Raw genomic sequence first — 112,964 nt, forward strand, 5'->3', positions numbered from 1 at the left:
ACGTGGCGCGACAACACCTACCCGGGGTGCGAGTGCGACATCCATCCGGCCCTGTACTCGTACTCGTCCGCTCCCCAGGCCGTCTGGGCCCGCGGCCGCGCTACCCAGCCGGAGATCCTCGCGCACCTGCACACGTTCGCCGCAGGGAACGGGCTCGACGACCGGATCGCCTACGGCACGACCGCAACCGGGTGCCGGTGGGACGAGACGACGGGCCGCTGGCACGTGCGCACCGACCACGGTCCGGACTACGCGGCCCGCTTCCTCGTCCTGGCCACCGGCGCCCTGAACGTCCCGCAGATTCCCCGCCTCGAAGGCTCCTTCGCGGGCCCAGCCTTCCACACCGCGCGCTGGGACCACGCCGTCGACGTCACCGGGCGGCACGTCGCCGTGATCGGCACCGGTGCGAGCGCCGCCCAGGTGATCCCGTACCTCGCCGACACCGCCGGCCGTGTCACGATGTTCCAGCGCAGCCCCGCCTGGGTGCTGCCGCGCCGCAGGCAGCACCTACCGCTGCCGCACCGCGCGCGACGGACGGTCGAGTACTGGCGCGGCGAGGCGCTCGTCCCCGCCCTCACCGGGTCCGACCGCCGGCTCGCCCGCCTCGAGGCCCGGGCGCTGCGGCACCTGCACCGGCAGGTGCCCGACCCGGACCTGCGCCGCGCCCTGACCCCGCGACACCGGATCGGGTGCAAACGGATCCTGTTCTCCGACAGTTACTATCCCGCGCTCGCCCGAGACTCCAGCACGGTGGTCACCACCCCGGTCGCGGGACTGGGCCCGCACGGTGTGCGCACCGTCGACGGTCGGGCACACGCGGCCGACGTCCTGGTGTACGCGACCGGATTCCGGGTGTCCGCCGCGCTCGCCGGCCTGCCGGTCGTCGGCCGCGACGGCCGCACCCTGCTCGAGCGGTGGGGGCGCGACGGCGCGTCGGCGCACCTGGGCACGACCGTCGCCGGGTTCCCCAACGCCTTCCTGCTCGGCGGGCCCAACACCGGCATCGGCCACACCTCGCTGCTGTTCATGATCGAGAGCCAGCTCCGCTACGTCGCCGCCGCGATGGACGCCACCGACCGGGAGGGCGTCACCGCACTCGAGGTGCGGGCGGCCGCCCAGCGGGAGTTCGCCGACGAGATGCGCCGGCGCTCGACAGGCACCGTGTGGACCACGGGGTGCCGGAGCTGGTACCTGGACCGCGACGCGGTGAACCGGTCGCTGTGGCCGGGCTCGTCCTGGCGATACCGGCTGCGCACCCGGCGGTTCGACCGGGAGAACTACACGGCCGCCGGTCCCGCACGACGGCCCTGAACGAGCGCTACACAGGCGCCTGTGCGACCCTGGTCACATGACGATCGACCACCGTGCCTCGCTCTCGACCCTGCTCGACACCCGCTACTCCTGCCGGGCGTTCCTGTCCAAGCCGGTGCCGCGCGAGGACATCGAAACCATGCTGCGGATGGCGCAGCGCACCCCGTCGTGGTGCAACTCCCAGCCGTGGGAGGTCGTCGTGGCCGGCGGGGACGCCATCGAGCGGCTGCGGACCGCGGTGTACGAGCAGGCGGCGTCCGGCCATCTCGACCCGGACATCCCCGGCCCCGCCGAGTACCGCGGGGTGTACGCCGACCGGCGCCGAGGCGCCGGTTACGCCCTCTACAACAGCCTCGGCATCGCCCGCGACGACTACGCGCGCCGCACCGAGCAGATGCTCGAGAACTACCGCTTCTTCGGGGCGCCGCACGTCGCGATCGTCACGACCGACAAGGCACTCGGCACGTACGGAGCGGTCGACTGCGGCGGGTACGTCGCCACCCTGCTCCTCGCCGCGCAGGCGCTCGGCATCGCCGCCGTCCCGCAGGCCGCCGTCGCGATGGCCGCCGGTGCCGTCCGCCGCGAACTCGGTATCTCCGACGAGCGCGACATCGTGTGCGCGATCTCCTTCGGCTACGCCGACGAGAGCCACCCCGCCAACACCTGCCGCACCGACCGGGCGAGCCTGGACGACGCCGTGCGGTGGGTGGAGGAGTAACCACCCCCAGGGGTCCTGGCCCGGGGCGCCCGGGCGACGGAAGGTGGAACTCACCACCTTCCCCGCCCGAGAGGACACCCCGTGCACCGCATCGAAACCGAGGAGCTGCTCCGCCATTGGGTACCGCGCGCCGTCGCCGGTGAACCGCACGCCGTGGGCGTGGTGGTAAGTTCCGTTCGCCCCCATGTGCTGAGCTTCTGCGCCGCGCGTATGGACGAGGGCACCCGCGCGCACACTCCGGCCGAGGACGTCACCCAGGAGGTGTGCCTCGCACTGACGCGGGCACTGCCGCGCTACCAGGATCGCGGTGCGTCGCTGCTGCGCTTCGCGTTCGGGATCGCCACGCACAAGGTCGCGGACGTCCGGCGCAAGGCTGCGCGTACCGTGACGCCGCTGCACGACGTCGCCGGCCCCGGTCCCGAGGAGGGCGTGCTCGACGAGGAGCTGCGTTCCGCGGTCCGCCGGCAACTCGCGCTGCTGCCGGAGCAGCAGCGCCGCGTGGTGCAGCTGCGGATCCTGCAGGGCTACAGCGCCGAACGCACCGCCGCGATGCTCGGCACCTCGGTCGGCGCCGTCCGCATCGCCCAGCACCGCGCCCTGCAGCGAATCCGGTTGCAGCTCAGTCGTGCTGAGCGCGCAGATACCGTCCGAAGTGCGGCACGGTGAATCCGATGAAGCCCCGTTCGGCGGAGTAGATGAGCCCCTTCTTGATGAGCCCGTCCCGCGCGGGCGACAGCGACGCAGGCTTGCGGCCGAGTTCGGCCGCGATCTTCGACGTCGCGACGGGACCGTCGTCGCCGGAGAGGTCGGCCATGGCGCGCATGTACTCCCGCTCCGCGGGGGTGGCGCGCTCGTACCGGGAGCCGAAGAACCCGACGGCGAGTTCCTCCTCGGCGGCGGGCGCGCCGACGCGCACGTCGTCGGCGGTGATGGGGCTCGTCGCCGCGACGTCCCAGGTCGCCTTGCCGTAAGCCTGGACGAAGTAGGGATATCCGTCGGCCGTCTCGTACAGCGCGTCGAGCGCCTCCTCGGTGAAGGTCACTCCCTCCCGCTCGGCCGGCGCGATGAGCGCGATGTCGGCGGAGCCGCGGTCGAGCCGGTCGATCCGGTGGTAGCTGAACAGCCGCTCCGAGTAGCTCTTCGACGCGGAGAGCACCGCGGGCAGGTGCGGCAGCCCGGCGCCGACCACGATGAGGGGTGCGGCGTCCTGGCTGAGCTCGTGGCACGCCCCGCAGATCGCGGAGATGTCCGGTGCGCCGAGGTCCTGCATCTCGTCGACGAACAGCGCGATGCCCACGCCCACGTCGCGGGCGAGCCCGGAGGCGTCGATCAGGAGTTCGACGAGGTCGATCTCGAGGTCGCCGGTGTCGGCGCGGCCCTTGACCGCGGGGGCGTCGATGCCGGGCTGCCACCGCTCGCGCGTGCCCTTGTCCGCGGTGGCCCGCAGCGCGAACGACTTGAGCACGCCGAGGAAGTACTCGACCGATTCGGGGTGCGGATGGGCCGGGGCGATCTCGCGCACCGCCATGTGCAGCGCCGACGACAGCGGCCGGCGCAGGTCCTGGTCGGGCCGGGCCTCGATCTTGCCGGTGCCCCAGCTCCGCGAGATCGCCGCGGAGCGAAGCTGATTGAGCAGGACGGTCTTGCCGACGCCGCGCAACCCGGTGAGCACGACACTGCGTTCGGGGCGGCCGCGGGCGATCCGTTCGAGCACCACGTCGAAGGCGTCGAGCTGCTTCGCCCGGCCGGCGAGCTCGGGCGGGCGCTGCCCCGCGCCGGGAGCGTACGGGTTGCGGACCGGGTCCATCGGTCGATGGTAGCGGCGCCGCGCGTGGACACCGCCTCCTTGCACCGCGTGTCGCGGGACATCCCGGATGCGGACATTCGCATAATAGACTTTGACATTCGTTTGCAATAAAGCGTAGATGTTCCGGCATGAAGTCCTCCCGAAGTCTCGCGCTCACCGCCGGGCTGGCCACCGTGCTCGTGGCCGGCTGCTCCACCTCCACCGCCGAGGACGCCCCCGCGGCCCCCGCCCCGACCGCCCCCGCCGAGGTCGCCGCCGCCGAACCCCGGCTCGCCGTCACCTACGACGGCGGCATTCTCGTCCTCGACGCGAACGACCTCGACGTCGTCGCCGACCTGCCGCTCGACGGATTCAACCGCCTCAATGCCGCCGGCGACGGCCGGCACGTGTTCGTCTCCACCGCCGGCCGCTTCCGCGTCCTCGACACCGGCAGCTGGTCCGAACCCCACGGCGACCACGCGCACCACTACGCGGGCAGCGCGGCACTCACCGACGTCGAGTTCGCCGCCGCCAAGCCCGGGCACGTCGTCCGGCACGCGGGCAGGACCGTGCTCTTCGACGACGGCACCGGCCGCGTCGACATCCTCGACCCCGCGTACCTTGCCGACGGCACGCCACAGACCGACACCTACACCACTCCGGAAGCGCACCACGGCGTCGCGGTCGCGCTCGCCGACGGCAGCCTGCTCGTCACCCTCGGCAACAGCGAGTCCCGCAACGGCATCGCCGTCCTCGACGCCGAGCGCCGGGAGATCACCCGCAACGAGCAGTGCCCCGGCGTGCACGGCGAGGCCGTCGCCGCCGGCGAGGCCGTCGTGCTGGGCTGCGAGGACGGCCTGCTCGTCTACCGCGACGGCACGATCACGAAGGTGAGCGCCCCCGACCCGTACGGCCGGATCGGAAACCAGGCCGGATCCGAGGAGTCCGACATCGTTCTCGGCGACTACAAGAGCGATCCGGACGCGGAACTCGAACGACCACAGCGTGTCTCGCTCACCGATACCCGCACCGGCGAGCTGCGCCTCGTCGACCTCGGCACCAGCTACACGTTCCGCTCGCTCGGACGCGGACCCCACGGCGAGGCACTCGTCCTGGGCACCGACGGAGCGCTGCACGTGATCGACCAGAACAGCGGCGCGGTGGTCCGGCGCATCGACGTCCTCGCCCCGTGGACCGAGCCCGACGAGTGGCAGTCACCGCGCCCGGCGCTGTACGTGCAGGGCCACACCGCCTACGTCACCGACCCGGCGAACAACGCGCTGCACGCGGTCGATCTCGACTCGGCCGCCGTGACGACCGCGTCGCTGCCGCAGACCCCCAACGAGATCACCGGCACCTAGGTGACCGAATGTCACATGGGTTCGATCCAACCGAACCCATGTGACATTCGGCCGGGCGACCGGCGCACGGGCGGCCGCGACAGCGCAGGCCGACGCACGGAGTCCCCGACCCCTACGGGACACACTTTCGTTGCGAGTCGCCGGAGTCCCTCCGTTCAGAGATCGGCGAGGAAGGCGAGCAACATTCCGGTGACGAGTTCCGGCTGTTCCTCCGCTGCGCTGTGACCGACTCCCTCGAGCAGGGCTTTCCTGCGCAAGTTGGGAAGATGGCTCTCCAGACGGTCGTAGAGGGGAGCGAATCGGTCCAACGCGGGATCCGCCGCTCCACCGATGAACAGACTGGGCTGCTGCAGCTTCAGGCCGTCGAGGAACGAGCTCTGCTCCCAGATGCGGTCGCGGTTCCGGTAGAAGTTCAACGCAGGCCCGAACCCGGTGCGCGAGTATTCGCTGACGTAGTAGTCCAGGGCGATCTCGGGTAGCCAACCCGGGAGGAACTCGGGGTCGAAAACCGTATCGAGAAAGTTCTCGCCCTCCGCGACGAACTGGCGCCAGCGTTCCTCACCGACCGCGCTGCCGGAGACCGAGTAGTAGATGCTGCGCAGCGTCGTGCGGACATCGGCATCCATGTGTCGCTCGGCTTCACCCGGCGTCTGGAAATAGTGCTGATAGAAGCGCGTACCGGTCTCCGCTTCCAGCTTCTTCCAATTCTCACTCGGCCGGCAGGGCTCGCGGGGAGGGACAGGGGTGTTCAGCATGGCCAGGGCATGGAACAGATCGGGGCGCAGCTGGGCCGCCGCATGGGCCACGAACGATCCGAGATCGTGGCCCACGACCACGGCCGAGGTTTCCCCGAGGCCGCCCATCAACCCGACGAGGTCGCCGACCGCATCGAACACATTGCAGTCCTGCACCCGCTCGGGACACCCGCTCCGCCCGAACCCACGAATGTCCGGTGCCACCACTCGATATCCGGCCGCGGCCAGTGCACGGATCTGCCGGCGCCACATGTACCAGAGGTATGGGATGCCGTGCACCAGCACCACCAGCGGACCTTCCCCCTCCTCGACATAGTGGATACGCATTCCGTTGACTTCCGCGAATCGATGCAGGAAACCGTGAGGGTCGTCCACGGTAGGCGCTGCCGTTTCCTCGGCAGAATCCGATCTTTGCATAGTCATTCAATGTTCTCCCAGTTGAAGCGCGACGGACACGTTCCGCGGATCAGATTCAGGGTTTCCCGGAACGGAGTGGCGCCGCCGCAGAAGGCAAACCGATTCAGGATGGGTCACTCATTGCAAGGATGGGTGCGCCGGGCACGCCCTCCGGTATGCGCACTCGCCCGAGATCGCGGACCAGTTCGTGCGCCTGATCCCAATTGCCGTATCCAGCAGTAGGATCCAAATGCCCGGCATCTCCCGCATCGATCAGACGGCTACCCCAGTGTTCGGCCATGCCGGCCACGCGGCGGAAGCAGGCCAGGGCGTCGTTTCTGCTGGCGGCACGATGCTGCGGAACGGCAGTCGCCTTCGGGGCAATGGATTCCAGCCGTGGCGGTCGAGATCCTCGGTGGAGGGGTATCCATCGGGCAGCGGTAGTTCGAAGTCCGGTGGAGCCACCAGCAGCGCTCCGTCGACGGGGCGGTTGGGTTGCCGAGCCCAGTGGACAGTGGTGAGCACGCCGGCACCATGGGCGACGAGGACAACCGGGCCCGCGATGCCGGCGAGGACCGCCTCGAGCGCCTCAACCCACGCGGTTCGGCTGAGCGGGGCACAGCCGGGCGGCGCGACAATGCGCGCCTTCTCCCATTTCTCGGCGAGCAGGCACTGCCAGTGGTCGGCGGTGAGGGGGACGAAACCGGGGACGAGTACCACGGTAGGCAGGGTGATGGTGGTGGTGCTGGTGGTGTTCACGGTCGGCTCCGGTAGATCGCGGCGGGGATGTGCAGGAGATCTCTTGTGATCCGTCGATACCGCTCCGAATCCCACTCGCAGAGTGCGTCTTACATGGAATTCCGCGCGCGCTTCCTCCGCGCCGGATCCCGGCGGTGTGACCGCCGACGGCCGGGCGTGAGTTCGGTTGCTGTGCGGGGTGTCATGACGTCGACTGCGTGGACATCGCGTGAAACGTCATGGATACGCGTTGACGGGAAATCGTTCCGACGACTCCTCCGCCCGACTGCGGCGCTCTTCCCGCCGGAAAGGACCCGCCGTGCAACTTCGATGACCATCGCCGGAACCAGGGAGTCGGGTAGTCGAATCCGGTTGCGGCCGTTTCTCGGCCCGACGGCCGCAACCGGATTCGAGTGGTGTCGATCTGCGGTGGTCAGTCCTGCCAGCTGCTTAGGTCGCGCGCCGCGATGCCGTGCTCGGCGCAGTAGGTGTTGTAGCGTTCGATGTGGGTCTTGTGAGTCTCCTGCCACAGGATCTTGTTGTCCTGGTCGAGGAACAGCAGTTCACCGACGAGATAGAAGAAGACCTCGGTGTCTTCGAGGCTTTCGGGGGTGTGAGAGGAGCCGGCGACCTCGTAGACGGTGTCGCCGCTCCGGGAGATCCAGTTGTTCTCCTTGTAGCGCCAGGCGCCCTTGACGGTGTGCCCGACCACGATGCCGGTGTGGTAATGGGGCGGCAGCTCGAGCCCCGCCGGGATCTTCATCGAAACGACGATCTCGGCCCGTACGGGGTCGACCTTCCAGTACTTGAGGAACACCTGGTCGGTGAGTGGAGTGAACGGGATCCACGGATTGTCGTCGCCCTTGATGTAGTTGACGTCGAGTTGTTGAGCGGTCTGCATGAGAATCTCCTTCAGGGGGTGCTGTGGGTGGTCCGGGCCGTCGCCGTCAGAAGGGCTGGTCTCCGATGATGGTGGCGCGTTCCATCTTCCGGACGGCCGGCCAGTAGTCCTGCACTGCGTAGTGCTGGGTGCTGCGGTTGTCCCAGATCGCGACGCTGTTCTTGGTCCATCGCCAGCGAACCTGGTACTCCGGGATCGCGGCGCGGCTGATCAGGTAGTTGAGCAGGTTGCCGGAGCCGGGCGCGAAATCCGTCCCGAAGCGCACGTTCTGCGGGGTATGGAAGTTCACGAAGTGAGTGGTCACGCCGTTGACGTAGAGGATCTTCTCGCCGGTCTCGGGATGCGTACGCACCACCGGGTGCTCGGGATCGGGGAAACGCTCTTTCAGTTGGTGGCGCAGTTCCATGGGCTTGGCTGCGCCGAAAAGGGTTTCGAAGCTACTGCGAGCGCGAAGTCCGTCGATCTGTTGCTTGACGTGCTCCGGGAGATCCCGGTACGCCTGCACCATGTTCGCCCAGATCGTGTCCCCGCCCACCTCCGGTGTCTCCACGCACCGCAGGACAGCGCCCATGGCTGGACGCTCCCGCCAGATGGTGTCGGAGTGGAAGACGTTCTCGTAATGCTCGGGCGTGCTGTCCGCGTCCTTGTACAGCAGCACCAGTCCGGAATCGTTGGGCGCGTTGGGGTGGGGCTCCTCGAGGGGACCGAATCGCTCGGCGAAGGCGACGTGCTCGGCGCGCGTGATGTCCTGATCCCGCAGGAACAGTACCTTGCGCTCGAGCAGAAGAGCCTTCGTTTCGGCGAACAGCGCATCGTCGCGGGCGATCTCACCGAGAGTCACATCGAACAGTTCGGTACCGATATACCTCGAGAGCGGCTTCGCCTTGATCAGTGGCGGCGCGTGATCCGCGTCGACGGGGGCCTGTTCTTCGGCGTGGAGCATGTTCTTCATCTGAATCCTCCCTGGTTGGGATCTGGCCTGGTTGATCAGGACATGAGGGTGGGGCGGGCATCGGGTGCAGCCGCACATGCCGGACCTGCGAACGTCGGGTCGGGGCCGATGGCCGTGGCCCCGAGGTGCTCCCGGCCGGAGCTTCTCCGTCCGGACGACGGCGCCACCTCTGTCCGTGACGCGTGCTTCCCGATCCGACACCGTGTGATTTCGGTAACCAGAGCGTAGACCCGCACACGCAATATTTCTTGACTCTGCGTGGCAGAATCATTGACATTACGGGGCACGTAAGGAGTCGCATGAACCCCCTGGTCCGCAACACCACCTTGAGCGCCTACCTGGACTTCATGCGCACCGTCGGCGTGGACCCGCTCCCACTGCTGAGGTCGGTCGGCCTGAGCACAGCCGACCTGGCCGTACCCGGTCAATGGATCGCCGTGCACGCGGTCGCCGAACTGCTCGAAGTGTCCGCAGACGCGACCGGCTCGGCGGCCTTCGGCCTTCAGCTCGCGCAGACCCGGCGCTTGTCCGTCCTCGGCGCGATCGGACTCGGAGCCCGGGAGGAGCCGGATGTGCGTAGCGCGCTGCAGTTGATCAGCCGTTACGAGCATCTGCACAGCGAGGCGTTCCATATTCGGATCTCCGAAACCGATGGTCTGGCCACCGTCAAGATCGAGCTGGACCTGGCGGCGACCGTCAAGTCACGCCAGCTCGTCGAGCAGGTCGTCGGCACCACCGTTCGCGTCGTCCGCGCCTTGGTCGGGGGTGTGTGGAAGCCTGTCACCGTGTGTTTCCGGCACGACCCCCCGGCCGACCTCAGCGTTCACCATCGCGTCCTCGAATCCGAGATCCGCTTCGGCGCAGAATTCGACGGACTCGTGATGTTCGCCGATGACCTCGAGGCCCCCAACAGCCTGGCCGACCCGCTGCTGCGTCCCCTGGCCAGACAGTACGTGGAAGGAATCGCCGCCGGCCGACCCGGAGACGACCTCGACCGGATCCGCGAACTGGTCGAGGCCCTGCTCCCTACCGGCCGGTGCTCGCTGCAGCAGGTCGCCCGAACACTGGGCGTGGACCGCAAGACGGTGCACCGCCGCCTGGTGCGTGCCGACACGACCTTCTCCGCCCTCCTCAACTCCACCCGCCTGGATCTGGCGCGCCAGTACGTCGGACACCAGCGCCGACCGCTCGGCCAAGTCGCGGAACTGCTCGGGTTCTCCGAACCCTCCGCGTTCTCACGGTGGTTTCGCGGCGAATTCGGCGCCAGCCCCACGTCGTGGCGCGCCACCCACAGAACCGGGGACGTCTCCCGCCCCGACCCGTCGACCGGCGCGGAACAGTCCACGCACTGACGTCGGACGCTACCCCGTCGACGACACCGCGACCCGGACCCGAGGAGACATCGACCACGGGTCGGCAGGCGTACGGACTCGGCGGCGATGGAGCATCTTTGCGCACTCCACTCGGGACAGAATGTCAACTCGGGTGCCACGTCAGGTCAAGCACTCGGGCACCGACCCGGGCTACTGTGATGTCCGCCACCTCGAAGTGGTCGCCCGCACGCACCTCGATCCCGGATCGCCCCGCCGCCACAACGCCCGAGTGCGAGAGTGCCGCGGAGGACCGCGGAGGACCGCGCCGGCATACGGCTCGGACGCGCCACATCGGATCGCACCGATCGCGGGCGCCGAGAGGTGAGCTGAACCGACCGTCTGAGGAGCGTCCATGGAAACAAAGGCCACGCCGGAGATCGACTGCGCGTCTGCCACATCGCCCCCACCGACGCCTCGATCCAGGATCTACCCCTGGGTCGTGCTGGCGCTCATCCTCGGACTGATGCTGTCGGACTACATGTCCCGGCAGGTACTCAGTTCGATCTATCCCTTCCTGAAGCAGGAATGGGATCTGTCCGACGCCGAACTGGCCTCCTTCCACAGCGTCGTCGCGCTCATGGTCGGTCTGCTGGCATTACCCTTGTCGATCCTGGCCGACCGGTGGGGTCGCGTGAAGAGCATCGTCCTGATGGCGACCATCTGGAGTGTGGCCACGCTGCTGTGCGCGGTCGCCGCCGGCTACGAACAGATGCTGGCGGCCCGATTCCTGGTCGGTGTGGGAGAGGCGGCATTCGGTAGCGCAGGGATCGCAGTGATCTTCAGCGTCTTCGCTGCACGCCTGCGTGCCTCCCTCAGCGGCGCCTTCTATGCAGCAGGAGCAATGGGCTCGGTGATCGGTGTCGCCCTCGGCGGCACCGTCGCCACCTCCCTGGGCTGGCGGTGGTCGTTCGGCGTCATGGCCGTCATCGGGTTCGTCCTGGCCGGATTGTTCAGCCTCGTGGTCACCGACCGCCGAATAGTGCAACAGCAGAGTCCGGAGGCAGAAGCCCCGCCCGCAGAGTCCGGCACGGACGGATACCGTGCGCCGCTGTCGAGCCTGTTCTCGAGCGTCTCGGTGGTGTGCGCATACGCCACCGCGGGTCTGCAGATGTTCACCGTCGGCGCGCTGACGGCATGGTTGCCGAGCTTCTTCAACCGCTACTACTCTCTCGCGCCCGACCGGGCCGGAGCGGTTGCCGCAGTGTATTTCCTGGCGATCGGCCTCGGAATGCTGGTCGGCGGGATCGCCACCGATCGGATCTGCCGCAACACCCCGGACCGGCGGTGGAGCGTGGCACTCGCCTTGTGTGCAGTTGCAGCACTGCTGTTGATCGTCGGCTTCGGCCTCGAGCCGGGACCGCCGCAACTGGCGCTGCTCGCCGGCGGTGCACTGTGTGCCGCGTCCATCTCCGGAGGCATCACTTCGGTAGTCGCCAGCCTTACCCACCCCAGTCTGCGGGCGTCCGCCTTCGGCACCGTCACCATGTCCAACAGTGTCTTCGGACTTGCCCTCGGACCGTTCGTGGTAGGCCTCGCCGCCGACCGGATCGGCCTCGACGTCTCCCTCCAATGGGCACCACTGGCATACGTGGCCGCCGGGGTGCTCCTGATCATCGGACGGCGGACGTATTCGGCGGGAGTGCAGCGGGTGGAGGCCCTTCGACCGGACACCTCCGTCCGGCCGACGTCCCTCGCAGACCGCACCCGAACACACGGCTCGCACGAATCGTCGTCGAATCGCGTTGACAACGAATCGAATCGGCTCGACAACTGACCAACTGCCCCCTATGCTCCACGTCGGGCCATCGCGCGCCGACCGCACAGGGCGCGCAGCCGTTCCGCCCCTCGGATGTGCACGCACTCCGCCGACCGCAGCGCACTCCGCCGATACGGGCCGCAGACGGCACGCCGGGCCGGCGCCTCCGCCGTGAGGAGAATCGTCGCCCATCGACCCGGAGCATCCGGCCCCGCCCTTCTCGACTCATCGAACCAGGAGAACCACATGCTCAACGGACTCATGATGGATGACTATCAACTGACGATCGCGGCGGTGGCCGAGCGCGCCGAGTACTTCCACCGCAACAAGGAAGTGGTATCTCGACGTCCGGACGGCAGCATCGTACGGTCCACTCTGGGAGCATGTGGCGCACGTGCCCGTCGGCTGGCATCAGCGCTCGCACAACTCGGCGTTGCCGACGGCGACAGGGTAGCCACACTGATGTGGAACCAGATCGAACACATGGAAATGTACCTCGCGGTACCCGCGATGGGCGCGGTGGTCCATACCCTCAATCCGCGCCTGCACCCCGACGAACTGAGCTTCATCGTCGGTGACGCGCAGGACCGGGTGCTCGTGGTGGACGAATCCCTGCTGGACGTATTCGACAAAATCCGAGAAGGACACACCTTCAACCATGTCATCGTCGTCGCCCACGACGAACCGGCGCCCGAGGGAACGCTGAACTACCACGACCTCGTCGACTCGGCGGCCCCGATGCCGTGGCCCTCTGTCGACGAGCATCGAGCTGCCGCAATGTGTTACACGTCTGGGACCACCGGGCGGCCGAAGGGAGTGGTCTACTCCCATCGGGCGTTGGTCCTGCACTCCCTGACCGCAGCGCTTCCCGACACGTTGGGGGTCTCCGCACGCGACACGCTGCTTCCGGTCGTCCCGATGTTCCACGCCAACGCCTGGGGCCTGCCGTATGCCGCGGCACTGATCGGCGCACGACTTGTACTGCCCGGCCGGCAATTGGACCCGTCCAGCGTGCTCGACCTGCTCGCGGACGAGCGGGTCACGATAACGGCAGGTGTACCGACGGTGTGGATGGGAATGCTCGCGGAGCTGGATGCGGATCCGCATCGGTGGGACCTCACCCGGCTCGATCGGCTGATCGTCGGCGGTGCCGCCGTCCCGCGCAGCCTGCTCGAAGGCTTCGACCGCCATGGTCTCACTGTCGTCCAGGCATGGGGAATGACGGAAACCACTCCGCTCGGCAGCATCTGCCGACTGCCCGACGATCTCGACGACAGCAGCCGCGACGAGCAGTACGAGTTCCGATCCCGGCAGGGCATCGCCGTGCCGTTCGTGGAGATCCGTGCCCGCCGGGAAGAGGGCGACCTGATCGACTGGGACGACAAGTCCATGGGAGAACTCGAAGTCCGCGGTCCCTGGGTGGCCGCCGCCTATCACAACGGGTCGGGTGCAGACAGCTTCACCCCTGACGGGTGGTTCCGCACCGGAGACATCGTGCGTATCGATCATCGCGGGTGCATCCGCATCTGCGACCGGGCCAAAGACCTGGTCAAGTCCGGGGGAGAGTGGATCTCCTCGGTCGATCTCGAAAACCACCTGATGGCTCACCCCGCCGTCGCAGAGGCAGCCGTGGTGGCGGTCCCCGACGCGCGGTGGGGCGAGCGACCGCTGGCGGTCCTGGCCCTGCGCGAGGGGAAGTCCGTCGATCCTGACGCCCTCAGAGAGCACCTGTCCACCGAGTTCGCCAAATGGCAGATGCCGGACCGTTTCGAGATCCTTCCGGCCATCCCCCGAACGGCGACCGGAAAGTTCCGGAAAACGGCATTGCGTGAGCAGTTCTCGTGACCGAATGTCACATGGGTTCGATCGAACCGTACCCATGTGACATTCGGCCGGGCAGCGGGCGGCCGGGCAGCCGACCGGCGGGCAGCGGCCGGTCGGTGGGCGGGCGGCCGCGGCTCAGCGCTCGATCCTCGCCCGCAGCAGGAAGGTGTTGTAGTCCGACCACGTCGAGAGCATGAAGTACAGGTCCTCGTCCGTCGACCACGGATGGACGAACCCGCCGTACAGCTCCGGGTGTTGTTCCACGCCGACCAGCCGCGTGCTCTCCGACCACACTCCCTGGGGCGACTCGGCCTCCCGCACGACGATCGCGGCCTTGGCGGTGTCCAGGTACGTCATCTGCCAGCGGTCCGCGGCGGCGTCGTAGCGCACGGACAACTCCCCAGCGGGGCCGTGCACGACCGGCGTCGCCGCAGTGTATCCGCCGGCAGGGGTCCAGTTCCCGTCGCGCCAGTACTGGTAGGCGCCCGGCTCGAGCACCCGGTCCTCGGGCACCCGGGCCAGCGCCACCGAGCCGAGCCGGGTATTGGGGGTGCCGAACAGGTAGACGTATCCGTGTGCCGGCACCGCCGCGGCCACCTGGAAGTTGGTGACGCCGAAGATGTTGTCCCACTTGGCGTACGGATCCTTGGTCCAGGTGGAACCACCGTCGTCCGAGTACGCGATGCCACCGTGGTTGGTCCACCACGTGCCGGGAATGCTGTTCCAGGTCCGGATGGACATGTACGTCAGGTACTGGCGGTCGCCGACCGCGAATCCCGACGTCGGGATCGTGGTGATCTCGACGTTGTCGAGCTTGCGGCTGCCGAGGATCTCGGCGGCATGGCACCGCGAGTCCTGCACCATCGAGTCGAAGCTCATCCCGTCGGCGAGATCACGGTCGGTGGAGAAGGCCAGCACGTTGCTGCGCCAGTCGTCACCCTGCCCGCCCGGCGGATGGAAGCCCTTGCCGACGGTGTCACCGAACGCGACGGCGATCCGGCCGGGCTCCGACTCCCACATGATGCCCAGATCGGTGCCGTACACCTGCCAGCGCTTGTCGGTCCGGGTGACCGATCCGGCGCCCGTCTGCTTGGCGACGGTGGAGACCTCGACGACCCGCGGAGCCGGGAGCGCGGGCGCCTGCGGGGCGGGCTCGATCGGCGGGGTCTCGGGCGCCGGAAGCGGCGGCAGCGGCTCGGCCCCCTCGCCGGGCACCGGGATGCCGAGGTGGAAGGGACTGGGCTTCAGGGCGATCCGGGGAAAGACCGGATCCGGGGTGACCGGCTCGTCGGTCAGGTCCGGGCACGGATCGGCGCACGGGTCGACCGGCAGCGGAGGCGGATCGATCCGCACGGTCTCCGGTTCCGGCGCCGGGTACGGCACGGTGGTGATCACCGGGTACGGCACCGGGATGTCGAGGTCCTTCGGGATCAGCGACTCGTGCTGCCACGTGTCGCTCGCACACGGGCCGCTGCCGGGCACCCCGTCCGTCGCGGGCTCGGCGGGTGCGGCATGCGCCGGCGTCGCCGCCAGCACCGCAGCGAGCAGCGCGATCACCGGCGCCTGCCGTGTCATGGGTTCCCTCCCGTGCGTCACCGTGCCGGACGGCCCGGCGCCGCACAGGAGGGTACCGCCGGCGCGTCCGGGCGGCTTCCCGACGTGGATCTGCGCCTTTATATCCCTCTCTCGGAAAAGTCCGAGAAAGTCGTAGAGTTCCGAATCAACGGAACTCGTCGGGCGTGTACTCGCGGGGCTCCACCAGCACGAGCCAGTTTCCCGAGTTGTCCCGGAACACGGCCTCGACACCGTAGGGACGCTCGGACGGCGGCTGGGTGAACTCGACCCCCTTGGCCGTGAGCTCCTCGTACGTCTTGCGGCAGTCCGTGGTGCGGAGCCCGAAACCGCCCATGGTGCCGTCGGCCAGCGCGCGGCGCACCGCCGCGGCCATGTCCGGGCCCAGGGGTGGGCCGGGTACCATCAGCGTCACCTCGAGTTCCGGGTGGTCCGGGTGCGCGACGGTCACCCAGCGGAAGCCCTCACCCATCGCCACGTCCGCGGTCTCCACGAACCCCAGCGTGTCGACATAGAACTTCTTCGCCTCGTCTTGATCGGTGACATAGAGGGTGAACAGGGAGATGTTGGTGATCACAGCGTGTCCTCCGGGTCGATGGTGCGGCACGCCTCGACCGTAGATCGACGGGAACGGTGCGGGCTTCTCCCAAATTGCGCAGTTCGACGGCGGTCGCTCAGACCGTGCATGAACACCCAGCAGCCCGGGATGCGGGGCGCACCGGACTCGGCGAACGTGGCCTGATACTCGGTGGGAGTGACGCCGACCAGCTGACGGAACCGGGTGCTGAACGACCCGAGGCTGCTGTACCCGACGAGATGACAGATCTCCGTCACGGTCAGGTTCGTCGCGCGCAGCAGGTCCTGCGCCCGCTCGATGCGTCGTTCGGTGAGGTGAACCCCGGGCGTCCTGCCGTACACGGCGGTGAAGCAGCGCAGGAAGTGATACTTCGAGACCCCCGCGGCGGCGGCGAGCCCGGCGAGGTCGAGAGGTTGCGCGTATTCCCGGTCCGCGAGATCGCGGGCGCGGCGCAGGTGCGGCAGAAGCTCCTCGGGCACGCGGCGCGGCATGCGCCCAGTATCGCAAGGCCCCGCTCGACAGGAATTTCTGTCCATATCTAGGAGACGTCGTAGAGATCGCGATTTCGCCTCGACCGTGCGAGGCAGGGCCGTCGCACGGAATCGCCCGAACCGGACAAACCGGCCGGAAACGCGGTGGGGGACCGGGCAACCCGCGCATCCGGCCCCGAAGACAACGATTGTGTAACGTATCCGGGAGGTTCCTGTCCCGACAAGCGGAGGTGATCGTCCGTGCTGCTGTCCGAAGTCCGTGCCCGGCCCGGGTACTCCCTGCTCGTGGGGGTGGGGCTGATGGCCTCGGCGATCGTGGTCGGTGTCCACCTCGAGAACGCCGTCACCGGATACCTCATGGACCTGTCCGTCTTCCGCGACGCGGGGTGGGCATTCCTGCACCACACCCCCCTCTACACCGAGGGCTTCCACACCAACTCGGGATTCCGGTTCATCTATCCGCCGTTCGCGGCGTTCCTCTTCGCCCCGCTCCCCCTGCTCAACGCGACGTTGATGCAGGTGCTGTGGACCGCGGGATTGATCGGCCTGGTGTGGTGGGTGCTGAAGGTCTCGCTCGACCGCATGGACGTCCGTCGCACGAACGTGGTCGCGACCGCCGCGCTGGGCGTGGCGCTCTGGCTCGAACCCATCCGGTCCAACTTCCTGTTCGGGCAGATCAACATCATCCTCATGGCCCTGGTCGTCGCCGACGTCCTCGGTGTGATCCCGCAGCGGTTCCGCGGCGTCGGGATCGCGCTCGCCGCCGCGATCAAGGTGACCCCCGCCGCGTTCGGTGTGCTGTTCCTGCTCCGTCGGGACATGCCGTCCGCGGTGCGCGCCTTCGGTGCGTTCCTCGCCGTCGCAGGCTTCGCGTACTGGCTGCGCCCGGAATCCTCCGTGTACTTCTGGACCACCGAAGCCTGGGCCACCGACCGGGCCGGCGACCAGGACTTCTTCCGCAATCAGGCGCTCAGCGGCCTGCTCGCCCGGCTCGGCCTCGAGGGCCACGCGTACACCGCGGCGTGGCTCGCGGGCGTCGCGCTCGTCGTCGGAGCGGCGCTCTGGGCCGCCCACCGCTTCACCCGGGCCGGCGAGCACGTCGTCGCCCTCGGGGTGATCGCGCTGGCGACCCTGCTCGCGGCTCCCATCGCAGTCACGCACCACTGGGCATACAGCGTGCTGCTCGTCGCGGTCGCGCTGGCTCCCCGGTACCGCTCGTGGTGGCCCGTGCTGCTGCCGGCCACGCTGGTCTTCCTCGTCGGACCCAACTACCTGCTCGAGGACACCTCGACGCACGGCTGGGTCGAGTCGGCCATCCAGCAGACCCTCGGCAACGCGCAGTGCGTCACCGGTCTCGCGGTGCTCGTCGCCGCGGTCGTCGCGGCACGTTCCCGCCGCCCCGACGCGGTCCCGGCGCCGGTCGGCGCTCGCACCGCTCAGCTCCAGAACGCCCCGGCCAGGACGTAGATCGCGGTTCCGGCCACGGTGCTCAGCGCCGCGCTGCGCCGCCACAGGTGCACCGCGACGGTTCCCGCCAGGCCCAGCACCGCCGGTAGCCACGTCGCCGGCCCGACGTCGCGCAGGGTGTACATCACCAGGATGACCATCACGCCGGCCGGCATCGCGGCGCCGAGGTACCCCACCACGTCCGACTCCCGCAGCCGGGCGAGCGCGGCGAACGGCGCCGCCCGCAGGCCCACGGTGACGAGGAACATCGCGATCAGGGCAGCGACGACGTAGCCGGCGTCCGGTACCGGCTCAGGCACGGGCCACCTTGTTGCGGTAGACGAACCGCACCAGCAGGCACGCGACGAACAGTCCCAGCGAGATCACCAGCATGCCGTCCTTCGACACGGCCGCCCCGACGAGGCCGCACACCACCGCGAGAGCCGAGGCCGGCAGGTCCCGCCCGAGGCGGAAGGCGTCGAGCGCGAGCACGGCGAACAACGCGGTGAGGGCGAATTCCAGGCCCGACAGCCCCGCCGGCAGCGCCGCGCCGATCAGGGCGCCGGCGGTCCCGGAGGCGACCCACAGCAGCTGGCAGGTCGCCGCGACCGTCAGCATCCGCGGGCCGGTCAGCTCGTCGCGGTGCTTGGTGGCGACGATGGCATAGGTCTCGTCCGTGAGGGCGTAGACACCGTACGCCCGGCCGAGCCGGCTGCGGATCTTCTCCAGGGGGAACGACAGCCCGTAGAACACGTGCCGGAAGTTCACGAGCAGGGTCGCCGCGGCGATCGACGCCACCGGCGTCACCGCACCGATCAGGCCGACGGCGAGGAACTCCATCGAGCCCGCGTAGATCACCGTCGAGAAGACGGGCGCCCACCACCAGTCGAAGCCCGCCTGCGTGAGCACGACCCCGAACGCGAGGCCGAGCGGGATCAGGCCGAGACCGACCGCCCAGGAGTCGCGGACACCCGTGCGGATCTCGGGGAGACGGCTACCGGACACGGCTCCAGGCTATGGGGTGCCCTGTTCGACGGCCGCACCAGGACTCTGCGTTCTTCCTCCGAGAACCCGCCCCAGATTCCGTGCCGTTCCCCGGCCTCGAGCGCGTGCCGGAGACACTGCGTCCGCACAGGACAGGATTGGCAGATCCGCTTCGCGGCACGAACCCGGTCGGTGCGCGCCTCACCCCGTTCGTTGTCCGGATGGAAGAACGTCGCGGCATCGGCGTCCCGGCAGGCGGCGTGCAGCTGCCAGTCCCAGGACTCCGTGATCGCCGGGGGCAAGGTCAACAGCTTGGGCGCGGGCATGATTCTCCCTTCTCTGGGCGGCTTCGCCGGTGCGTCCTCGAGGCGGTGGGGGCCGCCCGAGGGACTCACGTGCGGCGGAGGCGCCGGATGGTGCGGACGAGGGTGTCGGTGGAGGTGTCGCCGGTGTCCGGGTCCGCCGCGCCGGTCAGGGCCGGTGCCAGGGCCAGGGCCTGGGTCTTGCCGAGTTCGACGCCCCACTGGTCGAACGAGTCGATGCCCCAGATCACGCCCTGGACGAAGGTCTGATGCTCGTACAACGCGATCAACTGGCCCAGCGTCGCCGGGGTCAACGCCGGGGCGAGCAGGGTGGTCGAGGGCCGGTTGCCGGGCATCACCTTGTGCGCCACCAACCCCGGGTCGGTGCCGTCGGCGGCGACCTCGGCCGCGGTGCGCCCGAACGCGAGCACCTTGGCCTGGGCGAGCATGTTCGCCAGCAGGATCTGGTGCATGCTGCCGGTCCCGTCCCGGGTGGGCAGGTCCTCGCACGCGGCGGCGAACCCGACGAAATCGGCCGGGATAAGCCGGGTGCCCTGGTGCAGCAACTGGTAGAACGCGTGCTGCCCGTTGGTGCCCGGCTCGCCCCAGAAGATCTCCCCGGTCTCGTGGTCCACCGCCGTCCCGTCCCGCCGCACGCTCTTGCCGTTCGACTCCATGGTCAGCTGCTGCAGATACGCCGGCAGCCGGGCCAGGTCCTGACTGTAGGGCAGCACCGCCCGCGACTGCGCCCCCAGCACCGACGCGTACCACACCCCCAGCAGCCCGAGCAGCACCGGCGCGTTCGCCTCCAGCGGGGCGGTGGCGAAGTGCTCGTCCACGGTGTGCATCCCGGCGAGGAACTCGGCGAAGCGCACCGGGCCGATCGCGCACATCACCGCCAGCCCGATCGCCGAGCCCACCGAGTACCGCCCGCCCACCCAGTCCCAGAACCCGAACATGTTCGCCGGGTCGATGCCGAACTCGGCGACCTTGCTCGCGTGGGTGGACACCGCCACGAAATGCGCCGCGACGGCGTCCTCGCCGAGCGCGGCGACCAGCCAGCGCCGCGCGGCGGTGGCGTTGGTGAGGGTTTCGACGGTGGTGAACGTCTTCGACGCCACCACGAACAGCGTGGTGGCCGGGTCCAGCCCGGTCAGCTGCGCGGTCAGATCCGCCGGGTCGATGTTGGCGACGAACCGCACCGCCGGGCCGTCGGCGTAGTGCCGCAACGCCCGCGCCACCATCGCCGGACCCAGATCCGAGCCGCCGATCCCGAGGTTCACCACCGTGGCGATCGGCTCGCCGGTGGCGCCGCGCCAGGTGCCCGAGCGGACCTTCTCGGCGAAGCCGGCCATCGCGTCGAGCACGGTGTGCACCTCGGCGACCACGTCGGTGCCGTCCACGGTCAGCGTCGCCGACCGCGGCAGCCGCAGCGCGGTGTGCAGCACCGCCCGGTCCTCGGTGGTGTTGATCCGGTCCCCGGCGAACATCGCATCGCGGCGGGCCTCGAGCCCACACGCCCGGGCCAGCTCCAGCAGCAACCCCACCGTGGTGTCGGTGATCCGATGCTTGCTGTAGTCGATGTACCACTCCCCGACGGTCAGCGAGAACCGCTGCGCCCGCCCCGGATCCGCCGCGAACAACTCCCGCAGATCCACCGCCTCGAGCTCGCCGCGATGGGCGGCCAGCGCCCGCCACGGCGCCGTGCCGGTGAGTGTAGTTGTGGCCGTGTTCATTCGGACTTTCCTTCCTCAGGCCAGCGCCCGCAGGCGGGGAGCGAGATCCTTCTCGAACAGGTCGAGGAAGCGCCGCTGATCGTGTCCCGGCGCGTGGAACACCAGATGGTTCAGCCCCGCGTCGACATACGCCGCGACCTTCTCCACCGCCTCGTCCGGATCCGACGCCACGATCCACCGCTTGGCCACCTGTTCGATCGGCAGCGCATCGGCCGCCGCCTCCATCTGCACCGGATCGTCGATGCTGTGCTTCTGCTCCGCCGTCAGCGACAACGGCGCCCAGAACCGGGTGTTCTCCAGCGCCCGCTCCGGATCGGTGTCGTAGGAGATCTTGATCTCGATCATCTTGTCGATCGCCCCGGCGTCCCGCCCGGCCTTGCCCGCACCCTCGGCCACCGCCGGCAACAACTTCCCGGTGTAGAGCTCCATCCCCTTACCCGAGGTGCAGATGAACCCGTCCCCCGCCCGGCCCGCATACCGCGCCACCACCGGACCCCCCGCCGCGATGTACACCGGGATCCCGCCCTCGGGCACGTCGTAGATCGACGCCCCCTTCGTGGTGTAGTACTCCCCGTCGAAGTCGACCCGCTCCCCGGTCCACAGCTCGCGCATCAGGGCCACCGACTCCCGCAACCGCGCGAACCGCTCCTTGAACTCCGGCCACACCCCCGCATACCCGGTGGCGATCTCGTTGAGCGCCTCCCCGGTGCCGACCCCGAGCATCACCCGCCCCGGATACAGGCACCCCATCGTCGCGAACGCCTGCGCGATCACCGCCGGGTTGTACCGGAACGTCGGGGTCAGCACCGAGGTCCCCAACTGCAACCGCGAGGTACGCTCACCCACCGCGGTCATCCACGCCAACGAGAACGGCGCATGCCCCCCGTTGTGCCGCCACGGCTGGAAATGATCCGACACCGTCGCCGAATCCATCCCGTGTTCCTCCGCCAGCACCGCCAGCTCCACCAGCTCCCGCGGCCCGAACTGCTCCGCCGACGCCTTGTACCCCAACTTCAGACCCTGCGACACCACGAACTCCTCGTCGTCGGAACCTCGGAAACGACGGCAGGACGCGCCGCGGCACGCAGCCGCGAGTGCGCGTCCTGCCGTTGCCGTTTCCCGTTACTTGATGGCGAAACCGCGATAGCCTTCGGCCGCGACGTCGTCGCAGATCTCGCGGTAGGTGTTGAGCCCACCGACGTAGGACATGATCACCCGCGGCTTGCCCGGCACGTTGGCGCCCGTGTACCACGAGTTGCCCTCGGGGTAGAGCGTGCCCTTCGCCAGTTCGTTGTTGAGCTCGGTCCAATCGTGCGTATACGGCTCGAGCGCCTCGAACCGGCGGGCGCCGCGCTGCTCGAGACGTTCGATGCAGTCGGCGGTCCACTCCACGTGCTGCTCGATCGCGCACACCACGTTGGTGAGCACGTTCGGGCTTCCGGGACCGGTGAGCATGAACATGTTCGGGAACCCGTCGACCGCGATCCCGAGGTACGTGACGGGTCCGTCCTGCCACTTCTCCCGCAGCGTCTCGCCGCCGACACCGGAGATGTCCATCTTCAGCAGCGGACCGGTGATCGCGTCGAACCCCGTGGCGAGGATCACCGCGTCGAGTTCGTGCTCCGTTCCCCCGGCCCGGATGCCCTTGTCCGTGAACTCCTCGAGCGGCGCTTCGCGGAGGGAGACGAGCTCGACGTTCTCCCGATTGAAGGTCTGGAAGTAGTTGGTGTCGAGCGTGATCCGCTTGGCACCCAGCGGGTAGGTCCGCGGTGACAGGTGTTCGGCGAGCTCGGGGTCCTGCACCACCGCGCGGATCTTGCTGCGGAAGAACTCGGCGATGGTCTCGTTGGCCTCCCGGTTGGTGAACAGGTCGGGGTAGGCGGCGATGAGGTCGATCGCCCGGTGCCGGTTCCACCGCTCCTCGTAGACCGCCCACCGCTCCTCGGGGGAGTGGTCGAGCGCGCCGACCTCGAGGGTGTCGGTGTACTGGCCCGACGGTGTGGTCTTCGAGGTCGCCTTGAAAGTCTCGATGTTCTCCTTGAACTCCCGCTTCTCGTCCTCGGTGAGGGGGCGGTTGCCGCAGTCGAGGCTGAACGCCGGAGTCCGCTGGAACACGGTCAGTTTCTCGGCCTGCTCGGCGACGAGCGGGATCACCTGGACGCCGGACGAACCGGTGCCGATCACCCCGACCCGCTTGCCGGTGAAGTCGACGCCCTCGCGTGGCCAGTCGGCCGTGTGGTACGTCGCACCGCGGAAGTTGTTCAGGCCCGGGAAGTCCGGCGTCTGCGACGTGGACAGACAGCCGACCGCGGTCACGAAGTACTTGGCGACGGCGACGTCACCGGAGTCGGTGGTGATCGTCCATCGGTCGGTGTGGTCGTCGAACCGGGCCGAGTCGACCCGGGTCCGGAACCGGAAGTGCTTCTTCACGTCGAGTCTGTCGGCGGCGAAGTTCAGGTAGCGCAGGATCTCCGGCTGGGCGGGATAGCGCTCGGTCCACTCCCACTCGTCGATCAGCTCGGGCGAGAAGGTGTAGGCGTATTCCATGCTGATGCAGTCGCATCGAGCGCCGGGATAGCGGTTCCAGAACCAGGTGCCGCCCACACCGTCGGCGGCCTCGAAGGCGCGGACCGTCAGCCCCATCTCCCGCAGCCGGTGCACCATGTAGATGCCGGAGAAGCCGGCACCGACCACGATCGCGTCGAACTCCTCGGCGGTGTTCTCGGTACCCATGCCGTTCTCCGTCCGATCGGTACCCATGCCGTTCTCCGTCCGATCGGGGCTCATCGGGCGATGTCCGCGCCGGCGAGCACGTCCTCGACCGCCTCGACGACGTAGTCCATGCCGTCCTTCGCGCCCGGCAGGATGTTCACGAACTGGAAGAATCCGTGCATCTGCCCGGTGAACACCTTCTCGCGCAGTGGCACTCCGGCCGAGCGGAGCGCCTGCGCGTACTTGCGGCCCTCGTCGTGCAGGACGTCGTGCTCGGCGATCAGCACCGCGGCCGGGGCGACACCATCGAACGATTTCGCGTTGATCGGGGCGACCTCCCAGCGGGTGCGGTCCTTCGCCTCGGGCACGTACAGGTCCCAGAACCACACCATTGCGTCCCGGGTGAGCATGAGCTCGTTCGCGGGGTCGAGGTAACTGGGTGTGTCGAAGTCGCAGTCGATGACGGGGTAGGCGAGGAACTGCAGGGCGAGTTCGGGACCGTTCTCCCGGGCGGCGCGCTGCGCGACCACCGCGGCGAGGTTGCCGCCGGCACTGTCACCGCCCACGATCAGCGGGGCGTCCGCGGCCGCGTAGGTGGCGCGGTTCGCCGCGAGCCACTGCACCGCGGTCCACGCGTCGTCGGCGGCGGACGGGAACACGTGCTCGGGAGCGAGCCGGTAGTCGACGAGGGCGACGACGCAGCCGGTGCGCTCGGCGAGCTGACGGCCGAGCGTGTCGTACCCGTCGAGGCTCCCGACCACCCAGCCCCCACCGTGCAGGTAGGCGATGACGCCGCGGGCGTTGTCGGTCGGCACCAGGAGCCGGATCGGCAGCTGGTGACCGTCCGGAGTCGGCACGGTGCGGTTTTCCACCCGGGTCATCTCCGGGCCGTCGCCGTAGAGCGGCGTGAAGCCTTCGCTCATCGCGCGGGCCTCCTGCGGGGCCATCTCGTGCAGGGGCGGACCGCCTGCCTTCGCCATCTCGGCAAGAAACGCGGTGGTGGCCGGGTCGAGGGCCATGGCATCTCCTTCGTGTGCGGCATGGGTTTCGACAGACGTCGACGACTCCCGATCGGATGCGCAGAGTCGGCGCCCAGCGAGTGATGCACATCACCATAACCATACGCATGATTATTTGCAATACCGGCGCGCTAGGGCCTTTATCTATGCGCATGATTGGTCTAGCTTGGAAGCGAGAGTTCCGGGGGCATCTCCCCGCATCTACTACGGAAGGCCACCGACCATGACTGCCGGAAACCAGGACACCGCGCTGCAGAGCCCCATCGACACCGTCGTCTCCGACCGTGCCTTCCTCGAGTGCCCCCGCTGGCACGACGGACGGGTGTGGGTCTCGGATCTCTATCGGCACGAGGTGATCTCGATCGGCGCCGACGGTGCGGTGACCGTCGAGGCCACCCTCCCCGGCGACGAGCCGTCCGGCCTCGGCTGGCTGCCCGACGGCCGCCTGCTGATCACCGCGATGGAGTCCGGGCGGATCATGCGCCGCGAGCACGACGGCGAGATCGTCGTCCACGCCGACCTCTCGTCGGTCGCCACCGGCAAACTCAACGACATGGTGGTCGCCGAGGACGGCACCGCGTACGTGGGCAGTTTCGGCTTCGAGTTCAAGCGCGACACCCCGATCGCGCCGGCCAACCTGATCCGTATCGCGCCCGACGGGTCCTTCACCGTCGAGGCCTCGGATCTCCGCTTCCCCAACGGCATGGTGATCACCCCCACCGGCACGCTGATCGTCGCGGAAAGCATGGGCAACAAGCTGACTGCGTTCGACATCGGTTCCGACGGCCGGCTCGGCGGGCAGCGCACCTGGGCCGCGTTCGGTCCGGACCTGCCCACCGACTCCGTCAAGGCCGCGATGAGCGCCGCGGCGGTCGCGCCGGACGGCATCTGCCTCGACAGCGACGGTGCGGTGTGGGTCGCCGACGCCCTCAACCGGCGGGTCATCCGCGTCGAGGAGGGTGGCGCGATCACCGGCGAGGTCGTGTTCCCGACCGGGGTGTTCGCGTGCATGCTCGGCGGCCCGGAGGGCAACACCCTCTACGCCTGCGCCGCGCCGAACTCCTCGGAGGCCGCCCGTCGTCACACGCGCGACGCGAGCCTGCTCGCCACCCGCGTCGGCGCCACCCACGGCGGTCGCCCGTAGGACGGCCCCCAGGACATGGGAAAGGGCGGCGATTCGTCGAATCGCCGCCCTTCCCTGTTGTTCGGCTCGATCAGTACGGCGCGTACGCCGCCGCGGAGGCCGGCTGGTCCAGCACGCGGTCCACGGTGATGCGCTTGCGTTCGATGAGCAGTGTCCCTTCACGCTCGGCGAACGTGTCGGCGTAGCGCCCGTACAGCCGCTGCGTGCCCTCGGGGCCGGCCACCGTGGCCTCGAAGTACGCGTCGACCCGCACCCGGCCGTCGCCCTCGTCGGACACACGGACGTTGGTGATCGCGTGGCGGGAGAACTCCGCGCCGGACTCGGCGAAGGCACGGTAGACGCCGAGGAACTCCTCCGGGCCCGCATCCTCCTTGCCGTTCTGGGTGATCGAGACGTCGTCGGTGATCAGCGCGCGCAGGGCGTCGAGGTCGCCCTCGTCCACGGCGGTCGCGTACGCGTACATCACGTCCTCCGCGCGGCGCGCGAGATCGGGAGAAACCGCAGTCATATCGGGTCCTTCGCTTTCGTCGTGGGTCAGGGAAGCTGGATCAGCTTGGTTTCGAAGAACGCGTCGAAGCCCTCGATGCCGCCCTCGCGGCCGAGACCGGACTGCTTGTAGCCGCCGAAGGGCTGCACGACGCACATCGCGTAGCCGTTGACGGAGATCTGGCCGGTGCGCACCCGTCGCGCGATGCTCTGGGCCAGCTCTTCGTCCTTCGCGTAGACGGAGCCGGAGAGGCCGTAGTCCGAGTCGTTGGCGATGGCGACGGCCCCGTCGATCGAATCGAACGGAATGACCACCAGCACAGGCCCGAAGATCTCCTCCTGCGCGATGCGCATGTCGTTGGAGACGTCCGCGAACAGGGTCGGTTCGACGTACCACCCGCGGTCGAGGTGGGCGGGCTTCCCGCCACCGGTCACCAGACGGGCACCCTCCTTCTTGCCGATCTCGATGTAGTCGAGCACCCGCGTCTGCTGACGCTCGGCGGCCAGGGGGCCGAGGACAGTGTCCTCGTCACGGGGATCACCGACCTTCACGCTCTCCATCACCGCCTTGATCGCCTCGACGACCTCCTCCTGGCGCTCGCGCGGGACGATGATGCGGGTGAGGGCGGCGCAGACCTGCCCCGAGTGACCGATGCCGCCGAACACCATGCCGGGCAGGAAGGTGTCCAGGTCGATGTCGTCGGCGATGATCGCGGCAGACTTGCCGCCCAGCTCGAGGGTGACCCGCTTGATCCGCTCGGCGGCCCGGCTCATGACGACGCGGCCGGCCGCCGTGCTGCCGGTGAAGCTGATCTTGTCGACGTCCGGGTGGCTGACGAGGTAGTCACCCACCTCCCGTCCTGCCGGCACGACGCTGATGACGCCTTCGGGCAGACCGGCGGCGTCGAGCGCCTCGGCCAGCATCATCATCGTGACGGGGCCCTCCGGGGCCGGCTTGAGCACCACCGTGCAGCCCGCGGCGAGTGCGGGCGAGATCTTCAGCGAGCCGGTCGCAACCGGACCGTTCCACGGGACCACGACCGCGACGACACCGATGGGCTCACGCACGATCTTGCCGTGCCCGCCCTTCCAGGTGCGCTCCTCCTCGAACGCGAAGCGCTCGTGGAACGTGGCCGCGTCGTCCCACATGTCGACGGCGTTCTGGTGGAACAGAGTGGAAACCGCTGCGGGGGCGCCCAGTTCGAGGGTGAAGGCCTCGGCCATCTCGGGGATGCGCTTCTTCACCTCGTTCCCGACGCGCACGAGGATCTCCGCCCGCTCGGCGGGCGTCATCCGCGGCCAGGGACCTTCGTCGAACGCCTTGCGCGCCGCCGCGACGGCGCGGTCCATGTCCGCCTCGCGCGCCTCGGGCACGGTCGCGATGACCTCGCCGTTGATCGGGGAGATCACCTCGATCACCGCGTCGCTGGACGGCTCGACCCACGATCCGCCGATGAACAGCTTGTCGTAGCTCTTCAGCTGGATGGGAGTGGCTGTGGTCATGCTGTGTTCCTCCACTCGACCGCGGACTCTCGCCACGGCGACTCGCTGGATGGGATGGGAGTACTACTTCGCTGCCGGGGCCGGCGCCTGCAGGGGCGCCGACAGATCCCGGATCTCGTCCGGATCCACGACGACACGGCGGTCGATCGCCATGCGGGCCTGCACCATGTGCCGGGGAGAATCGACGCTCAGGTGCGCGGTGAGCTGCCCGGCGGCATCGAACCAGGCCGCACCCCACTTGCCGTCCGCACCCTCGCGGAACACCATATCGTCGGATTCGCTTCTGTGTCCGACGAATTGGATTTTGTGTCCGAACTGGTCGCTCCAGAAGTACGGGACCGGGTCGAAGACGGGCGGCGACTGCGGTCGCAGGAGCGCGCCGGCGACCGTCGCCGGCCCGGTGCGCGCCTCGTCCCAGTGTTCACCCCCGAGTCGCGTCCCGAACCGGGGCGACCAGCGCATCGCGACGTCTCCGACGGCGAACACCGCCGGGTCGGCGGTTCGCAGCGACTCGTCGACGACGACCCCGCGATCGATCTCGAGTCCCGATCCGGTCAGCCAGCCCACGTCGGGCCGCACTCCGATACCGGTGACGACGACGTCCGCCGGCAATGCGGTGCCGTCGTCCAGTGTCAGCCCGTCTGTCGTGACCTCGCCGACGCCGGTGCCGCAGCGCAGATCGACTCCGTCCCACCACGATCGCAGCCGTTCGGCGACCTGCGCGCCCAGCGGACCCGCGAGCGGCCGGGACCCGGCTTCCACGCAGGTGACCGAGCAGCCGAGAGACAGTGCGGTCGTGGCGATCTCGGCGTTGATCCAGCCGGCACCGACGAGAACGACGCGGGCTCCCGGGCGCAGCTCGGCACGGAGATGCTCGGCGTCCGCGGCGGTGCGGAGCACGAGTTGCCGGCCCGCCCCGGGCAGCGCGACCGGGGCCGCCCCGGTCGCGACGACCAGCGCGTCGTAGGAATGCTCGCCGGCATCGGTGTGCACCGTCCGGGCTGCAGTGTCGAGCGCCCGGGCCCGGACACCGAGGCGCAGTTCGACGCCGAGCGCCGCGTAGTCGACGTCGAACGTGGTGTCCTGCGCCTCGAGGAGTGCGGACTTGCTCAGCGGCGGGCGGTCGTACGGCGGGGTGGGCTCGGAACAGATCAGCTCGAGCTCGCCGTCGAAACCTTCGGCGCGCAACGCCTCACACGTGCGGAGCCCGGCGAGGCCGCCGCCGACGACGACGATTCTTCGGCCGTTGAACACGGCGTTCCCCTGTCCTGTCGATGAATCGGATGGTGCGGTGGGTGCGCTCGGTACAACTCAGTACAAGGTGTAGTCCGACAGCACGCGCGGGCCCGGCGTGTAGGTGGCCGGGATCCGCTGCCAGCCCATGTTGGTGCCCTGATGCGGGTATCGCTCGAGCGCGGAGAAGTCCACCTCGTAGTCGGGCATCCGCTCGAGAATCTGGGTGATGAGCGTCTTGGACATGTAGCGGCCGAGATGCGATCCGGCGCAACGGTGTACGCCGATTCCGAATGCGGTGTGCCGGTTCGGCCACCGTTCGATGTCGATCTCGTCCGGGTTGTCGAAGAGCTTCTCGTCGCGATTGGCCGACGACCAGGACAGCAGCACCCGATCGCCCTTCTTCATGGGGCAGCCCTGGAACTCGGTGTCCTTGGTGACGGTCCGGGCGAGCGCCTGAGTGGGCGAGAAGTACCGCAGGAACTCCTCGACGGCGTGGTCCATCAGGCTCGGATCGTCGATGAGCCGCTGCCGCACGGCCGGGTGCTCGGCGAGCCACACCAGCGCCTGGCTCACCAGGGACGCGGTGGTACCGACACCGCCGGCGAGCAGCAGATCGACGATCGAGTACATCTCGAAGTCGTTGAGCGGACGACCGTCGACCTCCTGCTGCACGAGGTAGCTGATGATGTCGTCGGTGGGGTTCTCGCGACGGGCCCGGATGGTCTCGCGCATGCGGTCGCCCAGGTACGGGAAGTCGACCTCCATCGCGTGGCGGTAGTCGTCACTTCCCAGAATGCCGGCGAGCGCCTGGTGGTGCGCGTGGGAATAGCGCTTCCAGTCGGCGAGGTCGAGACCGAGCCAGTCCACCGTCACGATGGAGGGAACCGAGATGACCGAGGTGAGGTCACACTGCCCGTCCTCGATCACGCTGTCGATGAACCCGGCGGTGTGGCGGTCGACGAGCGCCTTCATCCGCTCGACGGCCGCGGGCGCGGTGATCGGGTTGACGATCTTGCGGTACTTGCGGAACTCCGGGGGATCGAGCTCGATGGGGATGTGGAAGTGCATCGGCGTCTTCGGGATGACGACCGAAAGACCCTCTCCCCCATATTCGTTGCGCGCGGACGAGAACGTCTCGTCGTCACGGGCGGCCTCGAAGACCGAGTCGTAGTCGCTGAGCACCCAGTACCCGCCGTGCGCCTCCGTCCAGGCGACTCGCTCGTTCTGGCGGACCTTGCGGTACGAGGCGACCGGATCGGCAGAGTGCTCCTGCGAATTGTGGTCGAAGTTGATGACGGGGCAACGATTGCGGCTGTCCATCGCGTGGACCCTCCTGCGTCGGATCGGGCATCTCCTGCTAATGGTTATAACAGATGATATAGTAGTGTAGATCACACCGCCAGCCCGGCTATCAAATCAAATGTTCAACGAGCTGGCATCCTCGATATCCGGATGACGGAAGGAGCGACCGATGAAGGTTGTTGTCGACGAGAACCACTGCCAGGGCCACGGGCTGTGCTTCATGACCTCCCCGCAGGTCTTCGCACTGCGCGAGGAGGACGGCCACGCGTACGTCCTGCCCGGGGGCGACGACCCGGCCAACGAGCACGCCGCACGCGAGGCCGCCGCGTCCTGCCCCGAGCGTGCGATCTCCGTCGTCACCGAGTGACGACGCCTTCCGAGCGGCCGGCACACGACGGAGGAAGGGGCCCCGGGTTCGACCCGGGGCCCCTTCCTCCGTGTGCGGCCGTGCGCCTCAGCCCAGGGCGCGGTCCCACTGGATGACCTGTTCGAGCAGGTCGGGGTACTTGCGCTGCGCGTACCTCCGGTAGGCGTTGATGTGGTCGCGCATGCGTTCCTCGGATCCGATCGGGTCCCCCTGCGAGAGCGACTCGTAGATCTGGGTGTGCGCGACGATGATCGCCTCGCGCCGGTGCGGTGGGTAGTCGATCCCGATCGCAGTGCCGTCCATGATTCCGAGCAGCGAATCGACCATGTACCCGAACAGCGGATTACCCGAGGACCAGGCGATCAGATCGTGGAAGTTCTTGTTCGCCTCGAGGAACTCGTGCTGGTCGCCGAGCGAGCCGTGCATCCGGTCGATGGTCTCCTTGAGCTCGACCAGTGTCTCCCCGCTGATGCGCTGGGCAGCCAGGCGGCTGATCATCGGCTCGAGGGCGGTGCGCGCCTCGATGATGACACTGAACGGCGCGTCCTTGAGCTGCATGAGAAGGATGAGCGAACTCGCGAGGTGGGACGCATCGGGATCCAGTATCACCGGCCCGCCCCGGGGGCCGGGCTTGAGGGCGATCACCCCCTGAAACTCCAACAGCCGCAGGGCTTCCCGCAGCGTGCCGCGGCCGATCTCGTACTTCTCGAGCATGACCCGCTCCGACGGCAGCAGATCGCCCGCCGCCAGGTTCTGCCTGGTCGCGTCCCTGATGATGTGCTGCGCCACCACCATGGCAGCTTTCGGCGCCCGTCCTGTGATCATCGCGCCTTCTCCTCCCGAGAGCACCTGCCGGTTCGGGAACTCTGTCCGGATCGGACACTCCCCCACTTCCCGACGGGCCAAAATAATGCTAACGATTATAACGTACAGTTCGTGTCTTGGCTCCTTACCGGCGAAGAGACACTCCCGCCGGCCCCGCCCCTCCCACACCCCGCCTCTCTCGTACCCCGCCGAGCCGAACCGTGAACCTCGACCGAAGGAGTTCCCATGAGCAGCCCCACCTCCACCACCACGAGCGTCGTTCTCGAATCCGTCGACTCCAGCCTGTGGATCCGGCTCAACCGGCCCGAGCGCCGCAACGCCTTCGACGCCGAGATGTGCGCTGTCATGGTCGACGCGCTCCACGAGGCCACCGAGTACCGCTCGGTGGTCATCACCGGATCGGGGGGAAGCTTCTGCGCCGGCGGCTCGCTCGGCCAGCTCAGCCAGCCCACCGTCAAGGAATTGCGGGGTCTCTACCGTTCATCGCTCGAACTCTTCGACGCGATCCGCACCTGCCCCCGCCCGGTCGTCGCGGCCGTCAACGGTGCCGCGGCAGGTGGCGGCAACGAACTGGTGGTGGCCTGCGATCTCGCCGTCGCCGCCCGCTCGGCGACATTCGGTCAGACGGGTCCCCGCGTCGGCAGCTCTCCGGTCAGCGGCGCCACGAACGTGATGGGAGTCCAGATCGGCGAGAAGCGCGCCAAGGAACTGTCGCTGCTGTGCCGGCGCTACCCGGCGGAGCGCGCCTACGAGATGGGACTGGTGAACGAGGTGGTCGACGACGAGCTTCTCGAGGAATCCGTCCGCTCGCTGTGCCGCGAGTTCGAGGCCCTGAGCCCGCGCTACCTCGAGATCACCAAGGTCAGCTCGAACATCTGGTGGAACTCCGCCCGGGACTCGTTCAGCAACGGGCTCGGCATGCTCGTCCAGGCGATCGGCAGCGCCGACATGATCGAGGGTGCGCAGGCCTTCCTGGAAAAGCGTAAGCCGCAGTTCCCGCCCGCCGAATAGGCACACGTTCGATAATGGTGCACATCAATGTGCACAATCGCGTGCACAATGAGTACAGTGCACAATTCGGATCGTCCGGGGAAGTTGCCCGCCCGATCCGCCGACACGGCGAGCACCCGCTGCGCCGTGACAGCCTCCGCTTCCCGGAAGTCAGGAGGCCACGAGGCTAAGGAGGTTCCGTGGCTGCAATGTCGAGAGGCCCGAAGACATCGCTGGTGGTCGCCCAGCAGATCGTCCGGGATACGGCGCGAAAAGGTCTGCAGCCCGGGGACCTGCTGCCCCCGGAGAAGGCGATGCTCGAGGAGTACCAGATCGGCCGCGGCACCCTCCGTGAGGGACTGCGGCTGCTCGAGTTCCAGGGGATGATCGCCCTCAAGCCGGGGCCCAAGGGCGGTCCCGTCCTCCTCGATCCGGACGCGTCCCATCTGGCGAGCACCATCATCCTGCTGATGCAGCTCCAGAACGCCTCGCTCAGCACGATCGTGGAGGCCCGCACCGCCCTCGAGCCCGTCATCTGCCGCCTGGCCGCCGAGCGGATCAGCGACGAGAACCTGCTCGAGCTCAAGCAGTCCGTCGACCGCATGCAGCAGTCGTTCGACACGGCGGACATCGACACGTTCCTCGAGACGAACAAGCAGTTCCACGACGTCATCGCCTGGTCCACCGGCAACGCGCTCTTCGGCTACCTGACGGACGCGCTGCTGCGGATCACCGGCGGCACGGTGATGGGCGTCGACCACCCCGCCCCGCTGCGGGAGACGACCCTCAAGGCGCACATCCAGATTTACGAGGCGCTGCATTCGCACGACGCGGACCTGTCCGAGGACCGGATGCGCGACCACATCAACGAATACGTCCGGTACGCCGAGCGCAAGTTCCCCGAACTCCTGAGCCAGGTCCTGCCCTGGAACCAGGCGCTCGGCGGCTGAACACCACTGTCGCCGCCGTCCGGCGACACGGACCCCGCGGGCCCGCACCGAGCATCGTCTCGGCGCGGGCCCGCCGGGTTTCCGGGCCGATTCGCGACCGGCGGCCCGGTTCCCGAGGTCCGGCGAACTCCGACGACACCGCTATTGCTTATATCCATGCATATGGTTATGGTGATAGCGATCACATGCATGCATAGCGATCAACACCGTCGAGCCCGTGCCGGCGCCCTACGCCGGCCGCCGCTCGCGCCTTCACCCCCGTTCGTCACGAGGAGAAGCCATGAAGACCATCGGAGCGCTGCTGTGGGAGCCGGGAACCCGGTCCGGTTGGAGCGTCGAGGAAATCGAGATCGATCCCCCGAAGAGCCGGGAGGTGCGGGTCAAGCTCGCCGCCTCCGGCATCTGCCACAGCGACGACCACGTCGACACCGGCGACATCCCCCTCGACTGGGCGCCGATCATCGGCGGGCACGAAGGTGCGGGCGTGATCGAGGAGCTCGGCCCCGACGTCACCGGCTTCGAGGTCGGCGACCACGTCGTCCTGTCCTTCCTGCCGTCCTGTGGCCACTGCAAGATGTGCACCATCGGCCGTTCCAACATGTGCGAGATGGGCGCCGGCGTGCTCGGCGGCTTCGCCCCCGACGGCACCCACCGCGTCCACGCCCGGGGCCAGGGCGTCGGCCCGTTCTCCTACCTCGGCACCTTCTCCCCGTACGTCGTGGTCAACATCGACTCGTGCGTCAAGATCGGCAAGGACATCCCGCTCGACAAGGCCGCACTGATCGGCTGCGGCGTCCCCACCGGCTGGGGCTCGTCCGTCTACGCGGCCGACATCCAGCTCGGGGACACCGTCGTCGTCATCGGCACCGGCGGTGTGGGCATGAACGCGGTCCAGGGCGCCCGGCACAAGGGCGCCAAGAACATCGTCACGATCGACCCCGTCGAGTACAAGCGCGACCAGGCCAAGATCTTCGGTGCCACCCACACCACCGAGAACTTCGAACAGTGCCGAGAGGTCGTCGACCAGCTCACCGAGGGGCAGGGCGCCGACGTCGTCATCATCACCGTCGACATCGCCTACGGGCACCTGCTCAACCCGGCGCAGGAGATGACCCGCCGCGGCGGCACCCTGGTGCTCACCGCCGCCGCTCCCGTCACCCAGCGCGACGTGCCGTTCGACCTGTTCACCTTCGCGATGTCGGGCAAGCGCCTGCAGGGCACCCTGTACGGCACCACGACGGCGCGCCGCGACATCCCGCTCATCGCCGACATGTACCGCCGTGGCGAGTTCAAGCTCGACGAGCTGGTCACCAAGACCTACAAGCTCGAGGACATCAACACCGCGTTCAAGGATCTCCGCGAGGGCAAGAACATTCGCGGCGTCATCATGTACGACGACTAGATCGGCACACGCGATTCCCCGGGAGTGTTCGCGCCCGGCGCACGGGCCGGGACGGGGGTCCACACTCCGTCCCGGCCCGATCCGTGTACCTCCGACAGGAACAGAGCCGATGACTGCCTCGAAACTCGCGGACCTCGATTCCGCCGCCCTGAGCCGCCTCGTCGCCAAGGACGAGATCCGGGACCTGGCCGGACGTTACGCCCTGGCCGTCGACGACCACGACATCGATACCGTGCTGTCGATGTTCACCGAGGACGGTGTCTTCGAGGTCGCCGGCACCGAGCTGCGCGGCCGTGAGCAGATCCGCCCCTTCTACGTCTCCAGCATGGACCGTTACCACACCATGCTGCACACACCCGAGATCCACCTCGTCACGATCGAAGACGACTCGCACGCAAGCGGAATCATGACCGGCCATGCCGAACTGGCGGTCCACGACACCCTGATGATGACCGCGTTCCGGTACCGCGACCGATACGTGCGCCGGGACGGCACCTGGCTTTTCGAAAGACGCGCCGTGTCGTTCATGTACGCGGTACCGTTCGAGTCGATGGGCTCGAGTTTCCGTACCACCAAACGGATTCGGTGGCCCCAGACCCGATACACCGAGGCCGACTATCCGGAGTCGGCTCCCACCTGGAACACCTACCGCTGACGGCGGATCGGGCCCGTCGGCGGCCCCCGAAGGAGCAGCTATGACAGGACGGGTAGCAGGTAAGGTCGCTTTCATCACGGGCGCGGCCCGCGGCCAGGGACGCAGCCATGCGATCCGCCTCGCCGAGGAGGGCGCCGACATCGTCGCTCTCGATGTGGCCGAGGACATCGAGAGCGTCACCCGCTTCTACCCCGGCGCCACCGAGGACGACCTGGCCGAGACGGTGCGCGCCGTGGAGGCACTCGATCGCCGGATCATCGCCCGCAAGGCCGACGTCCGTAACTTCGACGCCGTCAAAGCCGTGGTCGACGAGGGCATCGCCGAGCTCGGCCGGATCGACATCGTCGCCGCCAACGCCGGCATCTTCCTCTTCGGCGACGAGACACACCTGGTGAGCGAACGCGACTGGGACGATGTCCTCGACATCAATCTCAAGGGCGTGTGGCACACGTGCAAGGCCGTCACCCCGCACCTGATCGAACAGGGCACCGGGGGGTCGATCGTCATCACCAGCTCCACCGCCGGCCTGAAGGGCACGCCGAACGTCGCGCCCTACACCGCGAGCAAGCATGCCGTGGTCGGCCTGATGCGCACGCTCGCACTGGAACTGGGTCCGCACGGCATCCGCGTCAACACCGTGCATCCCACCGGCGTCGCCACGGACATGATCCTCAACGAGGCCTGCTTCCGGCTGTTCCTCCCGGACGTCGAACATCCCACCCAGGAACAGGCCGCACCGGTCTTCGCCACCACCAACGTCCTGCCCGTGCCGTGGATCGAGCCGATCGACATCTCCAACGCGGTGTTGTACCTGGCCTCCGACGAGGCCCGGTACGTCACCGGCACCGAACTGAAGGTCGACGCCGGCTACACCCTCCGCTGACCCGGCCGGACGAACGGGAGACCACATGACTGCTCGACTCGACACACCGCGCCTCGATCCCGCCCACCCCGACGCGGTCGCCGAACGCTGGCTCGCGGACTTCGCCGGTGCGCTCCGATCGGGAAACGCCGACGACTACCCGGACGCACTCGCCACCGACGCGTGGTGGCGCGACCTGCTCGCCTTCACCGGCGATCTGCGCAGCCTGCACGGCGAATCGGCGATCCGCCCGCTGCTCACCGGCGCGGCGGATCTCGAGGTCCGCGACGAAGCGCTCGATTCCTCCGTGCCACCGGCGCTGCTGCCGACAGGCGAGGGCCCGCCGGTCGTGCAGCTGCTCTTCCGCCTCACCATCCGGTTCGGACACGTCCGTGGCGTCGCGCGACTGACCCCGGACGATGCGGGCCGCTGGCGCGCGACGGCTGTCCTGACGACGCTCGACAGTCTCGCCGGCGCCGAACCGGCTGTGGGAGAGCGTCGTCCGAACGGTGTCCCGGAACCCGGTGAACGCGTCACCGTCCACTGGGGTGATCGTCGGCTCCTCGCGAGCGAGTGCACCGAACGGGATCCGGAGGTCCTCGTCATCGGCGCCGGACATTCCGGTCTCGGGCTCGCCGCCTACCTCGGGGCGATGAACGTCCACGCGCTCGTCGTCGAGCGCAACGAGCGCGTAGGTGACAACTGGCGCAACCGCTACGACTCGCTGGTGCTGCACGACCCCGTGTGGTCGAACCATCTGCCGATGATGCCGTTCCCACCCACCTGGCCGGTGTTCACACCGAAGGACAAGATGGGCGACTGGCTCGACATCTACGCCCGAGCCCTGGAACTGAACGTGTGGACCCGCACGGAACTCGTGAGCGCCTCGTACGATCCCGCGACGAAGCGGTGGGAGGTGGTGCTCGACCGCGGAGGCGAACGGCGGGTGCTGCGCCCGCAGCACGTGGTCCTGGCCACCGGCCTGAGCGGCACCGAGCCGCTCGTACCGGACATCCCCGGGACCGGAGAATTCGCGGGCGAGCTGCTGCATTCCGGCCGCTACACGACGGACCCACGACGGAGCGGCCGTGATGTCGTCGTCATCGGCACCGGGAACAGCGGCCACGACATCGCCCAGGACCTGTACAACACCGGCGCTCACGTGACCCTCGTCCAGCGGGGTCCGACCTACGTCGTCGGCGGCACCACCGTGGTCGACGTCATGCTGAAACCCGCCTACGGCGAGAACACCGCGCCCACCGAGATCGCCGACCTCGTCGGTGCATCGTTCGCGCGGCGGGACCAGGGATTCGTCGACGGCCTGCGCACCGCCGTCGCGGCCATGGCCGACATCGATCGCGACCTGCTCGATGCCCTGAGCGCCCGGGGATTCCGTCATCACCTGGGCGACGGCGGGACCGGAGCGATGGACCTCTTCCTTACCCGGAACGGCGGCTACTACATCGACGTCGGAGCGTCCCGGCTCGTCGCCGACGGGTCGATCGGACTGGTCGCAGGGAAGACCGTGGAACGGTTCGTTCCCGAGGGAGTGGTCATGTCGGACGGCACCGTCGTGCCCGCCGACAGCGTTGTGTTCGCCACCGGGTTCCGGGGCATCCTCGACACTGCCCGCCGCGTCCTGGGCGACGCCGTCGCCGACCAATGCGGACCGGTCTGGGGTCTCGACGACGAGGGCGAGATCCGGTCGGTGTGGCGACGTTCGGGTCACGACGGATTCTGGTTCAGCGGCGGCAATCTCACCCTCGCCCGCATCTACAACAAGTACCTTGCTCTCCAGATCAAGGCCGACCTGGACGGCATCGACCTGCCGTCCGTTCCCTGACCCTGCCCCTCGAGTACATCGGAGACCGATACATGCGCGCCGACGACATCAACGAGATCATCCGCATCACCCATCTCTACGCCCGTGGCCTCGATCGATTCGACCCCAAGGAGGCACTGTCCGCCTTCGCACCCGACGGAGCGTGGGACGCCAGCGCCGTGGGCCTGACCCGGTACGAGGGGCACGAGCAGATCCTCGACTTCTTCGAGCGGGACGCACAGGCAGTGGACAAGCAGTTCCACATCATCACCAATCACGTCATCGACTTCGAGGACGACGACCACGCCACCGGTACGAACTACGTCTTCTCCGAAGCGGAGATGAAGAACGGTGCCGCCATCAAGGCAATCGCGCTCAACGAGGACCGCTACGTCCGCACCGCCGACGGCTGGAAGATCGCCGAGCGGATCATCACCGGCCTCACCACGCCGCAGATGGACGGTTTCGACGCCTGACCGGAATACGGTAGCGACACATACGGCAGGGGTGGGGGCTTCACGGTCCCCACCCCTGCCGTATGTCTCGGATCAGATGTCCTTGGTGATCTCGTAGAAGTCGAACGAGACGCCGGCCTGCGCAAAGTTCTCGAGGTCGGCGGCGCCCTGCTGCCCTTCCGGAGACGCCATGTCGGCGAGCATGGCTTCCTTGCTGTCCCAGTCGCACACCGCGACCAGGAAGTGCGGCGGGGTGCTGCCGTCGGGGGTGGAGCACACGCCCCATTCGTAGTTCCGGATCCCCTGCTGCTTCAGCGCGAGCTTGGAGTGCACGTTGCGGTAGTGCTCGAGGAACTTCTCGGGATCCTCGGGGTGGTTGTACGCGGCGACGAGTCGGTACATGTCGACCTCTTTCCATGGTGGATTCGGAGATTTCCGTGTGGAACAGCCCCGCACACGGGGGTGTGGAACGGCCCCGCACGCGGGGGTGTGGAACAGCCCCGCACACGGGGTGGCGCGAAGACGCCCGTCAAATATATCCGCTCTACACCTTTGATTATATCCATTCGCATTGATAGAGTGATACCCGTCACAAACTCTTCCGCGAGCGGACGACCATCCGGCCGCACCGCGCTCCCGCCCGGCTCACCGAAACCACGAGCCTGGCGGTGACATCGGCACATCCGACCGAATCCCCCAGTCAGAGAGGCCATCCGATGACTGCAACCCCCAACTCCTCAACATCCGCAATCGAGGTCGACGCCGTCGTCGTCGGCGCGGGCTTCGCAGGGCTGTACCTGCTGTGGAAGCTGCGCCGCCACGGCTACACCGCCGTCGCGCTCGACAAGGGCGAGGAGGTCGGCGGCACCTGGCATTGGAACCGCTACCCCGGCGCCCGCTGCGACGTGGACAGCCACGACTACTCGTTCGGATTCGACGAGGAACTCGAGCAGGAGTGGGAGTGGAGCGAGCGCTACCCGTCGCAGCCCGAGCTGCAGGCGTACCTCTCGCACGTCGCCGACCGGTTCGACCTGCGCCGCGACATCCGTCTCGAAACCGCCGTCACCGAAGCCCGTTTCGACGAGGGCGAGCAGAAGTGGTACGTCCGCACCGACAAGGGCGACGAGTACGTTTCACGGTTCTGCCTCATGGCCGTCGGCTGCCTGTCGGTCCCCAAGGACGTCGACGTCCCGGGCCTCGACAAGTTCCAGGGGCCGATCTACCGCACCAGCGAGTGGCCGGAGGAGGGAGTGGACTTCACCGGTCTCCGGGTCGCCGCCGTCGGCACCGGATCCTCCGGCGTGCAGGCCATCCCGGAGATCGCCAAGCAGGCCGGCAAGCTGACCGTGCTGCAGCGCACCGCCAACTTCGTCATTCCCGCCCGCAACCACAAGCTCGACCCGGAGTTCGTCGCGAACGTCAAGGCGAACTACCGCGAGCGACGCCGTGCGTGCCGGACCGCCGCCGCGGGCTGCATCCGCGACGACAACCCCAAGGCCGCGTTCGACGTCAGCGACGAAGAGCGGTGGGCCGAGTACGAGAAGCGTTGGCAGGGCGGCGGAATTGCCTTCCTCGGCGCGTTCGCGGACCTGATGGTGGACCAGCGGGCGAACGACTCGGTCTGTGACTTCATCCGGGCCAAGATCGACGAGATCGTCGACGACCCGGACGTCGCGGACAGCCTCAAGCCGTTCGGCTACCCGATGGGTGCGAAGCGGCCCGTCGTCGGCACCGACTGGTACGAGACCTTCAACCGCGACAACGTCGAACTGGTCGACCTGCGCAAGAAGCCCCTCGACAGCTTCACCGAACACGGCATGCATCTCGCCGACGGCACCGAGTACGAGTTCGACGCCGTCGTGCTCGCCACCGGGTTCGACGCCTTCACCGGCGCGTTCACCCAGATCGACATTCGCGGCCGGGGCGGCCTGCCCTTGCAGAAGGCGTGGCAGGAGGGCCCGAAGACGCACCTCGGCCTGGGCACCGCCGGATTCCCCAACATGTTCATCATCGCCAACGTCGGCAGCCCGTCGGTGCTGTCGAACATGGTGACCGCCATCGAGCAGCACGTCGAGTGGACGGTCGAGACCATGGACCACATGCGCGAGCACGGACTGACCACGATCGAGGCCACCGAGGAAGCGCAGAACGCGTGGGTCGAGACGGTCGAGGAGATCGCGAACATGACCCTGTGGCCGCAGGGCGAGTCCGGGTCGTGGTACCGCGGCGCGAATGTGCCCGGTAAGCCGCAGATCTTCATGCCGTACGCCGGCGGAATCGTGCTCTACGAGCAGACGTGGAATGAGGTCCGGGACGCCGACTTCAAGGGATTCGTCCTGGCCTGATGCGGCGGATCTCGCGCCGGGCGATCGCGACCAGCGATCGCCCGGCGCTTTTCGCTGCGTCGTTCGTGTCGCGCGGGTGGATCTCGCGCGGAGCGGTAGGATCTCGCGCCGAAACGCGAGAAGCGACGACGACAACCTCCCGCTCGACGCAGCAACATCCCGCTCATCGCCGACGGACACCGAAACGGGGGTGCGGGCCCGAAGCCCGCACCCCCGTCGTGGTGTCCGTCAGATCAGCTTCGCGAGCGCGAATGCCTGACGGGTGGCGAAGACCAGTCGGCGCGGCGCGTAGGCGTCACCGAGGATGTGCACCTCCCGCTCGCCCTCTGCAGCCGGGCCGTCCTTGATGCTCTCGTACAGGCCGGCGTCCCCGATGCCACCGCAGGCGAGCACCACCGAGTCGAAGCCGTCGACCCGGTGCGTGCGGCCGGAGTAGACGTTGCGGGTGACCACCCCGGTCGGGGTGATCTCGACGACGTCCTCCATGAACCGGTACTGCACGCCCTTCTCGTCGAGGCGCCCGAGGATCGCACCGACGATGTAGCGGCCGAGCAGCTGGCCCGCGACCTGCGTCGCGTAGACGATGGTGACGTCGTGACCGCGATCGGTGAGGAAGTCGGCGAGCGACAGCGGCGGCATGTGATCGTCCTGCGCGACGATCAGGACCCGCTTGCCGACCGCGGCGTCGCCGTTCAGGACGTCGCGGATGTCGGCGACGTTGTCGCCGTACACGCCCGGGATGTCCGGGATCCGGCGGGTGGAGCCGGTGGCGACCGCCACCACGTCGAATCCGGCGGCCTCGATCTCCGCCTTCGTCGCCGCGTGCCGGTAGTCGATCTTCACGCCCGCCCGCTCGAGCCGGCGCTGCTGCCAGTCCAGGTACTTCTCGAACATGTCGTACGTGGGCGCGTTGATCGCGGTGCGCAGCTGGCCGCCGAGCACGTCGGACGCCTCCCACAACTCCACGTCGTGGCCCTTCTCCCGGGCCAGGGCCGCGAACTCCATGCCCGCCGGGCCGCCACCGACGACGAGCACGCGCCGGGGGTCGGTCACGGTGGGCCACGGCCCGTCGACCTCGTTGCTGGTGACGGGGTTGACCGCGCAGCCGAACGGCAGGCCCTCGACGTAGCGGCGGCTGATGCACTCGTTGCCGCCGACGCAGGGCCGGATCTCGTCGACGCGGCCGGTGCGGACCTTCTCGATGATCGACGGCTCGGCGATGTGCGCGCGGGCCATGCCGACGACGTCGGCGTCGCCGGCCGCGAGGATCCGTTCGGCGACGTCGGGGTGGTTGATGCGGCCCGTGTGCACGACGGGCAGCGACACCGCCCGCTTGAGCTGCCCGGCGAGATCGCTCCACTGGCCGGCCTCGTAGAAGTGCGGCTGGATGTAGGACGGGTTGCCCCACGGGCTGCCCACCACGCCGTGGAAGTAGTCGACGAGGCCGGTGCTCTCGAGGTACTGCGCGATCTCGATGGCTCCGGTGATGTCGTAGCCGCCCGGGACCTCCTCGCGCAGGTTCAGCCGGATGCCGATGACCATGGACGATCCGATCACGTCACGGATGGCCCGCAGCACCTCGACCGGGAACCGGCAACGGTTCTCGATCGAGCCGCCGTACTCGTCGTCGCGCTTGTTGGTCAGCGGCGAGAGGAAGTACTCGAGCAGATCGTCGTGGTTCATGTGGAGTTCGACGCCGTCGAGGCGTGCCTTCTGGGCCTGCTCCGCACAGAACTTGTACTGGCCGACGAAGTAGGCGATCTCGTCCCGGTTCAGCTTGTGCGGAACGTTGTTGATCACCGGAGCGCTCAGGACCGACGACGCACCATGCGGCATGCCGCCCTGGTGGACCATCTGCCCCGTCGCCACCGCGCCCTCGGCGTGCAGGGCATCGGAATACGCCTGTACGCGTTCGACGAAGATCGGCAGGCTGTAGTGGCCCTCGACCGTGGCGCCGACGCCGGTGGGCTCGAACCCCGGGATCACCCCGGTGTTCGGAACCCAGGCGCTGAGGCTGTCGAACCACGCGGCTCCGCCCCTCGCCCGGGACACGTAGTAGGCGAGGTTGCGTTCGGCGTCGGCCTCGGACCCGAAGATGTTGCCGATCGCCGAGGCGTGCGGCGGCAGCACCACGCGGTTGCGCAGTTTCATCGGGCCGATCTGGAACGGCGAGAGCAGGTGGGCGTAGGCGGAGTCCGGATCCGCGGTCATATTGTTCACTCCTTGTTCGGTCGAGGCCCGAGCGAGCCGCCGCGTCCGTCGCCCGGCATCCTGGTCGAGTCGTGACTGACCGCGATGCGAACGGGACGGACTTCCAGGACGACTCGGTTGGGGCTGTCCAGCAGTCGCTGGAAGGCTGCGGGATCGGTCGGAGCATGGCGCTGCGCGAACGCCGCATAGAACCAGCGTTTGGTCTCCGCGTCGGCGTGGACGGTGACGCGGCCGCGGACGGCGAGCATCCGCCTGCCGGGCAGGCCGGTGCCGGCATTCGAGATCACGAGCGTCACGCGGGATTCGCGCATCGCCGCACGTACGTGCGCGCGGTCCTTCGCGGCGGTGAGCCAGAACCGGTCATCGTGGTGCAGGTAGCTCATCACCACCCCGGCGGGCCACCCGGCCGCCGTACTGAAGGCGAAGGTACATTCGGTCTGCGCCGCAACGAGTTCGGCGATGCCCTCCTCGTCGACCCGCAGTGTACGCAGATCCTCGTTGTCGTCGATTCCGACGGCCATCGTCACATCACTTCACGTACGCGCCGGCGTCCACCGGGAAGGTGACTCCGGTGACGTACCGTGCCTCGTCGCTGCCGAGGAACAGCACCGCGTTGCTGATGTCGATCGATTCGACCCAGGGCACCGGCAGCGTGTTCAGCGACATGAACCCCGGCATCGCCTTCTCCTGCGACGGCTCCGGATCCCCCGGGGAGAACATGCCGTACGTCCCGGGATTCTGGATCATGATGGTGTCGACGTTCGTCGGGTGGATGGTGTTGACCCGGATGCTGTGGGGACCGAGCTCGTTCGCCATGGTCCGCATGAGCCCGACGATGCCGTGCTTGGCGGCGACGTAGTGGGCGACCTGCTGAATGCCCTTGAGGCCACCGATCGAACTGGTGAACATGATGGACCCGCCGCGGCCCTGCTCGATCATCGTGGGGATCGCGACGACCGCGGTGTTGAAGACGCCGGTGAGGTTGACGTCGATCATGTCGCGCCACTGCTCGGCGGTGAGTTCCCACGAGCGGCCGTAGGTGGCGATGCCGGCGTTGGCGACCACGATGTCGACGCCGCCGAGCTGCGCCACCCCGTCGTCGAAGGCGCGCTGCAGCGCCGCGCGGTCCCGGACGTCGGCGCGGTGCGCCACGATCCGCCGGTCGAGGGCCTCGACGAGCCGGACGGTCTCCTTGAGCTCGTCCTCGGTGGCCAGCGGGTAGTACGGGGTCACCGAGTCGATGTTCTCGCAGATGTCGACCGCGATGATGTCGGCGCCCTCCTCGGCGAGCCGCAGCGCGTGGCTGCGACCCTGGCCGCGGGCGGCCCCGGTGATGAACGCGACCTTGCCTTCTACTCGTCCTGCCATGATTGTCGCCCCTCTCGTGAGAATTGGTGTCTAGCGATCGACGGGGAACCGGACGGTCCCGGTGCCTTCGAGAACGCGCGCTCCGCCGAGGACGTCGAGTGTGAGGTCGCAGCGCACCAGGAGGCCGTCGGCTGTCTCCTCCACGTCGGTCACCACGCCCGCGGCCCGCAGCCTGTCACCCTCGAATACGTTGCCGAGGAATCTGAACCGGTATCCGGTGACCCGGTCCACGCCACCGGCCCAGGAGCCGAGCATGGACACGACGTAGGCGATGTTGCTCGGGCCCTGATTGACCGTGCGGTCGCCGAGGCCCAGCGCGCTCGCCGCCTTCCGATCGAAATGGATCGGGTTCGGGTCCCGCATGAGCGCCGAGAGGGTCTTCATCCGGGCCGGATCCACCGCGTCGATGGTGCGCTCGGGAATCTTCTGTCCGACGGTCGGTTTCATGCGTTCTCTCCTCGCCGCGGGAACACGATCGAGTTGGTGGTGGAGGCACAGTGCGCGCCGTCCTCGTCGTGCAGGTCGAGACGGTAGCCGACGATGTCGAAGACGCCGGTGCGCCGGCCCACCTTGCGCGTCGCGGAGACGATCTCGCCCGAGACGCGGTAGGCGGCGCCGACGCGCAGCGGCCGGTGCACCACCGTCTCGGTTTCCCCGGCCATCGGGCCGTCGGCCTCGGTGGCCCCGAACACCGCGAACAACTCGTCCCAGCTCCAGCCCATCGCGCCGGTGGCGACGAGGAACACCAGCACCGGGTGCGCACCGCCGTCGGCGGGGTCGGCGAGCATGCTGTCGAGGACGAGGTGCACCCACCACGGCTCGAGCGTGGCCTGGCCGCCGGGGAAGCGGGTGCCGACCAGTTCGGCGAGTTCGGTCTCGGTCGGCACCCGGCGTCCGGTGTCCACGGTCATCGGGCCGCCGTCGCTTCGAGGTACGGCGCCCGCAGGTCCCGCTTCATGATCTTCCCGGTCGGCGCCTTCGGCAGGGCGTCGACGAAGTCGACCGAACGGGGCTTCTGGTAGGAGGCCAGGTTCCGCTTGGCGGTGTCGATGATCTCCTGTTCGGTGGCGGTGTGCCCGGGCTTGAGCACGACGACGGCCTTGACGACCTCGCCCCACTCGTCGTCGGGGATGCCGATGACGGCGCATTCGAGGACTGCGGGATGGGCGCCGATGGCCTCTTCGACCTGGATGCTGTAGATGTTCTCGCCACCGGAGATGATCATGTCCTTGGCCCGGTCGACGATATAGACGTAGTGGTCCTCGTCCCAGACCGCGACGTCGCCGGTCCACATCCAGCCGTCGCGCAGGGTCTGCGCGGTCAGCTCCGGCTTGTTCCAGTAGCCGAGCATGTTGGCCTCGGAGCGGACCACGATCTCGCCGGGGGTCCTGCCGTCCTTGGGGACCTCGTTGCCGTCGAAGTCGACGACCCGGATCGTGGTGCCGAATCCTTCGCGGCCGCAGGACTTCAGCCGGTGCTCGTTGATGCCGTTGACCGCGTCGAGGTGGTCCTCCTGGGACAGGAACGACATGGTCGTGCCCTCGGTCTGGCCGTATCCCTGGATGAGGGTGCACGGGAACGCCTCGAGCGCGCTGCGCACGATCGCGGACGGCATGGGGCCGCCGCCGTACTGGATGTTGCGCAGGCTCGACAGGTCGTAGGAGTCGAAGTTCTCCACGGCCATCATCCAGTTCAGCATCGTGGTGATGCCGAGGAACGCCGAGACCCGTTCCGACTCGATGATCTCGAGCGCCTGCTTGGACTCGAAATTGACCAGCACGACCGGACATCCGTGCTTCATGTAGTTCATCGAGAGCACCACCGGGATGTGGTACATCTGGCCGGTGAGCATATAGACGTCGGTCGGAACGACCCGCTCGGCGACGGTCTGGTTGAGCATGCCGGCGGCCGCGCTGGTGTGCGAGTGCAGCGCGCCCTTGGACTCGCCGGTGGTGCCGCCGGTGTAGAGGATGAAGAACGGGTCGTCTCCCCCGACGCTCGGCGTCCAGATCGGTTCGGCCGGGCTGGAGCTCGCGAGCAGCTCCTCGTACGTCCCGCTTCCGCCCGGGCCGAACTCGAGCCAGTGGTCGACCGAGGTGGATCGACTCAGTTCCTCTGCCACGGAACGGAACTCGGAGGCGGTGATGAGCACCTTCGGGGTGGCGTCGGCGACGAGCCCGAGCAGGGACGGAGTTGCCAGCCGCCAGTTCAGCGGCTGCAGGATCAGTCCCGCTCGGCCGACGGCGAAGAACAGTTCCTGGAACTCGATGCTGTTCTTGGTCAGCACGGCGACGCGGTCGCCCTTCTCCAGGCCGAGTCCGCGCAGTCCGTTCGCCAGGCGCCGGACGCGCTCGTCGAGGTCGGCGAACGTGATGCGGCGATCGTTGGGGACGTCGTACAACGCCATGCGGTTCGGGGTGAGGGCGGCCCACTTGGCGGGGATGAGGCCCTGGTTCATCGTCATGGGTGTCTCCGGATGCGGGAGGGTTCAGTACGGGAGGTCGAGGGCGATGTGCCGCTTGGTGAGCACCCAGTCGCCGCCGCTCCGGGTCCACTCGTCCTCGTACTTGCCCGTGGACAACACCTTCAGCGCACCGTTCTCCGCGGAGGTGATGAGCAGGTAGGACACCGTGCGGACGTTCTTCTCGTCGATCTCGTCGATCAGCAGATTGGTGGTGATGTGCCGCCGCTGGTCGGTCTGCGACTCGTGCGCGCCGCGGAACAGGCCCATGATCTCCTCGCGGCCGTTCAGCGGCCCGATGAGGTCGCCGTCGCCGATCTTCATGGTGAACACGGCGGTTTCGCCGAAGACGCGCTCGACGCCGTCCATGTCGCCGTCGTCGTAGGCGAGCGCGTAGCGGGCAAGGGCGTTTTCGATTTCGTTCCTGAGCGACATTACGACTACTCCTGCCGAGGGGAGGGAAGGAAGGGAGGTGTGATGGCAGTCACTTTATACTAATCATGCGCATTGTCTAGGGGTACGAGGACCCCAGTTTCCGCGCCGAGGGACGGCGATCGACCCTATTCGAACATCGGGCTAATCGGACACAGTCCAGGTGTCGTGCCCGGTCAACAAGGACTGCAGGGAGTCTCGGCGGTCGAGACCGCCGGTGCGGGCGCTCTCGTTCTGCTCCCGCACCAGGTCGTCGTACGTCGGACGGGCAACGCTGCGGAACACGCCGAACACGGTGTGTTCGAGGTCCTGGTCGGACAGCCGCGACAGCGCGAAGGCGTACTCCGGATCGTCGGCGTGCGCATCGTGCACCACGATCGCACCCGGGTCGGCCGTCGCCGTGTCCACCACGCGCAGTCCGAATCCGTCACGGACGACGCACTTCTGACCCTCGGCGCCGAACACGATCGGCTCACCGTGGCGCAGCGGGATCACCCGCTGCTCGGCGTCCTCCTTGCGCAGCACGTCGAAGGAGCCGTCGTTGAAGATCGGGCAGTCCTGATAGATCTCGACGAACGAGGTGCCCCGGTGCTCGGCTGCGCGGCGCAGCACGTCGGTCAGACCCTTGCGGTCGGAGTCGAGCGCTCGGGCCGCGAAGGTGGCCTCGGCACCGAGAGCGAGGGACAGCGTGTTGAACGGGTGGTCCACCGAACCCATCGGCGTGGACTTGGTGATCTTCCCGACCTCGGACGTGGGCGAGTACTGCCCCTTCGTCAGGCCGTAGATCCGGTTGTTGAACAACAGGATCGTGAGGTTCACGTTGCGGCGCAGCGCATGGATCAGGTGGTTTCCGCCGATCGAGAGGGCATCGCCGTCACCGGTGACCACCCACACCGACAGGTCGGGCCGGGTGACGGCCAGACCGGTCGCGATTGCCGGCGCACGGCCGTGGATGGAGTGCAGGCCGTAGGTCTCGAGGTAGTACGGGAACCGGCTCGAACAGCCGATGCCCGAGACGAACATCAGGTTCTCGCGCCGCAGGCCGAGTTCGGGCAGGAAGTTGCGGATCGCGGCCAGAATGACGTAGTCACCGCAGCCCGGGCACCAGCGCACCTCCTGGTCGCTCGTGAAGTCCTTGGCCTTCTGCGGGGTGTCGGTCGTCGGGACGAGCGCGGTGGCACTCAGTCCGAGATCGGTGCCCACGCGGCTGATCAACTCGGTCATGCCGATTCCTCCTCGCGGTCCGGCTCCGGACGGTACTCGGCCGCAGCCAGCGCGGCGGTGGTCTTGGCGTGTTCCAGCTCGCGCAGGGTGCCGGCGAGCGCGGCATCGATCGCGTCGACGATCTCGTCGGCGAGGAAGGCCAGGCCCTGAACCTTGGTCACCGGCTGGACGTCGATAAGGTAGCGCGCCCGCAGCACGCTCGTCAGCTGTCCCAGGTTCATCTCGGGCGCGATCACCGTGCGGTACCGGCCGAGCACCTCACCGAGGTTGCGCGGCAACGGGTTCAGGTGCCGCAGGTGCAGGTGGGCGACCGCGGTGCCGCGACGCCGGGCCCGGCGGCACGCCTCGCCGATCGGCCCGTAGGAACTGCCCCATCCCACGATCAGCAGTTCCGCCTGCCCCGACGGATCGTCGACCTCGGCGTCCGGGACCGAGATCCCGTCGATCTTCGCCTGGCGCAGGCGCACCATCAGATCGTGGTTGGCCGGGTCGTAGGAGATGTTGCCGCTGCCGTTCGCCTTCTCGAGGCCACCGATCCGGTGCTCGAGGCCGGGCGTTCCGGGGATCGCCACGGTGCGGGCCAGGGTTTCGCGGTCCCGGGCGTAGGGGCGCAGGGGCGCACCGCCGGCGTCCGGGCCCGTCTCGTAGCCCGGCTCGATCGGGGCGAGCTCGTCTACCCGCGGGATCTGCCAGGGTTCGGAGCCGTTGGCGATGGCGCCGTCGGACAGCAGCAGCACCGGGGTCCGGTAGGTCAGGGCGATGTGGGCCGCCTCGACCGCGGTGGCGAAGCAGTCGGCCGGCGAGCGCGGCGCGAGCACCGCGACCGGCGACTCACCGTTGCGCCCGTACAGCGCCTGCAGCAGGTCGGATTGCTCGGTCTTGGTCGGCAGGCCCGTCGACGGTCCGCCGCGCTGCACGTCGATCACCACGAGGGGGATTTCGGTCATCACGGCCAGGCCGATGGCCTCGCTCTTGAGGGCCAGGCCCGGACCGGAGGTGCTGGTGACGCCCAGGGCGCCGCCGATGGAGGCCCCGACTGCCGCGCCGATGGCGGCGATCTCGTCCTCCGCCTGGAAGGTGGTCACGCCGAGGCTGCGGTGCTTGGTCAGCTCGTGCAGGATGTCGGAGGCGGGAGTGATCGGATACGTCCCGAGGAACACCTCGAGCCCGGACAGCTCACCGGCGGCCACCAGGCCGTAGGCCAGGGCGGTGTTGCCGGTGATCTGCCGGTACGTACCGGGCGGCAGGTCCGCCTTGGCCACCTCGAACGTCGTCGCGAACGTCTCCGTGGTCTCGCCGTAGTTCCACCCGGCGTGGAATGCGAGCAGGTTGCCCTGGGCGACCTGCGGCTTCTTGGCGAACTTGGTGCGCAGGAACTCCTCGATCCGCCCCACCGGCCGGTTGTACATCCACGACAGCAGCCCGAGCGCGAACATGTTCTTCGCGCGTTCCCCGTCCTTGCGGCTCAGGCCGGCCGGCTCGACCGCCCCGACCGACAGGCTCGACATCGGCACCTGGTGGATCACGAACTCGTCGAGGCTGCCGTCCTCGAGCGGGCTGGCGGCGTAGCCGACCTTGGACAGGTTGCGCTTGGTGAACTCGTCGGTGTTGACGATGACGGTGCCGCCGCGCGGCAGGTCGCCGATGTTCGCCTTCAGCGCCGCCGGGTTCATCGCGACGAGGACGTCCGGGCGATCACCCGCGGTGAGGATGTCGTGGTCCGCGATCTGGATCTGGAACGACGACACGCCGGGCAGCGTGCCCTGCGGTGCCCGGATCTCGGCGGGGAAGTTCGGCTGCGTCGCGAGGTCGTTGCCGAACGCGGCCGCTTCGGAGGTGAACCGGTCGCCGGTCAGCTGCATGCCGTCGCCCGAGTCGCCCGCGAAGCGGATGACGACTCGCTCCAGCTTGGTGGTGTTCGCGTCCGTTGTCATGGGTGCCTGCCTCTGGTCCGCATTCTGCCCCTAATGGGCTTCCTTCACGAGTTGCTTGGCCAGGGAATCGAAGATCACCTCGGTCGAGCCCTCGTAGATCCGCATGGGACGGGCCTCCCGGTAGAGGCGCTCGAGCTTCCCGCCGCGCACGAGCCCGAAGCGGCCCATGATCTGCACCGAGCGGTCGACGACGCGGGCGGCCGCCTCGGTGGCGCCGACCTTTGCCATCGACGACAGGTGCAGATTGGCGCGTGCGTCGCGGGCCGACGCGGCGGCCGCGCGGTAGGTCAGCGAGCGCGCCATCTCGATGTCGGTCCAGCAGGAGGCGAGGTGCTCGGGCACCGATCCGAGACGCGCGAGGCTGACGCCGAAGCCCTCCCGGGTCTTGGCGTGGGCGACCGCCTCGTCCAGCGCGGCCTGGGCCACGCCGACGGCGGCGCCGGCCACGGACACGCGGAACGTGGCGAGGGTGGCGAGGACGAGCCCGAAGCCCTTGCCCGGTTCCCCGATGCGGTTGCCGACCGGTACCTCGACGTTCTCGAGGATGACGTCGCTGAGCACGTGGGGCGCGATGATCTGGTGCGGGCGCTCGATGCGCAGGCCGGGCGCGTCGGCCGGGACCAGCACGAGGGAGTATCCGTCGCCCTCGCGGGCGAGGATGCTGTAGAAGTCCGCGTCGCCGCCGTTGGTGATGAAGGACTTGTGCCCGTCGACGATCAGCTTGCCGTCGCGCTCGACGACGGTGGTGCTGAGTGCCTTGAGGTCGGAGCCGACGTGCGGCTCCGTCAGGCCGAGCGCGGCCACGGCCTCGAGCCGGGCCACCTTGGGCAGCCACTCCGCCTTGAGTTCCTCGGAGCCGCCGACGCTGATGCAGTAGCTGCCGATGCCCTGCATGCCGAACATGGAGTCGAGGTGGGCCGACTCGGCGGCGAGGGCCTCGCGCACGATGGTCACCGCGAGCGAGTCGACCTTCTCGAAGCGACCACCGTAGGCAGCCGGCACGACGACCTCGGTGAGCCGGGACGCGGTCAGCCGCTTGCGGACGTCCGGATCGAAGCTGTCCGCCTCGTCGGCGCGCGCAGCGATGTCGGCGCACTCGGCCGCGAGGTCCCGGGCTTCCCGCTGGAGGTCGAGGTACCGCTGCGGCAGGGCGAACAGGTCCTGCTGGTCGTCACTCACCTTGTACTCCGTTCTGGCGATGCGTCCGATCCACCGGGTGCGACACGGCGGTGTGACTCGGCGCGGTCTCGGCCATTGTCGTGAACTGGATCACTATCCGCTAATCTATGATCACAATAGCAAGGAATTGGGTACCGTCAACCAGGACCAGTGGAGGAACTCGATGACCGATTCAACAACCGGCCGGACCCGCCCGGGGTTCGACCCCGTCCGCGCGTTCGATCTGACCGACCGCACGGCGATCGTCACCGGCGGCAGCCGGGGCCTCGGCCGCGCCATGGCGTTCGGGCTGGCTCGCGCCGGCTGCGACGTCGTCATCGCCAGCCGTGACCTGGCCTCCTGCCAGGCCACCGCCGACGAGATCACCGAGGAGACGGGACGCAAGACGCTTGCGCACTCGTTCCACGTCGGACGATGGGAATCGATCGAGGAACTCGTCGAGGCGGCCTACGGTCACTTCGGGAAGATTGACGTGCTGATCAACAACGCGGGCATGTCCCCGCTGTACGACAGTCTCGACACCGTCAGCGAAACGCTGTTCGACAAAGTGATCGGGGTGAACCTCAAGGGCCCGTTCCGGCTCGCGGCACTCGTCGGAACCCGCATGGCGCAGGGCGACGGCGGATCCATTATCAACATTTCCAGCGCCGGGTCCGTGCACCCCAGGCCGGACATCCTTCCCTACGCCGCCGCCAAGGCCGGACTCAACGCCGTTACGATCGGCATGGCGCACGCGTTCGGTCCCACGGTGCGCAGCAACGCAATCATGGCCGGCACCTTCCTCACGGGCGTGAGCAACTCGTGGGACATGGAGGCCTTCTCCCATCGGGCGCAGCGCTTCGCCGCCAAGCGCGGCGGACAGCCCGACGAGATCGTCGGCGCCGCCCTCTACCTCGCGAGCGACGCCTCGAGTTTCACGACCGGCTCCATCGTCACCGTCGACGGCGGCCACCCCTGATCCACCCGGAAGGACACGACATGACCACCGCCACCACCGCCGTCACGCAGCAGCGCTTCCAGCTCGCCTACGGCGACTGCGACGCCGTCGGGATCTCGTACTTCGCCATCAACTACCCGTGGATGGAACGCACGTACAGCGTCTGGCTGCACTCGTTCGGCCTCGACAGCCACACGTTGCTCGACACCGTCGGCGTCTACACCGTGGGCCTGAAGTCGGAGTGCCAGTACATCACCAGCTGCGAGGTGTTCGACGAGCTGACCTGCACGGTCGTCCTCGACCACCTCGGCACCACCTCGTACGCGCTGGGATTCGACTTCGAGCGCGGCGACGAACTCGTCGCTCACGGCAAGATCACGTTCGCCGTGCGCGGCGCCGATGGAAACAAGGCCCCGATCCCGGAGCGGCTGCTCGCCGCCCTCCGGACGCTGGAGCCGCCGAAGACGACGCAACCGTAGTTCCCGCGCGAGTTCCCGCGCGCGAAGGGGGCGTCCACTCCACCGAGTGGACGCCCCCTTCGGCATCTTCGGCGTGCGCGAAATCCATTGACAATTACCAAATTCCGCATACAGTCGTCAGCATCGGTGATCTGGATCACTTCGACTCCGATCCCGAACCGTCCGCGGAGGCGCTCGCCCCTGAGCGACGCAACTCCCGCTCGACCGTCGATTCGACGATCCGCAGAGGCCCGAGCGACCGCAGGAGAGCCCCCGTCCCATCCCAGCCGATGCGCGAGCATCGACGGCGGCTTTCCTCGGGACGGACCTGTCGACCGGCGCGGGAGCAGCCCGCCCCGGAATCACGAAAGCGAATGGACATGGGAACCAACGAAAAGAAGGTCGTACAGAACTGGCTCGCCGCCGTCCGCGGCGATTCGGAGGGGGTGGGAGACGCGTTCACCCGCTACTTCCATCCCGATGCCACCTGGACCCTCATCGGATCCACTCCCATCTCGGGCACCTACAAGGGTCTCGAGTCCATCCAGAACGACTTTCTCGGCGCGAACTTCCGCGGCGAGGAGCGCGAAGGCCCGTCCGTGCAGGGCCTGAGCCAGGAGTACGGCATCAAGCCACTCGAGGTCGAGGACGTCCTCTCGCTGGAGGACGGGCGCGTCGTCGTATTCTGCCGCTCGGATGGCATGGGCCGCAACGGGGTTCCGTACAAGAACCAGTACTGCTGGATCGTCACCGTCCGCGACGACAAGATCGCGGCCATGCTCGAGTTCTGCGACACCGCCCTGATCGAGCAGGCGCAGTTCGACAAGATGATCGTCCCCCGGGGTACCACCACTCCCGTCTACGAACACTGATCCGCCACATTTCCCTCGACGCAAGGAGCAATCATGGCCAAGCAGGGACGACTCACCCGGGAGAAATTCGGCTACACGATGCCGGTGGACGAGCCGCTCTACCCGAAGCCGCCCGTCTACTATCGCGACATGGAGACCATCACGGTCGCCTACGAGACCGACGAGAACGCCGCGCTCGACCTCCTTCCGGAGGCAGCGGGTTTCGAACTCACTCTCCCCGCAACCGTCCGCATCGTCATCGCCAAGATGCCGTTCACCACGTTCGGTGCGTACGAGGAGGCTTACCAGTTCCTCGACTGCACGTGGGAGGGCGAGCCGTGCATCTATCCCGTCCGCATCCTGCTCAACCAGGAGTCGGCACTCGCCGCCGGCCGTGAGATCTGGGGCAACCCCAAGAAGTTCGGCCACATCGAGTGGCAGCAGGAAAGCGAGGTCATGCAGGGAATCGTGGAACGTCCCAAGGGAAGCCGCATCTGCACCGTACAGATGAAGCCGGAGCGTCCGGTCGACCTCGAGCCCTACGACATGAAGCCGATGGGCCTCCGGGTCATCCCGAATCCCGAGGGTGGGGACCCGTCGCTCGCGGATCTGGTGCTCAACTCCTGCCGTGTGACCCCGAAGCAAGCATGGTCCGGGCGCGGCTCGATCTCGTTCGGTGTGGAATCCGAACTCGATCCATGGCACACCCTGCCGATCAAACGGATCACAGACGCCCTCTACGTCCGCTCGGACATGGACGTCGCGCCGACAGCGAAGGTCGTCAAACGGTTCTTCTAACCCGCTGCGGGTCCAGCATGTGCAGCCGACTCGGATCGGACGACGAGTACGACGCGGCGCTCGCCGACTACCGCCGGCGTGGCAGCACCCTCGAGCTGGACGGCAGATTCGGTGCGGGCGCCCACTCCTCACGAGTGGGCGCCCGTTCCCGTCGAGAACTCGTTTCACCAATATGCGTTGACATCATTCGAATCGTATTTATAGTTATCAGCACCTAGTGATCCGGATCACTGTCCACCTCCGGCCCCAGACCCTCGGCGGAGCGGCACGACCCCGACCGGTGCTCCGGCACCGATCCTGCTCGACCCTCGATTCGACGATCAGGAGATCCCAGAGTGACCGCAGTCGATCCCCGCCCCATCGCCCCCGACATCCTCTCCCCCGAGTTCCTCGACAACCCGTACCCGCTCCACCGCGTGTTGCGCGACCACTACCCGGCCCTGCACCACGAGGGCACGGACAGCTACCTGATCAGCAGGTACGCCGACTGCGCCGAGGCCTTCCGCAGCCCGAAGTTCTCCAGCCGCAACTACGAATGGCAGCTCGAGCCCATCCACGGCCGCACGATCCTGCAGATGGAAGGGCGCGAGCACTCCACGCACCGCGCGCTGCTCAACCCGTTCTTCCGCGGCAACGGACTCGAACGCTTCATGCCGGCCATCACCCACAATGCCGCCCAGCTGATCGGCGACATCGTCGCGCGCAACGCCGGCGAGTTGCTCGGCGCGGTGGCCCGGCAGGGCGAGGCCGAACTCGTCTCCCAGTTCACCAGCCGATTCCCCATCAACGTGATGGTCGACATGCTGGGCCTGCCCAAGAGCGATCACGAGCGGTTCCGCGGCTGGTACCTCTCGATCATGGCCTATCTCAACAACCTGGCCGGAGACCCCGAGATCAACGCCGCCGCCGAACGCACCCATGTCGAGCTGCGCGAGTACATGCTGCCGATCATCCGCGAACGACGCTCGGGCGACGGCGACGATCTGCTCTCGCGCCTGTGCCGCGCGGAGGTCGACGGCGAGCAGATGTCCGACGAGGAGATCAAGGCCTTCGTCAGTCTGCTCCTCGTCGCCGGTGGCGAGACGACGGACAAGGCCATCGCCAGCATGATTCGCAATCTGATCGACCATCCCGAGCAGATGCGGGCCGTGCGCGAGGACCGCACCCTCGCCGACCGCGTCATCGCCGAGACGCTGCGGTATTCCGGACCCGTCCACATGATCATGCGCCAGACCGAGGACGAGGTGCAGATCGAGGACTCGACCATCCCCGCAGGGGCGACGTGCATCATGATGCTCGCGGCCGCCAACCGCGACGAGCGCCACTTCTCGAATCCGGACGAGTTCGACATCTTCCGAACCGACCTCAACGTCGACCGAGCATTCAGTGGTGCGGCCAACCACGTGCAGTTCATCCTCGGCCGCCACTTCTGCGTGGGCTCTATGCTCGCGAAGACGGAGATGACCATCGCGCTGAACCTCGTGCTCGACACGATGGACTCGATCGAGTACCAGGACGGCTTCGTACCGCGCGAGGAGGGCCTCTACACCCGCAGCATCCCCGAACTGCGCGTGAAGTTCGAACCGACCGGGAAGCTCGGCTGACAGCCGCGACAGCCGGCCGTCCGCGCATGCGATCGCGTACGCGGACGGCCGGCACTGCCGCGTCGACGAAAGACGGCACTGCCGCGTCGACGAAAGACGGCACTGCCGCGTCGGCGAAAGACGTCACTGCCGCGTCGGCGAAAGACGGCACTGCCGCGTCGGCGAAAGACGTCACTGCCGCGTCGGCGAAAGACGTCACTGCCGCGTCGGCGAAAGACGTTACTGCAGCGTGTAGTCCGTCAGTACCCGGCGACCGGGCGTGAAGGTGGCCGGGATGCGCTGGTAGCCGGTGTTCACGCCCTGTCGCGGGTACGGCTGCAGCGCCGCGAGGTCGACGTCGTAGTCCGGCATCCGTTCGAGCACCTGGCTGATCAGAGCGTGCGACATGTACCGGCCGAGGTGCGAACCGGCGCAGCGGTGCACACCGATGCCGAAGGCGGTGTGCCGGTTGGGCCACCGTTCGATGTCGATCTCGTCGGGCTTGTCGAACAGTTCCGAATCGCGATTGGCGGAGGCCCACGACAGCAGCACCCGGTCGCCCTTCTGCATGGGGCAGCCGTGGAACTCGACGTCGTGCGTCACGGTGCGGGCGAGCGCCTGGGTCGGCGAGAAGTACCGCAGGAACTCCTCGATGGCGTGATCGAGGAGATCGGGGTGGTCGATGAGACGCTGCCGCACGTCCTTGTGGCGGCTGAGCCAGACCAGCGAGTTGCTCACCAGGGACGCGGTGGTGCCGACGCCGCCGGAGATGAGCAGGTCGACGATCGCGAACACGTCGTGATCGTTCATCGGGCTGCCGTCGACCTCCTGCTGGACGAGGTAGCTGATGATGTCGTCCTTCGGATCCCGTCGCCGTTCGGTGATGGTCTGCTCGATGCGTCCGGCCAGGTACGGGAAGTCGACCTCGACCGCGCGGGTGTGCTCGGGGGTGCCCGGAATTCCCGCGAGCACCTGGAAGTGGGCGTTGGAGTAGCGGCGCCACTCCGAGACGTCGAGTCCGAGCCACTCCACCGTGACGATCGAGGGCACTCCGATGACCGACGTCAGGTCGCACTCACCGCTCTCGATCACGCTGTCGATGAAGCCCGCGACGTGCCGGTCGATGGTGGGCTTCATCTTCTCGACGGCGGCCGGCGCACTGACCGGGTTGACGATCCTGCGGTACTTGCGGAACTCCGGGGGATCGAGCTCGATCGGAATATGGTCGTGATGCGGGGTTTTCGGGATCACCACGGACAGCCCGTCGCCGCCGTACTCGCTGCGCGCCGAGGAGAACGTCTCGTCGTCGCGGGCGGCGTCGAAGACCGAACTGTAGTCGGAGAGCACCCAGTATCCGCCGTGAGCGGGAGTCCAGCCGATCTTGACGGTTTCGCGGATCTTCCGGTACGACTCGGCCGGGTCGGCCGAGTGCTCGGGCGAATTGTGGTCGAAGTGGACGACCGGACAGCGAGCGGGGCTTTCCATCGTGCGTTCCTTCCGAGACGGGATTCGTTGGCGGCGAATCGGGTTCTAGGCCTTGGCGAGCAATCCGGCGTCGATGGGCAGGACCACGCCGGTCACGTACCGGGCCTCGTCGGAGGCCAGCCAGACCAGGGCATTGCTGATGTCGACGGCCTCGACCCAGGGGACGTCGAGTTCGTTGCGCCGGCGGCAGTGGTCGACGATGTCGGCCTGCGTGGGCGACTCAAGGTCCGGACGGTAGATGCGGTACATGGCGTCGTTCTCGATCATGTCCGTCCGGACGGTGCCGGGGTTGAGGGTGTTGACCCGGATGCCGTGTTCCCCCAGCTCGTTGGAGAGGGTGCGCATGAGGCTGACGACCCCGCCCTTGCTGGCCGCGTAGTGCCCGAGGTTGCGGCTCGCCCGGATCGCCGCGACCGAGCTGGTGAGCACGATCGCGCCGCCGGTACCCTGCTCGATCATCCGGGGCACGACGGCCCGCACGGTGTGGAAGACACCGGTGAGGTTGACGTCGATGACGTTCTGCCATTCCTCGTCGCTGAGATGCCAGGTGGGCGTGAAACTGACGATGCCGGCGTTGGCGCTGACGATGTCGAGGTGCCCGAACTCGTCGACGGCGTCGGAGACGAGGAGGTCGAGGGCCGCCTGGTCACGCACGTCGACCACCCGGGACAGGCAGCGGCGGCCCGTCGCCTCGACGAGCCGGTGGGTCTCGGCGAGGTCGTCGGTGGTGGCGAGCGGATACGCGACCGTGTCGACGTCCTTGCAGGAGTCGAGGATCACGACGTCGGCACCCTCCTCCGCGAGGCGGACGGCGTTCGATCGTCCCTGACCCCGGGCGGCGCCGGTGACCAGCGCGACCTTTCCGGCTACTCGTCCCATGGGTGCTCCCGTTCTCATTGTATGCGTACTGTGACGAACCGCACTCTAATGCTTATCATGATTATTAGCTAGTGAGCCCGCAAGGTCCGAAGGTCCCCGATCGCCGGACACCTACGTCCCGTGCCGGCACAGGTTCCGGAGCCGCGCGCACGGCAGTCAGCCGCGACAGCAACGAACGGCTGTCGCGGCTGACTGGGGACCGCGCGGATATTCGGCAGGGATCCCTCCCCTGATCCGTCAGGCGAGCGACACCGGCCGCAACGGCGCCGCGGCCGGATCCGCCGACGGATCGGCCGCACGGAGCGACGCCCTCGCCGCGGCCCGGCCCGCCCGGTAGCCGAATACCAGGGCAGGGCCCAGGGTTCCGCCGGCTCCGCCGTAGACCATGCCGGTGGGGGCCGCCATGACGTTCCCGGCGGCGAACAGGCCGGGGATGACCCGATCGTCGACGTCGAGGACCGCGCCGTCGGCGTCGGTGCGCGGACCGCCCTTCGTGCCGAGCGTGCTGCTGTGGATCTGCACCGCATGGAAGGGGGCCCGCGCGACGGGTCCCAGGGTGGATTCCACGCCGGGGTACCTGTTCTTGTCACCAACGAACCCGTCGTACACGCTCTCGCCGCGGTGGTACTCGCTGTCGTGGCCCCGGCGCACGTCCTCGTTCCAGTGGGCGACCGTCGATTCGAGGGTGTCCGCGGGGACGTCGATCTGCCGTGCCAGATCGGCGAGAGTGTCGGCCCGCACGACCCACTCCGGGGCTTCGGTGCCCGGCGCGGCCCCGAACGCCCCGTACTTCTCGACGTGGTCGGCGTCGAAGATCAGCCAGCACGGCTGGTTCAGGTAGTCGAAGTCGTGCGCGTCGAGCTGGTGGAACGCCCCACCGAGCGCGTTGTAGTTGGTCGCCTCGTTGGTGAACCGCCGGCCGAGCCGGTTGACCATGATCGAGTGCGGCGCAGTGCGCTCCCGGTGCACGAGCTGGACGGCCTGGGCACCGTTCGCCCGTTGCCCGGGCAGCACCGCGACCGGCGCCCACCAGGCCTCGCGCATGTTGCCGAGCTGCGCGCCGACGCGCATCGCCATGCGCAATCCGTCCCCCGTGCACGTGGGCACGGTGGCGGGGTGCGCCATCGGTCCGCGCAGGAAGTCGCGCCGCAGCCGCTCGTCCCATTCGAAGCCGCCGGTGGCGAGCACGACGCCGTGCTCCGCGCGCACGTCGTGCGCCCCGTTCCGCCCCTCGAATCGCACGCCGGTGATGCGGCCGGACTCGTCCTGGATCAGCCGCACGCCCCGCTCCCCGGTGTGCACGGCGACGCCCTCGTCGAGGCAGCCCTGGAGCAAGGCCGCGATCATGCCGCGGCCCAGGCCCTCCACGCGGTCCCGCTCCCGCTGCTCGAGCACGTCGGGGGGAAGGTGGCCGGTGCCGCCGCCGATGGGGGTCTCCGCGACCGTCATACGGCGCGGGACCCCGACGAGCTTGTCCTCCCATCGGCCGAGGTCGATGAAGCTGAACAGGTCGGGTTCGAGGGAGCGTCCGCCCTGCGGCATCCCGCCGGGCCGCTCGGGGTGGTAGTCGGGGTAGCCGGCGACGAGGCGCATCTTCAGCGGCGTGGTGTCGAGCCAGTCGAGCAGTTCGGGAACGGTGTCGACGAACGCCTCCGCGAGTTCGGGCAGGATCATCCCGTGCGACAGGGATTCGAGGTAGGCGAGGGACTGCTCGCGCGAGTCGACGATCCCCGCCTCCCGCGCGTACCGGTTGTTCGGCAGCCACGCCACGGCGCTCGACAGGCACGTGGTACCGCCGAGCAGTTCGCCCTTCTCGAACACGCCCACTCGGGCACCGCACCGGGCGGCCGACAGGGCGGCGCACAGTCCGGCACCCCCGCTGCCGAGCACGATGACGTCGTAGGCGTCCGATCCGTCGTTGTCTTGCATCGTAATTCCCTCTCTCGGGATGGTTCAGTCGAAGGTGGGTGACGGACTCGGCCGGAGTCGTCCGTCCTGCTCGGCGGGGGACGGCGGGTCGGGTGCGGCCCCGGCCGTGAGGACCGTCCCGTACGTCGCGGTCGGCGTCGCGTACCGGACCTCGAGCCGGCGTTCGCCGAAGTACCAGCGCCCGGCCCGTCTCACGTAACGGTCGTGGTACCGCAACGCGAGAATGCTCTGCACCCCCGCCTGCGCGAACTCGACGTGGCAGGGCACGACCCCCTGCGCCGTGTCCTCATCGGTGAAGTCCACTGTGCCGGGGTGCGGGGTGTGCACGCTGACCCCGTCGTATCCGTCGAGCGCGGCACGAACGTAGGTGACGATCGCGTCCCGCCCCCACAGCGATTCCGACAGACCGCGGAACGCGGCGTCCGGCGTATACAGCGCGGCCAGCGTCTCCATGTCGTGGTCGTCGACGGCCAGGGCGTACCGCGTCGCCAGTTCGCGGATCTCGAGGACATCCTCCGTCCGTCGCGGGTGGCGGTCCCGGCCGTCGAGCATGTCGTGTCCTTCCGTCGCAGAGCGCGTTTCGGGGCCTGTCACTACTTCACCAGGGCGCCGGCGTCGATCGGCATCGTGATGCCGGTGACGTAGCGGGACTCGGCTCCGGCGAGGAACAGAACGGCGTTGCTGACGTCGTCGGGCTGCACGAACGGGACGTCGAGGGCGTGCATGCCGTGCAGCAGCGGTTCGACCTGTTCCCGGGTGGGCTGCGGCTCGTCCGGGAGGAACAACTTGTAGATCGCGTCGTTCAGCAGCATGCGGGTCTCCACGTTGGTCGGCAGGACCGCGTTGACCCGGATACCTTCGGGGCCGAGTTCGTTGGCGAGACTGCGCATCACGCCGAGCACGCCGTGCTTGGCCGCCGCGTAGTGGGCGTTGTTCGGCAGGCCCTTCAGTCCGGCGATGGAGCTGATCAGCACGATGCTGCCGCCGCGGCCGCCGGCACGCAGGTGCGGGACGGAGGCCTTCACCGTGTTCCACACGCCGGTGAGGTTGATGTCGATCATGTCGCGCCAGATCTCGTCGGTGAGATCCTCGACCGGATAGCTGCCGGCGATCCCGGCGTTGGCGACGACGACGTCGAGGCGGCCGAACCGCTCGACCCCCGTCGCCACGGCCTTGGCGACCGCGGCCGAATCCCGCACGTCCGCTTCGGTGGCGACGATCTGCCGCCCCTCGGCCTGCACCAGGCGGACCGTCTCGTCGAGGTCCGCCCGGGTGGCCATGTCGTACGGGGCGCCCTGCACCGGAGCGCACAGGTCGATCGCGATGATGTCGGCGCCCTCGCGGGCGAGCCGCACCGCGTGGTTGCGCCCCTGTCCCCTCGCCGCACCGGTGACGAAGGCAACCATTCCGTCGAATCCCATGACGTGAACCTCTCTCTCGACTCGCTCTTCGGTTCGCGCCACGGACCGGGCGACCGTCCCCGCGAGGAGGCCGGCCGGGCTTGCGTGCAGAGCGGTGGATCGCGAGACGCGAGAAGAACGGAAACGGAAGAAATCTCTGCATATGATTATGCTCACATCGGACCCGGGAGGTCAATGGTCGATTCGGCGAGCACCCCCGGGTTCACGGTCCGCCCGTCCCGTTCCACCGGCGCGAAATCTCTTGAAGATGAACCTTTCAGGCCGAGAAGGGGCGCGCGTTCCCGGCAGTGGGGCCGATACGCGGTCCCGGCGTGAAGCGCGCGGGAATTCGCTTCCAACCGGGATTGACCGCCTGGTGCGCGAACGGGACCACCCGGTCGTGCAGGATCTCGTAATCCGGCATGCGGCACAGGATCTGGCCGAGCATCTCGACGGACAGCGCACGGGCGATGTGCGCCCCGGCGCACCGGTGCACACCCATGCCGAACGCCGTGTGCCGGTTCGGCCACCGCTCGATGTCCACGGTGTCCGGGTCGTCGAACGCCTTCGGGTCGCGGTTCGCCGACGCCCAGCCGAGGAGCACGCGATCGCCCGTGCGGAAGTCGTGCCCGTAGAACTCGACATCACGAGTCACCGTGCGGGCCAGGGCCTGCGTGGGTGAGAAGACGCGCAGGAACTCCTCGATCGCCCGCGGCAGCTTCTCCGGGTGCTCGGCGAGGGTGCGACGCAGCTCGTGGTTGCGGTCGAGGTACATCAGCGTCTGGCTGACGAGGGAGGCGGTGGTGCCCACGCCGCCGGAGATCAGCAGCTCCGCCATGGCGAATACCTCGTCGTCCGTCACCGGCCGGCCGTCCACCTCCGAGCCGACGAGGTGACTCAGCACGTCGTCCCGCGGACGTACGCGCCGCTCGGCGATCGCGGCCCGCAATTGCTTCTCCATCCACGGGAACTCGACGGAGATGGCGTGCTCGAACTCCGGCGTGCCCGGCAGGTCGGAGAGCGCGGCGTGATGGGCGTGCGCGTACCGCTCCCAGTCCGCCGGCGGCAGGCCGAGCCAGTCGATCGTCACCACGGCCGGCACGCCGATGACCGTCGCGAAGTCGCACGTGCCGGCCTCGATGACCTGGTCGATGAACCACGTCGTGTACTTCTCGATCGCCGGCCGCAGGTGCTCGACGGCCGCCGGGGAGGTCAGCGGGTTGATCAGCTTGCGGTACTTGCGATGTTCCGGAGGATCGAGTTCGACGGGGATGTGGTGGTTCACCGGCGTCTTGGGGATGACGGTGGCCAGGCCGTCGCCGCCGTAGGGGCACCGCGCGGACGAGAAGGTCTGGTCGTCGCGGGCGGCCTCGAACACGCCGTCGTAGTCGGTGAGCACCCAGAAGCCGCCGTGACGGGTCGACCGGACCACCGGCCCTGCCGCCCGCATCCGACGGTAGGAGCCGACCGGGTCCTCGGCGTGCGCGGCGGAGTTGTGGTCGAAGTCGACCACAGGACAACGCGGTTCGGTGCTCCGGTCGTCGAGCGTCATCGGACTTCTCCTGTCGGGCTCGTGGACGCCATCGCCGAGGGGGCCGCCATGGTGCGGGCGTCGATCGACACGATCTCGCGCATTCCGGGGACGATGTCGCGGCCGAGGTCGTCGAGGTACGCGACGACGTCGTCGGCCGTCATGTCGGGCCACTGCGCGCGCACGATCACCGGATCGACCGGCACCTGCGCCGCGAGAGCGCGCAACTGGCCGAGACAGTCGTCGGGGGTTCCGACGATCGCCTCCGCGGCGGCGACCTGCCGGAATCGTTCGGTGAGGGCGGTGGCATCGCGGGTGTCCAGTTCCCGCTGCGCGTAGGCCAGGAGGCGGTCCCGCGCCATGGATTCGAAGCGCCGGAACGCACCCTCGGTGGTGGCGCCGGGAACGATCTCGCGGCGCAGCGGATGCCGCGCCACCGGCGGCCGCCCGTGCTTGTGCCGCGCCGCGGCATAGACGCCGAACATGCGGTGCATGTCGTCGGTCCGGGTTTCGGGCGTCACCGGCCACGCGTCGCCCAGTCGTGCGGAGCGCCGGACGCCGGAATCCTTCAGTGCGCCGATCCAGATCGGCGGGTGGGGATCCTGCCAGGGACGGATGTGGGTCTTGACCCCGTCGAGCCGCCAGAACCTGCCGTGGAAGTCGACCTCGTCCTGCGTCCACATGAGCCGGATGATCTGCAGCGCCTCGTCCATCATGGCGAACCGCCGGCCGAAGTCGACGCCGAACGCGGCGAACTCCTCGCGCCGGTATCCCGCGCCGGCGCCGACGATGAGGTTGCCCCGGGTCAGGATGTCGAGGGTGGCGAGTTCCTCGGCGAGCGCGACCGGATGGAACAGCGGCACCTGCACCACCATCGTGCCGATCTTCACGCCGGGGTCCAATTCGGCCGCGATCCGCGCCAGGGTCGGGATCGGCTGCAGCCAGCGCAGGTTGCCGTAGATGTAGTGGTGGCCCATCACGATGTAGCGCACGCCGTTGCGCTGCGCGGCCTCGACCTGCCGCAGCAGTCCGTCGAGGTGCTCGCGCGGCGACAGCGTGGAGTGCACGTCGCCGAGGATCACACCCAGGTCCATGTCTTCCTCGCTTCCGTCGACGGCTCGAGCAGCCAGTGCCGCAGCTTCGCCTTGGCGACCTTGTTCAAGGTGGCGCGCGGGAACTCCGGTACCAGGTGGACCTCGCGCGGTCGTTTGAAGTCGGACAGCAGTTCTGCGCAGGCCCGTTCGATGTCGGCCGGCAGGCCGTCGGGCGCGGCGCCGTCCGGGATCACGAAGGCGACCGGGACGTCGCCGAGCATCGGGTCCGGTTTCGCCACGACGGCGGCCTCCCGGACGCCGGGCACCGCCGCGAGCACGCGTTCGATCTCGGCAGCGGCGACGTTCTCACCGCCGACCTTGAGCATGTCCTTGGACCGCTCGACGAACCACAACTGCCCGGAGCGGTCCTGGCGCACCCGGTCTCCGGTGCGGAACCAGCCGTCGGCGGTGAAGGCCTCCCGCGTCGCGTCGTCGTTGTGCAGGTACCCGGCGAACAGGGACACACCCGGTGTTCCGCGCACCCACAGGTCACCCACCGTGCCGGGCTCGACGGGACGGCCGTCGTCGCCGACGACGGCGACGGCGTACTCGGGGGCCGGACGTCCCATGGTCCCGTCGGGGTCGGGATGGGCCAGTTCGCTGACGACGGGGTGCGACACGGTCTCCGTCATGCCGAACCATCCGGTCATGCGGATCCCGTCGGCCACCGAGTGCTGCGTCGCGCTGCCCGACCAGTGCCGGTAGGTGTGGCCGGCCGGAACGGGAGCACCGTCGAGGGCCCGGAGCATGAACGACACCACCGATGCCCACGTGCACCGGTGCCGGAGCGAGACGTCCCAGAAGCGGGACGCGGAGAACTTCGGGGTCAGCACCACGGTGGCCCCCACCCACAGCAGTCCCAGAAACGAGTAGCCCAGGGCGTTGGTGTGGAACAGCGGCAGAGTGATCAGTCCGACGTCGGTGCCCCGCAGCCCGGCGTGGGCGGCGTTGACCCGGGCGGCCCAGAGGCAGTTGGCGTGCGTCCAGACCACGGCCTTGGGCCGCGCCGTCGTCCCGGAGGTGTACTGGATGCTCGCGGGCGCGAGCGGATCGATGGACACCGGCGCGGGTGCCCCGGCGGCCCGTCCGAGCGCGCCGAGGCTGCCGGACGCCCTTTCGGGCACGGTACCCCCCGGTGCCGCGGCCTCGAGGGTCTCGGTGCCGCCGGTCGTCGCGATCCACTCCAGGCCGGGCATGGCGGCCCGCGCGGCCTCGGCCGACCGGGTTCCGATCAGCGCGGCCCGGGGGGCGCAGTGCCGGTCGTAGTAGGCGAGTTCGTCGGCGCTGCTGCGGGTGTTGAGGCACACCGCGACCGCGCCGGTCGACACGATCGCCGCCCATCCGACGAGGAAGTCGGGGCAGTTGTCCATCAGCAGCACCACACGGTCACCGGGTGCGATGCCGCGCGCCTGCAGTCCGGCCGCGAGCCGATCCACCGCGGCGGCGAATTCCGCATAGCTCCAGCGCTGCGCCTCGGCGCCGGTGTGCGGCTCCCAGATGAGGAAGGTCGTCTCCGGCCGGTCGGTGCGCCACCGGTCGAGCAGCCACGGCAGGGTACGGCTTCCGGTAGACGCGCGGACGGCGAGGTCGGGTGCCGGTCCGTCGAGGATCGGGTACGCGGGAGCGTGTGCGGGCATTCGGGTTTCGGTGGTCACGACGGCACCTGCCAGTTCAGGTGCCTGATCCGGAAGAACTCGGCGAACCCGTCCTCGCCCATCTCGACGCCGGTGCCGCTGCGCTTCGATCCGCCCCACGGCACGTCCGCCCGCATGGGGCCGCCACCGTTGATCGCGACGGTGCCGGCGTCGAGGCGCCGAGCCACGGCCACCGCCTCGGCGTGGTCGCCGAAGACGCTCGCGTTGAGTCCGTACGGGGAGTCGTTCGCGACGGCGACCGCCTCGTCGACGTCCCGGTACGGAAGGACCACCGCGACGGGAGCGAACAGTTCCTCCCGGCAGATCTCGGCGGAGTTGTCCACACCCGTCACCAGGGTCGGCGGCAGGAACCAGCCCTTGCCCACCGGCCGCTCGCCGGCGACCGAGATGCGGCCGCCGGCGGCGACGGCGCGGTCGAGGTAGCCGCGCACGCGCGCGAGGTGCTCGGCGGAGATCAGCGGCCCCACTTCGGTGCGCTCGTCGAACGGGTCGCCGGTCGGCACGTTCTCCTCGATGAAGCCCGCTGCCAGATCGAGGAATTCGTCGATGCGATCGTGTGGAACGAGGATCCGGGTGGTGGCGCCGCAGCCCTGTCCGGCGTTGCGGCAGAACCGCAGGATCGACGGTCCCACGGCGGTGGACAGGTCCGCCGACGGGAGAAGGATGTTGGGGGACTTCCCGCCGAGTTCGAGCACGACCTTCTTGTGGGTGGCCGCGGCCTGTGCCATCACGGCCGCGCCGACGGCGGAGGATCCGGTGAAGCTCACCATGTCCACCCCGGGGTGGGAGCTGAGCAGTTCGCCCACGGCCGGTCCACCCGGCACGAGATTCAGCACGCCGGGCGGCAATCCGGCCTCGTCTGCGAGGTGCATGAAGGCCAGCGCGGACAACGTGCCCCGCGGCGAGGGCAGCAGGACCACGCTGCAGCCGGCGGCGAGCGCGGGCGCCACCTTCCACGAGATCATGTTCAGCGGGTAGTTGTACGGCACGATCGCCGAGACCACGCCGATCGGCTCGCGCAGCAGGAGGCTCTCGGACGACACCGCGCCGCGGATGCCGGGCAACCGCTCCTGGTAACCCCCACGGGGACCACGCAGCGCCGCGTCGGCGAACCACCGGAAGTTGATCGCCGGCTGCGCGACCTGCAGGGTGCGGGCCAGACCGATGGGTGATCCGACCTCCCGCACGACCAGTTCGGTGAGTTGCCCGGCGTGCTCGTCGATCAGGTCCGCCAGCCGCCGCAGGACCTTGGCGCGCTGGTCCGGGGAGGCGGCGCGCCATTCCCCGGCGTCGAAGCTGCGGCGGGCGGCCGTGATCGCGCGTTCGGTCTGCTCCCGGTCAGCGGCGGTCCACCGTGCCAGCGCCTCCTCGGTGGCGGGATCGATCGAGTCGAACGTCTCGCCGCGCCCGGTCTCCCCTCTGCCGCCGACGTGCACGGACGGGCCGTGCGCCGCCCGGGCGAACAGGTCGTGGATCATCGCCTCTCCTCGCGTCCCGGAACGTCGATGTCGAGAATCAGGGACTGGTAGGACTTTCCGTGCGGGTCCACCCGCAGGGACTTGGAGACCCCGCCCGCGAGGGCACGGGTGAGGACGAAGTTCAGGCAGCAGTTCACCGGGATCTCGTAGCGGGTCACCTCGCCCTCGACGAGGTTCCCGAACGCCTCGGCGACGATGTCCTCGGTGAGCACCGACCGGAGCCACTCGTAGTCGGCGTCGTCGTGCGGGAACACGCAGATGTTGCTGGTGTCGCCCTTGTCGCCGGAGCGGCTGTACGCGACGTCACGAAGTTTCATGCGGTGGTCACCTCCACGGACAGGGGTACCTCGCTGCGGGGCAGCAGGGCGGGGGTCACGACGACGGCGGGGACGACCGAGGTGACCACGCCACCGCCACCTGCGGGACCGAAGTACAGGTATTCGACCTCGTAGGCGGCGGCCTTGGCGACGTCGGGATCGAGGGCCCGGGCCGCGAGCCGCAGCCGCACCTCCGCCGGCTCGCCGCCGGCGATCCGGTCGCCGAAGAGGGTGTCGACGCCGTGCAGTTCGATCCGCAGTTCGTCGATCTGCGCCCGGATCGGTTCGAGGCGCCGGCGCACGATCTCCTCGGCGCGACGGGCGCGGTCGACGCAGCCCGGTCCGCCGTAGGAGATCTCGGCGACGGCCTTGTATCCGAGGTCGACGCCGACGAGCACCTTGAGGGTGTCGGGCCGGGCGGATCCGCGGGCGCCGGACAGGCGTACCCGGTCGGGCCCGGCCTGTTCGATCCGCACGTCGCTGAAGTCCGCGGTCACGTCGGGGGTGAGATAGCGCGCGGGATCGTGGATCTCGTAGTAGAGCTGGGTGCGGGTGGTGCGCAGGTCGACGGCCCCGCCGGTGCCGTCGAGCTTGGTGACGATCAGCTCGTCGTCGTCGATCTCGGCCAGGGGGAAGCTCAGGTTGTGCGGGTCGGGGACGACCCGGTACGGCGGGTCCTCGAAGTTGCCGCCGGTGCTGTGGACGCCGCACTCGAGCAGGTGCCCGGCGAGGGTCGCGGTGCCGACGCGGTCCCAGTCGTCGAGCGACCATCCCAGCTCGTGGCAGATCGGCCCGACGAACAGGGACGGGTCGGCGATCCGGCCGCCGAGCACGATCTGGGCGTCCTGCCGCAGGCAGTCGACGATCGGATCGGCTCCGATGTAGGCGTTGGCGGAGACGATCCGGTCGGCGAGCGCACGCGTGGTGGTGCCGAGTTCGGGGAGCGCGACGTCGGCGGCCGTGACGGCGTCCCGCACGTCGTCGCCGCGGATGATGCCGATCCGGGTCCCCCCGAGCCCCAGAGCGCGCAGATTGACGGCGAATTCGGCCGCCGCGGCGTCGGGATTGGCGGCACCGAAGTTGCCGACGACGCGGCCTCCCGACGCGAGGAAGCGGCGCAGGATCGGCACCAGGGCGGAGATGCGTTCGTCCTGGCCGGCCGACGGATCGCGCAGGCGGCGGGTCTGGGCCAGCGCCATCGTGCGTTCGGCCAGGCAGTCGAAGCCCATGTACCGGACCCGGCCGCTGTCGGCCATGGCGGCCGCTGTCTCGAGCCGGTCGTTGGCGTAGGCCGAGCCCGAGCCGATACTCAGCTGCATTGGTACCTCGTCTCGTTGCGTGCGTCGGCGAACCTGCTGAATTCGCGCGTGACACCGGAATCCGCGCACGCCGTGTCGTGGGCGGATTCCGGTTCACCGCATCGATTTTCGGACTGCGGTCCGTGCGACTCTCAGGACTTGCCGATCACGCCCGCCTCGGCGAGCGCCGCGAGCCGGTCCGCGCTCAGCCCCAGCCGGTCCGAGAGCACCTCGGCGGTGTGCTCGCCGATGGTGGGCACACCGTCGTAGCTGGGACCGTCGTAGCTGCCGAGGTGCAGCACCGGCCCCGGCATCAGCACACCCTTCATGATCTCGTTGCCCGTGATCTCGACGAGGGTGCGCTCCTGGAAGTGCGGGTCGGCGACGACGTCCGCGGCATCGTTCACCGGTGCGCTGACGACCTCGAACTTCTCCAGGGTCTCGAGCACGCTCGCCCGCGGCATCGAGCCGACCCATTCCTTCACCATCGCCTGCACCTCGTCGTTGTGCTCGAGGCGTGCGGCGTTGGTGGCGTAGCGGGGATCCTCGATGATCTCGGGCCGCCCCATCGCGGCGAACAGCCGCTTGGCGATGCCCTGGTTGGACGCCGCGATGGACAGGAAGCGCCCGTCCTGGGCCTCGTAGATGCCCCGCGGCGACGCCGCGCCGGTGGCGTTGCCGATGCGCTGCTGGATCTCGCCGAGCGCGGTGTAGCGCAGGAACATGTCACCGATGATGAACATCAGCGGCTCGTACAGCGCGACGTCGACGACGTCGCCCTGCCCCGTCCGCTCCCGCTTGTACAACGACATCGCGACGCCCATCGCGGCGGACAGCCCGGCGATGGAATCGGCGAACCCGAACGGCGGGGAGGTCGGCGGCGAGTCCGGCCAGCCGTTGACGTGCGCGAAACCGCTGGCCGTCTCGGCGACGGTGCCGAATCCCGGCAGGCTGCGATTGGGTCCGGTCTGCCCGAACCCGGACACCCGGGCCAGCACGAGCCCCGGGTTGTCCGCGCTCAGCACGTCGTAGCCCAGGCCCCACTCCTCGAGCCGGCCGGGACGGAACGACTCGACGACGACGTCGACCTCGGCCGCGAGCCGGCGCACCAGGTCGCGGCCTTCCGGCGAACGCAGGTCGATGCCGAGGGACTTCTTCCCGGCGTTGAGACGGGAGAAGCCCAGCGACAACCCCTCCTTCTGCGGAACCCACTGGCGTGCGAAGTCTCCGGTCGTCGGGTCCTCGACCTTGACCACCTCGGCGCCGAAGTCGCGGAGCATGCGCCCCGCGGTGGGGGCGGCATACATGGTGCCGAGCTCGAGCACCTTGACTCCCGCGAGCGGACCCGCAGCGGATGCGTTCATCGTCGTCTCTCCTAGCCTTGTCGTCCGGTTCGGCCCTGCCGAATGCGATGTTGCCGAATACCTTGCCGGCGAATCAGATCCGCCACTGGATGTGCTTGACCTCGAGGTACTCGCGCATCCCCCACTCACCGAGCTCGCGGCCGACTCCCGAGCGCCCGTAGCCGCCGAACGGCGCGTCCGGCCGCATGGCACCGCCGCCGTTGATCCATACCGTTCCGGCGCGGATCTTCTCCGCGACGCGGCGCGCCTCGACCGGGTCGTCGCACCACACGTTCGCGGCGAGACCGAAGGGGGTGTCGTTGGCGAGGCGGATGGCCTCCTCGGTGTCCTTGAACGGCAGGATCACCGCGACGGGACCGAAGATCTCTTCCTGCACCGCGCGCGCGTTGGGCGGAAGATTGCCGAGCAGAACCGGATTGACGAACCAGCCCTTCTCGGGCAGCGGCTTGGTCACCTCGAGCAGCTTCTTGCCGCCCTCGGCCGCCGCGCCGTCGATGAAGCCCTGCACGCGGTTCTGGTGATCGGGCCGGATCATCGGGCCGATGTTCGTCGCACGGTCCCACGGGTCGCCGACGACCATCTGGTCGAACGCCGACGCGCCGGCCTCGAGGAACTCGTCGTAGACCGAGTCGTGCACCAGCAGCCGGGCGAGGGCGGCGCAGCCCTGACCGCCGTTGCGGGACCAGCGCAGGTGCATCTCGACGGCGATCTTCTGCACGTCCACGCCGGGCAGCACGATGTTCGGCGACTTGCCGCCGAGCTCGAGGGTCACGCCGGCCAGGTTCGCCGCGGCCTGCTCCATGATCTTCGCGCCCACCCCGTCGGAACCGGTGAAGGACACCCGGTCCACGCCGGGATGCGAGGACAGCCGCTGCCCGACGTCCGCGCCGCCGATGACGACGTTCATCACGCCCGGCGGCAGACCCGCCTCGCGGATGAGATCGCCCAGGAACAGGGTGGTCAGCGGGGTGCGCGGGGACGGGAGCAGCACCACGGTGCAGCCGGCCGCGAGCGCGGCGCCGAACTTGAAGATCGCCAGGTTCAGCGGGTAGTTGTACCCGGTGATCGCCGCGACGACACCCACCGGCTCGTACACGACGTCGCTCATCGTCGGCACCGGCTTGTCGTACTCGCCGAGATGGACGGTGCGGTCGGTCTTCGCGGCCTCGGCGGCCCACCGCAGGTGCTCGTCGACGGCCATCTTGACCTGCAGGTACTCGGCGAGCGAGACCGGCGTGCCGACCTCGTTGACGATCGAGGGCAGCAGCCGGTCGGCGGCCTTCTCGAGCACGTCGGCGAAGCGGTGGATGTGGCGGGAGCGCTCCTCGCCGCTCAGGGCGGACCACGCCGGGAAGGCGGCGCGGGCGGCGGCGACGGCGGCGTCGACCTGGTCGGTGGAGGCGCCGCCGACGGTGGCGATGACCTCCTCGGTGGCCGGGTTGTAGACGTCCCACGTCTCACCGGCGGGCTCGACCTCCCGATCGCCGATCAGCAGGGTCCGGGTTTCGGGAACCCAGTCCTTCAACGGGAATTCGGTTTCGGGCGCTGCAGTCATCTCAGGCACCTTCCTCGGTGGTGGGGCGCTTGGCCATCAGGCCGACGCGCTCGAGCAGGCAGACGAGTTCGTCGCGCTGGTTGAAGCCGCGGTGTTCGAACCACACGATGCCGCTGTCGGTGCGGCTCTCGGATTCACGCTTCTTCAGGATGGTGGTCTCCGCGCGCAGGGTGTCGCCGTGGAAGACCGGATTCGGGAACTTGACCTTGTCGTAGCCGAGGTTGCCGAGCGTGGTCCCCATGGTCAGCTCGGGTACGTGGAACGCACCGATGAGCGCGACGGTGAACAGGCTGTTGACCACCCGCTGCTTGTGGATCGTCGTCTTGCAGAACTCCTCGTCGAGGTGCAGCGGCTGGATGTTCATCGTCAGCGAGGTGAACAGCACGTTGTCCATCTCGGTGACGGTGCGGGTCATCGAGTGCTTGTAGTGCTTCCCGACCTCGAACTCCTCGAAGTACAGACCGCGCATCACCGTTCACCTCTCCGTAGGATCGCCTCGGCTCGTTCGAGCCATTGAATTGCCTTGTCGTAGTGGGCCTTGTCGATGTGCAGACCGCGATACCGCAGCGCGCCGACGCCCTCCGCCTCCGCCTTCTCGTAGGCCTCGGCGAGTCCGCGGTAGAACTCCAGGTCCTGCTCCGACGGGCTGAACACGTCGTTGACGGTGGCCACGTGGGAGGGGTGGATCGCAATCATCCCGCGGAACCCGAGCTGCCGGCCTCGCACCGCGAAGTCGCGAAGCCCGTCCAGGTTCTCGAGATCCTCCCACAGGCCGGTCAGGGCGTGGATGCCGGCCTCCCGGCAGGCCAGCAGCACCCGGCTGCGCAGGTAGAGGGTTTCGTGTCCCTCGGGGGTCCACTCGTAGCCGACCTCGCGGGCGATGTCGGCGTGCTCGGCCGACGGGCCGATCATGGCGCCGACGCGCGGCGACGCCGTGGCCACCTCGAGACAGTTGTGGATGGCCTTCACCGTCTCGACGGGCACGATGTACTCGAGCCCCGCCACCCCGTTGCGCAGCTCGAAGTGGTCGAGCAGCGCGTCGTAGCGCAGGACGTCGGTGGCCTGCTCGATCTTCGGGGCGAAGATGCCGGTCAGGCCCGGCACCACGACCGCCTCGAGATCGGCCCCGGTCAGCCGGGTGGCGAGGGGGTTGACGCGCACGAACAGCCCGACGTCCCGGTTGGACTCGCGCACCCGCGCGATGGACTCGGCGACGGTCGCGCGGGCGGCCGCCTTCTCCGTGGCCGGCACGGAGTCCTCGAGGTCGAGCACGACGCAGTCGGCGCCGGCCGCGACGGCCTTGTCCACCCACTTCGGGCGGTGCCCCGGGACGAACAGGATCGAACGATACGGCTGCACGTCGTCCTCCTAGTAGCTTCGCGGCAGGCCCAGCACGTGCTCGGCCGTGTAGTTGAGGACCATCTCCTGGCTGATCGGCGCGATCCGCATGAGCCGCGCCTCCCGGAAGTACCGCTCGACGTGGAACTCCTTGCCGTAACCGAAGCCGCCGTGGGTCTGCAGGGCGACGTCAGCGGCGTAGAAGCCGGCCTCGGCGCACAGGAACTTCGCCGCGTTCGCCTCCCGTCCGCACGGCAGGCCCTGGTCGACCATCCACGTCGCCTTGTCCAGGACCGCCTCGGCGGCGTCGAGGCGGATGCGGGCCTCGGCGAGCTGGAACGCGATGCCCTGGTTCTTCCCGATGGGACGGCCGAAGACCTCGCGCTGCTTGGCGTAGTCGACGCCGCGGCGCAACGCCGCCTCACCGATGCCGAGGGCGGCGTTCGCCGAGATGACGCGTTCGGCGTTGAGGCCGCCGAGGATGGTGCGGAAGCCGTGCCCGACCTCACCGACGACGTCCTCGTCCGCGACGAACAGCTCGTCGATGAACAGCTCGTTGGTGTCGACGGCGTTGCGGCCCATCTTGGGGATCGGCCGGATCTGCACCTTGCTGCGGTCCATCTCCGCGAACATCAGCGTCATGCCGGCGGTGCGCTTGGCGTTCTCGTCGCGGGGGCTGGTGCGGCACAGCAGGAGCATGCGCTCGGCCTCCTGCGCCTTGGTGATCCACACCTTCTTGCCGGACACCAGCCAGCCGCCGTCGACCTTCTTGGCGAACGTGCGGATGTTGGTGGTGTCCGTGCCGGCGTCCGGCTCGGTGACGGCGAACGAGGTGTGCAGCTCGCCGGTGACGACGCGCGGCAGGTACTTGCGCTTCATCTCCTCGGAACCGTGGTGGATGATCGGCTCGAAGCCGAAGATGCCGATGTGCACCGCGCTGCACCCGCCCATGCCGGCGCCGGATGCGGCGATCTCCCGCTCGACGATCGCGGCCTCGGTGACGCCGAGGCCGCCGCCGCCGTACTCCTCGGGGACGGTGAGACCCATCCAGCCGCCCTCGGCCATGGCGTTGTAGAACTCCCACGGGAACTCGTGGGACTCGTCGTGCTCGGCCCAGTACTCGTCGGGGAACCGCTTGCACAGATCGTGGATCCCCCGCCGGATTTCCTCGTGGGTCTCGTTCTTGCTGTAGTCCATCTCGGTTGCCTTTCCCGGCCGTCAGACCGCGGGGACCGCGGTGCGGTCTGCGTCGGAGACCACGGTGCGGTCATAGGTGTCGGGGGTGATGCCCTCCTCGCGCAGGACCGCCTTGCGGACCTTCTCCGACGGGGTCTTGGGCAGCGCGCCGACGAATCGAAGGTAGCGCGGGATCGCGAAGGCCGGAATCCGGCCGTCGCACCAGGCCAGGATCTCCTCCGGACCGACGTCGCCGGTGCCGACCACGGTCGCGAGCACCTCGTCCTCGCCGCCCTCCACGTCGGCGGGAACACCGATCACCGCGCACTCGACGACGGCCGGGTGCCCGAGCACCGCCTGCTCGATCTCGTAGGAGCTGATGTTCTCGCCGCGACGGCGCAGCGCGTCCTTGTACCGGTCCACGAAGTAGAACCAGCCGTCCTCGTCCTTCTTGAGGGCGTCGCCGGTGTGGAACCACAGGTTGCGCCACGCCTCGAGCGTCTTCTCCGGCATGTTGTAGTACCCCATGCTGCACGTCCACGGTTGCACCGGACGCACGACCAGCTCGCCGACCTCGCCGACCTCGACCTCGCGGTCCGTCTCCGGGTCGACCAGGCGGATGTCGAACCACTCGGAGGCCGCGAGCCCCGCGGCCCCGGCCGGCCGGGGCACCCCGTAGGGCGCGACGATCGGCGCGCAGGTCTCCGTCAGCCCGAACGCATCGACGAAGGCCTCGATGCCGTAGCGCTTCTTGAAGTCCTCGACGATGGAGCTGGCCGTCGGCGCCGCGTACACGCAGCGCAGGCGGTTGTCGAGGTCGTTCTCGCGCGGCGGCTGCTTCCACGCGAAGTCCATCATGACCCCGACGAAGTTGGTGACGGTGACGTCGTCGTCGCGCACGTGGTCGATCCAGCGGCTCGCGCTGAACTTCGAGCGCACCACGGCCCGCGCCCCGGCCACCAGGGCGGGGTAGACCGCCATGAACTGGGCGTTGCCGTGGAACAGCGGCGTGGTGGTGAGGTAGGTGTCCTCGCGGGTGAGCCGGGTGAAGCACACCACCTCCTGCGCGAAGAAGTACAGCTGCGAGTTCGGCATCGCCACGCCCTTGGACGGGCCGGTGGTCCCGGAGGTGAAGAAGATCGCGCCGAGGTCCTGGGGCCGTGCCTGCGGCAGCTCCTGCACCTCGCCCGCCTCCAGCGTCTCCCACGCCTCGGCGTCCCAGCCGTTGGCGCGCAGCAGTTCGAGTGCCAGGTCGCGGTTTCCGGCGCCCGAGTCGACCACCCAGAACTTCTCGATGCCACGCGCATGCTCGGCGATCGCCACGAACCGCTCGGCGTAGGTGTCGTCGATCACCGCCCACCGCGGCTCGACGGTCACCACCTGGTGGCGGAGGAACTCGCCCTCGTAGTTGGTGTTGATCGGCACCTCGACGAGTGCGCCGACCGCGGTGCCGAACCAGGAGCGCACGAGCTGGGACGAGTTCTGCGCCATGATGATCACCCGATCACCCTGCTGCGCGCCGGCCCGGTACCAGGAGCTCGCGATCCGTTCGGCGGAGGAGAGCATTTCGGCGTAGGTGAAGCGCCGATCCTCCTCCGGCGTGACGAGGAACTCCGAATCCGGCTGGGACGCAGCGTACGTGCGCAGCACGTGGCCCAGCGTCCAGTCCTCCGGGTCGGCGAAGGTCGGTTTCAGATCGGTGTAGGTCTGCATCAGGACAACTCCCGGTTTGCGGGGATCGCGGTGATCGACGGAACGATTTCCTTGCCGAGCCGGGAGATGGCGGCGATGGTCTCGTCCGCGTCCATCGTCGGCCACTGCGGACGCATCAGCAGCGGGTCGACCGGCATGGTGGTCACCAGGTCGGTCAGCTGGGCGACGACCTGCTCGGGATCGCCGACGACGGCGTGGCTCGACACCGCCTTGGCGAACTCGTTCTCGAGGTCGGTGCCCTTCATGACGTCCAGGCCCTTGTTCGCGTAGGTGAGGTAGCGGCCCTGCGCCACGCGGGCGTACTCCTGCATCGCCTGCTCGCGGGTGTCGGCGACCAGCACGTTGCGGCGCAGCGGCTGCGGGCCGAATTCCTTGCCCCGCTCGGCGAAGAGGTCCCGCACAACCCGGAAGCGTTCGAGCACTTCTTCTTTCGGGGTCTCCGGCGGCGTCGCGTACGCGTCACCGTACTTGCCGGCGCGGCGGACACCGCCCATCGCGTGCGCGCCGATCCAGATCGGCGGGTGCGGATCCTGCACCGGGAACAGGTGCGGCTTGACGCCCTCGAGCTGGAAGTACTTGCCGTGGAAGGTGACCTCTTCCTCCGTCCACAGCTTCTTCATGATCTGCAGCGACTCGTCGAACCGTCCGGCCCGCTGCTTGAACGGAATACCGAGGTAGTCGAACTCCTCGGGTCGATAGCCCAGGCCGGCACCGAAGATCAGCCGCCCCTCGGTGACCACGTCGAGCGTGGCGATCTCCTCGGCCAGCATCACGGGGTGATACAGCGGCGCGATCATGATCTGGGTGACGAGCTTGATGTGCGGCTCGACGTGCGCGGCGAGGCGCGCGAGCAGCGGCACGGGCTGCAGCCACCGCAGTTCCCCGTAGAGGAAGTGCTGGCCGATCGCGATGTAGGTGAAGCCGTTCTCCTGCGCCGCGTCGACGATGCGCAGTACGTCCTTGAACTGCTGTGCGGGGCTCACCGACTTCGGAACGTCGCTGAGCAGCAATCCGACCTGAACCATGGTCCTGTCCCTCCGGTCGAAGTGGTCGTTACTGAGCGGTGAGTCCGCCGTCGACCGGAATGGTCACGCCGGTGATGTAGCTGGCATCGTCGCTGTTGAGGAAGGCGATCACCGACGCGATCTCCTCGGGCTGAGCACCCCGGCCGAGCGGGATGGTGGCGACGAAGTCCTTGGTCAGGGCCGAGACGTCGGCGCCGGGCTCGCGCCCGAAGAACTGCGAGAGCATCGGCGTGACGACCTGGCCGGGGCAGATGACGTTGACCCGGATACCGTCCTTGGCGCCGACGAGCGCGAGGGAGCGGGCGAACGGGACGAGCGAGCCCTTGGTCATCGAGTAGATCGGGCTGAACGGCGAACCGATCAGCGCGGACGTCGACGACGTGAGGGTGACCGAGCCCTTGCCCTCCGCCTTCTTCAGCAGGTCGAAGCCGAGGGTGGTGGAGTAGTAGGCGCTCTTGACGTTGACCGCGATGTTCTTCTCCCAGTCGGCGTCGCCGACCTCGAGGCCGCCCGGGCCGGGCATGCCGACCTGCGCGTGCAGCGCATGGAGGACGCCGTGGTCGGCGTCGATCTTGCCGAAGAGCGAGCGAAGATCGTCGTTGTTCGTCGCGTCCACCCGCATCGGAGTGGCCTGACCGCCCTCGGCCCGGATCTCCTCGGCGACGGTGACCGCACCGTCCTCGGACAGGTCGGCGACGTACACGTGGCCGCCCTCCTGGGCGATGCGATGGCTGATCGCGCGGCCCATTCCCGAACCACCGCCGATGATCGCGGCAATACGTCCCTCGTAACGACCCAGCATTTCGTTCACCTCGTTCTCGAGAAGTTCTTCGTTGATGTGCAATGTCAGGCGCGCTGATCGAACGTGCGGCCCAGGAGCTCGGAGACGATCCGGGTGCGCTGCATGGTCGGCGTGCCGCCCGCCAGCGCCCATCCGTGCGAATCGCGGTGCAGCCGTTCGATTCCGAACTCCTCGGTGTACCCGTTGCCGCCGTGCAGCTGGATCGCCATGTCGGTGACGCGCTTGGCCATCTCGTTGGCGGTGCACTTGGCGAGGGAGACCTCGAGCGGATCGGGCAGTCCGTCGGTGATGTTCGCGACGGCGCGATCGCGGAGCAGCCGAGCGGCCTCGACCTGCAGGACCATGTCGGCCAGGGTCATCTGGACGGACTGGAACTCGACGAGCGGCTTGCCGAACTGGTGGCGCTCCTGCACGTAGGTGACGGTGCGGTCGAGCGCCTCCTGCCCGATGGCCAGGCTCATGGTCGTGTTGCCCAGGCGCTCGATGGTGAACGCGCCGAACAGCTTCCTGAAGCCGCCGGCCTCGGCGACGATGTTCTCCTCCGGAACGACCACGTCGTCGTAGAAGATGTCGGCCGACGGAATGCCCCGGAAGCCCATGAGCTTCTCGCGTGCGCCGTAGCTGATGCCGGGCCGGTCGGCCTCGACGAGGACGGCTCCGATGCCCTTGGCGCCGGGGGCATCGCCCATGCGGCAGTAGGTGAGGTAGACGTCGGCCTCGCTGCCGTTGGAAATCCACCGCTTCATGCCGTTGACGACGACACCCTTGTCGGTGCGCACGGCCTTGGTGGTCATGTCGGTGGCGGCGGAGCCGGCGTCGGGCTCGGAGATCGCGACGGCCATGGTCTTCTCGCCGGCGACGATCTGCGGCAGGAACGTCTTCTTCTGGTGTTCCGTGCCCAGGCGGGCGATGGCCTGGGCCGGGCCGGTGTTGGATTCGAAGATCTGGAAGGCCGCCGGCCGGCACACCTTCGCGAACTCCTCGATCACCGCCAGGGCGTGGGACAGCGGGGCGCCGGACCCTCCGTACTCCTCCGGCAGCGAGATGCCGAGATAGCCCAGCTCGCCGAGGAAGCGACGCTCGTCGTGCGGGAACGCGGTGCGTTCGAGATCCCACTGCGCAGCCTTCGGTGCGTAGCGCTCCCGGGCTACGGTCGCCGCGGCCGCACGGATGTCCCGGAGCTCGTCGTCGACGTGCGATGTCGCCATGCCCCCACCTTTCTGTGTTCATCATTAACCTAAAGTGCCCACCGGATGTGGTCAAGGTCACTCAGTTCGATGACTCACATACTAACCATGATAATGATTAAGAGGCAATCGCTTCTTTGGCCGATGGTCGCCACCCAGGCCCGGAAGGGTCGTCACCTGCGGAATTCGCGGCCTCGCCTGCGCCGCCCTGTCCTTCCCGCACCTCCACCGCCTATTGTGCAATACATCACAATCGTTATCAGTTTCTATGGAGGTCACATGACGACACTCGACTCGTCCCCGAGGGCGCTGGAGGATCTGGTCCGGCGCCTCACCCGGCTCGAGGACCGTGCGCGCATCCAGGACCTCGTCGCGGCCTACGCCATCGCCGTCGATGACCACGACCTCGAGACCCTGCTCTCGCTGTTCACCGAGGACGGCGAGTTCGAGCGCGCCGGCTCCATCGCCCGCGGGCGCGAGGAGATCCGCGAGTTCTACGTCGCCGCCATGGACCGCTACAGCCTGACCCTGCACTCGCCGCAGAGCGACCAGATCTCCGTCGACGGGGACCGCGCACGCGGATTGCTCACGGGCCGAGCAGAACTGGCGCTCGACGGGACGTTGATGATGGCGGCGTACCGATACTCCGACGAGTACGCCCGCGTGGACGGCCGCTGGCTGTTCCGGCGACGGGACCTGCGGTTCATGTACGCCGTGCCGTTCGAGCGGATGAATGCGGGCCTGTGCACGACGGAGCGCATCCAGTGGCCGGGCACCCCGCACCGGCGCGCCGACTTCCCCGAATCCCTGCCGACCTGGTCGACCTACCGATGAGGGCCCTACCGGTGTGACGCGGGCCATACGATCGGTCGGAGAATGGTTTATAGTAACCATCATCATGAATTGATTTCCCGACTGGAGGAACGCCCATGACCCGCGCTGTCATCGTCGACGCCGTCCGATCCCCCACCGGACGGGGCAGAGCGCAGGGAGCGCTGGCCGGGGTGCACCCCAGCGATCTGCTCGCCCAGGTCCTGGCCGGGCTCGTCGCCCGCAACGACCTCGATCCCGGCCTGATCGACGACGTCCTCATCGGCTGCGTCAACCAGTCCGGCGAACAGTCCGCCACCCCCGGGCGGCAGGCCCTGCTCGCGGCCGGATTTCCCACGCACGTGCCCTCCGTGACCATCGAACGCAAGTGCGGCTCCGGCCAGCAGGCCGTCGACTTCGCGGTCCAGGGCATCACCGCCGGCGCGTACGACATCGTCGTCGCCGGCGGCGTCGAGTCGATGAGCCGGGTTCCGATGGGATCGGCGGCCATGGGCAAGGACCCGCACGGGCCCGCCGTGCGCGAGCGCTTCCCCGATCTCGTCCCGCAGGGCATCGCCGCGGAGCTCGTCGCGCAGAAGTGGGCACTGAGCCGGGGCGAGCTGGACGAGTACTCGGCCCGCTCGCACGAACGCGCGGCACACGCGCGCGCCGCGGGCTGGTTCGACGGCGAGATCGTTCCCGTCACCACCCCCGACGGCGTGGTGACCTCCGACGAGACCATCCGCGAGGGCACCACCGCCGGCAGGCTCGCCGGTCTGCCCGCGGCCTTCGACACCGACACGTGGCGCGAGCGTTTCCCCGAGCTGGACTGGAAGGTCACCGCGGGCAACTCCTCGCAGATCTCCGACGGCGCGGCCGCCCTGCTGATCATGTCCGAGGAGAAGGCGGCCGCGCTCGGCCTGCGCCCGCGCGCCGCGATCGTGGCCTCGGCCGTCGTGGGCGACGATCCCACCCTCATGCTCACCGGCCCCATCCCCGCCACCGAAAAGGTCCTCGCCCGGGCCGGCCTGTCCGTCCGGGATATCGCCGCCTTCGAGGTCAACGAGGCATTCGCCGCCGTCCCCCTCGCCTGGCAGCGCGAGATCGGCGCGTCCGACGACGTCCTGAACCCGCTCGGCGGCGCCGTCGCCCTCGGACACCCGCTGGGCGCGTCCGGTGCCCGGCTGATGACCACACTGCTCCACCACCTCGAACGCACCGGCGGGCGCTACGGCCTGCAGACCATGTGCGAAGCCGGCGGAATGGCCAACGCGACCGTCGTGGAACGACTGTAGAAACCCACTTCCGACTCAGGAGAAATCATGGACATCACCCAGGGATCGGCGGTAGTGACCGGCGGGGCCTCCGGCCTCGGCCTGGCCACCGTCAAGCGCTTCGTCGGCCTCGGCGTGCCGACGGTGATCCTCGACCTGCCCACCTCCGACGGGGAGGTCGTCGCCAAGGAACTCGGCGAGCTCGCCGTGTTCGCCCCGGCCGACGTCACCGATCCCGACGCGGTGAACCGCGCGCTCGACGCGGCCGAGGAACGCGCTCCGCTCCGGGCCGTCGTGCACTGCGCCGGCCGCGGTGGCACCGTCCGCGTCGTCGAGAAGGACGGCACCCCCGGTTCGCTGGACATGTACGAGAACCTGATCCGGATCAACCTGATCGGATCGTTCAACGTGCTGCGCCTGTCGGCCGCCCGCATGGTGAACAACGAGCCCGTCGACGGCGAACGCGGCGTCATCGTCCTCACCGCGTCGGTCGCGGCGTGGGAGGGCCAGATCGGCCAGATCCCCTACGCCTCCGCCAAGGCCGGTGTCGTCGGCATGACCCTCGTCGCCGCCCGTGATCTGGCCCGGAAGCTCGTGCGCGTCAACAGCATCGCGCCGGGCACCTTCGACACACCGATCCTGTCCCGGTTCTCGCAGGAGATCCGCGACGGACTCGCCGCCCAGACCCCGCACCCCGCCCGCCTCGGGCAGCCCGACGAGTACGCGAAGCTCGCCCTGTCGATCGTGGACAACGCGATGATCAACGGCGAGACGATCCGTATCGACGGCGCGATCCGCATGCAGCCCCGCTAGGAGACAGCCATGGACACCCCCGTACACGTCGAACAGTCCGACGGCGTGCAGATCATCACGATCAACCGGCCCGAGGTGCGTAACGCGATCAACACCGAGACCGCCGTCGCCGTCGCCGCCGCCCTCGACGAACTCGACGCCCGCGACGATCTCGTCGCCGGCGTGATCACCGGCGCCGGCAAGACCTTCTGCACCGGGATGGATCTGAAGGCCTTCCTCGCCGGCGAACGCCCCTCCGTCGAGGGTCGCGGCTTCGCGGGCATCACCGAGAAGTCCCCCGCCAAGCCGCTCGTCGCGGCGGTCGAGGGACACGCCGTGGCCGGCGGGTTCGAGATCGTGCTCGCCTGCGACCTCATCGTCGCCTCCGAGACAGCCGTCTTCGGCCTGCCCGAGGTCAAGCGCGGCCTGCTGGCCGGTGGCGGCGGACTCCTGCGGCTGCCACGCCGCGTCCCGCACCAGCTCGCCGTCGAATGGTGCCTCACCGGTGAGTACTTCTCGGCGCAGACCGCGTACGAGGCGAAGCTGCTCAACCGCCTCGTGCCCGAGGGGCAGGCGCTGACCGAGGCGATCGCCCTGGCGAAGACCATCGCGAAGAACGGCCCGCTCGCACTGCGCGCCACCAAGCAGATCATCGCGCAGGCCCGGGACTGGTCCAACGAGGAGGAGTTCGAGCGCATGCGCGAGATCTACGAGCCAGTGCGTTCCTCCGCCGACGCGAAGGAAGGCGCGCTGGCGTTCAAGGAGAAGCGCGAACCCGTCTGGCAGGGACGCTGACCCAGCGGTACGACGAGCGGGGCCCGGGAGGAATTCCCGGGCCCCGCTCGCATTCGTGTGCCGAAGGACCGAATGTCACACCGCTTCGATCAGATCGAAGCGATGTGACATTCGGCCACAGGATGAATCAGGCCGACGGCTTGGCGACGACCACCTCACGGCTGCCGTCCCATTCGACGAGCACGCCCGGGGTACGCATGTCGTGACCCTCGAACGTGATCTCGCCCTGTGCACCGTCGAATCCTTCGGCGGTGACCTGCTCGAGACCACGCTGGATGTCCTCGCGGGACGCACCGCCGGAGGCCTTGATCGCGCGCGCCAGCAGCCACGCGGCGTCGTATCCCTCGGCCGCGTAGTTCAGCGGGTCCTCGTTGTACTTCGCCCGATACGCCGCGACGAACTCCTGGGACGACGCCGCCGGCTGGTCGAGTGTGAAGTTGGCGGTCCAGAACATGCCGGCGCCGTCAGCCCCCGCCGGGACGAGGTTCTTCGCGCCTGCACCGGTCTGGCCGAGCACCGGTCCCGTGTATCCGGCCTGGCGCAACTGCCGCATGGCCGTGGCGTTCTGGGCGCCGGTGAGGAGCATCGCCACGGCGTCGGGCCGTTCCCCGGCGATCTTCGTCGCCGAGGACGCGAAGTCCTGGGTGGTGTTCTGCACGGACGTGGTCGAGACGATCTGGTAGCCGTGCTCGGCCTGCCCCTCGGGAAGGTTCTTCTCCGCCATCTCCGCGAGGGCCGGGTTGGCCGCGTTGAACAACACGCTGACCCGCTCGACGCCGAGGTCCTCGAGATGAGCCAGGGAGGTGCCGATGTGCGTGGTCTGCGGCGGGGTCGCCCGGAAGGTGTAGTCGCCGCCGAGCACACCGTCGCTGGCGGACTGCGTGTAGACGGTCGGCAGCTTCGCCCGGTCGACGAGCGGCGAGATCGCGATCGCCTGGGCACTGGAGATGCCGCCGAGCAGGGCGCTGACCGACCGGTCCGCGGTCGCTTCGGTCGCCTGGCTCACAGCGGTCTGCGTGTCGCTGGCCGCATCGCGGCTCTCGAGCACGAGCTTCGACTCACCGAGGAACCCACTGCTGTTGACCTGTTCGACGGCGAGCTCGATACCCCGGAACTGGGGCAGGCCACCGAAGGCGGTCAGACCGGTCTTGTCGGTCACGGACACGATCTTGATCTCGCCGGGCATCTCGCCGGACCCCACGGTTCCGCCGCCGCCCGAGCCGCACGCGGTGGTCAGGGCGAGCCCGGCGACACCGGCCAACGCGGCGACGGCAATGCGCTTGTTCTTCATTCTCTTCCGTTCTCGGTTCAGTTGTCGGTTCCGGTGAGCGCGGCTTCACCGAGGAAGGCCAGCACCACGGACGAGTGGTTCCGCGCCTCGTCGACCGGTCCGGAGTACACGGATTCGCCGCGGTTGACGACGACGACGTCGTCCGCGATCTTCATGCCGGCCTCGGCGTTCTGTTCGACCATGAGGACGCCGATGCCACGGTCGGCGATGCTGCGCACGCTGGCCATGACCCGGTCGACCACGGCGGGGGCCAGACCCATCGACGGCTCGTCCATGAGGATGTACCCGGGCTGCGACATGAGGCTGCGGCCGAAGGCGAGCATCTGCTGCTCGCCGCCGCTGAGCAGGCCGGCGGGGCCGGACTGCCGCTCCTCGAGGATGGGGAACATCTCGAACACGGTCCGCATCGATTCCTCGCGGGCCTTCTTCGACGCCACCAGGCCCCCGATCTTGAGGTTCTCGTGGACGGTGAGCGAGCCGAACACCTTGCGGCCCTCGGGAACCAGCGAGATGCCCCGCTTGAGGATCTTGTGGGCGGGCCATCCCTTGATCGACTCGCCGTCCAGAAGCACGTCCCCGGAACTGGGCGTGGTCAGCCCCGCGACGGTGCGGAGGGTGGTGGTCTTGCCGGCGCCGTTGGCGCCGAGGACGAGCGTCACCCGGCCCGGCCGCGCGGTGACGGACACCCCGCGCACGGCACTGACCTTGCCGTAATCGACGTGCAGATCACGAATCTCGATCATCGTTGTCCTGCTTTCCGAGATAGGCCTCGCGCACCGCCGGATCACGCACCACGTCGGCGGGGGAACCGGAGGCGATGAGCTGTCCGGAGTTCATGGCGAAGAGGTGATCGCAGACGTCCACCATCATCTGCACGTCGTGTTCGACGATCAGCTGGGTGAGTCCTTCCGAGCGCAGGTCGGACATCAGCCGGCCGATCTCCTCGCGTTCGAAGCGGTTCATGCCGGCGGTGGGTTCGTCGAGCAGCAGCAGCTTCGGGGACATCACGATGGCGCGGGCGATCTCCACCCGGCGCTGCAGGCCGTACGAGAGCTGGCCGGGGCGCAGCTTCTCCTTGCCGTCGAGCCCGGTGCGTTCGAGGGCGGTGCGCACGGCCGCCTCGGCGGCGTCGCGTTCGGTGCTGTCGACCCGTCGCCACCACCGTCGCGGTCCCGCGATCAGGTCGTGCCCGAGTTCGACGTTCTCGTGCACGGTGAGATCGTCGAGGAGACGGACGGTCTGGAAGGTGCGCCCGATGCCGAGCCGCGCCACCTGCTCGGGTTGGACGCCGGAGAAGTCCCGCCCCTCGAAGTGCATCGATCCGCGGGTCAGGGGCGTGAGCCGGGTGACGGCGCCGAGCAGGGTGCTCTTGCCCGACCCGTTGGGTCCGAGGATGCCGGAGATCAGGCCGCGCTCGAGGCCCAGGGTGATGCCGTCGACGGCCTTGATGCCGCCGAAGTGGACCGCGAGATCCTCGATGCGTAGCACCTGATCCGGAACCCGGCCGGGAACGCCCTCCTGGGGAGCGACTTCGGTGGTCATCGCGTTTCTCCTGTCGAGGCGGAGTGGGCACCGGTGCCCGCGAGTTCGGCGCCGAGTTCTGCGGCGGCCTCGTCGTCGGCCGCGTCGGCGAGACGTTCCGCGGCAGCCGCGTCCTCGAGGGCCGCGCTGTCGCGACGGGCGAGGCGGCGACGGTACAGGTCGGTGACGACGCCGGTGATGCCGCCGGGCATGAAGATCGCGGCGATGGCGACGATGATGCCGTAGACGATGCTCTGGTAGGTGCCCACCTGCTCCAGCATCACCGGAAGCCACGTGAAGATGAGGGCGCCGATGAGCACACCGAGCCAGGACCGGGAGCCACCGACGATGATGATCGTCAGCGCGAGCACGATCAACGGGAAGCCGATGTTCTCCGGGGCGATGGCCGTCATCATCAGGATGTTCAGGGCGCCTCCGAGCGCGCCGAGCACACCGCTGATCACGAAGGACATCCGGCGGTAGCGGGCGACGTTGATGCCCATGGCCGAGGCGAGTTCCGGGTCTTCGCGGACCGCCTCGATGCGCCGGCCCATGCGGCCGCGCTCGCTGAGGATCATCGCCGCGACGACGGCGGCACAGACGACGGCCAGGTGCGGGACGGAGATCTCCGGGGTGGTGAGAACGCCGAACAGGCCGACCGAGCCGCCGGTGAGCTCGCCGCCGTTGTGGGCGACGACGGTGACGATCATGACGAACGCGACGGTGGCCATGGCCAGGTACAGGCCGGCGAGGCGCTGCAGGATCAGCGAGAGCAGGTATCCGATGACCGCGCAGATCACGACGATGGCGGCGGTCGCGGAGATTGCGTCGAATCCGAAGTGCAGCACGAAGATTGCGGCGCCGTAGCTGCCCATGCCGTAGAAGGCGGCGCCGGCGAAGGAGAACACTCCCATCCGGAACTGGATCTGGATGCTCAGGGCGAGCAGCAGCACCGTGAACGTGCTCTGGATGAGGACGATGTTGGAGAAGTAGAAGTCGCTCATACCCGTCGCACCTCCTTCCTTCCGAAGATGCCCTGCGGCCGCAGCAGCAGAACCACGAGGATGAGGCCGAAGCCGACGGCGTCGACCCAGCCGCCGCCGGTGTAGCGGAGCACCAGGACCTCGGAGAACGCGAGCACCATCGCACCGAGCGCGGCGCCGCCGGTGCTGCCCACGCCGCCGAGGATGATGATGGCGAACGCCTTGATGAGGAGGGTCTCACCGCTCTCGGCGGTGATGGCGCCGAGGTTGTAGGTGAGCAGGGCACCGGCGAGGCCGGCGAGGCCGCCCGACACCGCCATCGTCAGCAGCGACAGCTGGCGCCGCTTGACGCCCATCAGTTCGGCGGTCTCCGAGTCCACGCCGATGGCCCGCAGGGCGAGCCCGTGGCTGGTGTTCTTGAGCCAGAAGGAGATCGCCAGCGTGAGGATCAGCGCGCAGCCGAGCACGATCAGGCCCGTGCTCGTCAGTCGCAGGTCGCCGACGGTGTAGACCGACGTCTCGTACGAGCTGCCCACGAAACCGAACGGCTCGCTCAGCGTGCGGAACTGCACGACGGCGACCGGGATGGTGCCGATTCCGATGCCGCCGATGAGGATCTGCAGTTCGGCGGTCCGCTGGTTCTTGGCCCGTCGCAGGATCGGCTGGAACGCGAAGACGTCGATGGCCGCCGAGAGCGCCGCCCCGACCACGACGGAGATCAGGCAGACCGTGACGAGCCCGAGACCGACGTTGGACACGATCTGGGAGGCCACGAACGCGGAGAACATGAAGATCCCGCCGTGGGCGAAGTTGAGGATGTCGATCGTTCCCCAGGAGATGCTCATTCCCAGGCAGAAGAGCAGGTAGATGGAGCCGAGCACGAGCGCGTCGATCACCAGCTGTGACATGACGCCTGCCTTCCTCCGGCCGGGATTCCCCGGCGGCGGTGCGATGTTCTTCCGGTCATTCGTCGAACTCCTTGGTGCACAGGTGCGGAGCGATCCGCACTACTTCGCCGATTCCTGGTCGTCGATCAGCACTTCTTCCGTGCCGTTCCATTCCACGAGCACGCCGTTGACGCGCATGTCGTTGCCTTCGAAGCGCACCGGGCCGAGCGCGCCGTCGAAGCCCTCGGCCACGACCTGCTCGAGGCCGCGCTGCAGGTCGTCGCGGGACGCACCGCCGGCGTTCTTGGCAGCGTGGGCGAGCATCCAGGTCGCGTCGTAGCCCTCGGCCGCGTAGTTGAGCGGATTCTCCCCGTTGTACTCGGCGCGGTACGCCTCGACGAACTGCTGCGAGGACTCGTCCTTCTGGTGGAAGCTGAAGTCGGTGGCCCAGTACATGCCCGCGCCCGCGGCACCGGCGGGTGCGAGGTTGCCCGCGCCGGCGGCGGGGTTGCCCACCACGGTGCCGGTGTAGCCGGCCTGGCGCAGCTGCGACATGGCCGTGGAGTTGCCGGCGCCGACGAGCAGGACGATGACCGCGTCGGGCTTCTCACCGGCGATCTTCGTTGCGGTGGTGCCGAAGTCCTGCGTGGTGGCCTGGACGGAGGTGCTCGACAGGATCCGGTAGCCGTACTTCTCCTGGCCCTCGGGGATGGTCTTCTCACCGAGTCCGGCGAGGGTGACGTTGCCCGCGTTGTAGAGCACGCTCACGGTCTTCACACCCTGCTGCTGCAGCCGCTCGAGCGCCTTGACGAAGTAGGTCTCCATCGGAGCCGTCGCGCGGTAGGTGTAGTCGCCGATGACGACGCCCTCGCTGCCGGACTGGGTGAAGATCGTCGGCAGCCCGGCCCGTTCCACGAGCGGGGCGATCGCGACGGCATGGGCGCTGAGCACCGGTCCGAGTAGGGCGCTGACACTCTTGTCGGTCAGCGTCTCGGTGGCCTGGCTGACCGCGGTCTGCGTATCGCTCGCCGAATCACGCTTCTGCAGAACGATCTTCGAGTCACCCAGGTAATTCTGCTCGTTGATCTCCTGGATCGCGAGTTCGATGCCCTTGAGCTGGCTGTTGCCGACGTACGCCGTGGTGCCGGTCTGGTCGGTCACGGAGACGACCTTGATCTCGGCCGGCAGGTCACCGTCGGCGACGGTGCCGTTTCCGCCGGAGCCGCAGGCGGCCGTGAACAGGACGCCGAACGCGCTCGCGGCTCCGAGCAGACGACGCCGGACTTTCCGGTCGACTCGAGACATGTGTGCACCTTCCGGTCGAATGATATGCATCATTAGTCGTGATGCCCGTCACAGTAGAGCCACGCCGACGAAATGTCCAGAGGCCGATCCGGATATGCGCAGGAATTATTTGCGGGCGGGGACGCGTACGGGGTCCACGGCGACGGCCGGCGTCCACCGACCCCGGCCCGCCCCCGCGACGGCCACACAGAAGAGGACAAAAATCGTTACCGCACCGGCGGATCCGTAGGAGTATCCCCACGCCGACGAGAAGGCGCCGGCCACCAGGATCATCACCGCCGCGAAGCCGTACGACGAACACGCGTACAGCGACGTGCTCCTCCCCTGCTCCACCGGCGTCATGCCGGCGGTGAGCAGGATGAGGCCCTGCGCGTATGCGAAGCCCTGCCCGATGCCCCACAGGAAGCTGCCGGCCAGTACCGGCCACAGCGTGCGGGCGACGAGGCCGGCGGCGACGAACACGCCACCACCGGCGAGCAGGAGCAGACACAGCTGGGGCCCCGGGGAACGGCCTGCGGCCCGGGCGAGGTAGGGGCCCAACCAGGCCGTGACGAGCAGGATGATGGCGGCGAGGACGCCGACCACCAGCAGCTCGGACCCGATCCCGTCGCGCAACGCCGACGGCAGCACGCCGACGGCGATGCCGCCGACCGTCCACCCGGCCGCACCCAACCCGTAGGCGGGCAACCTGTTCCGGTCGAACGCGGCGCCCGCGCCGGCCGGAACGGGCCCCGCCGGGCGCGGGGGCTCGGCGTGCCGGAGCGCGGAGAGCCGGCGCCTGTTCCCCCACAGCGCGGCGGCGAGCAGCAGTCCCGAGAGCACGAGGGAGACGGCGTGCAGCCGGTAGATGAGAACGGTGGGCTCCGGCAGCAATTGGGCGACGGTGGCCGCGGCGATCAGGCCGAGGAACGAGCCGGCGATCGCGCCGGTCGCCGCCAGGGTGCGGCCCGCGTCGCCGCGCGCCGCCACGGCGAGCGTGGCGGCGGATCCGGTGGCGAGCCCGACACACGTTCCGGTCAGGGCACGGCCGACGAAGAGCAGCCCGGCGGTGTCGGCACCGGACCACAGGGCGACGTCGCCGAGGACCCCGACGACGAGCGCACCCGGCAGGACGGCCCACGCGAACCGTCCGAGCGCGGTCCTGCTCACGACCAGGAACATCGACACCAGGGCGACGAAGTACGTCACGAACAGGGCGGCCAGCACGAACGGGGACAGGCCCAGATGGTCCTCGTACAACGGCAGGATCGGGCCCGGAATGTTGGACCCGACGACGGCGAACGTGAATGCGGCCGCCACCGCGGCGCCCAGGAGCACCGGTCCCCGGCCGGGTCGCGGAGCCCGGACCGCGATCATGCCCGTACGGGCAGACTCTTCACGAGCGGTGGGTCGTAGTCGGTCTTTCCGATCTTGGAAGCGCCGCCCGGTGAGCCGATCTCGGCGAAGAAGTCGGCGTTGATCTGCGTGTACCCGGCGCGATCCTCGGGGACGTCGTCCTCGAAGAAGATCGCCTCCACGGGGCAGACGGGTTCGCAGGCGCCGCAGTCGACGCATTCCTCCGGGTTGATGTACATCATCCGGCCGCCCTCGTAGATGCAGTCCACCGGACACTCCTCGATGCAGGCCTTGTCGAGGACGTCGACACAGGGCTCGGTGATGGTGTAGGTCACTGCGCACTCCTCCGATTCGATGACCGCGTGATTTAGGTCATAATCATATTCATTGATTGTCGGGTGTCAATGGGTGTCCGCTCCGAGTGCCTCGACGACCGGCCGGCGACGCACCACCGCGACCTCGGCACCGCAGACGCAGGCCAGGAAGAACCCGCAGAAGGCGTAAGTCGCCGGGCGCAAGCCGATTCCGTCCGCCAGGAATCCCAGCCCGAGGATCCCCGACCCGACGGTGGCGTATCCGGCGAGCCACACCATGGACACCACTTCGGCGGTCCGCCCCTCCGGCGCATACCCGCGCGCGAGGGTGAGCCCGGCGAGCTGTGCCAGGCTCTGACCCAGGCCTGCCGCGATCGCGGCCACGACGATGACGGGCACCGAGGCGGCGCCGACGGCGACGGCGATGAGCACCGCGGCCAGCGCGGAAACCGAGAGCCCGACCACCGCGACCCGGTAGATGCTCATCCGGCGGACGAGGAACTGCGCCCCGGCCCCGGCCCCGAAGACCACGAACGACACCGCGCCGGCCAGGGTTCGCGTGTCGTTGCCGAGCAGGTCGGCGATCAACGCCGGGCTGAGGGAGATGAACAGCCCCGCCAGCGCGAAGGGGCTGCCGGCCACAGCCATGGACAGCAGCACGGTTCCCGCGATCTCGCGCGGGATGCTCGGCAGCTGCACCCAGCGACCGCCCACCCCGGCCGGACGACCGCCGACGGCGGTCAGCGGTATCGCGGCCGCCGCCAGCGGAACGATCAGCACCAGGAAGACCAGCCGTGTGGGCGCCGGCGCGACGTCGGCCAGCACCCCGGAGAGCAGCGGCCCCACGGCCGACCCGGCGACGGGTGCCGCGCTCGCGTACAGCGCGGCACGCGCTCCGCGGCCGGGGCCGAACGCGTCGGCGATCGCCGCCGACCCCGCCGCGCCGAACGCCCCGGATGCGAGGCCGATGAAGAACCGCCCCGCCTCCAGCCACAGGGGCGTGCGGGCCGTCGCGAACACGAGGCAGGCCACGATCGCGAGACCCAGGGCGGGCAGCAGGACGGCCCGACGTCCGAATCGGTCCGAAGCGCGGCCACCGAACACCAGCGCCACGACCGACCCGACTATGTAACTGACGAAGATCAGGCTGACCGTGCTGGGGGGAAATCCCATCTCGCGCTGCCAGACCACATACAGCGGAGCCGGGGCATTGCTCGCCGCGAACACGAGGAACACCGACAGTGCGATCCACGACGGCCGAGCCACCCGGCGCCTTTCCAGAACCTCGACCGGCACCCGGCCTCCCTATTGATATGAATAATTAGCCCCTATAGAGAGTGGCACATTCCCGGCGCCCGTGGAGCGAATTGCCGGCCCGTACGATGGCGGACTCCCGAGAGAAAGGTGCCGACCGTGGACCCTGAGGCCGATCCGTCCACGCCACTCGAGTCCTTCGGGTCGGCGGTCCGCGCCGGATGGCACGCCGTCTCCGCGGTGAGCGAGCCCGCGCCGCCCCTGCTCGTCGCCCTCACCGCCACCGTCGCGCTGGTGCTGGTGACGGTGCGCCCGCTGTGGCTGGTGACCCGGCATGTGATCACCCAGGCACACGAGGGCTCGCACGCGCTCGTCGCACGGCTCGTGGGCCGGCAGCTGGCGGGCATCCGCCTGCACAGCGACACCTCGGGGGTGACCGTGTCCTCCGGCAACCCACGCGGGCCGGGCATGATCGCCACCGCGTTCGCCGGGTACACCGGCCCGGCCGTGCTCGGGTTCGTGGCCGCGACCCTGCTCACCGTCGACCGGCCCGCAGCGGTGCTGTGGTCCGTGCTGGCCGCGCTCGCCCTGCTGATCCTGTTGATCCGCAACTTCTTCGGATTCGTCTCGGTGCTGGCGGCCGGCGCGGTGATCGGGACCGCCGCCTACTACGGCGACGAGCTGGTGCGCTACACCGTCGCGTACCTGACCACCTGGGTGCTGCTGTTCGGCGCCACCCGGCCGGTGCTCGAACTGGCGCGCACCCACCGGCGCGGCCGCGGGCACGGCTCCGACGCGGATCAGCTGCGGTGGCTCACCCGGGTGCCGACGGCGGTATGGATCGTGGCGTTCGCGGTCGTCACGCTCGGTACCGCGGCGTACGGCACCGCACGCATCGTCGCGACGCAGGTGCCCTGATCACGGCTCGAGCGCGATCGCCACGGCCCGCACCGGGGCGCCGTCCGCGTCCCGCAGCCGCAGCGGAAGAAGACTGATCAGCGGATCGGGAAAGTCGACGAGTTCGAGGTTGCACAGGTTCTCGCACACGATGCCGCCGGCCTCGGCGACGAGGCGATGCGCGGGATAGTCACTGCCGAGGGCGGAATCGATGCTCGGGGCGTCGAGGCCGATGGTGCGCACGCCCCGCCCGAGCAGCCACCGGCACGCGTCCTCCGACAGATAGGGGTGCTCGAAGTAGGCATCGGTGCCGTAGTGCTCGGCCCACCCGGTATGCAGGAGGACGATGTCGCCGGGGCCCGGGTCCGGCCCGCCGGCCACCCCGTCGACGACGTGCCGCCGCGTCACCGCGGTGCGCGGCGGCAGGCCCCGCACGTCCAGGACGATCCCGCGACCCACGAAATGTTCGAGCGGCACCCGGTCGATCGGCGCGGCCCCGGCGCGCATGTGCAGCGGGGCGTCGACGTGCGTTCCGGTCTGCGAGCCGATCTCCACCCGCAGCAGGTTGTACCCGTCGCGCTCGAGCGTCGCGTGCGGCGTGAGCACCGGCACGGGATCGCCCGGGTAGACCTGGGTGTCGCCGGAGACGGTGCGGCTCAGGTCGACGATCCGGCGCACGCGCATGCGCCGATGCTAACGGGTGACCCGCGATCCGCGGCGTCACGCAGCCCCGCCGCGCGGGGCTCACTCAGCGCACCGGCGCTGCCGTGAGGTGATGCCGGTCGGCGCGGTCGATCGTCGCGGCCGCGACGAGCACGCCGACCACCACACCGACGAGGGTGTCGGCGATCCGGCTCAGCGCGATCTCCGGCCCGACGGACGCCCCGAGACCGGTGAGGAGCAGCGCCATCGCGGTCACCGCGACGGAGGTCGCTGCGTAGTTCTTCATCACGTACAGTTCCGCCACCGTCTGCAGGACGACGATGGCCAGCGCGTACGGCCAGTAGTCGAGGGACAGCGCGAGCAGCGCGGCGGCGAGCACCGCGCCTGCGACGTTGCCGAGCAACCGCTGGATCGCGCGCTGCACGGTGTTCCGGTAGTTGGCCCCCTGCAACGCGGCCATCGCGCCCATCGTCGCCCACAGCGGGTGCTGCAGACCGGCGGCCTCGGCGAACCAGCCCGCGATCAGCGCGGCGAGCAGCACCCGGCCCGCGCCGACGAGAAGCGCGCGATCGCGCAACCGGGCGAATCCCTCTCGCGCGAACCCGGCGGGCCGCTCGAGGACCGGCGCCCCCGCCGCATCGACGCGAGGAATCGCAATGTCGCGCCGCACCTTTCTCAGCTCGGCCTCGAACAGGGCGAATTCGGCGACGCGATCGGCCGCGACGCCGGATGCGGCCCCGTCGACGACCGTCTCGGCCGCGTCGAGCAGCGCAAGCAGTTCGTGGGTGTGCCGGTCGGTCCGGCTGAATCCGAGCGCGAGAACCTCGTGGGCGCGGGCGATCGCCGCCCGGGCGCCCGGCACGGCCCGTTCGCCGTCGCGTTCGATCGCCGCGACCGCCGCCAGGGCCCGGGCCACGGCGAGCCGGGCGGGACCGTGCGGGTGATGCAGCGCGGGCAGCATCGCGACGGCCCAGCCGACGAGCGCGCCGAGGGCCGTCGCGACGACCACGTCGCGCACGTCTACGGCGGTGCGGGCGAATCCGGCGGCACCGGCCGCGGCGAAGATGAGGATCACCGGGCCGGGGCCGGACAGCCGGAAGGCGCCGAGGATCCAGAAGGCGATCGCGGCCGCGACGGAGAGCACCGCGATCTGCGTCCACATGGCTGCACCGGTGGTCCCCACGGCGGCACCGAGTGCGGCGTACCCGACCACCCCGAGGCCGACCACCGCGATCTTGCCGGCCTGCTGCGAGTAGGGCTCGTGCCGGCCGAACGCCGAGGCGAGTGCACCGAGTGCGGCGAAGCCGGCCGGATGCGGCAGATCCAGCAGCCCTCCCGCGACGAGGACTACGAGAACTGCCGCCCCGACGCGCAGCGCCGGAGCGCGCGTGGCGTCCGCACTGCGGAACTCGAGCGACTCGCGCCACGCCGTCGGCGAGAGGGAGTGCGCGAGGGCGATCCGCGAGTGACGGAGGCGGCTGCGGTCCGGGACAGAGGTAGCGAGGGGCACTCCCCCAGTGTAGATACTTCACGTATAAATTAAATATAAATCGATTGTGAGACTCATCGCTAGAATGGGCCCATGACGGACGCCACCCAGCCCGAGGACTTCGTCGACCGCGTGCGGGTCGGCTGGGCCGAGACGTACCCCGACATCGACACGCGACCCATCGACGTCGTCGGCCGCATCACGCGGATCAGCTCCCTGGTGCTCGCCCAACTGGACCGCGAACTCGTCCCCAGCGGCGTCACGCGCCCCGAATTCGAGGTGCTGTGCGCCCTCGCCCGCAGCGAATCACCGCTGCGCGCCAGCGAAGTCACCTCCGTCACCGGACTGAGTGGCGCTTCCACCACCAAGCACGCGGACCGCCTCGTCGGGCTCGGCCTCGTCGAACGTCAGCGCTTCGAGCGGGACGGTCGCGTGGTCCTGCTCGCACTCACCGATGCGGGGCGAGCCGTGGTCGACACCGAGTTCCCGCGCCGCCTCACCCGGGAACGCCACCTGCTCGACGGATTCACCGACGGCGAACTCGACACCCTCACCGCTCTGCTGCGGCGCCTCACCCGCGAGGTCGAGGCGCAGACCCGGCCCTGATCCGGGACGTCAGGGCAGCTCGATCGTCTCTGCGCGTTCGATCTCGCCCAGCGCGCGGCGCAGGTAGAGCTCGGGACCCGCCCGGCGTGCCGCGAGCAGATCCGCGAGCACGACCAGCCCCGCCCGCAGGTACTCGTCGGGGCTAGCCTTCGGCGCGTCGGGATCGGACACCCCGAGCGTGCCGGTGAGCACCGCGACCAGCGTGTCCGGCTGCAGTGACGGCAGCCACGTCGACGCCGTGCGCGCGCTGCGCTCCAGCACCGCCTGCACGTCCTCGCCGGTCAGCCCGTCCGGATGCAACTCCTCGAGCAGTTCCCGCATCATCGTCGCGTGTACCCCGGCGACCTGCTCGTACGGCAACGCGGCGAGCTCGGCCACCGCGTCCTCCCACGCCGGCACCGACTGCGCCCGGGCCGCGGCGAGCGCGGTCGCGGTGTGATCCGCAACGTCGCGTGCGATCTCCGGCCACTGCGTTGGCCACACGATGTCCTCCTGGGGTTGCCGACGTGTCGGCGCCAGCCTGCCAGCCGGCACCGACATCCGTGTCACACCCGGCGTTGCAGCTCGAGCGCGTCCCACGGCGCGTAGCCCTTGATGTCGTTGTCGAAGTACACGTACACGTCGCGCCCCTCGGAGCGCCAACCGCGGATCCGGGCCGCCCACTCGTCCAGCGCCTCGGGGGTGTAGCCGCTGGCGTACAGCTCGGTGTCGCCGTGCAACCGCACGTAGACGAAATCGGTGGTGGCCTCGGTGAGGAACGGGAAGCGGCCCGCGGTGTCCGCGACGACGAGGGCGACGTCGAGCCGGCGGAGCAGGGCGGCCGCCTCCTCGTCGGCGAAGCTGGGGTGGCGCACCTCGAGCGCGTACCGGATCGGCCGGTCCGCGTCGATCTCGGTCCACACCCGGTCCTCGCGCACCTTGTCCGTGTGCCGCGCCGCGAGCGCCGCGGCCTCGCGCGTCGACGCGGGCAGGCTCGTGAGAAATGCGCCGAGGCGCTCCGGCTCGAATGCCAGAGTGGGGGGCAGTTGCCACAGCACCGGTCCGAGCTTGGGACCGAGGGCGAGCACGCCGGAGGCGAAGAAGTTGGCGAGGGCGTCGTCCACGTCGACGAGACGCTTCATGTGGGTGACGAACCGTCCGCCCTTGACGGCGAAGACGAACCCGTCCGGCGTCTCGTCGCGCCACCGCAGGAAGCTCGACGGCCGCTGCAGCGCGTAGAAGGTGCCGTTGATCTCGATGGAGCCGAACCGCTCCGCGGCGTACTCGAGTTCGCGGCGCTGCGGCAGGCCGGACGGATAGAAGTCGCCACGCCACGGGGCGTACCGCCAGCCGGAGATCCCGATCCGCACCTGAGCCACCGCTACACGGTAACGCTCGTCACGACTGGGAATCGGATCGTCATTCGGCGGGCGCCGGGCGCGGCACGGGCCTACGCTGTGCCCGAACTACGAGACCGCATCCTAGGAGTGGCCGTGTCCGAGAGAGCTTTCACCGCAAACGATCAGTTCAGTCCCCTGTTCAAACAGATGTGGTGGTTGGTGCTGATCCGCGGCATCCTCGCCGTGTTGTTCGGCGTGGTCGCCCTGGTGTGGCCCGGGATCACCGTCTGGGCCCTGGTGGTGGTGTTCGGCATCTATGCCATCGTCGACGGCGTGGTGCTCGTCTACCACTCGATTCGTGACCGGGCCCGCCTCGACGGCTGGGGCTGGTGGCTCGCGATGGGCCTGGTCTCCATCGCCGCCGGCATCGTCGCCCTCGTCTGGCCGGCGGCCACCGCGCTCGTGGTGCTGTACATCATCGCGTTCTATGCGATCCTCTTCGGCGTCACCGGCATCATCGGTGCGCTGAGCTTCCGGAAGGTACCGAACTCCGGGTGGGGATGGTCGCTGTTCGCCGGGATCCTCGCCGTCCTGCTCGGCGTCGTGCTGCTGATCTTCCCGGGCAGCGGCATCATCAGCCTGATCTGGTTGCTCGGCATCTACGCGATCCTCTTCGGCGTGCTGCTGATCGTCCTTTCCTTCCAGATCCGCAAGGTGGCCAAGGCGGCCGGGCTCGTGTGAGCCCGGCCGCCCGGGGCCGGCTCAGGCGACGTCCTTGAGCCGGCCCCACGCGTGCCAGCGGTCGATGTCGATCCAGGCACTCACCCGCGGCCGGTTGCGCACCCCGTACGGCTTGCCGGTGTAGTGCCGCGCGATCCGGTCGATGTCGGTCAGTTCCGGGTCGTCGGCGAACTCGGTGACCCGGCCCTGGATGCTCACGTGCGTCACCCAGTCCGTCGGGTCCATGGCGCTGAGACTGACCCGGGGATCGCGCCGCAGGTGCCCGAGGCGGGTGCGACCGGCGTCCATGTTGACCAGGATGCGGCCGTTCTCGAACAGATACCAGGTGGGCACCGACACCGGATGTCCGTCGGCGCGCAACGTGCTGATCGTGGCGTAATTCGGCTGGGCCAGCATCTCGGCGACGGCCTGCGGCAGCGGGGCTTCGGGCACGGCGTGGTCCTTTCCTCGGCGGACGGTGGCGGATGTTCGATCACGAACCTACGCCGGTTCCGGCGGAAACCATCCCGCGACAGGGCCTCCGGGCCGACGATGGGAGGGTCCACGAGCCCGACCATGGAATGGTCCGACAGCCGAGGAGCTGAGAACATGCCGAAGTACCTGTGGCAGGTCACCTACACCCCGGAGGGCGCGCAGGGACTGCTCTCCGAGGGTGGTTCCGTCCGTAGTTCCGCCATCACCGAGATGGTCGAGAGCGTGGGCGGCAGCGTCGAGTCCGTGCACTTCGCACTCGGCGGGCACGACCTCTACGTCATCGGGGAGGTGCCCGACGACCTCGCCGTGGCCACGCTCGAGTTCCGCACCCGGGCGTCCGGCATCGCGCGTTCCGTGCCGATCCGGCTGCTCACCCCGCAGGAGATGGACGACGCGGTGCATCGCAACGCCGCGTACCGGACGCCCGGGCACTGAGCGGGCCGCTCCCCCCCGAGCACCGAGCGGGCCGCTCCCCGGGCACCGGCGACGAACTCGAGGCGCAGGTCTCCGGGTACTTCGCCGATCGCCCCGCCCGGCTCGGGGTGCCGTCGTTCCGGTCAGGCGACCGGGGTTGTGGCCACCGATCGGGCCGGAAGCAGTCCCGCCCGGCCGTGCGCGACGAACTCGGCCTCGTAGCGGTCCCGCGCGTCCTCGCCGAACGGAACGTACTCGCTGGTTCGTCCCACCCGGACCAGGACCGGATCGTCGGTGCGCCACGCCGCGGACCGCAACGGCGCCTTGTTCACCTTGTTGCTGCCTGTCAACGGGATTCGCTCGACGATCCGCACGAACCGCGGCCACCACTTGTCGCCCATGTCCGGTTGCGCGGCGAGAAACGAACCGAACTGTCGCCCGTCCAGGTGCGCGCCGGGCGACAGTTCGAGTACACACATGACCTGGTCGCCGGTGACCGGATCGGGCACCGCGAAGACCGGGGCGGACAGGACCGCCGGATGACGCTGCAGAATCCGTTCGATCGGTGCCGCGGAGAAGTTCTCGCTGTCGACCCGTAGCCAGTCGGAGGAGCGGCCGGCGAAGTAGAAGTACCCGTCGGCATCCCGGTATCCGAGATCCCCGGACCAGAAGTCGTCGCCCCGGACGCGGTCCGCCATCGCCCCCGGGTTCTTGTAGTAGCCCTCGAACATGCCGGCAGCCCCCACCGCGACGATCTGCCCCACCGCCTCGGGGTTCGTCAGCCGGCCGGTGGCGTCGAACCGGGCGCGTGGGCATTCGTGTCCGGTCGCCTCGTCCAGGATCCGGACGTCGGCGTCGCCGGCGGGCAGGCCCAGCGAGCCCGGCGGAGTCCCGGGCGTGCGGTTGATCCGGAACACTCCCTCACTGAGGCCGTAACCCTCGATCACCGTGCAGCCGAATCGCTCGGCGAAACGCGTGACGTCGGCCTCGGAGGCCTCGGTGCCGAACGCCAGTTCCAGTGTGCCCGTCCGGTCCCGGGGATCCTCGGGCCGGCTCAGCACGTAGGACAGGGCCCGGCCGACGTAGTTGACGAACGTCGCGCCGTACCGGTGGATGTCGTCCCCGAAACGCGAGGCGGAGAACTTGCGGACCATCGCCACCGTGGCCCCCACGCGCATCGCCGTGCCCAGGTTGAGCATGAGCGCATTGCCGTGGAACAAGGGCATGCACAGGTAGGCGACCGAGTCCCGGCGCATCTGTGTCCGGTCGACGAGAACGTCGATCAGCCGGCCGAGTCGCCCCTGGCCGACGACGACCGCCTTGGGCGCCCCGGTCGATCCCGAACTGAACAGCAGAAGGGCAAGTTGCTCAGGCGACGGTGTCGCGGCGGGCGGCTCCACGCCGCGGAACGGTGCGAGCAGTTCGGCGTAGGAGTCCGAGTCGACGTTCAGGATCCGCTCTACCGCAAGGCCGTGCTCCTCACCGTGGACCAGGTGCGCGAGCCGGTTCTCGGTGACGAGGAGGTCGACGTCCGCGTGGGCGATGTCGTGAGCGATCTCGGGCCCGCCGCGGCTGGCGTTGATTCCGACTACGACGGCGCCGGCGAGCGCCCCGGCTCCTATCCAGAACACGAAATCGGGCACGTTGTCCAGCAGGACCCCGACGTGGCGTTGCCGACCGGCCGGGGCGGTCACGATCGCCTCGAGAGCGGCTGCTCTACAGGCGCTTTCGGACACCACCTCGTCCCAGGTCCAGTCCCTCCCCTCGAAACGCAGTCCGACTTTCGGGTCGCCTCGCCGCGCGAGCAGCACGTCCGTGAATGTCTCCACCGTCCACCTCCGCTGTGTGCAGCATGCGACGCCTGCCGTCCGGTTCGACGCACCGCCGGGAACCATCCGGTGCGGAATTGTCGCCGCGGCTGCAACGCCTCGATTCTGTACGAGCGCATCACATCAGAGCAGTCACAGTAGACACGGCCCGTTCCCGCCTGACGGGAGCGCACCGCATTCCGCATAGCGCACCAAGCAAATGCTAGGTAAAGTGCACCGAAGGAGGCCAGACATTGACAGTGACGCGTAGTGACTCGATTCCGACGTCGGACATGCCGCGCGAGCAACGCCCCAGCGTGGCGGAACGGTTCACCCAGATCCTCGACGTGTTCGCATCCGGTCCCGACCGGATGTTCCTCGAGGAGATCACGGCCGCCACCGGATTGCCCCGCTCGACCGCCTTCCGCCTGCTCACCCAGCTCGTCGACCTTCACTGGGTCGAACACGACTCCCGCGGATACGGCCCCGGTCTGCGGATGCAGACGATGGCCCGACCGCGGGACTACTCGCAGCTGCGCGCCGCAGCCGCGGGGATGCTCAACGACCTGCAGATCGGCACCGGCGGAGTCGCGCACCTGACGGTGCTCGAAGGCTCGTCCGTCTATTTCCTCGACCGGATCGGGGGCACGGCGAGCGCGGGCATCCCCTCCCAGGTCGCGGCCCGGCTGCCGGCCGAGAGTACCGTCAGCGGACGGGCGCTGCTCGCCGGTCTCGAGCCGGAGAAGGTCGACGCCCTCATGACGGCCGGACCGCACGTACGGTCCCGGGCCGACCTGTCGACACTGCACGACCGTCTGAACCGGGTGCGCCAGCGGCAGGGTCTCGCGTTCGTGCCCGGCCACGCGTGCCCCATGTCCATCAGCGCGGTCGCCGCACCGGTCGTCGGTCCCGACGGCGTCGTGGGTGCGATCTCGGTGGCGTGCCGCGGAACGGTCGAACTCGCCCACATCGCACCGATGGTCTGGGCCACCGCGCGCCGCACCTCGCGGATGCTCACACCCGGCCGGCCCGGTTCCACCGCGCGGACCCGTCTGTCGCACCGAACGCACGTGGGTGTCGTGAACTAGAACGTGGCGGCGCGCCGGAGGTCGTCCGGCGCGCCGCGAATTCGAGCTGCCTGCACACTTTTCCGTCGACGGAACCGGTCATTCCTCGACGCGGACGACCACTCCCCGCGCCTCGACCGTGCGCTCACCGCGGCATTCGATCCAACCCCCGGCGACGGTTCTCCGGCCCTCGATCTCGACGATCCGCGAATACAGATCCAGCGCCTCGTCGAGCGGCGTGCGCCGCAGGTAGCGCAGGTCGAGCGACGCCGTCAGCGAACGACTGCCCCGTGCCTGCATGCGGGTGCTGAGCATGCAGCCCAGCAGGTGAGCGCTGAACCCGCCGTGCACGCTGTCGGGCGGGCCCTCGTGCAGGGCGTTCGCGACCAGCCGGGCGCGCCTCGTCCGCGCCGAAGTGGATCTCGAGCGGTCGCCCGGCCGGTGCCGCGGCTCGCGCCGGTGACGAGCTGCCCGGCGTTCGTCATGCGGGTGCCCCGATTGCTGGTGCGGATCCGAGGACGTCTCCCAGCTCGGCCGCGGTGGCGTCCGCACCGCCGAGGGTGAAGCACAATTGCCGTCCCCACAGGAAGTAGCGGTGGATCGGGTAGTCCACGTCCGCACCGATACCGCCGTGCAGGTGCTGCGTCGCGTGCACCACCCGCAGACCGCCGCGCGACGCCCACCATGTGGCGACGAGAACCGCGGATTCGGCCTCCTGCTCCCGTCCGGCGTCGAGCAGCCACGCCGCCCTCCGGGTGGTGAGCCGGATCGCCTCGGTGTCGAGGTAGGCGTCTGCGGCCCGCACCGCCACCGCCTGGTTGGTCGACAGCGGACGGTCGAATTGGATTCGCTGCGAGGTGTATTCGGCCGTCGTCTTCAGCGCCTGCCCGCACACGCCCAGCTGCACCGCGGCGAGCGCGAGCTGGATCCGGCGGCGCACCCAGGTGACCGTCTCCGCGCCGTCGCCCGGCAGGCGATCGGACGCGGGCACGACGACGTCGTCGAACCGGACGTGGGCGAGGCTGCCGCGGTCGGTTGCGGCGACCGGTTCCACCGTGACACCGTCCGCCCCGGTCGGTATCACCGCGACGGCGAGCGACCCGTCGTCGCACCGGACCGGAACGATCGTCGCGGCGGCCACGGCTGCGGCGGGCACACCGGCGACGGTTCCGCTGACGACCAGGTCGTCGCCCTTGCTCACCGCCGACAGCGAGGTGAGTTCACCGTAGGGCGCGTCGAACGCCGCGACGACGGGTCGGGATCCGTCCACGATGCCGGGGACCAGGCGTTCGACCTGTTCGGCCGTGCCGAAACGGACGATCGCCGATGCGGCCGCCGTCACCGACCACAGCGGGACCGGCGCCACGTGCCGGCCCTGCTGTTCGAGCACCGTGATCAGGCCGAGCAGGCCCATCCCGGCGCCACCGGACTCCTCCGGCACCGCGATGCCGAGCAGACCGGCGTCGGCCAGGGCACTCCACAGCTTCGCGTCGAAGCCGCCCTCGTTCTTCTCCACCTCGACAACCCGGTCGACCGGCGCGAGCTGCCGGAAGAGCTGGGACGCCAGGTCCTGCACACTCGTCAGGTCGTCGTCGAGTTCGAAATCCATGTCAGCTCCTCGTGCTGGTGGGGGCATCGGTGCGGCGACGGGCGGCGAGCGTCATGCCGAGGCACTTGGCGGCGACGATCTCGCGCATCACTTCATTGGTGCCGCCGCCGAAGGTGTTGTTCTGGGCTCTGCGCGCCAGGGTTTCGACGCGCCCCTCGAGGACGGCACCGGGGCTGCCGGGCCGGAGCAGACCCCGCACGCCGAGGATCTCCTGCATCTTGCCGTAGGCGGTGACGACCGCCTCGGTGCCGAAGATCTTCGCCGCCGCGGAATCACCGCCGCCGAGGGTGTTCGCGGCGACGTCCGCGACGAGCCGGAGGTTGACGAGGTCGGCGGCGCTGAGCAGCGCGTACGTCTCCGCCAGATTGGCGCGCACCCAGGGCAGGTCGTAGACCGTCCCGGCGCCCAGGGGCTCGGACTGCGCCCAGGCCAGGACGGCGTCGTACAACTCGTTCGCGATGCCACCGCGGGCGGCGAGCGCCACCCGCTCGTGGTTGAGCTGGTTGGTGATCAGGCCCCAGCCCTGGTTCAGCTCGCCGACGACGTTGGTCAGCGGCACGCGGACGTCGTCGTAGTAGGTGGCGGAGGTGCTGATGCCACCGACGGTGTGGATCTCGGTCACCGAGAACCCGGCCGCCGACGTCGGTACCAGCACCACCGAGATGCCCTCGTGCCGCGGCGCGTCCGGATCGGTCCGGACGGCCAGCCAGATCCAGTCCGCGTAGACCCCGGCGCTGGTGAAGATCTTGTTGCCGTTGATGACCAGTTCGTCGCCCTCGATGCGGGCGCGGGTCTGCAACGAGGCGAGGTCGGTGCCCGCGTTCGGTTCGGTGTAGCCGATGGCGAAGATGAGTTCGCCCGCCAGGATCGGCGGTAGGAAGAAGTCCTTCTGCGCCTGGGTACCGTGCTTCATCAGCGCCGGCGCGACGGTGTTGAGGGTGACGAGCGACAGCGGTGCGCCGGCGCGGATCACCTCGTCGTAGAACACGTACAGGGCCTCGGGATCCTCTCCCCGGCCGCCGTATTCGGTGGGCCAGCCGAGACCGAGCCACCCGTCGCGGCCCATCCGCCGCAGGATGCGGTCGAACACGGGACCGCCCTCGGTCTGGTCGACGAGTGCGCGCCGGTCGTCGTCGTCGATGATCTCGGCGAAGTAGTTGCGCAGTTCGGTGCGGAGCCGACGTGAGTTGTCGGACAGTTCCGGGTGCATGGCCCCTCCAGGTTCGTGTGATGGATTCGGTGTCAGCGCGGCAGTCCCAGCACGCGACGGGCGATCACGTTGAGCTGGATCTCGATGGTGCCGCCGCCGAACAGCACCGCGGGCAGGCCGATGTGGTCGAGCATGTGGCCGTCGTCGTCGACGGCGCCGACCGGGCCGAGCAGCGAGACCAGCCCGCGCGAGCCGTCGCGTTGGGCGAGGGCGCTGAAGACCTTCTGGACGCTGATCTCCGCGCCGGCGTCGAGACCGGACAACCGTCGCAGCACGCTGCGCAGGTTCATCGCCGACAGGGCCATCTCGCGGCCGGTGTTGCGGCCGAGGACGCGCAGCGCGTCGTCGCGGCCGGCGGCGTAGCGGCCCGACTCGACGAGGTCGCGCACCCGCGCGGCCGCGCCGTGCGCGAGCTGTGCGCCCATGCTGAGCCGTTCGTTGGCGAGCGTGGTCACCGCGAGGCGCCAGCCCTGCCCCCGTTCGGAGACCAGACAGTCGTCGGGGACGAAGACGTCGTCGAAGAACACCTCATTGAACTCCGCGCGCCCGGTCGCCTGCCGCAGCGGCCGCACGTCGAGCCCGTCGCTGCGCATGTCGACGAGGAAGTACGAGATGCCCTCGTGCCTGGGCACATCGGGATCGGTTCGGGCCAGGCAGATACCCCAATCCGCCTCGTGCGCCATCGAATTCCACACCTTCTGTCCGGTGAGGATCCAGCCGCCGTCCACCTTGCGGGCCCGGGTGGACAACCCGGCCAGGTCCGAGCCGGCGCCCGGTTCGCTGAACAACTGGCACCAGACGATCTCGCCGCGCAGGGTGGGCGCGACGAAGCGGCGCTGCTGGTCCTCGCTGCCGTGCAGCAGCAGGGTGGGCAGGGCCCACTCGCCGATGACGGTGGTCGGCTGTTCGAGGCCGCGGCGCGCGAATTCGTCCGCGATCACGGCCTGCTCCTGCGGTCCGGCGGCCAGCCCGTACGGCCGGGGATAGTGCGGCGCGACGAGACCGGCCTCGGCGAGGCGGGCGCGACGTGCCCCGCCTCGCGCCGGAGCCCATCCGTCGCTGTGCACCGCGTCGTCCGGCAGTGCCCGTACCTCGTCGAGGACGGCGCCGACCTGCGCGCGCAGCTCGGGTAGCGCATCGGCCTCGACGAAGGAGAAGTCGCGCTCGTCCGACAGTGCGAGCTCACCGAGCCGGCGTGCCCAGACGTCCTCCGGGCCGGCGACGGAGGCGATCGACAGTGCCCGTCGCCAGTACAGGTGCGCGTCGTGTTCCCAGGTGAAGCCGAGACCGCCGAGCAGGGTGACGCATTCGAGCGCCACGTCGACGGCCGCCGGCACTGCCGTCAGTCCTGCCTGCGCCGCCGCGAGCCGCTGCTGCTCCCGGCCCTGCTGCACCGACCGGGCCGCGTCCCACGCTGCGGCACAGGCGATCTCGCTACGCACCAGCATCATCGCAGCCTTGTGCTGCACGGCCTGGAAGCTGCCCACCGGGCGGCCGAACTGGTGCCGGTTGCGGACGTGGTCCACGGCGGTGTCCAGCGCCCACGCCGCAAGCCCGGCCGCCTCGGCGCCGAGCACGGTGTTGACGATCAGCTGCACGTCGTCGTCGTCGATCGCCGGGAGCAGGTGCTCGGGCGTGATCGCCGCTCCGGACAGTCGCAGTCGTCCCACCGAGCGGGTGGGGTCCACGCCGTCGGCGAGCTCGACCTCTCCGGCCGCGGGCGGGAGCCGGAACCACACGGGCGCGCCGTCGGCGGTGGCGCGCACGATCACCTCGTCGGCGCCGGGCAACCCGAGCACCGGCTCGGAGACACCGGTGACCGTCCATCCCCGCCCCGACGTGATCGCGACGAGACCGGGGGTGGTGACGACGGCACCGGTCGCTCCGTCGGCGAACCGCCGCAGCAACTCCGCCGCGGTGCCCTCGGCCGGGAGGGTGGCGGTCAGCGCGCCGGCCACGACGGTGGGCACCCATGGCCCGGGTACCAGGGCGCGGCCGAGCTGCTCGGCCACGACCGCGAGTTCCGGCAGTCCCGCCCCACCGCCGCCGTGCTCCTCGGGCAGGTGCAGGGCGTGCAGGCCCTGCGCGATGCACGCATCCCAGATCTCGGGCCGCTTGCCCGCCGCCAGGTCGGCGAACGCGGCGCGGGTGCGTTCGATCGGGGCATGGCGACGGGCGAGGCCCGCGACGGAGTCGGCAAGGTCGCGATGGTCGGCGTCGAGTGCAATGGCCATGACTTACATCCGTTCCAGAATCATGCACGTGGTGGCAGCCGACGCGCAGATGGCGATCATCGCGACCTGCCGGTCCCGGCGTTCGAGTTCGTCGATCGCGGTGGCCAGCAGCCGGATTCCGGTGGCGCCGGCCGGGTGACCGAGGGCGATGGCACCGCCGCCGACGTTGAGCACGTCCGGGTCGACCTTGTGCACCTGGGCGAACGACATCGGCACGGCCGCGAAGGCTTCGTTGACCTCGAACAGGTCCACGTCGGCGACCGTCATCCCGGTGCGGTCGAACAGCACCTGCGCCGCGGCCACCGGGCCGTCGAGCATGAACTCGGTGTCGCCGCCGATGACGCACTGCGCGAGCAGCCGGGCCCGCGGCGCCGCACCGAGTTCACGTGCCCTGTCCTCGGACATCAGGACCGCGGCGCTCGCCCCGTCGGACACCTGCGACGAGGTGCCGGCGGTATGGAGACCGCCCTCGATCGTGGCACGCAACCGCGCGAGCGCCTCCATGCCGGTCTCGCGCAGTCCCTGGTCCCGGGTGACCGTGGTGTCGCCGTCGTCGCTCGGGACGGCGACGGGGATGATCTGCCGGTCGAACCACCCGGCGTCCCAGGCGTCGCGCGCCCGCTGCTGCGACCGCAGGCCGAACGCGTCGAGGTCCTCGCGGGAGAAGCCGCGGTGCCGGGCGATGCGATCGGCCGCCGTGTACTGGTCGGGGGTGTCCACCGACCACGACGCCGGCCGCGGGGTGCCGGCGCCGGTGCCGACCTTGTAGGTGAGCGGGACCCGCGACATCAGTTCGACGCCGCACGCCAGGCCGACCTCGAGGGTGCCGAGCGCGATCTGCCCGGCGACGAGATGCACCGCCTGCAGCGCGGTGCCGCACTGGGCGTCGATGGTGGTGGTCCCGGTGTGGGACGGCAGACCGGCGTGCATCCACGCGGTGCGGGTGATGTTGCCGAACTGCTCCCCGATCGGGGTGACACACCCGCCGACGGCCTGCTCGACGAGGGTGGCATCGAGGTCGAGCCGGTCGAGCACGCCGCGTTGCGCGAGACCGAGCAACTCGGCGGCGTGCAGACCGGAGATCCAGCCGTCGCGCTTGCCGAAGGGGGTGCGTGCGGCGTCGACGATCACGGGCTTCATGCGGGCACCTGCACCCGGGTCCACTGCCGATTGTCGAGCCCGCGGACCTCGCGCCCGAATTCGTCGACGAGGCCGAGGCTGTCGCAGATGCGGCCGGGGAAACGAGACGGCACGGCGGTCACCTCCACTTCGCGGCGAAGGCGTGGACCGCGTCGGTCACGCGGGTGACCTCCTCGTCGGACAGCCCGTGGCTCATGCCGAGCGTCATGCCGCGCTCGAACACCGCATCGGCCTCGGGCAGGCCTTCGTCCGGCACGCGGTGCTCGACGCCCGCCATCATCGGGTGGCGGGTGATGTTGCCGCTCCACACGGTTCGCGTGTCGATGCCCTGCGCGTCGACGAATTCCTGCAGGTCGCTACGGGAGAACGGGGCGTCGGCGGTGACCGTGACGGGATAGCACAACCAGGCGGTGTCGAGTTCGTCGGTCTCCACCGGCGTGCTGAAGAACTCGGGGTAGGCGCCGTACGCGGCGGTGAACTCCGCGAAGGTCTTGCGGCGCCGCTCGTAGTTCTGCGCGAGCTTGTTCAGCTGCACGACACCGTAGGCGGCGCCGAGTTCGGACGGCTCGAAGTTCCACGGCAGCAGGTCGAAGATGAAGTCGTTGTCGTAGTCGACCCCGTCCAGATCCTCCCGGAAGACGCGTCCACGTCCGTTGCCGAACAGGTTCGGCTCGGATCGACGTCCCCACCGGCGCAGCAGGAGTGCGCGATCGCGGGTCTGCTCGTCGTCCATCATGACCATGCCGCCGGTGCCGGCACACGTGATGATGTGGGCCATGGAGAAGCTGGTGACGGTCAGGTCGGCGCGCGCGCCGGTGGGCGTGCCGCGCAGCCGGGCGCCGAGGGTGTCGCAGGTGTCCTCGATCACCCTCAGGTCGTGCCGGTCGGCGACGGCCCGGATCGCGTCCCAGTCCGGGCAGTTGCCGGCGAGGTTCGGGATGAGCACGGCGCGGGTCCGGTCGGTGACCATCGCCTCGATCCTGGTGACGTCGATGTTGAACGTGTTCGGTTCGACGTCGACGAAGACCGGTATCAGGCCGGCGCGCACGAGGGGCGCGACGTCGGTGGAGAAGGTCAGCGGCGAGGTGATGACTTCGCTGCCCTTCGGCAGATCGAGCAGCTCGACCGCGAGGTACAGGCCGGAGGATCCGGAGTTGCACATCACGCCGTACTGTTTCCCGGACAGCTCGGGGATGCGGCGTTCGAGCTCGAGGACGTTCTTGCCGATGCGCAGCCCCTGATGGCCGCTGCGCAGGACGTCGACCACCGCTCGGATTTCGTCCTCGCCGTGGGTGGCGCGGGCATAGGTGATGCGTTCGGTCATGTCGGGACTTCCTCTGGATGGGTGGTCGGTCAGTTGTCGGTGGAGAGCACGAGTGCGCTGTGCGGCACCGGGGAGCCGCCCGTGACCAGAACGTTCGCCACGTCCTTGCCGGGCTGGTTCACCGACGTGCCGCGGATCAGCCGCACGCCCTCGGCGATTCCGTTGACGCCGTGGATGTATCCCTCGCCGAGTTGTCCGCCGTGGGTGTTGACGGGCAGACGGCCGTCGAGTTCGAGGTTGCCGTCCGCGATGAAGTCCTTGGCCTCACCGCGGGCGCAGAACCCGTACTCCTCGAGTTGCAGCAGCACCATCGGGGTGAACGCGTCGTAGAGGATTGCGGCGTCGATGTCGTCCGGATCGATGCCGGCCTGATCCCACAGCTGCCGTGCCACCAGCTCGACCTCGGGCATCTCGTCGATGTCCTCGCGGTAGTAGCTGCTCATGGAGATCTGCTGCGGCCCGACGCCTTGCGCGGCGGCGGAGACGACGGCCGGCGGGTGCGGCAGGTCGCGGGCCCGCTCGGTGCTGACGATCACCAGGGCCTGTCCGCCGTCGCTCTCCTGGCAGCAGTCGAGCAGCCGCAGCGGGTCGGCGATCATCCGGGAGTTCTGGTGCTCGTCGAGGGTGATGGGCCGCTCGTAGAACCATGCCTTGGGGTTGTTTGCGGCATGCTTGCGCGACAGCACGGAGACGCGGCCGAAGTCGGCGCTGGTCGCGCCGTACTTGTGCATGTAGCGCCGGGCGAGGAACGCCTCCTGCTGGGCGGGGGTGAGCAGCCCGTAGGGATTGATCCAGTTGCGGTATTCCTGATCGGTGTTGGCCGTGTAGGCGAACGGCGGCGGGCCGGCGCCGAACCGGGTGCCGGAACGTTCGTTGAAGGCCCGGTAGACGACCACGACGTCGGCGACACCGCTCGCGACGGCGAGCGCCGCCTGCTGCACGGGTGCGCATGCGCCGCCGCCGCCGTGCGGGATGCGGCTGAAGAACGTCAGTTCGGGGATGCCGAGTGCGCGGGCGACCGCGATCTCGGGGTTGGTCTCCATCGTGAACAGTGCGAAGCCGTCCACCTCCTCGACGCCGATCTGTGCATCCTCGAGCGCGGCGAGCACACTCTCGCAGGCCAGTTGCCATTCGCTGCGCCCGGAGTTCTTGGAGAATTCGGTGGCGCCGATGCCGGCGATCGCCGCCCTGCGGGCGAAGCCCCCGCCGGGAATTATCCTGCCGCTCATCGTGTCTGTCCTTCGTACGGTGCGACGGTGACCTCGGCGGTCACGTGCGTTCCTCGGGCGTTACGGCCGAGAACCTCGACGGTCACGGCGCCGGCGTCGACGCGGGTCACCGTCCCGGTCAGGCGCATGATGTCGCCGGGAAAGTTGAGGACGCCCAGCCGCAGTGCGACGCGGCGGATGCGGGCGGTCGGCCCGGCCCAGTCGGTGATGTAGCGGTCGACGAACCCGTTCGTCGAGTTGATGCTCATGAAGATGTCCGGCGTGCCGCGTTTTTCGGCTGCCCCCGGATCGTGGTGCACGTCCTCGAAGTCCTGGGAGGCGAGGGCGGTGGCGACGATGGTGCTGCGATCGAGCGGCAGATCCAGTGCCGGCAGCTCGGTGCCGACGACGACCGGTGGCAGACTCATGCGGCACCCCCGCCCGGAAGGCGCAGCTGCGGAAGGATTTCGCCGTGTGCGTGCTCGGCGAAGCCGACCTCGAGCTCCATCCCGATCTGCAGCCGGTCGTGCTCGACCCCGGCGATGTCGGCGACGATCCGGATGCCCTCCTCGAGGTCGATCAGCCCGACCGCGAGGGGATAGTCGAAGGACGGGTCCTTCGGGTGGTGGATCACGGTCCAGCTGTGCAGGGTGCCGCGGCGCGACGACTCGACGGTGTCCCACTTGAAGGAGCGGCACTTCGGGCACGCCGGTCCCGGCGGATGCCGGAGCGCGCCGCAGTCGCTGCAGCGCTGGATCTCGAGCCGGCCCTCGCGGGCGGCTGCGAACCAGAACTCGTTGTCCTGGGTGACGGTCAACCTGGGAACGGCCGTCATCACGCCTCCTCGGTGGTGTTCGGGTTGAAGCGGAGCAATCGGAACCGCTCCTCGACGAGCAGTTCGCCATGCTGGTTCTCGTAGCGTTTGTGCAGGGTGACGAAGCAGCCGCGGCCCAGGCCGGTGTGCTTGACCGGGGAGATCGACTCGATGGTGAAGTGCGCGGTGACGTGGTCGCCCGGGACGAGTTCGCGGTGATAGTCCTGCTCGGCGTTGGTGGCGACGACGGAGGTGAAACCGTGCCGGTCCAGCAGTGTCATCAGCGCGGAGTAGGCGAAGTCCTCGGTCCGTCCTTCGGCGCGCAGCCGCTGCACCTCGCGCCAGCGGCGGTAGCCGGCCATCACCCACGTCGAGATCATCGCGGGCGGGCACACCACGTCCGGTCGTCCGGTCGCGCGGGCCGCGTCCCGGTCGACGTAGACGGGGTTGTAGTCGTCGTGGGCCTCAACCCAGTTCCGGATCATCGCCTCGTCGACGGCGTACCGGGCCACCCGGGCGGGCTCGGCCACCTTCCCGACGTACTGTTCGAACTCGCGTTCCAACTCCTGTTCCAGCGTCGGCATGTCCGCACCACCTTTCTTGAGCAAGCGCTTGGTGCAGTACGGTAGGCGCGGGCGCCCCGCCAGGACTGCCCACTCCCACTCAGTTGGAACAGAGGGCGGAAGACTCGCGCCGAACCGGCGAATCGGAAGGTGAGGTGACCATGACGTCGGACCGACGCGACGAGATCATGCGGCTCGCGGCCGAACTCTTCGCAACCAAGGGGATCGGGCCGACGACGGTCCGCGACATCGGCGAACGCGCCGGAGTGTTCTCCGGCAGCCTGTACCACTTCTTCAGATCCAAGAATGCACTCGTCGCCGAGATCCTCAGCGGCTTCATGGCCGACATCGACCAGCGCTTCCGGCGCGTCGTGGAGACCTCGACGAGTCCCCGCGAGACTGTGCGCGGCCTGATCCACCAGACCCTCGTCGTGATCGAGGAGCATCCCCATCCGACGGCGATCTACCAGCAGAACCGGCAGTACCTGCGCGACAACGGCCTGCTCGACGTCGTCGACGCACCGTCGCGCACGGTGCGCGACTACTGGCTGACCACGATCGCCACCGGCGTCGCCGACGGCAGCTTCCGCTCCGACATCCCCGCCGAGGTCTTCTACCGCACGGTGCGGGACGCGCTGTGGGCGAGCATGCACTGGCCGGGACGGGACGGATACACCACCGACGAGTTCACCGACGTGCTCGTTGCGCTGTTCTTCGGCGGTTTCGCCGAGGAGTGACCGGACTCGTCACCGGACCGAACGGCGCTCAGCGCACTCGACACGGCCGCGGTCAGCGCGCTCCGCCGGGTTCGTCTCCACGCTCGGGGGAGAGACCGAGTTCTTCGAGTACCTCTCGGGTGTGCTGCCCGTGGCGCGGCGCCGGGCGCGCCTCGGTGTACGTCCCGTCCCAGCGCAACGGGGAGCGCGCCGTCGGCACCGGGCCGACGCCGGGCTGCTCGACGCGTTCGATCACCGCGTACTCGCGGGCGGCCACCTCGTCCATGGTCCGGTACGGCGCCCACAGCACCCGGCTGCCGGACAGTTCCTTCTCGATCTCGGCGAGCGTGCGCGCCGCGAACCACGGACGCAGGATCGCCGTGATCTCGTC

General features: G+C 69.0%; 109 protein-coding genes and 1 pseudogene (2 of these 110 cut by a window edge). 33 read left to right on the forward strand and 77 right to left on the reverse strand.

Going from position 1 to position 112,964, the window contains the following annotated elements:
- The 3 genes from HFP48_RS25260 to HFP48_RS25270 all read left to right on the forward strand — a co-directional run.
- Positions 1–1,311, forward strand: partial view of an NAD(P)/FAD-dependent oxidoreductase gene (locus HFP48_RS25260; RefSeq protein WP_168580245.1) — the 3' portion only. It extends 120 nt beyond the left edge of the window; only the last 1,311 of its 1,431 coding nucleotides appear in the window; its start codon lies beyond the left edge, outside the window; its stop codon occupies positions 1,309–1,311.
- Positions 1,312–1,348: 37 nt separating this feature from the next.
- The gene (locus HFP48_RS25265; RefSeq protein WP_006940961.1) at positions 1,349–2,029 is read left to right on the forward strand and encodes a nitroreductase; all 681 of its coding nucleotides are present in this window, start codon (positions 1,349–1,351) and stop codon (positions 2,027–2,029) included.
- An 81-nt stretch (positions 2,030–2,110) separates the two neighbouring features.
- Positions 2,111–2,695 carry a sigma-70 family RNA polymerase sigma factor gene (locus HFP48_RS25270; protein WP_168580246.1) on the forward strand — a complete coding sequence of 195 codons (585 nt, stop codon included), beginning with the start codon at positions 2,111–2,113 and terminating at the stop codon, positions 2,693–2,695.
- Here HFP48_RS25270 and HFP48_RS25275 read toward each other — a convergent pair.
- Positions 2,649–3,836 (reverse strand): AAA family ATPase, encoded by a 1,188-nt coding sequence (locus HFP48_RS25275; protein WP_168580247.1) that lies wholly within the window; start codon positions 3,834–3,836, stop codon positions 2,649–2,651. The two genes, HFP48_RS25270 and HFP48_RS25275, sit on opposite strands and share 47 nt — an antisense overlap.
- 128 nt (positions 3,837–3,964) lie before the next feature.
- Here HFP48_RS25275 and aztD point away from each other — a divergent pair, with 128 nt between their 5' ends.
- Complete coding sequence (aztD, locus tag HFP48_RS25280) at positions 3,965–5,176, forward strand: zinc metallochaperone AztD (RefSeq protein ID WP_168580248.1); 1,212 nt, start codon at positions 3,965–3,967, stop codon at positions 5,174–5,176.
- Between the two features lie 155 nt (positions 5,177–5,331).
- Here aztD and HFP48_RS25285 read toward each other — a convergent pair whose 3' ends face one another.
- The 4 genes and pseudogenes from HFP48_RS25285 to HFP48_RS25300 form a co-directional block, all read right to left on the reverse strand.
- Positions 5,332–6,306, reverse strand: coding sequence for an alpha/beta hydrolase (locus tag HFP48_RS25285; protein WP_235194100.1), 975 nt, complete (start codon positions 6,304–6,306; stop codon positions 5,332–5,334).
- Positions 6,307–6,451: 145 nt separating this feature from the next.
- Positions 6,452–7,086 (reverse strand): annotated as a pseudogene (locus HFP48_RS25290) (alpha/beta hydrolase).
- 412 nt (positions 7,087–7,498) lie between these two features.
- Entirely contained in the window at positions 7,499–7,966 is a 468-nt protein-coding gene (locus HFP48_RS25295) for a 2,4'-dihydroxyacetophenone dioxygenase family protein (RefSeq protein WP_006940945.1), read from the reverse strand.
- A 46-nt stretch (positions 7,967–8,012) separates the two neighbouring features.
- Positions 8,013–8,909 carry a TauD/TfdA family dioxygenase gene (locus tag HFP48_RS25300; RefSeq protein ID WP_168580654.1) on the reverse strand — a complete coding sequence of 299 codons (897 nt, stop codon included), beginning with the start codon at positions 8,907–8,909 and terminating at the stop codon, positions 8,013–8,015.
- Between the two features lie 308 nt (positions 8,910–9,217).
- Here HFP48_RS25300 and HFP48_RS25305 point away from each other — a divergent pair, with 308 nt between their 5' ends.
- The 3 genes from HFP48_RS25305 to HFP48_RS25315 all read left to right on the forward strand — a co-directional run bounded on the left by HFP48_RS25305 (position 9,218) and on the right by HFP48_RS25315 (position 13,892).
- Entirely contained in the window at positions 9,218–10,270 is a 1,053-nt protein-coding gene (locus HFP48_RS25305; RefSeq protein ID WP_050036055.1) for an AraC family transcriptional regulator, read from the forward strand.
- A 373-nt stretch (positions 10,271–10,643) separates the two neighbouring features.
- The gene (locus HFP48_RS25310; RefSeq protein ID WP_050036056.1) at positions 10,644–12,065 is read left to right on the forward strand and encodes an MFS transporter; all 1,422 of its coding nucleotides are present in this window, start codon (positions 10,644–10,646) and stop codon (positions 12,063–12,065) included.
- 228 nt (positions 12,066–12,293) lie between these two features.
- A complete protein-coding gene (locus HFP48_RS25315) occupies positions 12,294–13,892 on the forward strand; it encodes a long-chain fatty acid--CoA ligase (RefSeq protein WP_168580249.1) in 1,599 nt (532 codons plus the stop codon).
- 114 nt (positions 13,893–14,006) lie between these two features.
- Here the strand turns inward: HFP48_RS25315 and HFP48_RS25320 are convergent, their stop codons facing one another.
- The 3 genes from HFP48_RS25320 to HFP48_RS25330 form a co-directional block, all read right to left on the reverse strand.
- A complete protein-coding gene (locus HFP48_RS25320) occupies positions 14,007–15,446 on the reverse strand; it encodes a DUF4185 domain-containing protein (protein ID WP_050036058.1) in 1,440 nt (479 codons plus the stop codon).
- A 145-nt stretch (positions 15,447–15,591) separates the two neighbouring features.
- Entirely contained in the window at positions 15,592–16,020 is a 429-nt protein-coding gene (locus tag HFP48_RS25325) for a VOC family protein (protein WP_006940919.1), read from the reverse strand.
- Positions 16,017–16,511 (reverse strand): AraC family transcriptional regulator, encoded by a 495-nt coding sequence (locus tag HFP48_RS25330; protein ID WP_168580250.1) that lies wholly within the window; start codon positions 16,509–16,511, stop codon positions 16,017–16,019. The genes HFP48_RS25325 and HFP48_RS25330 overlap by 4 nt, the downstream gene beginning before the upstream one ends.
- A gap of 240 nt (positions 16,512–16,751) precedes the next feature.
- Here HFP48_RS25330 and HFP48_RS25335 point away from each other — a divergent pair, with 240 nt between their 5' ends.
- Positions 16,752–17,978 carry a glycosyltransferase 87 family protein gene (locus HFP48_RS25335; RefSeq protein ID WP_168580251.1) on the forward strand — a complete coding sequence of 409 codons (1,227 nt, stop codon included), beginning with the start codon at positions 16,752–16,754 and terminating at the stop codon, positions 17,976–17,978.
- On the opposite strand, the gene HFP48_RS25340 is transcribed toward HFP48_RS25335, so the two are convergent.
- The 7 genes from HFP48_RS25340 to HFP48_RS25370 all read right to left on the reverse strand — a co-directional run bounded on the left by HFP48_RS25340 (position 17,948) and on the right by HFP48_RS25370 (position 24,710).
- The gene (locus HFP48_RS25340; protein WP_168580252.1) at positions 17,948–18,277 is read right to left on the reverse strand and encodes an AzlD domain-containing protein; all 330 of its coding nucleotides are present in this window, start codon (positions 18,275–18,277) and stop codon (positions 17,948–17,950) included. The genes HFP48_RS25335 and HFP48_RS25340 overlap by 31 nt on opposite strands.
- A complete protein-coding gene (locus HFP48_RS25345) occupies positions 18,270–18,962 on the reverse strand; it encodes an AzlC family ABC transporter permease (protein ID WP_006940908.1) in 693 nt (230 codons plus the stop codon). The genes HFP48_RS25340 and HFP48_RS25345 overlap by 8 nt, the downstream gene beginning before the upstream one ends.
- Positions 18,893–19,267 (reverse strand): WhiB family transcriptional regulator, encoded by a 375-nt coding sequence (locus HFP48_RS25350; RefSeq protein ID WP_037201217.1) that lies wholly within the window; start codon positions 19,265–19,267, stop codon positions 18,893–18,895. Before HFP48_RS25350 ends, HFP48_RS25345 begins: the two co-directional genes overlap by 70 nt.
- A gap of 65 nt (positions 19,268–19,332) precedes the next feature.
- Positions 19,333–20,979, reverse strand: a complete 1,647-nt coding sequence (gene pgi, locus HFP48_RS25355; RefSeq protein WP_168580253.1) for a glucose-6-phosphate isomerase — start codon at positions 20,977–20,979, stop codon at positions 19,333–19,335.
- 15 nt (positions 20,980–20,994) lie between these two features.
- A complete protein-coding gene (fgd, locus tag HFP48_RS25360; protein ID WP_168580254.1) occupies positions 20,995–22,008 on the reverse strand; it encodes a glucose-6-phosphate dehydrogenase (coenzyme-F420) in 1,014 nt (337 codons plus the stop codon).
- A 93-nt stretch (positions 22,009–22,101) separates the two neighbouring features.
- Positions 22,102–23,712: an NAD(P)/FAD-dependent oxidoreductase gene (locus HFP48_RS25365; protein WP_029546532.1), complete on the reverse strand. Its 1,611-nt coding sequence runs from the start codon at positions 23,710–23,712 to the stop codon at positions 22,102–22,104.
- 50 nt (positions 23,713–23,762) lie between these two features.
- Positions 23,763–24,710 (reverse strand): alpha/beta hydrolase, encoded by a 948-nt coding sequence (locus HFP48_RS25370; protein ID WP_029546533.1) that lies wholly within the window; start codon positions 24,708–24,710, stop codon positions 23,763–23,765.
- A 223-nt stretch (positions 24,711–24,933) separates the two neighbouring features.
- On the opposite strand from HFP48_RS25370, the gene HFP48_RS25375 reads away from it, so the two are divergent.
- Positions 24,934–25,854 (forward strand): SMP-30/gluconolactonase/LRE family protein, encoded by a 921-nt coding sequence (locus HFP48_RS25375; RefSeq protein ID WP_168580255.1) that lies wholly within the window; start codon positions 24,934–24,936, stop codon positions 25,852–25,854.
- Positions 25,855–25,924: 70 nt separating this feature from the next.
- Here HFP48_RS25375 and HFP48_RS25380 read toward each other — a convergent pair whose 3' ends face one another.
- From HFP48_RS25380 to HFP48_RS25395, 4 genes are all read right to left on the reverse strand, one after another.
- A complete protein-coding gene (locus HFP48_RS25380; protein WP_029546535.1) occupies positions 25,925–26,362 on the reverse strand; it encodes a nuclear transport factor 2 family protein in 438 nt (145 codons plus the stop codon).
- A gap of 26 nt (positions 26,363–26,388) precedes the next feature.
- Positions 26,389–27,843 carry an aldehyde dehydrogenase gene (locus HFP48_RS25385; RefSeq protein ID WP_168580256.1) on the reverse strand — a complete coding sequence of 485 codons (1,455 nt, stop codon included), beginning with the start codon at positions 27,841–27,843 and terminating at the stop codon, positions 26,389–26,391.
- Between the two features lie 63 nt (positions 27,844–27,906).
- Positions 27,907–29,097 carry an FAD-dependent oxidoreductase gene (locus HFP48_RS25390; RefSeq protein WP_043801208.1) on the reverse strand — a complete coding sequence of 397 codons (1,191 nt, stop codon included), beginning with the start codon at positions 29,095–29,097 and terminating at the stop codon, positions 27,907–27,909.
- A 57-nt stretch (positions 29,098–29,154) separates the two neighbouring features.
- Positions 29,155–30,399 carry a cytochrome P450 gene (locus HFP48_RS25395; RefSeq protein ID WP_168580257.1) on the reverse strand — a complete coding sequence of 415 codons (1,245 nt, stop codon included), beginning with the start codon at positions 30,397–30,399 and terminating at the stop codon, positions 29,155–29,157.
- Between the two features lie 151 nt (positions 30,400–30,550).
- Between HFP48_RS25395 and HFP48_RS25400 the strand changes: the two genes are divergently transcribed.
- Positions 30,551–30,748 carry a ferredoxin gene (locus HFP48_RS25400; RefSeq protein WP_003938422.1) on the forward strand — a complete coding sequence of 66 codons (198 nt, stop codon included), beginning with the start codon at positions 30,551–30,553 and terminating at the stop codon, positions 30,746–30,748.
- A gap of 87 nt (positions 30,749–30,835) precedes the next feature.
- Here HFP48_RS25400 and HFP48_RS25405 read toward each other — a convergent pair whose 3' ends face one another.
- The gene (locus tag HFP48_RS25405; protein WP_029546537.1) at positions 30,836–31,573 is read right to left on the reverse strand and encodes an FCD domain-containing protein; all 738 of its coding nucleotides are present in this window, start codon (positions 31,571–31,573) and stop codon (positions 30,836–30,838) included.
- A 225-nt stretch (positions 31,574–31,798) separates the two neighbouring features.
- On the opposite strand from HFP48_RS25405, the gene HFP48_RS25410 reads away from it, so the two are divergent.
- The 7 genes from HFP48_RS25410 (at position 31,799) to HFP48_RS25440 (ending at position 38,730) form a co-directional block, all read left to right on the forward strand.
- On the forward strand, positions 31,799–32,584 hold the full coding sequence (locus tag HFP48_RS25410) for an enoyl-CoA hydratase/isomerase family protein (RefSeq protein WP_006934075.1): 786 nt from the start codon (positions 31,799–31,801) through the stop codon (positions 32,582–32,584).
- Between the two features lie 188 nt (positions 32,585–32,772).
- Positions 32,773–33,513 carry an FCD domain-containing protein gene (locus tag HFP48_RS25415; protein ID WP_029546538.1) on the forward strand — a complete coding sequence of 247 codons (741 nt, stop codon included), beginning with the start codon at positions 32,773–32,775 and terminating at the stop codon, positions 33,511–33,513.
- 280 nt (positions 33,514–33,793) lie between these two features.
- On the forward strand, positions 33,794–34,915 hold the full coding sequence (locus tag HFP48_RS25420; RefSeq protein WP_006934078.1) for an NDMA-dependent alcohol dehydrogenase: 1,122 nt from the start codon (positions 33,794–33,796) through the stop codon (positions 34,913–34,915).
- Positions 34,916–35,024: 109 nt separating this feature from the next.
- Positions 35,025–35,570 carry an SgcJ/EcaC family oxidoreductase gene (locus HFP48_RS25425; protein ID WP_006934081.1) on the forward strand — a complete coding sequence of 182 codons (546 nt, stop codon included), beginning with the start codon at positions 35,025–35,027 and terminating at the stop codon, positions 35,568–35,570.
- Positions 35,571–35,610: 40 nt separating this feature from the next.
- Positions 35,611–36,453 (forward strand): mycofactocin-coupled SDR family oxidoreductase, encoded by an 843-nt coding sequence (locus tag HFP48_RS25430; RefSeq protein WP_029546539.1) that lies wholly within the window; start codon positions 35,611–35,613, stop codon positions 36,451–36,453.
- A 25-nt stretch (positions 36,454–36,478) separates the two neighbouring features.
- A complete protein-coding gene (locus HFP48_RS25435; RefSeq protein WP_168580258.1) occupies positions 36,479–38,275 on the forward strand; it encodes an NAD(P)/FAD-dependent oxidoreductase in 1,797 nt (598 codons plus the stop codon).
- 32 nt (positions 38,276–38,307) lie between these two features.
- On the forward strand, positions 38,308–38,730 hold the full coding sequence (locus tag HFP48_RS25440) for a nuclear transport factor 2 family protein (protein ID WP_006934087.1): 423 nt from the start codon (positions 38,308–38,310) through the stop codon (positions 38,728–38,730).
- A 72-nt stretch (positions 38,731–38,802) separates the two neighbouring features.
- Here the strand turns inward: HFP48_RS25440 and HFP48_RS25445 are convergent, their stop codons facing one another.
- Positions 38,803–39,111, reverse strand: coding sequence for an EthD family reductase (locus HFP48_RS25445; RefSeq protein ID WP_006934089.1), 309 nt, complete (start codon positions 39,109–39,111; stop codon positions 38,803–38,805).
- 314 nt (positions 39,112–39,425) lie between these two features.
- Here HFP48_RS25445 and HFP48_RS25450 point away from each other — a divergent pair, with 314 nt between their 5' ends.
- Positions 39,426–41,054 carry an NAD(P)/FAD-dependent oxidoreductase gene (locus HFP48_RS25450; RefSeq protein WP_168580259.1) on the forward strand — a complete coding sequence of 543 codons (1,629 nt, stop codon included), beginning with the start codon at positions 39,426–39,428 and terminating at the stop codon, positions 41,052–41,054.
- Positions 41,055–41,282: 228 nt separating this feature from the next.
- On the opposite strand, the gene HFP48_RS25455 is transcribed toward HFP48_RS25450, so the two are convergent.
- From HFP48_RS25455 to HFP48_RS25500, 10 genes are all read right to left on the reverse strand, one after another.
- The gene (locus tag HFP48_RS25455) at positions 41,283–43,265 is read right to left on the reverse strand and encodes an FAD-dependent oxidoreductase (RefSeq protein WP_168580260.1); all 1,983 of its coding nucleotides are present in this window, start codon (positions 43,263–43,265) and stop codon (positions 41,283–41,285) included.
- Between the two features lie 5 nt (positions 43,266–43,270).
- Positions 43,271–43,786 carry a pyridoxamine 5'-phosphate oxidase family protein gene (locus HFP48_RS25460; RefSeq protein ID WP_006934096.1) on the reverse strand — a complete coding sequence of 172 codons (516 nt, stop codon included), beginning with the start codon at positions 43,784–43,786 and terminating at the stop codon, positions 43,271–43,273.
- Positions 43,787–43,793: 7 nt separating this feature from the next.
- On the reverse strand, positions 43,794–44,633 hold the full coding sequence (locus HFP48_RS25465) for a mycofactocin-coupled SDR family oxidoreductase (protein WP_006934097.1): 840 nt from the start codon (positions 44,631–44,633) through the stop codon (positions 43,794–43,796).
- Between the two features lie 30 nt (positions 44,634–44,663).
- The gene (locus HFP48_RS25470; RefSeq protein WP_161996707.1) at positions 44,664–45,080 is read right to left on the reverse strand and encodes a MaoC family dehydratase; all 417 of its coding nucleotides are present in this window, start codon (positions 45,078–45,080) and stop codon (positions 44,664–44,666) included.
- Complete coding sequence (locus tag HFP48_RS25475; protein WP_168580261.1) at positions 45,077–45,544, reverse strand: hypothetical protein; 468 nt, start codon at positions 45,542–45,544, stop codon at positions 45,077–45,079. The genes HFP48_RS25470 and HFP48_RS25475 overlap by 4 nt, the downstream gene beginning before the upstream one ends.
- Positions 45,541–47,097 carry an AMP-binding protein gene (locus HFP48_RS25480; RefSeq protein WP_168580262.1) on the reverse strand — a complete coding sequence of 519 codons (1,557 nt, stop codon included), beginning with the start codon at positions 47,095–47,097 and terminating at the stop codon, positions 45,541–45,543. The genes HFP48_RS25475 and HFP48_RS25480 overlap by 4 nt, the downstream gene beginning before the upstream one ends.
- A gap of 24 nt (positions 47,098–47,121) precedes the next feature.
- Positions 47,122–47,529, reverse strand: coding sequence for a nuclear transport factor 2 family protein (locus HFP48_RS25485; RefSeq protein WP_006934104.1), 408 nt, complete (start codon positions 47,527–47,529; stop codon positions 47,122–47,124).
- A gap of 141 nt (positions 47,530–47,670) precedes the next feature.
- On the reverse strand, positions 47,671–48,750 hold the full coding sequence (locus HFP48_RS25490; RefSeq protein WP_043802038.1) for a 2-oxoacid:ferredoxin oxidoreductase subunit beta: 1,080 nt from the start codon (positions 48,748–48,750) through the stop codon (positions 47,671–47,673).
- Positions 48,747–50,684: a 2-oxoacid:acceptor oxidoreductase subunit alpha gene (locus HFP48_RS25495; protein ID WP_168580263.1), complete on the reverse strand. Its 1,938-nt coding sequence runs from the start codon at positions 50,682–50,684 to the stop codon at positions 48,747–48,749. Before HFP48_RS25495 ends, HFP48_RS25490 begins: the two co-directional genes overlap by 4 nt.
- Before the next feature lie 30 nt (positions 50,685–50,714).
- Entirely contained in the window at positions 50,715–51,863 is a 1,149-nt protein-coding gene (locus HFP48_RS25500; RefSeq protein WP_006934114.1) for an acyl-CoA dehydrogenase family protein, read from the reverse strand.
- 163 nt (positions 51,864–52,026) lie between these two features.
- On the opposite strand from HFP48_RS25500, the gene HFP48_RS25505 reads away from it, so the two are divergent.
- The 5 genes from HFP48_RS25505 (at position 52,027) to HFP48_RS25525 (ending at position 56,511) form a co-directional block, all read left to right on the forward strand.
- Positions 52,027–52,821: a glucose 1-dehydrogenase gene (locus HFP48_RS25505; RefSeq protein WP_168580264.1), complete on the forward strand. Its 795-nt coding sequence runs from the start codon at positions 52,027–52,029 to the stop codon at positions 52,819–52,821.
- Between the two features lie 20 nt (positions 52,822–52,841).
- Positions 52,842–53,279: a hotdog domain-containing protein gene (locus HFP48_RS25510; RefSeq protein ID WP_006934119.1), complete on the forward strand. Its 438-nt coding sequence runs from the start codon at positions 52,842–52,844 to the stop codon at positions 53,277–53,279.
- 359 nt (positions 53,280–53,638) lie between these two features.
- A complete protein-coding gene (locus HFP48_RS25515; protein ID WP_144415056.1) occupies positions 53,639–54,130 on the forward strand; it encodes a nuclear transport factor 2 family protein in 492 nt (163 codons plus the stop codon).
- 33 nt (positions 54,131–54,163) lie between these two features.
- On the forward strand, positions 54,164–54,907 hold the full coding sequence (locus tag HFP48_RS25520) for an acetoacetate decarboxylase family protein (protein ID WP_006934121.1): 744 nt from the start codon (positions 54,164–54,166) through the stop codon (positions 54,905–54,907).
- Positions 54,908–55,242: 335 nt separating this feature from the next.
- Entirely contained in the window at positions 55,243–56,511 is a 1,269-nt protein-coding gene (locus tag HFP48_RS25525; RefSeq protein WP_168580265.1) for a cytochrome P450, read from the forward strand.
- Between the two features lie 219 nt (positions 56,512–56,730).
- Here HFP48_RS25525 and HFP48_RS25530 read toward each other — a convergent pair whose 3' ends face one another.
- From HFP48_RS25530 to HFP48_RS25625, 20 genes are all read right to left on the reverse strand, one after another.
- Positions 56,731–57,975 (reverse strand): cytochrome P450, encoded by a 1,245-nt coding sequence (locus HFP48_RS25530; RefSeq protein WP_006941607.1) that lies wholly within the window; start codon positions 57,973–57,975, stop codon positions 56,731–56,733.
- A gap of 45 nt (positions 57,976–58,020) precedes the next feature.
- Complete coding sequence (locus HFP48_RS25535) at positions 58,021–58,854, reverse strand: mycofactocin-coupled SDR family oxidoreductase (protein ID WP_006941613.1); 834 nt, start codon at positions 58,852–58,854, stop codon at positions 58,021–58,023.
- 237 nt (positions 58,855–59,091) lie between these two features.
- Positions 59,092–60,783, reverse strand: coding sequence for an FAD-dependent oxidoreductase (locus HFP48_RS25540; protein ID WP_043802030.1), 1,692 nt, complete (start codon positions 60,781–60,783; stop codon positions 59,092–59,094).
- A 24-nt stretch (positions 60,784–60,807) separates the two neighbouring features.
- Entirely contained in the window at positions 60,808–61,335 is a 528-nt protein-coding gene (locus tag HFP48_RS25545; RefSeq protein WP_168580266.1) for a nuclear transport factor 2 family protein, read from the reverse strand.
- 41 nt (positions 61,336–61,376) lie between these two features.
- Positions 61,377–62,204 carry a mycofactocin-coupled SDR family oxidoreductase gene (locus HFP48_RS25550; protein ID WP_006941616.1) on the reverse strand — a complete coding sequence of 276 codons (828 nt, stop codon included), beginning with the start codon at positions 62,202–62,204 and terminating at the stop codon, positions 61,377–61,379.
- 256 nt (positions 62,205–62,460) lie between these two features.
- The gene (locus tag HFP48_RS25555) at positions 62,461–63,735 is read right to left on the reverse strand and encodes a cytochrome P450 (RefSeq protein WP_168580267.1); all 1,275 of its coding nucleotides are present in this window, start codon (positions 63,733–63,735) and stop codon (positions 62,461–62,463) included.
- Positions 63,732–64,808, reverse strand: a complete 1,077-nt coding sequence (locus HFP48_RS25560) for an LLM class flavin-dependent oxidoreductase (protein ID WP_102800552.1) — start codon at positions 64,806–64,808, stop codon at positions 63,732–63,734. Before HFP48_RS25560 ends, HFP48_RS25555 begins: the two co-directional genes overlap by 4 nt.
- Positions 64,793–66,463, reverse strand: a complete 1,671-nt coding sequence (locus HFP48_RS25565; protein ID WP_168580268.1) for an AMP-binding protein — start codon at positions 66,461–66,463, stop codon at positions 64,793–64,795. The genes HFP48_RS25560 and HFP48_RS25565 overlap by 16 nt, the downstream gene beginning before the upstream one ends.
- On the reverse strand, positions 66,460–67,941 hold the full coding sequence (locus tag HFP48_RS25570) for an aldehyde dehydrogenase family protein (protein ID WP_168580269.1): 1,482 nt from the start codon (positions 67,939–67,941) through the stop codon (positions 66,460–66,462). The genes HFP48_RS25565 and HFP48_RS25570 overlap by 4 nt, the downstream gene beginning before the upstream one ends.
- Positions 67,938–68,258 (reverse strand): hypothetical protein, encoded by a 321-nt coding sequence (locus tag HFP48_RS25575; RefSeq protein ID WP_168580270.1) that lies wholly within the window; start codon positions 68,256–68,258, stop codon positions 67,938–67,940. The genes HFP48_RS25570 and HFP48_RS25575 overlap by 4 nt, the downstream gene beginning before the upstream one ends.
- Positions 68,255–69,577 (reverse strand): acyclic terpene utilization AtuA family protein, encoded by a 1,323-nt coding sequence (locus HFP48_RS25580; RefSeq protein WP_168580271.1) that lies wholly within the window; start codon positions 69,575–69,577, stop codon positions 68,255–68,257. The genes HFP48_RS25575 and HFP48_RS25580 overlap by 4 nt, the downstream gene beginning before the upstream one ends.
- 131 nt (positions 69,578–69,708) lie before the next feature.
- Complete coding sequence (locus HFP48_RS25585) at positions 69,709–70,920, reverse strand: CoA transferase (RefSeq protein WP_043802022.1); 1,212 nt, start codon at positions 70,918–70,920, stop codon at positions 69,709–69,711.
- Between the two features lie 73 nt (positions 70,921–70,993).
- Positions 70,994–72,475, reverse strand: a complete 1,482-nt coding sequence (locus HFP48_RS25590; RefSeq protein WP_006941634.1) for an aldehyde dehydrogenase family protein — start codon at positions 72,473–72,475, stop codon at positions 70,994–70,996.
- 1 nt (position 72,476) lies between these two features.
- Positions 72,477–72,944 carry a MaoC family dehydratase gene (locus HFP48_RS25595; RefSeq protein ID WP_029546556.1) on the reverse strand — a complete coding sequence of 156 codons (468 nt, stop codon included), beginning with the start codon at positions 72,942–72,944 and terminating at the stop codon, positions 72,477–72,479.
- Positions 72,944–73,834 carry a CoA ester lyase gene (locus HFP48_RS25600; RefSeq protein WP_168580272.1) on the reverse strand — a complete coding sequence of 297 codons (891 nt, stop codon included), beginning with the start codon at positions 73,832–73,834 and terminating at the stop codon, positions 72,944–72,946. Before HFP48_RS25600 ends, HFP48_RS25595 begins: the two co-directional genes overlap by 1 nt.
- 9 nt (positions 73,835–73,843) lie before the next feature.
- Positions 73,844–75,010 (reverse strand): acyl-CoA dehydrogenase family protein, encoded by a 1,167-nt coding sequence (locus HFP48_RS25605; protein ID WP_006941637.1) that lies wholly within the window; start codon positions 75,008–75,010, stop codon positions 73,844–73,846.
- Positions 75,011–75,031: 21 nt separating this feature from the next.
- A complete protein-coding gene (locus HFP48_RS25610) occupies positions 75,032–76,702 on the reverse strand; it encodes an AMP-binding protein (protein ID WP_168580273.1) in 1,671 nt (556 codons plus the stop codon).
- Positions 76,702–77,727: an LLM class flavin-dependent oxidoreductase gene (locus tag HFP48_RS25615; RefSeq protein ID WP_006941639.1), complete on the reverse strand. Its 1,026-nt coding sequence runs from the start codon at positions 77,725–77,727 to the stop codon at positions 76,702–76,704. The genes HFP48_RS25610 and HFP48_RS25615 overlap by 1 nt, the downstream gene beginning before the upstream one ends.
- A gap of 28 nt (positions 77,728–77,755) precedes the next feature.
- The gene (locus HFP48_RS25620) at positions 77,756–78,529 is read right to left on the reverse strand and encodes an SDR family oxidoreductase (protein ID WP_196813340.1); all 774 of its coding nucleotides are present in this window, start codon (positions 78,527–78,529) and stop codon (positions 77,756–77,758) included.
- Positions 78,530–78,573: 44 nt separating this feature from the next.
- Positions 78,574–79,737, reverse strand: a complete 1,164-nt coding sequence (locus HFP48_RS25625) for an acyl-CoA dehydrogenase family protein (RefSeq protein WP_029546558.1) — start codon at positions 79,735–79,737, stop codon at positions 78,574–78,576.
- A gap of 258 nt (positions 79,738–79,995) precedes the next feature.
- Between HFP48_RS25625 and HFP48_RS25630 the strand changes: the two genes are divergently transcribed.
- From HFP48_RS25630 to HFP48_RS25645, 4 genes are all read left to right on the forward strand, one after another.
- On the forward strand, positions 79,996–80,550 hold the full coding sequence (locus HFP48_RS25630; protein WP_168580274.1) for a nuclear transport factor 2 family protein: 555 nt from the start codon (positions 79,996–79,998) through the stop codon (positions 80,548–80,550).
- Positions 80,551–80,645: 95 nt separating this feature from the next.
- On the forward strand, positions 80,646–81,821 hold the full coding sequence (locus HFP48_RS25635; RefSeq protein ID WP_168580275.1) for a thiolase family protein: 1,176 nt from the start codon (positions 80,646–80,648) through the stop codon (positions 81,819–81,821).
- Between the two features lie 27 nt (positions 81,822–81,848).
- Complete coding sequence (locus HFP48_RS25640; protein WP_043802011.1) at positions 81,849–82,613, forward strand: SDR family NAD(P)-dependent oxidoreductase; 765 nt, start codon at positions 81,849–81,851, stop codon at positions 82,611–82,613.
- A 9-nt stretch (positions 82,614–82,622) separates the two neighbouring features.
- Positions 82,623–83,387, forward strand: coding sequence for a crotonase/enoyl-CoA hydratase family protein (locus HFP48_RS25645; protein WP_006941653.1), 765 nt, complete (start codon positions 82,623–82,625; stop codon positions 83,385–83,387).
- Between the two features lie 127 nt (positions 83,388–83,514).
- Here the strand turns inward: HFP48_RS25645 and HFP48_RS25650 are convergent, their stop codons facing one another.
- The 9 genes from HFP48_RS25650 to HFP48_RS25690 all read right to left on the reverse strand — a co-directional run bounded on the left by HFP48_RS25650 (position 83,515) and on the right by HFP48_RS25690 (position 92,319).
- Complete coding sequence (locus HFP48_RS25650; protein WP_029546563.1) at positions 83,515–84,678, reverse strand: ABC transporter substrate-binding protein; 1,164 nt, start codon at positions 84,676–84,678, stop codon at positions 83,515–83,517.
- A 17-nt stretch (positions 84,679–84,695) separates the two neighbouring features.
- Positions 84,696–85,421 (reverse strand): ABC transporter ATP-binding protein, encoded by a 726-nt coding sequence (locus tag HFP48_RS25655; RefSeq protein WP_006941656.1) that lies wholly within the window; start codon positions 85,419–85,421, stop codon positions 84,696–84,698.
- Positions 85,405–86,220, reverse strand: a complete 816-nt coding sequence (locus HFP48_RS25660; RefSeq protein ID WP_072636536.1) for an ABC transporter ATP-binding protein — start codon at positions 86,218–86,220, stop codon at positions 85,405–85,407. The genes HFP48_RS25655 and HFP48_RS25660 overlap by 17 nt, the downstream gene beginning before the upstream one ends.
- Positions 86,217–87,203: a branched-chain amino acid ABC transporter permease gene (locus HFP48_RS25665; RefSeq protein WP_168580276.1), complete on the reverse strand. Its 987-nt coding sequence runs from the start codon at positions 87,201–87,203 to the stop codon at positions 86,217–86,219. Before HFP48_RS25665 ends, HFP48_RS25660 begins: the two co-directional genes overlap by 4 nt.
- Positions 87,200–88,090 (reverse strand): branched-chain amino acid ABC transporter permease, encoded by an 891-nt coding sequence (locus tag HFP48_RS25670; protein WP_006941660.1) that lies wholly within the window; start codon positions 88,088–88,090, stop codon positions 87,200–87,202. Before HFP48_RS25670 ends, HFP48_RS25665 begins: the two co-directional genes overlap by 4 nt.
- Before the next feature lie 99 nt (positions 88,091–88,189).
- Positions 88,190–89,374: an ABC transporter substrate-binding protein gene (locus HFP48_RS25675; RefSeq protein ID WP_029546566.1), complete on the reverse strand. Its 1,185-nt coding sequence runs from the start codon at positions 89,372–89,374 to the stop codon at positions 88,190–88,192.
- A 105-nt stretch (positions 89,375–89,479) separates the two neighbouring features.
- Positions 89,480–90,730, reverse strand: a complete 1,251-nt coding sequence (locus tag HFP48_RS25680; protein WP_168580277.1) for an MFS transporter — start codon at positions 90,728–90,730, stop codon at positions 89,480–89,482.
- Positions 90,727–91,044 carry a ferredoxin gene (fdxA, locus tag HFP48_RS25685; RefSeq protein WP_029546568.1) on the reverse strand — a complete coding sequence of 106 codons (318 nt, stop codon included), beginning with the start codon at positions 91,042–91,044 and terminating at the stop codon, positions 90,727–90,729. The genes HFP48_RS25680 and fdxA overlap by 4 nt, the downstream gene beginning before the upstream one ends.
- Positions 91,045–91,110: 66 nt before the next feature.
- Complete coding sequence (locus HFP48_RS25690) at positions 91,111–92,319, reverse strand: MFS transporter (RefSeq protein WP_246872478.1); 1,209 nt, start codon at positions 92,317–92,319, stop codon at positions 91,111–91,113.
- A gap of 117 nt (positions 92,320–92,436) precedes the next feature.
- On the opposite strand from HFP48_RS25690, the gene HFP48_RS25695 reads away from it, so the two are divergent.
- A complete protein-coding gene (locus HFP48_RS25695) occupies positions 92,437–93,195 on the forward strand; it encodes a M50 family metallopeptidase (RefSeq protein WP_006941671.1) in 759 nt (252 codons plus the stop codon).
- Here the strand turns inward: HFP48_RS25695 and HFP48_RS25700 are convergent, their stop codons facing one another.
- Positions 93,196–93,858, reverse strand: a complete 663-nt coding sequence (locus tag HFP48_RS25700; protein WP_006941672.1) for a cyclase family protein — start codon at positions 93,856–93,858, stop codon at positions 93,196–93,198.
- A gap of 64 nt (positions 93,859–93,922) precedes the next feature.
- Entirely contained in the window at positions 93,923–95,347 is a 1,425-nt protein-coding gene (locus HFP48_RS25705; protein ID WP_168580278.1) for an FUSC family protein, read from the reverse strand.
- Between the two features lie 72 nt (positions 95,348–95,419).
- Between HFP48_RS25705 and HFP48_RS25710 the strand changes: the two genes are divergently transcribed.
- Complete coding sequence (locus tag HFP48_RS25710; protein ID WP_006941674.1) at positions 95,420–95,932, forward strand: MarR family transcriptional regulator; 513 nt, start codon at positions 95,420–95,422, stop codon at positions 95,930–95,932.
- Positions 95,933–95,941: 9 nt separating this feature from the next.
- Here the strand turns inward: HFP48_RS25710 and HFP48_RS25715 are convergent, their stop codons facing one another.
- Together HFP48_RS25715 and HFP48_RS25720 are read right to left on the reverse strand one after the other, a co-directional pair.
- On the reverse strand, positions 95,942–96,415 hold the full coding sequence (locus HFP48_RS25715) for a hypothetical protein (RefSeq protein WP_210432783.1): 474 nt from the start codon (positions 96,413–96,415) through the stop codon (positions 95,942–95,944).
- Positions 96,416–96,477: 62 nt separating this feature from the next.
- A complete protein-coding gene (locus HFP48_RS25720) occupies positions 96,478–97,290 on the reverse strand; it encodes a DUF72 domain-containing protein (RefSeq protein ID WP_029546575.1) in 813 nt (270 codons plus the stop codon).
- Positions 97,291–97,398: 108 nt separating this feature from the next.
- On the opposite strand from HFP48_RS25720, the gene HFP48_RS25725 reads away from it, so the two are divergent.
- Complete coding sequence (locus HFP48_RS25725) at positions 97,399–97,992, forward strand: HdeD family acid-resistance protein (RefSeq protein WP_037201226.1); 594 nt, start codon at positions 97,399–97,401, stop codon at positions 97,990–97,992.
- Between the two features lie 21 nt (positions 97,993–98,013).
- Here HFP48_RS25725 and HFP48_RS25730 read toward each other — a convergent pair whose 3' ends face one another.
- Positions 98,014–98,424, reverse strand: coding sequence for a PPOX class F420-dependent oxidoreductase (locus tag HFP48_RS25730; RefSeq protein ID WP_006941679.1), 411 nt, complete (start codon positions 98,422–98,424; stop codon positions 98,014–98,016).
- 156 nt (positions 98,425–98,580) lie between these two features.
- Here HFP48_RS25730 and HFP48_RS25735 point away from each other — a divergent pair, with 156 nt between their 5' ends.
- Positions 98,581–98,901 (forward strand): GYD domain-containing protein, encoded by a 321-nt coding sequence (locus tag HFP48_RS25735; RefSeq protein ID WP_006941680.1) that lies wholly within the window; start codon positions 98,581–98,583, stop codon positions 98,899–98,901.
- A 122-nt stretch (positions 98,902–99,023) separates the two neighbouring features.
- On the opposite strand, the gene HFP48_RS25740 is transcribed toward HFP48_RS25735, so the two are convergent.
- On the reverse strand, positions 99,024–100,709 hold the full coding sequence (locus tag HFP48_RS25740; RefSeq protein ID WP_168580279.1) for an AMP-binding protein: 1,686 nt from the start codon (positions 100,707–100,709) through the stop codon (positions 99,024–99,026).
- Positions 100,710–100,948: 239 nt separating this feature from the next.
- Here HFP48_RS25740 and HFP48_RS25745 point away from each other — a divergent pair, with 239 nt between their 5' ends.
- Positions 100,949–101,776 carry a helix-turn-helix domain-containing protein gene (locus tag HFP48_RS25745; protein ID WP_230304361.1) on the forward strand — a complete coding sequence of 276 codons (828 nt, stop codon included), beginning with the start codon at positions 100,949–100,951 and terminating at the stop codon, positions 101,774–101,776.
- A gap of 78 nt (positions 101,777–101,854) precedes the next feature.
- Here the strand turns inward: HFP48_RS25745 and HFP48_RS25750 are convergent, their stop codons facing one another.
- The 10 genes from HFP48_RS25750 to HFP48_RS25795 all read right to left on the reverse strand — a co-directional run bounded on the left by HFP48_RS25750 (position 101,855) and on the right by HFP48_RS25795 (position 111,878).
- The gene (locus HFP48_RS25750) at positions 101,855–102,070 is read right to left on the reverse strand and encodes a hypothetical protein (protein ID WP_246872479.1); all 216 of its coding nucleotides are present in this window, start codon (positions 102,068–102,070) and stop codon (positions 101,855–101,857) included.
- Between the two features lie 166 nt (positions 102,071–102,236).
- Positions 102,237–103,364 (reverse strand): acyl-CoA dehydrogenase family protein, encoded by a 1,128-nt coding sequence (locus tag HFP48_RS25755; RefSeq protein WP_168580280.1) that lies wholly within the window; start codon positions 103,362–103,364, stop codon positions 102,237–102,239.
- A 1-nt stretch (position 103,365) separates the two neighbouring features.
- Positions 103,366–104,574: an acyl-CoA dehydrogenase family protein gene (locus HFP48_RS25760; RefSeq protein ID WP_006941685.1), complete on the reverse strand. Its 1,209-nt coding sequence runs from the start codon at positions 104,572–104,574 to the stop codon at positions 103,366–103,368.
- Between the two features lie 32 nt (positions 104,575–104,606).
- Positions 104,607–106,808, reverse strand: coding sequence for an acyl-CoA dehydrogenase (locus HFP48_RS25765; protein ID WP_168580281.1), 2,202 nt, complete (start codon positions 106,806–106,808; stop codon positions 104,607–104,609).
- Between the two features lie 3 nt (positions 106,809–106,811).
- Positions 106,812–107,948 (reverse strand): steroid 3-ketoacyl-CoA thiolase, encoded by a 1,137-nt coding sequence (locus tag HFP48_RS25770; protein ID WP_029546581.1) that lies wholly within the window; start codon positions 107,946–107,948, stop codon positions 106,812–106,814.
- Positions 107,949–108,066: 118 nt separating this feature from the next.
- Positions 108,067–109,272, reverse strand: a complete 1,206-nt coding sequence (locus HFP48_RS25775) for a DegT/DnrJ/EryC1/StrS family aminotransferase (protein ID WP_168580282.1) — start codon at positions 109,270–109,272, stop codon at positions 108,067–108,069.
- Positions 109,273–109,301: 29 nt separating this feature from the next.
- On the reverse strand, positions 109,302–110,501 hold the full coding sequence (locus HFP48_RS25780) for a lipid-transfer protein (RefSeq protein WP_043803147.1): 1,200 nt from the start codon (positions 110,499–110,501) through the stop codon (positions 109,302–109,304).
- Complete coding sequence (locus HFP48_RS25785; protein WP_168580283.1) at positions 110,498–110,908, reverse strand: MaoC/PaaZ C-terminal domain-containing protein; 411 nt, start codon at positions 110,906–110,908, stop codon at positions 110,498–110,500. Before HFP48_RS25785 ends, HFP48_RS25780 begins: the two co-directional genes overlap by 4 nt.
- Positions 110,905–111,315, reverse strand: a complete 411-nt coding sequence (locus HFP48_RS25790) for a Zn-ribbon domain-containing OB-fold protein (protein WP_043803139.1) — start codon at positions 111,313–111,315, stop codon at positions 110,905–110,907. Before HFP48_RS25790 ends, HFP48_RS25785 begins: the two co-directional genes overlap by 4 nt.
- On the reverse strand, positions 111,315–111,878 hold the full coding sequence (locus HFP48_RS25795; RefSeq protein WP_006941702.1) for a MaoC family dehydratase N-terminal domain-containing protein: 564 nt from the start codon (positions 111,876–111,878) through the stop codon (positions 111,315–111,317). Before HFP48_RS25795 ends, HFP48_RS25790 begins: the two co-directional genes overlap by 1 nt.
- A gap of 140 nt (positions 111,879–112,018) precedes the next feature.
- On the opposite strand from HFP48_RS25795, the gene HFP48_RS25800 reads away from it, so the two are divergent.
- On the forward strand, positions 112,019–112,594 hold the full coding sequence (locus HFP48_RS25800) for a TetR/AcrR family transcriptional regulator (RefSeq protein ID WP_006941703.1): 576 nt from the start codon (positions 112,019–112,021) through the stop codon (positions 112,592–112,594).
- A 52-nt stretch (positions 112,595–112,646) separates the two neighbouring features.
- Here HFP48_RS25800 and HFP48_RS25805 read toward each other — a convergent pair whose 3' ends face one another.
- Positions 112,647–112,964, reverse strand: partial view of a CoA transferase gene (locus tag HFP48_RS25805; protein WP_043803132.1) — the final stretch only. 849 nt of this gene lie beyond the right edge of the window; the window shows 318 of its 1,167 coding nt (coding positions 850–1,167); the start codon falls outside the window, past its right edge — the gene reads right to left on this strand; its stop codon occupies positions 112,647–112,649.

The sequence above is a fragment of the Rhodococcus sp. DMU1 genome, assembly GCF_012272955.1.
In the GTDB taxonomy this organism is placed as follows: Bacteria; Actinomycetota; Actinomycetes; order Mycobacteriales; family Mycobacteriaceae; genus Rhodococcus; species Rhodococcus aetherivorans.

Excerpts from the sequence above, each read along its gene's own strand:
- HFP48_RS25265 (WP_006940961.1), top strand. The coding sequence starts at position 1,349 with ATGACGATCGACCACCGTGCCTCGCTCTCGACCCTGCTCGACACCCGC.
- HFP48_RS25275 (WP_168580247.1), bottom strand. The coding sequence starts at position 3,836 with ATGGACCCGGTCCGCAACCCGTACGCTCCCGGCGCGGGGCAGCGCCCG.
- aztD (WP_168580248.1), top strand. The coding sequence starts at position 3,965 with ATGAAGTCCTCCCGAAGTCTCGCGCTCACCGCCGGGCTGGCCACCGTG.
- HFP48_RS25295 (WP_006940945.1), bottom strand. The coding sequence starts at position 7,966 with ATGCAGACCGCTCAACAACTCGACGTCAACTACATCAAGGGCGACGAC.
- HFP48_RS25300 (WP_168580654.1), bottom strand. The coding sequence starts at position 8,909 with ATGCTCCACGCCGAAGAACAGGCCCCCGTCGACGCGGATCACGCGCCG.
- HFP48_RS25305 (WP_050036055.1), top strand. The coding sequence starts at position 9,218 with ATGAACCCCCTGGTCCGCAACACCACCTTGAGCGCCTACCTGGACTTC.
- HFP48_RS25310 (WP_050036056.1), top strand. The coding sequence starts at position 10,644 with ATGGAAACAAAGGCCACGCCGGAGATCGACTGCGCGTCTGCCACATCG.
- HFP48_RS25315 (WP_168580249.1), top strand. The coding sequence starts at position 12,294 with ATGCTCAACGGACTCATGATGGATGACTATCAACTGACGATCGCGGCG.
- HFP48_RS25320 (WP_050036058.1), bottom strand. The coding sequence starts at position 15,446 with ATGACACGGCAGGCGCCGGTGATCGCGCTGCTCGCTGCGGTGCTGGCG.
- HFP48_RS25330 (WP_168580250.1), bottom strand. The coding sequence starts at position 16,511 with ATGCCGCGCCGCGTGCCCGAGGAGCTTCTGCCGCACCTGCGCCGCGCC.
- HFP48_RS25350 (WP_037201217.1), bottom strand. The coding sequence starts at position 19,267 with ATGCCCGCGCCCAAGCTGTTGACCTTGCCCCCGGCGATCACGGAGTCC.
- pgi (WP_168580253.1), bottom strand. The coding sequence starts at position 20,979 with ATGAACACGGCCACAACTACACTCACCGGCACGGCGCCGTGGCGGGCG.
- HFP48_RS25365 (WP_029546532.1), bottom strand. The coding sequence starts at position 23,712 with ATGGGTACCGAGAACACCGCCGAGGAGTTCGACGCGATCGTGGTCGGT.
- HFP48_RS25370 (WP_029546533.1), bottom strand. The coding sequence starts at position 24,710 with ATGGCCCTCGACCCGGCCACCACCGCGTTTCTTGCCGAGATGGCGAAG.
- HFP48_RS25375 (WP_168580255.1), top strand. The coding sequence starts at position 24,934 with ATGACTGCCGGAAACCAGGACACCGCGCTGCAGAGCCCCATCGACACC.
- HFP48_RS25380 (WP_029546535.1), bottom strand. The coding sequence starts at position 26,362 with ATGACTGCGGTTTCTCCCGATCTCGCGCGCCGCGCGGAGGACGTGATG.
- HFP48_RS25385 (WP_168580256.1), bottom strand. The coding sequence starts at position 27,843 with ATGACCACAGCCACTCCCATCCAGCTGAAGAGCTACGACAAGCTGTTC.
- HFP48_RS25395 (WP_168580257.1), bottom strand. The coding sequence starts at position 30,399 with ATGGACAGCCGCAATCGTTGCCCCGTCATCAACTTCGACCACAATTCG.
- HFP48_RS25400 (WP_003938422.1), top strand. The coding sequence starts at position 30,551 with ATGAAGGTTGTTGTCGACGAGAACCACTGCCAGGGCCACGGGCTGTGC.
- HFP48_RS25405 (WP_029546537.1), bottom strand. The coding sequence starts at position 31,573 with ATGATCACAGGACGGGCGCCGAAAGCTGCCATGGTGGTGGCGCAGCAC.
- HFP48_RS25410 (WP_006934075.1), top strand. The coding sequence starts at position 31,799 with ATGAGCAGCCCCACCTCCACCACCACGAGCGTCGTTCTCGAATCCGTC.
- HFP48_RS25415 (WP_029546538.1), top strand. The coding sequence starts at position 32,773 with ATGTCGAGAGGCCCGAAGACATCGCTGGTGGTCGCCCAGCAGATCGTC.
- HFP48_RS25420 (WP_006934078.1), top strand. The coding sequence starts at position 33,794 with ATGAAGACCATCGGAGCGCTGCTGTGGGAGCCGGGAACCCGGTCCGGT.
- HFP48_RS25425 (WP_006934081.1), top strand. The coding sequence starts at position 35,025 with ATGACTGCCTCGAAACTCGCGGACCTCGATTCCGCCGCCCTGAGCCGC.
- HFP48_RS25430 (WP_029546539.1), top strand. The coding sequence starts at position 35,611 with ATGACAGGACGGGTAGCAGGTAAGGTCGCTTTCATCACGGGCGCGGCC.
- HFP48_RS25435 (WP_168580258.1), top strand. The coding sequence starts at position 36,479 with ATGACTGCTCGACTCGACACACCGCGCCTCGATCCCGCCCACCCCGAC.
- HFP48_RS25440 (WP_006934087.1), top strand. The coding sequence starts at position 38,308 with ATGCGCGCCGACGACATCAACGAGATCATCCGCATCACCCATCTCTAC.
- HFP48_RS25445 (WP_006934089.1), bottom strand. The coding sequence starts at position 39,111 with ATGTACCGACTCGTCGCCGCGTACAACCACCCCGAGGATCCCGAGAAG.
- HFP48_RS25450 (WP_168580259.1), top strand. The coding sequence starts at position 39,426 with ATGACTGCAACCCCCAACTCCTCAACATCCGCAATCGAGGTCGACGCC.
- HFP48_RS25455 (WP_168580260.1), bottom strand. The coding sequence starts at position 43,265 with ATGACCGCGGATCCGGACTCCGCCTACGCCCACCTGCTCTCGCCGTTC.
- HFP48_RS25460 (WP_006934096.1), bottom strand. The coding sequence starts at position 43,786 with ATGGCCGTCGGAATCGACGACAACGAGGATCTGCGTACACTGCGGGTC.
- HFP48_RS25465 (WP_006934097.1), bottom strand. The coding sequence starts at position 44,633 with ATGGCAGGACGAGTAGAAGGCAAGGTCGCGTTCATCACCGGGGCCGCC.
- HFP48_RS25470 (WP_161996707.1), bottom strand. The coding sequence starts at position 45,080 with ATGAAACCGACCGTCGGACAGAAGATTCCCGAGCGCACCATCGACGCG.
- HFP48_RS25475 (WP_168580261.1), bottom strand. The coding sequence starts at position 45,544 with ATGACCGTGGACACCGGACGCCGGGTGCCGACCGAGACCGAACTCGCC.
- HFP48_RS25480 (WP_168580262.1), bottom strand. The coding sequence starts at position 47,097 with ATGACGATGAACCAGGGCCTCATCCCCGCCAAGTGGGCCGCCCTCACC.
- HFP48_RS25485 (WP_006934104.1), bottom strand. The coding sequence starts at position 47,529 with ATGTCGCTCAGGAACGAAATCGAAAACGCCCTTGCCCGCTACGCGCTC.
- HFP48_RS25490 (WP_043802038.1), bottom strand. The coding sequence starts at position 48,750 with ATGACCGAGTTGATCAGCCGCGTGGGCACCGATCTCGGACTGAGTGCC.
- HFP48_RS25495 (WP_168580263.1), bottom strand. The coding sequence starts at position 50,684 with ATGACAACGGACGCGAACACCACCAAGCTGGAGCGAGTCGTCATCCGC.
- HFP48_RS25505 (WP_168580264.1), top strand. The coding sequence starts at position 52,027 with ATGACCGATTCAACAACCGGCCGGACCCGCCCGGGGTTCGACCCCGTC.
- HFP48_RS25510 (WP_006934119.1), top strand. The coding sequence starts at position 52,842 with ATGACCACCGCCACCACCGCCGTCACGCAGCAGCGCTTCCAGCTCGCC.
- HFP48_RS25515 (WP_144415056.1), top strand. The coding sequence starts at position 53,639 with ATGGGAACCAACGAAAAGAAGGTCGTACAGAACTGGCTCGCCGCCGTC.
- HFP48_RS25520 (WP_006934121.1), top strand. The coding sequence starts at position 54,164 with ATGGCCAAGCAGGGACGACTCACCCGGGAGAAATTCGGCTACACGATG.
- HFP48_RS25530 (WP_006941607.1), bottom strand. The coding sequence starts at position 57,975 with ATGGAAAGCCCCGCTCGCTGTCCGGTCGTCCACTTCGACCACAATTCG.
- HFP48_RS25535 (WP_006941613.1), bottom strand. The coding sequence starts at position 58,854 with ATGGGACGAGTAGCCGGAAAGGTCGCGCTGGTCACCGGCGCCGCCCGG.
- HFP48_RS25540 (WP_043802030.1), bottom strand. The coding sequence starts at position 60,783 with ATGCAAGACAACGACGGATCGGACGCCTACGACGTCATCGTGCTCGGC.
- HFP48_RS25545 (WP_168580266.1), bottom strand. The coding sequence starts at position 61,335 with ATGCTCGACGGCCGGGACCGCCACCCGCGACGGACGGAGGATGTCCTC.
- HFP48_RS25550 (WP_006941616.1), bottom strand. The coding sequence starts at position 62,204 with ATGGGATTCGACGGAATGGTTGCCTTCGTCACCGGTGCGGCGAGGGGA.
- HFP48_RS25555 (WP_168580267.1), bottom strand. The coding sequence starts at position 63,735 with ATGACGCTCGACGACCGGAGCACCGAACCGCGTTGTCCTGTGGTCGAC.
- HFP48_RS25560 (WP_102800552.1), bottom strand. The coding sequence starts at position 64,808 with ATGGACCTGGGTGTGATCCTCGGCGACGTGCACTCCACGCTGTCGCCG.
- HFP48_RS25570 (WP_168580269.1), bottom strand. The coding sequence starts at position 67,941 with ATGATCCACGACCTGTTCGCCCGGGCGGCGCACGGCCCGTCCGTGCAC.
- HFP48_RS25575 (WP_168580270.1), bottom strand. The coding sequence starts at position 68,258 with ATGAAACTTCGTGACGTCGCGTACAGCCGCTCCGGCGACAAGGGCGAC.
- HFP48_RS25580 (WP_168580271.1), bottom strand. The coding sequence starts at position 69,577 with ATGCAGCTGAGTATCGGCTCGGGCTCGGCCTACGCCAACGACCGGCTC.
- HFP48_RS25585 (WP_043802022.1), bottom strand. The coding sequence starts at position 70,920 with ATGAACGCATCCGCTGCGGGTCCGCTCGCGGGAGTCAAGGTGCTCGAG.
- HFP48_RS25590 (WP_006941634.1), bottom strand. The coding sequence starts at position 72,475 with ATGACTGCAGCGCCCGAAACCGAATTCCCGTTGAAGGACTGGGTTCCC.
- HFP48_RS25595 (WP_029546556.1), bottom strand. The coding sequence starts at position 72,944 with ATGCGCGGTCTGTACTTCGAGGAGTTCGAGGTCGGGAAGCACTACAAG.
- HFP48_RS25605 (WP_006941637.1), bottom strand. The coding sequence starts at position 75,010 with ATGGACTACAGCAAGAACGAGACCCACGAGGAAATCCGGCGGGGGATC.
- HFP48_RS25610 (WP_168580273.1), bottom strand. The coding sequence starts at position 76,702 with ATGCAGACCTACACCGATCTGAAACCGACCTTCGCCGACCCGGAGGAC.
- HFP48_RS25615 (WP_006941639.1), bottom strand. The coding sequence starts at position 77,727 with ATGGTTCAGGTCGGATTGCTGCTCAGCGACGTTCCGAAGTCGGTGAGC.
- HFP48_RS25620 (WP_196813340.1), bottom strand. The coding sequence starts at position 78,529 with ATGCTGGGTCGTTACGAGGGACGTATTGCCGCGATCATCGGCGGTGGT.
- HFP48_RS25625 (WP_029546558.1), bottom strand. The coding sequence starts at position 79,737 with ATGGCGACATCGCACGTCGACGACGAGCTCCGGGACATCCGTGCGGCC.
- HFP48_RS25630 (WP_168580274.1), top strand. The coding sequence starts at position 79,996 with ATGACGACACTCGACTCGTCCCCGAGGGCGCTGGAGGATCTGGTCCGG.
- HFP48_RS25635 (WP_168580275.1), top strand. The coding sequence starts at position 80,646 with ATGACCCGCGCTGTCATCGTCGACGCCGTCCGATCCCCCACCGGACGG.
- HFP48_RS25640 (WP_043802011.1), top strand. The coding sequence starts at position 81,849 with ATGGACATCACCCAGGGATCGGCGGTAGTGACCGGCGGGGCCTCCGGC.
- HFP48_RS25645 (WP_006941653.1), top strand. The coding sequence starts at position 82,623 with ATGGACACCCCCGTACACGTCGAACAGTCCGACGGCGTGCAGATCATC.
- HFP48_RS25650 (WP_029546563.1), bottom strand. The coding sequence starts at position 84,678 with ATGAAGAACAAGCGCATTGCCGTCGCCGCGTTGGCCGGTGTCGCCGGG.
- HFP48_RS25655 (WP_006941656.1), bottom strand. The coding sequence starts at position 85,421 with ATGATCGAGATTCGTGATCTGCACGTCGATTACGGCAAGGTCAGTGCC.
- HFP48_RS25660 (WP_072636536.1), bottom strand. The coding sequence starts at position 86,220 with ATGACCACCGAAGTCGCTCCCCAGGAGGGCGTTCCCGGCCGGGTTCCG.
- HFP48_RS25665 (WP_168580276.1), bottom strand. The coding sequence starts at position 87,203 with ATGAGCGACTTCTACTTCTCCAACATCGTCCTCATCCAGAGCACGTTC.
- HFP48_RS25670 (WP_006941660.1), bottom strand. The coding sequence starts at position 88,090 with ATGTCACAGCTGGTGATCGACGCGCTCGTGCTCGGCTCCATCTACCTG.
- HFP48_RS25675 (WP_029546566.1), bottom strand. The coding sequence starts at position 89,374 with ATGTCTCGAGTCGACCGGAAAGTCCGGCGTCGTCTGCTCGGAGCCGCG.
- HFP48_RS25680 (WP_168580277.1), bottom strand. The coding sequence starts at position 90,730 with ATGATCGCGGTCCGGGCTCCGCGACCCGGCCGGGGACCGGTGCTCCTG.
- HFP48_RS25700 (WP_006941672.1), bottom strand. The coding sequence starts at position 93,858 with ATGCGCGTGCGCCGGATCGTCGACCTGAGCCGCACCGTCTCCGGCGAC.
- HFP48_RS25710 (WP_006941674.1), top strand. The coding sequence starts at position 95,420 with ATGACGGACGCCACCCAGCCCGAGGACTTCGTCGACCGCGTGCGGGTC.
- HFP48_RS25735 (WP_006941680.1), top strand. The coding sequence starts at position 98,581 with ATGCCGAAGTACCTGTGGCAGGTCACCTACACCCCGGAGGGCGCGCAG.
- HFP48_RS25750 (WP_246872479.1), bottom strand. The coding sequence starts at position 102,070 with ATGCTCAGCACCCGCATGCAGGCACGGGGCAGTCGTTCGCTGACGGCG.
- HFP48_RS25755 (WP_168580280.1), bottom strand. The coding sequence starts at position 103,364 with ATGGATTTCGAACTCGACGACGACCTGACGAGTGTGCAGGACCTGGCG.
- HFP48_RS25760 (WP_006941685.1), bottom strand. The coding sequence starts at position 104,574 with ATGCACCCGGAACTGTCCGACAACTCACGTCGGCTCCGCACCGAACTG.
- HFP48_RS25765 (WP_168580281.1), bottom strand. The coding sequence starts at position 106,808 with ATGGCCATTGCACTCGACGCCGACCATCGCGACCTTGCCGACTCCGTC.
- HFP48_RS25770 (WP_029546581.1), bottom strand. The coding sequence starts at position 107,948 with ATGAAGCCCGTGATCGTCGACGCCGCACGCACCCCCTTCGGCAAGCGC.
- HFP48_RS25775 (WP_168580282.1), bottom strand. The coding sequence starts at position 109,272 with ATGACCGAACGCATCACCTATGCCCGCGCCACCCACGGCGAGGACGAA.
- HFP48_RS25780 (WP_043803147.1), bottom strand. The coding sequence starts at position 110,501 with ATGAGCGGCAGGATAATTCCCGGCGGGGGCTTCGCCCGCAGGGCGGCG.
- HFP48_RS25785 (WP_168580283.1), bottom strand. The coding sequence starts at position 110,908 with ATGAGTCTGCCACCGGTCGTCGTCGGCACCGAGCTGCCGGCACTGGAT.
- HFP48_RS25790 (WP_043803139.1), bottom strand. The coding sequence starts at position 111,315 with ATGACGGCCGTTCCCAGGTTGACCGTCACCCAGGACAACGAGTTCTGG.
- HFP48_RS25795 (WP_006941702.1), bottom strand. The coding sequence starts at position 111,878 with ATGCCGACGCTGGAACAGGAGTTGGAACGCGAGTTCGAACAGTACGTC.
- HFP48_RS25800 (WP_006941703.1), top strand. The coding sequence starts at position 112,019 with ATGACGTCGGACCGACGCGACGAGATCATGCGGCTCGCGGCCGAACTC.